This is a genomic window from Bradyrhizobium yuanmingense, assembly GCF_900094575.1.
GTDB classification, from domain to species: Bacteria; Pseudomonadota; Alphaproteobacteria; order Rhizobiales; family Xanthobacteraceae; genus Bradyrhizobium; species Bradyrhizobium yuanmingense.
The window spans coordinates 1-110,728 of the sequence record NZ_FMAE01000010.1; the positions used below are offsets into that span (position 1 = coordinate 1).

At 63.6% G+C, this 110,728-nt stretch carries 110 protein-coding genes and 2 pseudogenes (1 of these 112 cut by a window edge); 45 read left to right on the forward strand and 67 right to left on the reverse strand.

All coding sequences use genetic code 11. The features are described 5' to 3' along the window. On the reverse strand, positions 1 to 2,053 hold a 2,053-nt coding region (locus GA0061099_RS30745; protein WP_074448213.1), incomplete at its 3' end, for a M10 family metallopeptidase C-terminal domain-containing protein. 196 nt (positions 2,054 to 2,249) lie between these two features. Between GA0061099_RS30745 and GA0061099_RS30750 the strand changes: the two genes are divergently transcribed. After that, positions 2,250 to 2,552, forward strand: a complete 303-nt coding sequence (locus GA0061099_RS30750; protein ID WP_036007447.1) for a hypothetical protein — start codon at positions 2,250 to 2,252, stop codon at positions 2,550 to 2,552. A gap of 118 nt (positions 2,553 to 2,670) precedes the next feature. After that, positions 2,671 to 3,864 (forward strand): CaiB/BaiF CoA transferase family protein, encoded by a 1,194-nt coding sequence (locus GA0061099_RS30755; protein ID WP_036032141.1) that lies wholly within the window; start codon positions 2,671 to 2,673, stop codon positions 3,862 to 3,864. Between the two features lie 87 nt (positions 3,865 to 3,951). Here the strand turns inward: GA0061099_RS30755 and GA0061099_RS30760 are convergent, their stop codons facing one another. The 7 genes from GA0061099_RS30760 to GA0061099_RS30790 all read right to left on the reverse strand — a co-directional run bounded on the left by GA0061099_RS30760 (position 3,952) and on the right by GA0061099_RS30790 (position 11,764). Then, a complete protein-coding gene (locus GA0061099_RS30760; protein WP_036007452.1) occupies positions 3,952 to 4,818 on the reverse strand; it encodes an outer membrane protein in 867 nt (288 codons plus the stop codon). Positions 4,819 to 4,987: 169 nt separating this feature from the next. Further along, positions 4,988 to 6,505, reverse strand: coding sequence for a tripartite tricarboxylate transporter permease (locus GA0061099_RS30765; protein ID WP_036007455.1), 1,518 nt, complete (start codon positions 6,503 to 6,505; stop codon positions 4,988 to 4,990). Positions 6,506 to 6,521: 16 nt separating this feature from the next. Further along, positions 6,522 to 7,064: a tripartite tricarboxylate transporter TctB family protein gene (locus tag GA0061099_RS30770; protein WP_036032144.1), complete on the reverse strand. Its 543-nt coding sequence runs from the start codon at positions 7,062 to 7,064 to the stop codon at positions 6,522 to 6,524. 167 nt (positions 7,065 to 7,231) lie between these two features. Beyond that, positions 7,232 to 8,185 carry a Bug family tripartite tricarboxylate transporter substrate binding protein gene (locus GA0061099_RS30775; protein WP_162130872.1) on the reverse strand — a complete coding sequence of 318 codons (954 nt, stop codon included), beginning with the start codon at positions 8,183 to 8,185 and terminating at the stop codon, positions 7,232 to 7,234. 176 nt (positions 8,186 to 8,361) lie between these two features. Beyond that, positions 8,362 to 9,159, reverse strand: a complete 798-nt coding sequence (locus tag GA0061099_RS30780) for an enoyl-CoA hydratase/isomerase family protein (protein ID WP_036029021.1) — start codon at positions 9,157 to 9,159, stop codon at positions 8,362 to 8,364. Positions 9,160 to 9,214: 55 nt separating this feature from the next. Then, positions 9,215 to 10,414, reverse strand: a complete 1,200-nt coding sequence (locus GA0061099_RS30785) for a pyridoxal-phosphate-dependent aminotransferase family protein (protein ID WP_036029042.1) — start codon at positions 10,412 to 10,414, stop codon at positions 9,215 to 9,217. A 147-nt stretch (positions 10,415 to 10,561) separates the two neighbouring features. Then, positions 10,562 to 11,764: a pyridoxal-phosphate-dependent aminotransferase family protein gene (locus GA0061099_RS30790; RefSeq protein WP_036029019.1), complete on the reverse strand. Its 1,203-nt coding sequence runs from the start codon at positions 11,762 to 11,764 to the stop codon at positions 10,562 to 10,564. 133 nt (positions 11,765 to 11,897) lie between these two features. On the opposite strand from GA0061099_RS30790, the gene GA0061099_RS30795 reads away from it, so the two are divergent. From GA0061099_RS30795 to GA0061099_RS30805, 3 genes are all read left to right on the forward strand, one after another. Beyond that, complete coding sequence (locus GA0061099_RS30795; RefSeq protein WP_036029036.1) at positions 11,898 to 12,644, forward strand: GntR family transcriptional regulator; 747 nt, start codon at positions 11,898 to 11,900, stop codon at positions 12,642 to 12,644. Positions 12,645 to 12,747: 103 nt separating this feature from the next. After that, complete coding sequence (locus GA0061099_RS30800; RefSeq protein ID WP_074448214.1) at positions 12,748 to 15,723, forward strand: FAD-binding and (Fe-S)-binding domain-containing protein; 2,976 nt, start codon at positions 12,748 to 12,750, stop codon at positions 15,721 to 15,723. Continuing rightward, positions 15,716 to 16,144 (forward strand): GlcG/HbpS family heme-binding protein, encoded by a 429-nt coding sequence (locus tag GA0061099_RS30805; RefSeq protein WP_036029017.1) that lies wholly within the window; start codon positions 15,716 to 15,718, stop codon positions 16,142 to 16,144. Before GA0061099_RS30800 ends, GA0061099_RS30805 begins: the two co-directional genes overlap by 8 nt. 212 nt (positions 16,145 to 16,356) lie before the next feature. Here the strand turns inward: GA0061099_RS30805 and GA0061099_RS30810 are convergent, their stop codons facing one another. Further along, positions 16,357 to 17,139 (reverse strand): enoyl-CoA hydratase/isomerase family protein, encoded by a 783-nt coding sequence (locus tag GA0061099_RS30810; RefSeq protein WP_036029031.1) that lies wholly within the window; start codon positions 17,137 to 17,139, stop codon positions 16,357 to 16,359. A gap of 167 nt (positions 17,140 to 17,306) precedes the next feature. On the opposite strand from GA0061099_RS30810, the gene GA0061099_RS30815 reads away from it, so the two are divergent. Beyond that, on the forward strand, positions 17,307 to 18,686 hold the full coding sequence (locus GA0061099_RS30815; RefSeq protein WP_193375208.1) for a caspase family protein: 1,380 nt from the start codon (positions 17,307 to 17,309) through the stop codon (positions 18,684 to 18,686). Here GA0061099_RS30815 and GA0061099_RS30820 read toward each other — a convergent pair. From GA0061099_RS30820 to GA0061099_RS30850, 8 genes are all read right to left on the reverse strand, one after another. Further along, positions 18,659 to 20,785 (reverse strand): molybdopterin oxidoreductase family protein, encoded by a 2,127-nt coding sequence (locus GA0061099_RS30820; RefSeq protein WP_036029016.1) that lies wholly within the window; start codon positions 20,783 to 20,785, stop codon positions 18,659 to 18,661. The genes GA0061099_RS30815 and GA0061099_RS30820 overlap by 28 nt on opposite strands. 164 nt (positions 20,786 to 20,949) lie before the next feature. Beyond that, positions 20,950 to 21,756: an SDR family NAD(P)-dependent oxidoreductase gene (locus GA0061099_RS30825; RefSeq protein ID WP_036029015.1), complete on the reverse strand. Its 807-nt coding sequence runs from the start codon at positions 21,754 to 21,756 to the stop codon at positions 20,950 to 20,952. 22 nt (positions 21,757 to 21,778) lie between these two features. Beyond that, positions 21,779 to 23,071: a TRAP transporter large permease gene (locus GA0061099_RS30830; RefSeq protein ID WP_036029014.1), complete on the reverse strand. Its 1,293-nt coding sequence runs from the start codon at positions 23,069 to 23,071 to the stop codon at positions 21,779 to 21,781. Beyond that, on the reverse strand, positions 23,062 to 23,613 hold the full coding sequence (locus tag GA0061099_RS30835) for a TRAP transporter small permease (protein WP_036029012.1): 552 nt from the start codon (positions 23,611 to 23,613) through the stop codon (positions 23,062 to 23,064). The genes GA0061099_RS30830 and GA0061099_RS30835 overlap by 10 nt, the downstream gene beginning before the upstream one ends. 65 nt (positions 23,614 to 23,678) lie before the next feature. Then, complete coding sequence (locus tag GA0061099_RS30840) at positions 23,679 to 24,650, reverse strand: TRAP transporter substrate-binding protein (protein ID WP_036029010.1); 972 nt, start codon at positions 24,648 to 24,650, stop codon at positions 23,679 to 23,681. 320 nt (positions 24,651 to 24,970) lie between these two features. Continuing rightward, positions 24,971 to 25,699, reverse strand: a complete 729-nt coding sequence (locus GA0061099_RS30845) for a Crp/Fnr family transcriptional regulator (RefSeq protein WP_036007486.1) — start codon at positions 25,697 to 25,699, stop codon at positions 24,971 to 24,973. Positions 25,700 to 26,020: 321 nt separating this feature from the next. Next, entirely contained in the window at positions 26,021 to 26,146 is a 126-nt protein-coding gene (locus GA0061099_RS42815) for a hypothetical protein (RefSeq protein ID WP_275945336.1), read from the reverse strand. Positions 26,147 to 26,240: 94 nt separating this feature from the next. After that, positions 26,241 to 26,954, reverse strand: a complete 714-nt coding sequence (locus GA0061099_RS30850) for a helix-turn-helix domain-containing protein (RefSeq protein ID WP_036029009.1) — start codon at positions 26,952 to 26,954, stop codon at positions 26,241 to 26,243. Positions 26,955 to 27,105: 151 nt separating this feature from the next. Here GA0061099_RS30850 and GA0061099_RS30855 point away from each other — a divergent pair, with 151 nt between their 5' ends. Continuing rightward, entirely contained in the window at positions 27,106 to 27,423 is a 318-nt protein-coding gene (locus tag GA0061099_RS30855) for a c-type cytochrome (RefSeq protein WP_081493003.1), read from the forward strand. A gap of 7 nt (positions 27,424 to 27,430) precedes the next feature. On the opposite strand, the gene GA0061099_RS30860 is transcribed toward GA0061099_RS30855, so the two are convergent. The 3 genes from GA0061099_RS30860 to GA0061099_RS30870 are packed head-to-tail and all read right to left on the reverse strand — an operon-like array spanning position 27,431 to position 30,444. Further along, positions 27,431 to 28,534 (reverse strand): ABC-type transport auxiliary lipoprotein family protein, encoded by a 1,104-nt coding sequence (locus tag GA0061099_RS30860; RefSeq protein ID WP_036029008.1) that lies wholly within the window; start codon positions 28,532 to 28,534, stop codon positions 27,431 to 27,433. A gap of 3 nt (positions 28,535 to 28,537) precedes the next feature. Beyond that, positions 28,538 to 29,305, reverse strand: coding sequence for an ABC transporter ATP-binding protein (locus GA0061099_RS30865; RefSeq protein ID WP_036029007.1), 768 nt, complete (start codon positions 29,303 to 29,305; stop codon positions 28,538 to 28,540). 2 nt (positions 29,306 to 29,307) lie between these two features. Next, positions 29,308 to 30,444: an ABC transporter permease gene (locus GA0061099_RS30870; protein WP_074448232.1), complete on the reverse strand. Its 1,137-nt coding sequence runs from the start codon at positions 30,442 to 30,444 to the stop codon at positions 29,308 to 29,310. Between the two features lie 176 nt (positions 30,445 to 30,620). On the opposite strand from GA0061099_RS30870, the gene GA0061099_RS30875 reads away from it, so the two are divergent. Together GA0061099_RS30875 and GA0061099_RS30880 are read left to right on the forward strand one after the other, a co-directional pair. Next, on the forward strand, positions 30,621 to 30,896 hold the full coding sequence (locus GA0061099_RS30875; RefSeq protein ID WP_036029006.1) for a hypothetical protein: 276 nt from the start codon (positions 30,621 to 30,623) through the stop codon (positions 30,894 to 30,896). After that, complete coding sequence (locus tag GA0061099_RS30880; protein WP_036029004.1) at positions 30,897 to 31,385, forward strand: phage holin family protein; 489 nt, start codon at positions 30,897 to 30,899, stop codon at positions 31,383 to 31,385. 9 nt (positions 31,386 to 31,394) lie between these two features. Here GA0061099_RS30880 and GA0061099_RS30885 read toward each other — a convergent pair whose 3' ends face one another. Together GA0061099_RS30885 and GA0061099_RS30890 are read right to left on the reverse strand one after the other, a co-directional pair. After that, positions 31,395 to 34,088 carry a bifunctional acetate--CoA ligase family protein/GNAT family N-acetyltransferase gene (locus GA0061099_RS30885; RefSeq protein ID WP_036029002.1) on the reverse strand — a complete coding sequence of 898 codons (2,694 nt, stop codon included), beginning with the start codon at positions 34,086 to 34,088 and terminating at the stop codon, positions 31,395 to 31,397. 62 nt (positions 34,089 to 34,150) lie between these two features. After that, entirely contained in the window at positions 34,151 to 34,984 is an 834-nt protein-coding gene (locus GA0061099_RS30890; RefSeq protein WP_036028993.1) for a universal stress protein, read from the reverse strand. Positions 34,985 to 35,158: 174 nt separating this feature from the next. On the opposite strand from GA0061099_RS30890, the gene GA0061099_RS30895 reads away from it, so the two are divergent. The 3 genes from GA0061099_RS30895 to GA0061099_RS30905 are packed head-to-tail and all read left to right on the forward strand — an operon-like array spanning position 35,159 to position 38,690. Then, positions 35,159 to 36,142, forward strand: coding sequence for a zinc-dependent alcohol dehydrogenase family protein (locus GA0061099_RS30895; RefSeq protein WP_074448215.1), 984 nt, complete (start codon positions 35,159 to 35,161; stop codon positions 36,140 to 36,142). Positions 36,143 to 36,165: 23 nt separating this feature from the next. Next, complete coding sequence (locus tag GA0061099_RS30900; protein ID WP_036028987.1) at positions 36,166 to 37,704, forward strand: bifunctional aminoglycoside phosphotransferase/ATP-binding protein; 1,539 nt, start codon at positions 36,166 to 36,168, stop codon at positions 37,702 to 37,704. Beyond that, on the forward strand, positions 37,704 to 38,690 hold the full coding sequence (locus tag GA0061099_RS30905) for a CHAD domain-containing protein (RefSeq protein WP_036028983.1): 987 nt from the start codon (positions 37,704 to 37,706) through the stop codon (positions 38,688 to 38,690). The genes GA0061099_RS30900 and GA0061099_RS30905 overlap by 1 nt, the downstream gene beginning before the upstream one ends. On the opposite strand, the gene GA0061099_RS30910 is transcribed toward GA0061099_RS30905, so the two are convergent. Next, the gene (locus GA0061099_RS30910; protein WP_420886579.1) at positions 38,687 to 40,354 is read right to left on the reverse strand and encodes a PHA/PHB synthase family protein; all 1,668 of its coding nucleotides are present in this window, start codon (positions 40,352 to 40,354) and stop codon (positions 38,687 to 38,689) included. The two genes, GA0061099_RS30905 and GA0061099_RS30910, sit on opposite strands and share 4 nt — an antisense overlap. Positions 40,355 to 40,719: 365 nt before the next feature. On the opposite strand from GA0061099_RS30910, the gene GA0061099_RS30915 reads away from it, so the two are divergent. Beyond that, on the forward strand, positions 40,720 to 41,448 hold the full coding sequence (locus tag GA0061099_RS30915; protein WP_036028979.1) for a CBS domain-containing protein: 729 nt from the start codon (positions 40,720 to 40,722) through the stop codon (positions 41,446 to 41,448). 12 nt (positions 41,449 to 41,460) lie between these two features. On the opposite strand, the gene GA0061099_RS30920 is transcribed toward GA0061099_RS30915, so the two are convergent. The 3 genes from GA0061099_RS30920 to GA0061099_RS30930 all read right to left on the reverse strand — a co-directional run bounded on the left by GA0061099_RS30920 (position 41,461) and on the right by GA0061099_RS30930 (position 44,268). Next, on the reverse strand, positions 41,461 to 41,919 hold the full coding sequence (locus tag GA0061099_RS30920) for a RidA family protein (RefSeq protein ID WP_036028978.1): 459 nt from the start codon (positions 41,917 to 41,919) through the stop codon (positions 41,461 to 41,463). 21 nt (positions 41,920 to 41,940) lie between these two features. Then, positions 41,941 to 43,632, reverse strand: a complete 1,692-nt coding sequence (locus GA0061099_RS30925; protein ID WP_074448216.1) for a benzoate-CoA ligase family protein — start codon at positions 43,630 to 43,632, stop codon at positions 41,941 to 41,943. 144 nt (positions 43,633 to 43,776) lie between these two features. Further along, positions 43,777 to 44,268 carry a MarR family winged helix-turn-helix transcriptional regulator gene (locus GA0061099_RS30930; RefSeq protein ID WP_036028958.1) on the reverse strand — a complete coding sequence of 164 codons (492 nt, stop codon included), beginning with the start codon at positions 44,266 to 44,268 and terminating at the stop codon, positions 43,777 to 43,779. Positions 44,269 to 44,546: 278 nt separating this feature from the next. Here GA0061099_RS30930 and GA0061099_RS30935 point away from each other — a divergent pair, with 278 nt between their 5' ends. Together GA0061099_RS30935 and GA0061099_RS30940 are read left to right on the forward strand one after the other, a co-directional pair. Beyond that, complete coding sequence (locus GA0061099_RS30935) at positions 44,547 to 45,722, forward strand: ABC transporter substrate-binding protein (protein ID WP_036028956.1); 1,176 nt, start codon at positions 44,547 to 44,549, stop codon at positions 45,720 to 45,722. Positions 45,723 to 45,828: 106 nt separating this feature from the next. Then, positions 45,829 to 46,284 (forward strand): cupin domain-containing protein, encoded by a 456-nt coding sequence (locus tag GA0061099_RS30940; protein ID WP_036007559.1) that lies wholly within the window; start codon positions 45,829 to 45,831, stop codon positions 46,282 to 46,284. A 109-nt stretch (positions 46,285 to 46,393) separates the two neighbouring features. On the opposite strand, the gene GA0061099_RS30945 is transcribed toward GA0061099_RS30940, so the two are convergent. The 3 genes from GA0061099_RS30945 to GA0061099_RS30955 all read right to left on the reverse strand — a co-directional run bounded on the left by GA0061099_RS30945 (position 46,394) and on the right by GA0061099_RS30955 (position 49,590). Next, the gene (locus GA0061099_RS30945; protein WP_036028954.1) at positions 46,394 to 47,644 is read right to left on the reverse strand and encodes a flavin-dependent oxidoreductase; all 1,251 of its coding nucleotides are present in this window, start codon (positions 47,642 to 47,644) and stop codon (positions 46,394 to 46,396) included. 306 nt (positions 47,645 to 47,950) lie between these two features. Further along, entirely contained in the window at positions 47,951 to 48,787 is an 837-nt protein-coding gene (locus GA0061099_RS30950) for an enoyl-CoA hydratase family protein (protein ID WP_036028952.1), read from the reverse strand. A gap of 41 nt (positions 48,788 to 48,828) precedes the next feature. After that, the gene (locus GA0061099_RS30955; RefSeq protein WP_036028951.1) at positions 48,829 to 49,590 is read right to left on the reverse strand and encodes an SDR family NAD(P)-dependent oxidoreductase; all 762 of its coding nucleotides are present in this window, start codon (positions 49,588 to 49,590) and stop codon (positions 48,829 to 48,831) included. A 212-nt stretch (positions 49,591 to 49,802) separates the two neighbouring features. Here GA0061099_RS30955 and GA0061099_RS30960 point away from each other — a divergent pair, with 212 nt between their 5' ends. From GA0061099_RS30960 to GA0061099_RS30980, 5 genes are read left to right on the forward strand one after another with little or no spacing between them, the layout of a single operon-like run. Further along, positions 49,803 to 50,600, forward strand: coding sequence for an alpha/beta fold hydrolase (locus GA0061099_RS30960; RefSeq protein ID WP_050996054.1), 798 nt, complete (start codon positions 49,803 to 49,805; stop codon positions 50,598 to 50,600). 12 nt (positions 50,601 to 50,612) lie between these two features. Then, positions 50,613 to 51,902 carry an acyl-CoA dehydrogenase family protein gene (locus GA0061099_RS30965; RefSeq protein ID WP_036028947.1) on the forward strand — a complete coding sequence of 430 codons (1,290 nt, stop codon included), beginning with the start codon at positions 50,613 to 50,615 and terminating at the stop codon, positions 51,900 to 51,902. 2 nt (positions 51,903 to 51,904) lie between these two features. After that, a complete protein-coding gene (locus tag GA0061099_RS30970; protein ID WP_036028946.1) occupies positions 51,905 to 53,440 on the forward strand; it encodes a class I adenylate-forming enzyme family protein in 1,536 nt (511 codons plus the stop codon). Next, complete coding sequence (locus GA0061099_RS30975) at positions 53,437 to 54,525, forward strand: NAD/NADP-dependent octopine/nopaline dehydrogenase family protein (protein ID WP_036028941.1); 1,089 nt, start codon at positions 53,437 to 53,439, stop codon at positions 54,523 to 54,525. The genes GA0061099_RS30970 and GA0061099_RS30975 overlap by 4 nt, the downstream gene beginning before the upstream one ends. Positions 54,526 to 54,528: 3 nt before the next feature. Continuing rightward, positions 54,529 to 55,536 carry a 3-hydroxybutyryl-CoA dehydrogenase gene (locus GA0061099_RS30980; RefSeq protein WP_036007580.1) on the forward strand — a complete coding sequence of 336 codons (1,008 nt, stop codon included), beginning with the start codon at positions 54,529 to 54,531 and terminating at the stop codon, positions 55,534 to 55,536. Here GA0061099_RS30980 and GA0061099_RS30985 read toward each other — a convergent pair. The 6 genes from GA0061099_RS30985 to GA0061099_RS31010 form a co-directional block, all read right to left on the reverse strand. Further along, positions 55,518 to 56,564: a 2,5-dihydroxypyridine 5,6-dioxygenase NicX family protein gene (locus GA0061099_RS30985; RefSeq protein ID WP_036028939.1), complete on the reverse strand. Its 1,047-nt coding sequence runs from the start codon at positions 56,562 to 56,564 to the stop codon at positions 55,518 to 55,520. The genes GA0061099_RS30980 and GA0061099_RS30985 overlap by 19 nt on opposite strands. A gap of 32 nt (positions 56,565 to 56,596) precedes the next feature. Continuing rightward, on the reverse strand, positions 56,597 to 57,364 hold the full coding sequence (locus GA0061099_RS30990; RefSeq protein WP_036028936.1) for an ABC transporter permease: 768 nt from the start codon (positions 57,362 to 57,364) through the stop codon (positions 56,597 to 56,599). Continuing rightward, positions 57,361 to 58,143, reverse strand: coding sequence for an ABC transporter permease (locus tag GA0061099_RS30995; RefSeq protein WP_085972375.1), 783 nt, complete (start codon positions 58,141 to 58,143; stop codon positions 57,361 to 57,363). The genes GA0061099_RS30990 and GA0061099_RS30995 overlap by 4 nt, the downstream gene beginning before the upstream one ends. Continuing rightward, positions 58,143 to 58,988: an ABC transporter ATP-binding protein gene (locus GA0061099_RS31000; protein ID WP_050996053.1), complete on the reverse strand. Its 846-nt coding sequence runs from the start codon at positions 58,986 to 58,988 to the stop codon at positions 58,143 to 58,145. The genes GA0061099_RS30995 and GA0061099_RS31000 overlap by 1 nt, the downstream gene beginning before the upstream one ends. A 94-nt stretch (positions 58,989 to 59,082) precedes the next feature. After that, entirely contained in the window at positions 59,083 to 60,777 is a 1,695-nt protein-coding gene (gene ilvD / locus GA0061099_RS31005) for a dihydroxy-acid dehydratase (protein ID WP_036028926.1), read from the reverse strand. Between the two features lie 74 nt (positions 60,778 to 60,851). Beyond that, complete coding sequence (locus tag GA0061099_RS31010; protein ID WP_036028923.1) at positions 60,852 to 61,835, reverse strand: ABC transporter substrate-binding protein; 984 nt, start codon at positions 61,833 to 61,835, stop codon at positions 60,852 to 60,854. A 160-nt stretch (positions 61,836 to 61,995) separates the two neighbouring features. Between GA0061099_RS31010 and GA0061099_RS31015 the strand changes: the two genes are divergently transcribed. After that, positions 61,996 to 62,904 (forward strand): NAD(P)-dependent oxidoreductase, encoded by a 909-nt coding sequence (locus GA0061099_RS31015; RefSeq protein ID WP_036028920.1) that lies wholly within the window; start codon positions 61,996 to 61,998, stop codon positions 62,902 to 62,904. A gap of 8 nt (positions 62,905 to 62,912) precedes the next feature. On the opposite strand, the gene GA0061099_RS31020 is transcribed toward GA0061099_RS31015, so the two are convergent. From GA0061099_RS31020 to GA0061099_RS42195, 7 genes and pseudogenes are all read right to left on the reverse strand, one after another. Next, positions 62,913 to 63,476 (reverse strand): flavin reductase family protein, encoded by a 564-nt coding sequence (locus tag GA0061099_RS31020; RefSeq protein ID WP_036028918.1) that lies wholly within the window; start codon positions 63,474 to 63,476, stop codon positions 62,913 to 62,915. A gap of 9 nt (positions 63,477 to 63,485) precedes the next feature. Next, positions 63,486 to 64,715 (reverse strand): acyl-CoA dehydrogenase family protein, encoded by a 1,230-nt coding sequence (locus GA0061099_RS31025; RefSeq protein ID WP_036028915.1) that lies wholly within the window; start codon positions 64,713 to 64,715, stop codon positions 63,486 to 63,488. A 65-nt stretch (positions 64,716 to 64,780) separates the two neighbouring features. Beyond that, entirely contained in the window at positions 64,781 to 66,049 is a 1,269-nt protein-coding gene (locus GA0061099_RS31030; protein ID WP_036028910.1) for a CaiB/BaiF CoA transferase family protein, read from the reverse strand. Positions 66,050 to 66,262: 213 nt separating this feature from the next. After that, positions 66,263 to 66,691, reverse strand: coding sequence for a GNAT family N-acetyltransferase (locus GA0061099_RS31035; protein WP_036028907.1), 429 nt, complete (start codon positions 66,689 to 66,691; stop codon positions 66,263 to 66,265). A 405-nt stretch (positions 66,692 to 67,096) separates the two neighbouring features. Then, positions 67,097 to 67,717: pseudogene (locus GA0061099_RS43000) on the reverse strand (PBSX family phage terminase large subunit); the annotation flags it as partial. Next, positions 67,689 to 68,345, reverse strand: a complete 657-nt coding sequence (locus GA0061099_RS31045) for a M23 family metallopeptidase (protein WP_244621000.1) — start codon at positions 68,343 to 68,345, stop codon at positions 67,689 to 67,691. The pseudogene GA0061099_RS43000 and the gene GA0061099_RS31045, both read right to left, overlap by 29 nt. Continuing rightward, on the reverse strand, positions 68,306 to 68,464 hold the full coding sequence (locus GA0061099_RS42195) for a hypothetical protein (RefSeq protein WP_244621002.1): 159 nt from the start codon (positions 68,462 to 68,464) through the stop codon (positions 68,306 to 68,308). Before GA0061099_RS42195 ends, GA0061099_RS31045 begins: the two co-directional genes overlap by 40 nt. A 90-nt stretch (positions 68,465 to 68,554) precedes the next feature. On the opposite strand from GA0061099_RS42195, the gene GA0061099_RS31050 reads away from it, so the two are divergent. After that, positions 68,555 to 69,520, forward strand: coding sequence for a hypothetical protein (locus tag GA0061099_RS31050; protein WP_036028898.1), 966 nt, complete (start codon positions 68,555 to 68,557; stop codon positions 69,518 to 69,520). Between the two features lie 98 nt (positions 69,521 to 69,618). On the opposite strand, the gene GA0061099_RS41470 is transcribed toward GA0061099_RS31050, so the two are convergent. Beyond that, entirely contained in the window at positions 69,619 to 70,005 is a 387-nt protein-coding gene (locus GA0061099_RS41470) for a hypothetical protein (protein ID WP_081493002.1), read from the reverse strand. Between the two features lie 563 nt (positions 70,006 to 70,568). Here GA0061099_RS41470 and GA0061099_RS31060 point away from each other — a divergent pair. Both GA0061099_RS31060 and GA0061099_RS31065 read left to right on the forward strand, forming a co-directional pair. Further along, positions 70,569 to 70,778 (forward strand): hypothetical protein, encoded by a 210-nt coding sequence (locus GA0061099_RS31060; protein WP_036028968.1) that lies wholly within the window; start codon positions 70,569 to 70,571, stop codon positions 70,776 to 70,778. 187 nt (positions 70,779 to 70,965) lie between these two features. Beyond that, entirely contained in the window at positions 70,966 to 72,489 is a 1,524-nt protein-coding gene (locus GA0061099_RS31065; protein ID WP_036028895.1) for an FAD-dependent monooxygenase, read from the forward strand. Between the two features lie 139 nt (positions 72,490 to 72,628). On the opposite strand, the gene GA0061099_RS31070 is transcribed toward GA0061099_RS31065, so the two are convergent. The 4 genes from GA0061099_RS31070 to GA0061099_RS41475 all read right to left on the reverse strand — a co-directional run bounded on the left by GA0061099_RS31070 (position 72,629) and on the right by GA0061099_RS41475 (position 76,798). Further along, entirely contained in the window at positions 72,629 to 74,239 is a 1,611-nt protein-coding gene (locus GA0061099_RS31070; protein ID WP_141697695.1) for a hypothetical protein, read from the reverse strand. A gap of 326 nt (positions 74,240 to 74,565) precedes the next feature. After that, positions 74,566 to 75,189 (reverse strand): imm11 family protein, encoded by a 624-nt coding sequence (locus tag GA0061099_RS31075; RefSeq protein WP_074448218.1) that lies wholly within the window; start codon positions 75,187 to 75,189, stop codon positions 74,566 to 74,568. A gap of 251 nt (positions 75,190 to 75,440) precedes the next feature. Then, positions 75,441 to 76,166: a DUF4261 domain-containing protein gene (locus GA0061099_RS31080; RefSeq protein WP_244429378.1), complete on the reverse strand. Its 726-nt coding sequence runs from the start codon at positions 76,164 to 76,166 to the stop codon at positions 75,441 to 75,443. 458 nt (positions 76,167 to 76,624) lie between these two features. After that, on the reverse strand, positions 76,625 to 76,798 hold the full coding sequence (locus GA0061099_RS41475) for a hypothetical protein (protein ID WP_167361686.1): 174 nt from the start codon (positions 76,796 to 76,798) through the stop codon (positions 76,625 to 76,627). 331 nt (positions 76,799 to 77,129) lie between these two features. On the opposite strand from GA0061099_RS41475, the gene GA0061099_RS31085 reads away from it, so the two are divergent. Further along, complete coding sequence (locus GA0061099_RS31085; protein WP_036007627.1) at positions 77,130 to 77,330, forward strand: hypothetical protein; 201 nt, start codon at positions 77,130 to 77,132, stop codon at positions 77,328 to 77,330. Continuing rightward, positions 77,327 to 77,551 (forward strand): hypothetical protein, encoded by a 225-nt coding sequence (locus GA0061099_RS31090; protein WP_036028884.1) that lies wholly within the window; start codon positions 77,327 to 77,329, stop codon positions 77,549 to 77,551. Before GA0061099_RS31085 ends, GA0061099_RS31090 begins: the two co-directional genes overlap by 4 nt. Here GA0061099_RS31090 and GA0061099_RS31095 read toward each other — a convergent pair. From GA0061099_RS31095 to GA0061099_RS31115, 5 genes are all read right to left on the reverse strand, one after another. Continuing rightward, on the reverse strand, positions 77,545 to 77,814 hold the full coding sequence (locus GA0061099_RS31095) for a DUF6894 family protein (RefSeq protein WP_036028881.1): 270 nt from the start codon (positions 77,812 to 77,814) through the stop codon (positions 77,545 to 77,547). The two genes, GA0061099_RS31090 and GA0061099_RS31095, sit on opposite strands and share 7 nt — an antisense overlap. 117 nt (positions 77,815 to 77,931) lie before the next feature. Then, positions 77,932 to 78,180: a hypothetical protein gene (locus GA0061099_RS31100; protein ID WP_036007635.1), complete on the reverse strand. Its 249-nt coding sequence runs from the start codon at positions 78,178 to 78,180 to the stop codon at positions 77,932 to 77,934. 274 nt (positions 78,181 to 78,454) lie between these two features. Continuing rightward, positions 78,455 to 78,646: a CsbD family protein gene (locus GA0061099_RS31105; RefSeq protein WP_036028878.1), complete on the reverse strand. Its 192-nt coding sequence runs from the start codon at positions 78,644 to 78,646 to the stop codon at positions 78,455 to 78,457. Positions 78,647 to 78,978: 332 nt separating this feature from the next. After that, complete coding sequence (locus GA0061099_RS31110) at positions 78,979 to 79,170, reverse strand: Myb-like DNA-binding domain-containing protein (RefSeq protein ID WP_036007637.1); 192 nt, start codon at positions 79,168 to 79,170, stop codon at positions 78,979 to 78,981. A gap of 200 nt (positions 79,171 to 79,370) precedes the next feature. Beyond that, positions 79,371 to 79,598 (reverse strand): hypothetical protein, encoded by a 228-nt coding sequence (locus GA0061099_RS31115; protein ID WP_024343260.1) that lies wholly within the window; start codon positions 79,596 to 79,598, stop codon positions 79,371 to 79,373. A gap of 129 nt (positions 79,599 to 79,727) precedes the next feature. On the opposite strand from GA0061099_RS31115, the gene GA0061099_RS31120 reads away from it, so the two are divergent. From GA0061099_RS31120 to GA0061099_RS31145, 6 genes are all read left to right on the forward strand, one after another. Then, positions 79,728 to 79,925 (forward strand): hypothetical protein, encoded by a 198-nt coding sequence (locus GA0061099_RS31120; RefSeq protein WP_036028871.1) that lies wholly within the window; start codon positions 79,728 to 79,730, stop codon positions 79,923 to 79,925. A 157-nt stretch (positions 79,926 to 80,082) separates the two neighbouring features. After that, on the forward strand, positions 80,083 to 80,403 hold the full coding sequence (locus tag GA0061099_RS31125) for a hypothetical protein (protein ID WP_036028868.1): 321 nt from the start codon (positions 80,083 to 80,085) through the stop codon (positions 80,401 to 80,403). 62 nt (positions 80,404 to 80,465) lie between these two features. Further along, complete coding sequence (locus GA0061099_RS31130; protein ID WP_036028865.1) at positions 80,466 to 81,092, forward strand: hypothetical protein; 627 nt, start codon at positions 80,466 to 80,468, stop codon at positions 81,090 to 81,092. A gap of 210 nt (positions 81,093 to 81,302) precedes the next feature. Further along, complete coding sequence (locus tag GA0061099_RS31135; protein WP_036028862.1) at positions 81,303 to 81,488, forward strand: hypothetical protein; 186 nt, start codon at positions 81,303 to 81,305, stop codon at positions 81,486 to 81,488. A gap of 150 nt (positions 81,489 to 81,638) precedes the next feature. Then, a complete protein-coding gene (locus GA0061099_RS31140; RefSeq protein ID WP_036007761.1) occupies positions 81,639 to 82,925 on the forward strand; it encodes an NRAMP family divalent metal transporter in 1,287 nt (428 codons plus the stop codon). Between the two features lie 138 nt (positions 82,926 to 83,063). Beyond that, the gene (locus GA0061099_RS31145) at positions 83,064 to 84,278 is read left to right on the forward strand and encodes a mandelate racemase/muconate lactonizing enzyme family protein (RefSeq protein WP_074448219.1); all 1,215 of its coding nucleotides are present in this window, start codon (positions 83,064 to 83,066) and stop codon (positions 84,276 to 84,278) included. Positions 84,279 to 84,372: 94 nt separating this feature from the next. On the opposite strand, the gene GA0061099_RS31150 is transcribed toward GA0061099_RS31145, so the two are convergent. After that, the gene (locus GA0061099_RS31150) at positions 84,373 to 84,651 is read right to left on the reverse strand and encodes a hypothetical protein (protein WP_036028856.1); all 279 of its coding nucleotides are present in this window, start codon (positions 84,649 to 84,651) and stop codon (positions 84,373 to 84,375) included. Positions 84,652 to 84,946: 295 nt separating this feature from the next. Further along, complete coding sequence (locus tag GA0061099_RS31155; protein ID WP_036007651.1) at positions 84,947 to 85,156, reverse strand: hypothetical protein; 210 nt, start codon at positions 85,154 to 85,156, stop codon at positions 84,947 to 84,949. A 332-nt stretch (positions 85,157 to 85,488) separates the two neighbouring features. On the opposite strand from GA0061099_RS31155, the gene GA0061099_RS31160 reads away from it, so the two are divergent. Continuing rightward, positions 85,489 to 85,905 carry a hypothetical protein gene (locus tag GA0061099_RS31160; protein WP_036007763.1) on the forward strand — a complete coding sequence of 139 codons (417 nt, stop codon included), beginning with the start codon at positions 85,489 to 85,491 and terminating at the stop codon, positions 85,903 to 85,905. Positions 85,906 to 85,977: 72 nt separating this feature from the next. On the opposite strand, the gene rocF is transcribed toward GA0061099_RS31160, so the two are convergent. Continuing rightward, the gene (gene rocF / locus GA0061099_RS31165) at positions 85,978 to 86,955 is read right to left on the reverse strand and encodes an arginase (protein ID WP_036028853.1); all 978 of its coding nucleotides are present in this window, start codon (positions 86,953 to 86,955) and stop codon (positions 85,978 to 85,980) included. Positions 86,956 to 87,217: 262 nt separating this feature from the next. Here rocF and GA0061099_RS31170 point away from each other — a divergent pair, with 262 nt between their 5' ends. From GA0061099_RS31170 to GA0061099_RS31180, 3 genes are all read left to right on the forward strand, one after another. Continuing rightward, positions 87,218 to 87,478 carry a hypothetical protein gene (locus GA0061099_RS31170; RefSeq protein ID WP_036007657.1) on the forward strand — a complete coding sequence of 87 codons (261 nt, stop codon included), beginning with the start codon at positions 87,218 to 87,220 and terminating at the stop codon, positions 87,476 to 87,478. 328 nt (positions 87,479 to 87,806) lie between these two features. Further along, positions 87,807 to 87,941, forward strand: a complete 135-nt coding sequence (locus GA0061099_RS42820) for a hypothetical protein (protein ID WP_260343353.1) — start codon at positions 87,807 to 87,809, stop codon at positions 87,939 to 87,941. A gap of 767 nt (positions 87,942 to 88,708) precedes the next feature. Continuing rightward, positions 88,709 to 88,924 (forward strand): hypothetical protein, encoded by a 216-nt coding sequence (locus GA0061099_RS31180; RefSeq protein ID WP_036028847.1) that lies wholly within the window; start codon positions 88,709 to 88,711, stop codon positions 88,922 to 88,924. Between the two features lie 620 nt (positions 88,925 to 89,544). Here GA0061099_RS31180 and GA0061099_RS31185 read toward each other — a convergent pair. Next, positions 89,545 to 89,727 (reverse strand): annotated as a pseudogene (locus tag GA0061099_RS31185) (hypothetical protein); the annotation flags it as partial. 186 nt (positions 89,728 to 89,913) lie between these two features. Between GA0061099_RS31185 and GA0061099_RS31190 the strand changes: the two are divergent. Next, complete coding sequence (locus tag GA0061099_RS31190; protein ID WP_050992072.1) at positions 89,914 to 90,747, forward strand: metal-dependent hydrolase; 834 nt, start codon at positions 89,914 to 89,916, stop codon at positions 90,745 to 90,747. Between the two features lie 5 nt (positions 90,748 to 90,752). Here the strand turns inward: GA0061099_RS31190 and GA0061099_RS31195 are convergent, their stop codons facing one another. From GA0061099_RS31195 to GA0061099_RS31215, 5 genes are all read right to left on the reverse strand, one after another. Beyond that, on the reverse strand, positions 90,753 to 92,690 hold the full coding sequence (locus tag GA0061099_RS31195; protein WP_036028843.1) for an adenylate/guanylate cyclase domain-containing protein: 1,938 nt from the start codon (positions 92,688 to 92,690) through the stop codon (positions 90,753 to 90,755). A gap of 455 nt (positions 92,691 to 93,145) precedes the next feature. After that, positions 93,146 to 94,486 carry an adenylate/guanylate cyclase domain-containing protein gene (locus GA0061099_RS31200; protein ID WP_036028840.1) on the reverse strand — a complete coding sequence of 447 codons (1,341 nt, stop codon included), beginning with the start codon at positions 94,484 to 94,486 and terminating at the stop codon, positions 93,146 to 93,148. A 237-nt stretch (positions 94,487 to 94,723) separates the two neighbouring features. Then, a complete protein-coding gene (locus GA0061099_RS31205) occupies positions 94,724 to 95,689 on the reverse strand; it encodes an ABC transporter substrate-binding protein (protein ID WP_157786032.1) in 966 nt (321 codons plus the stop codon). Between the two features lie 355 nt (positions 95,690 to 96,044). Continuing rightward, on the reverse strand, positions 96,045 to 98,786 hold the full coding sequence (locus GA0061099_RS31210; RefSeq protein ID WP_036028837.1) for an EAL domain-containing protein: 2,742 nt from the start codon (positions 98,784 to 98,786) through the stop codon (positions 96,045 to 96,047). Positions 98,787 to 98,833: 47 nt separating this feature from the next. Further along, the gene (locus tag GA0061099_RS31215) at positions 98,834 to 100,075 is read right to left on the reverse strand and encodes a FecR domain-containing protein (protein WP_036028834.1); all 1,242 of its coding nucleotides are present in this window, start codon (positions 100,073 to 100,075) and stop codon (positions 98,834 to 98,836) included. 131 nt (positions 100,076 to 100,206) lie between these two features. Here GA0061099_RS31215 and GA0061099_RS31220 point away from each other — a divergent pair, with 131 nt between their 5' ends. Further along, on the forward strand, positions 100,207 to 102,003 hold the full coding sequence (locus GA0061099_RS31220) for a ShlB/FhaC/HecB family hemolysin secretion/activation protein (protein ID WP_036028832.1): 1,797 nt from the start codon (positions 100,207 to 100,209) through the stop codon (positions 102,001 to 102,003). Positions 102,004 to 102,146: 143 nt separating this feature from the next. On the opposite strand, the gene GA0061099_RS43415 is transcribed toward GA0061099_RS31220, so the two are convergent. Further along, complete coding sequence (locus GA0061099_RS43415; protein WP_478209843.1) at positions 102,147 to 102,233, reverse strand: hypothetical protein; 87 nt, start codon at positions 102,231 to 102,233, stop codon at positions 102,147 to 102,149. A 301-nt stretch (positions 102,234 to 102,534) separates the two neighbouring features. Here GA0061099_RS43415 and GA0061099_RS31230 point away from each other — a divergent pair, with 301 nt between their 5' ends. Next, positions 102,535 to 102,852, forward strand: a complete 318-nt coding sequence (locus GA0061099_RS31230) for a c-type cytochrome (RefSeq protein WP_036007678.1) — start codon at positions 102,535 to 102,537, stop codon at positions 102,850 to 102,852. Positions 102,853 to 103,139: 287 nt separating this feature from the next. On the opposite strand, the gene GA0061099_RS31235 is transcribed toward GA0061099_RS31230, so the two are convergent. After that, on the reverse strand, positions 103,140 to 103,481 hold the full coding sequence (locus GA0061099_RS31235; protein ID WP_036007681.1) for a phasin: 342 nt from the start codon (positions 103,479 to 103,481) through the stop codon (positions 103,140 to 103,142). Positions 103,482 to 103,614: 133 nt separating this feature from the next. Continuing rightward, positions 103,615 to 103,800, reverse strand: a complete 186-nt coding sequence (locus GA0061099_RS42200) for a hypothetical protein (protein WP_036007684.1) — start codon at positions 103,798 to 103,800, stop codon at positions 103,615 to 103,617. A 570-nt stretch (positions 103,801 to 104,370) separates the two neighbouring features. Between GA0061099_RS42200 and GA0061099_RS31245 the strand changes: the two genes are divergently transcribed. Then, positions 104,371 to 104,727 carry a hypothetical protein gene (locus GA0061099_RS31245; protein WP_036007687.1) on the forward strand — a complete coding sequence of 119 codons (357 nt, stop codon included), beginning with the start codon at positions 104,371 to 104,373 and terminating at the stop codon, positions 104,725 to 104,727. 45 nt (positions 104,728 to 104,772) lie between these two features. Here the strand turns inward: GA0061099_RS31245 and GA0061099_RS31250 are convergent, their stop codons facing one another. Together GA0061099_RS31250 and GA0061099_RS31255 are read right to left on the reverse strand one after the other, a co-directional pair. Beyond that, positions 104,773 to 105,348, reverse strand: coding sequence for a hypothetical protein (locus tag GA0061099_RS31250; protein ID WP_036007689.1), 576 nt, complete (start codon positions 105,346 to 105,348; stop codon positions 104,773 to 104,775). A gap of 45 nt (positions 105,349 to 105,393) precedes the next feature. Further along, a complete protein-coding gene (locus tag GA0061099_RS31255) occupies positions 105,394 to 105,930 on the reverse strand; it encodes a GcrA family cell cycle regulator (protein ID WP_036007691.1) in 537 nt (178 codons plus the stop codon). Between the two features lie 155 nt (positions 105,931 to 106,085). Here GA0061099_RS31255 and GA0061099_RS31260 point away from each other — a divergent pair, with 155 nt between their 5' ends. Together GA0061099_RS31260 and GA0061099_RS31265 are read left to right on the forward strand one after the other, a co-directional pair. Then, positions 106,086 to 106,694, forward strand: a complete 609-nt coding sequence (locus tag GA0061099_RS31260) for a S24 family peptidase (RefSeq protein WP_036007694.1) — start codon at positions 106,086 to 106,088, stop codon at positions 106,692 to 106,694. A 100-nt stretch (positions 106,695 to 106,794) separates the two neighbouring features. Continuing rightward, a complete protein-coding gene (locus tag GA0061099_RS31265) occupies positions 106,795 to 107,070 on the forward strand; it encodes a hypothetical protein (protein WP_036007697.1) in 276 nt (91 codons plus the stop codon). A 159-nt stretch (positions 107,071 to 107,229) separates the two neighbouring features. Here GA0061099_RS31265 and GA0061099_RS31270 read toward each other — a convergent pair whose 3' ends face one another. After that, on the reverse strand, positions 107,230 to 108,204 hold the full coding sequence (locus GA0061099_RS31270; protein ID WP_036007700.1) for a quinone oxidoreductase family protein: 975 nt from the start codon (positions 108,202 to 108,204) through the stop codon (positions 107,230 to 107,232). A gap of 223 nt (positions 108,205 to 108,427) precedes the next feature. On the opposite strand from GA0061099_RS31270, the gene GA0061099_RS31275 reads away from it, so the two are divergent. From GA0061099_RS31275 to GA0061099_RS31285, 3 genes are all read left to right on the forward strand, one after another. Then, positions 108,428 to 108,628, forward strand: a complete 201-nt coding sequence (locus GA0061099_RS31275) for a hypothetical protein (protein WP_036007702.1) — start codon at positions 108,428 to 108,430, stop codon at positions 108,626 to 108,628. 146 nt (positions 108,629 to 108,774) lie between these two features. Then, positions 108,775 to 109,722 carry an AAA family ATPase gene (locus GA0061099_RS31280; protein WP_036007771.1) on the forward strand — a complete coding sequence of 316 codons (948 nt, stop codon included), beginning with the start codon at positions 108,775 to 108,777 and terminating at the stop codon, positions 109,720 to 109,722. A gap of 5 nt (positions 109,723 to 109,727) precedes the next feature. Continuing rightward, positions 109,728 to 110,728, forward strand: the 5' portion of a protein-coding gene (locus tag GA0061099_RS31285) for a vWA domain-containing protein (RefSeq protein ID WP_036028962.1). Its footprint extends 379 nt past the window's final position; only the first 1,001 of its 1,380 coding nucleotides appear in the window; the start codon lies at positions 109,728 to 109,730; its stop codon lies off the right edge, out of view.

Here is a 110,728-nt window from a genome sequence, read left to right on the forward strand (position 1 = left end):
CGGACACCACCACGCTGGTCGATCCCAACGCCTCGATCGTGACTGGGCTGGCAATCGGCACTCCGATCGTGCCGTCGCCATTGAGATCCTGCTGCAGCGTCGGCTCCAGTGCTTTCAGGGTCGGATCGCTCCCCAGGACCTCGGGAGCCGCGGCTAGCGTCGTCACGAAATTGCCGCTGCTGTCGGTGCTCCAGACCGAGTAGTGCCCATTGGCCGAGTTCTTCCAGACCACGTCGTAGCCGCCACCGGACACCTGCTCGGCAGCAATGACGGACCACGTCGTGTAATTGGCCGTGTCCACCACATTGCCTTGGTATTTCAGCGTTGGGCCGGTGCCGGTCGAGATGTTGGTCAGATAATAGTTGCCGCCGGACACCACCACGTTGGTCGATCCCAACGCCTCGATCGTGACAAGGCTGCCTGCGGGTATACCAATCGCGCCATCGCCATTGAGATCCTGCTGGAGCGTCGGCTCCAGTGCTTTCAGGGTCGGATCGCTCCCCAGGACTTCGGGAGCCGCGGCTAGCGTCGTCACGAAATTGCCGGTGCTGTCGGTGCTCCAGACCGAGTAGTGCCCGTTGGCCGAGTTCTTCCAGACCACGTCGTAGCCGCCACCGGACACCTGCTCGGCCGCAATGACGGACCACGTCGAGTAATTGGCCGTGTCCACCACATTGCCTTGGTATTTCAGCGTTGGGCCGGTGCCGGTCGAGATGTTGTTCAGATAATAGTTGCCGCCGGACCGGAACACGCTGGTCGACCCGAACGCCTCGATCGTTGTCGAAACGAGGCTGGAGCTGGCTACCGTGCCATCCCCAAACCGAAAATATTCGGTGCCGGTGACGGTATCGGTGCCGTCAGGCGATCCGCTGCGCAGGTCAACGAGGGTGAAGGTCTGTGTCGCAGCGTTGTAGGAAATGGTGTAGTTGGCCCGGCTGCCCGAATACACTGCGGTGTCCGTGCCTGAGCCGCCGTTGATGGTGTCGTTGCCCGCACCGCCCGTGATGGTGTCGTTGCCGCCGGCGCCGTTCAGCGTGTTGGCGACGACGTTGCCGATGATCGCGTCGTTGCCGGACCCGCCGATGGAGTTGTCGATGTAGGAGCGCGCGTCGCCGTTGTAGAGATAGGCGTTGTAGACGTTGCCCGATGCATAATGGCCATTGCCGAGATAGGCCAGCTGCACGGAGGAGAACACCGACGAGGCGCCGGGATTGAGGTTGATGCTCAGGTTGGTCGTGTAGTTGGACAGGTCGTAGGTATCGACGCCGCCGCCGTCCCAGACGGTCTCGTAGATGCGATTGGCCGAGCCGCCGACGCCGCCGCCCGGCGCGAGCTGCCCGACGCCATTGATGAACTGCTGCCCCGTGGTCGGATTCCAGGTGTAGACGGTGTTGCTGCTCTGCGTCGTGTAATCGGCGCCGTACATCGTCTGGAGCGCGAGGATATCGTTCGCCATGTAGGTCTGCGAATATCCGTAGGCTTCGTTGGTGTAGCCGCCCGTGGTCGAAGCGCCGACATAGCTGCGATAGCTCATGACGGTGTATTCGCTGCTGTCATGCGCGCTCGGCACCGCAACGTTACCGGGGCCGCCGGCCTCCTGGCTGTGCTTGAGGCCGATCGCGTGTCCGAGCTCGTGCAGCGCAGTGGTGAAGTAGTAATTGCCGAGCTTGGCCAGCGAGAAATTGTATTGAGTCCCGAACCAGATGTCGCCGCCGGGTGCATAATTGCCGGGATAGTAGGCGTAGGCGGTCGGATTGGCGGCCGACGACTGCGCGATCATGAGGTCGGCGCCGTTGGTGCCCGCATATTGGATGTTGGCGTTGGTGTAGCTCAGGATCAATCCGACGGCGTAGTTGATCGCCGCCTGGATCTGCGTGGGCACCGAGGCAAAGCCCGAGGTGGTTGGCTCGCCGCTGCCGCCGGAATAAGGATTCGAATAGTCGCTCGGCGCGTCAGGAAAGCTGTAGGTGATCGTGCCCGACCATTTGACGCCGGACAGCAGGCCGTCAATCTCGGCATTGTTGGTGGCACTGACATAAACGGCGGTGGCCAATGGACTCTCCAAACAACGCGTCGTGTGATTCGCCGCGGGGGCACATGATTCTAGCTAGAGAGTTAAACGTTTGGTTTAAATGGGGCAGCGGCGTTTGCGCTGCTCCCATAATGCCGTGTTAGCCATTAAATCCCGTAGTCATACGGAACGGCAGCATAGAGTTTCGTTCCCGGAACACCGTGGTTTGCAGGGTTTCATGAAACGACGCACACTCCCGGCCAGCCTGTTTGGCGCCTTGATTGCGCTTGCTGGACTGTCCCATCAACCTCTCGGAGGACTGCCCGTGATGGTGGAGAAGGCCAAGGCAGACGACAGCAGCAAGCGAGGGCGCGCGCCCTCCATGCCGATGGCGCGAGATCCTGCCGCTGCGGTGGCAGAGGAATATGAAGCTGCCCGCCGGAAGGGAACGCGGGAGGCCCTTGAACTCTTCATTGCGCGCCATGGCGATGATCCCCTTGCCGCGCAGGCGCGGGCCGAATTGAAGCGCCTGTCGCGCTGATCTCGCAGACAGCGCCTCAGGCAAGGCATTTCAGCAGGCGGCATCGGCGCCGGCCCGGCTTGTCGCGTGATCTCTGGGCACTATGGTAGGCGCCCAATCTGTCCCGGAGCCTTTCACGATGCCCTTCCCGCATGCCTCGGAAGCCCTGTCGCGCTTCACCGTGCTCGATCTGACCCGTGTCCGCTCCGGGCCGACCTGCGTGCGGCAGCTCGCCGACTGGGGCGCCAACGTCGTCAAGATCGACGCGCTGACCGAGGATGCCGGCGGCGAGCAGCCGGGCGGGCCGCGGCGCGGTTCCGACTTTCAGAATTTGCACCGCAACAAGCGGGCAATGACGCTGAACCTGAAGGACGAGCGCGGGCTCGCGGTGTTCAAGCGCCTCGCCGTCAAGGCCGACGTCGTGGTCGAGAATTTCCGGCCCGACGTGAAGAAGAAGCTCGGCATCGACTACGACAGCCTCGCCGCGATCAACCCGCGCATCGTCTATGGCAGCATCTCCGGCTTCGGCCAGGACGGCCCCTACCACAAGCGGCCGGGCTTCGATCAGATCGCGCAAGGCATGGGCGGGCTGATGTCGATCACCGGCGCGCCGGGCGAAGGCCCGATGCGGGTCGGCATCCCCGTCGCCGACCTCAGTGCCGGTCTGTTTTGCGCGATGGGCATCCTCACCGCCCTGCTCGAGCGCGAGGTCTCGGGCAAGGGCCAGTGGGTGCAGACCTCGCTGCTGCAGGCCCAGATCTTCATGCTCGACTTCCAGGCCGCGCGCTGGCTGATGGAGAAGGAGGTCGCCAAGCAGGCCGGCAACAACCATCCGACCAGCATTCCGACCGGCGTGTTCAAGACCTCCGACGGCTACATCAACATCGCCACCACGGGCGGGCGGATCTGGGAGCGCTGTGCGCAGGCGATCGGCGCGCCGGAGCTCTACACTCATCCCGACTATGCGACGGCTCCCGCCCGCTCGAAGAATCGCGATGCGCTCAACGCCGAGATCGAGAAGCGCACCGTGACGAAGTCGACCGAGACCTGGGTCCGCGAGCTCAACGAGGCCGGCGTGCCCTGCGGGCCGATCTACGCCATCGACCAGATGTTCGAGGACGCGCAGGTCAGGCATCTCGGCATTGCGCAGGACGTGCCGAACGATGAAGGCCGGGATATCCGCCTGGTCGGCCAGCCCGTGACGCTGTCGCGCACGCCGAGCAGGATGGTGGCGCGGCCGCCGGAATTCGGCGAGCAGACCGACGAAGTGCTGAAGGAGTTCGGCTTCGGCGCGGACGAGATCGCAGGGCTCAGAGACGCGAAGGTGGTGTGAATCTCGCGCGCCCCGTCTGCAACGACAAAGCCCGGCGCGAGCCGGGCTTTGCTTCTTATTGACGCCTTCTTGATCTCAGTACTTCGCTTAGTACTTCGCGACCACCGGGCCACCAAATTGATAGTTGATGCCGGCGCGCAGGATGTGGTCGGTGAAGCGGGAGGAAGCACTGGCCGCAATCGTGGGCAACGGCGCCAGCGAGAACGGACCTGACGAGAACCGGCCGAGATCCACATAGAGATATTCGAGCTTGGCGCTCCAGTTCTGAGTGATCTTGCCTTCCACACCCGCACCCACGGTCCAGCCGACGCGGGTATCCGACGAAGAGCTGGTCGAGGCGACCGCGACACCAGCCGGCGTGAAGCCGGAGATGGTGCCCGTGGTCTTGATCTCGCCGAAGGCCACGCCGCCGGTGCCATAGAACAGCACTTTCGGTGTCGCCAGAAAGCCGACGCGGCCGCGCACCGTGCCGAACCATTGCAGATGCTGGTCGAGCGTCAGAGTGGTGCCGACAGCAGCGCCGGGGGGCAGAAAGGTCAGGCCCGGAAGACAGGCGCCGCCTGCAATGCTGGTGGGGGCGCAGTTGAAGCCGGCGCGGCCCTTCTCGTCCGACCAATTCAGGTCGCCCTCGATGCCGAACACCCAATTCGTGCTCTGCCAGTTGTAGCCGGCCTGGCCACCGGCGACGGCACCGTTCATGTCGAACGAGGCGCTGGTGACGGATCCGGCCGGCGGCACGATCACCGCACCGGTCGCCGTGTTGGTGTAGGTGACGTCGGTGCGCGAACGGCCCCAGCTGTAGCCGCCGTTGGCGCCGACATAGAAGCCCGTCCAGCTCCAGACCGGATCGACCATAGGCGCCTTGACATACGGCTTTGCCGCGAGATCGGCGGCCAGCGCGCCCGTGGCAAACAGCGACATCGCAGCCGCCATTCCAATCACTATCCGCTTCATGGAGAATTCCCCCTTGCACGATCTTGTGATCGAAATATACGCGCATCCTCACCCAAGAGCTGTGCCGCCGCGGCAACATTCGGAAACAATCGGAGGTCGCGCTGGCATCCCGACTAGAAAGCTACCTTCGACATAAGCTATTGATTTCTTAGAATATTTCTCCACCATCCTAAGGCGATGTCGCCCTGGTCCCATGCGTCAACCCGACACGGGCGAGGAGATTGTCGATCACCGGCCAGAACAGCAGCAGAATCGCCAGGGTCGTGATCGAGCCGACCAGGCCGTTCGACCAGAACACCTTCAGGGTGCCGCCGGAGCCGATCATCGACAGGCGGAAGGCATCCTCGGCACGGTTGCCGAGCACGAGCGCCAGGGTGAACGGCGCCAGCGGAATGCCGATCTTCTTGAAGACGTAACCGACCACGCCGAAGCCCAGCATCAGCCAGATGTCGAACATCGCGTTCTGGATGGCATAGGCGCCGATCGCGCAGGACACCACGATCATCGGCGCCACCGCCGCGAACGGCACGCGCAGGATCGAGGCGAAGATCGGCACCGTCGTCAGCACCAGCACGAGGCCGACGACGTTGCCGAGATACATCGAGGCGATCAGGCCCCAGACGAAATCCTTGTGCTCGACGAACAGCAGCGGCCCCGGATTGAGACCCCACACCATCAGCCCGCCGAGCAGAATCGCGGCCGTGCCCGAGCCGGGAATGCCGAGCGCCAGCATCGGCAGCAGCGCCGAGGTGCCGGAGGCATGCGCCGCCGTCTCCGGCGCGAACACGCCTTCGATGCGGCCCTTGCCGAAGCCCTCGGGCTCCTTGGCGAAGCGCTTTGCCAGATTGTAGCCCATGAAGGAGGCCGCGATCGCACCGCCAGGGGTGATGCCGAGCCAGCAACCGATGAAAGAGGAGCGCAGCAGCGTCACCCAGTATTTCGGCAGATCCTTCCAGACGCCGAGCACGACGCGCAGCGAGATGCTAGCCGCATGCCCGCGCAGCGCAAGGCGCTCCTCCATCGTCAGCAGGATCTCGCTGATGCCGAACAGGCCGATGACGGCGACCAGGAAGTTGATGCCGCGCAAGAGCTCCGGCGAGCCGAAGGTCATGCGCAGACTGCCGGACACCGTATCCATGCCGATGCCGGCCAGCAGCAGGCCCAGCGACATCGAGATGACGGTCTTGTGCTTGGCTTCGCGCCCGAGGCCGACGAAGGAGCAGAAGGTGAGGAGATACACCGCGAAGAACTCGGGCGGGCCGAATTTCAGCGCAAAGGACGAGATCATCGGCGCGAGAAAGGTGATCAGGAGCACCGCGACCAGCGAGCCGACGAAGGAGGAGGTGAACGCCGCAGTCAGCGCCTCCGCCGCCCTGCCCTGCTGCGCCATCGGATAGCCGTCGAACGTGGTCGCGACCGACCAGGCTTCGCCCGGGATGTTGAACAGGATCGAGGTGATGGCACCGCCGAACAACGCGCCCCAATAGATGCAGGACAGCATCACGATGGCCGAGGTCGGGTCCATCGTGAAGGTCAGCGGCAACAGGATCGCAACGCCGTTGGGACCGCCGAGCCCGGGCAGCACGCCGACGAAGATGCCGAGCACCAGCCCGACCATCATGAGCACGAGCGTCTTCCACGTCAGCAGGACGGCAAAGCCGTGGAGCAGGAGACCGAGAGCTTCCATCGCGCGGGGGCTCCGCCTAGCGGCCGAGGGCCGCTTCGAGCGGTCCCTTCGGCATGATGACGTCGAAGGCGACATCGAAGGTGACGAACATGATCGCCGTGAACGCGAACGCGGTGAGCAGCGACTTCCACAACGCGATCCGGCCGACCAGCCGCATGAAGCCCGCGATCAGGAGAAAGCTCGCGACATAGAGGCCGAGGAACTGCGTCGCCAGGCAGAACAGCGACGTCGGCACGAACACAGCCAGCACGCGGCGGCCTTGCGCGCGCGTGACGAAGGTTCCGGACGAGACGCGCCGCGCCAGCAGCGCGGCGATCAGGCCGTAGAGGCTGCCGCCGGCGAGAATGACGGACAGATAGAACGGGAAATAGCCGGGCTCCGGCCCGGTCGCATCCCAGGACGCGCCGGTGCGCCAATTGTCGTAGCCGAGCGTGACCGCGAGCGCGAGCAGCAGCAGGCAGACGACGATTTCGATCGTGCCGGAAGAGACGACGGAAGGGGAATCGTCTTCGGGCGCGGTGGGATCCTCGACGACGATTTCGATATCGGTTTGGGACATGCTCTGTTAGGGACGGAGTGCGTTCAATTCCCCCTCTCCCCGCTTGCGGGGAGAGGGTCGGGGTGAGGGGGAGTCTCCGCAGGGACGGTGAGAGTCGAACTCGCGGAGAGAGCCCCTCACCCCAACCCTCTCCCCGTAAGAACGGGGAGAGGGAGAAAAAGGGACAGCTACTTCGCGACGAAGCCGGCTTCCGTCATCAGCGACTTGTTCAGCGCATCGTCCTCCTCGAGGAACTGCACCATGTCCTTGCCGGAGAGGAAGATCGGCTTCAAGGCCTGCTTCTCCATGTAGTCCTTGTACTCCGCGGTCTGCGTCACCTTGTGGAACAGATCGACGTAGAACGCCTGCTGCTCCGGCGTGACCTTGCCGGGCAGAAACATCGCGCGCAGCATCAGATATTGCACGTCGACGCCCTCCTCCTTGCAGGTCGGGATGTCGGCCCAGGACTGGGTGTCGGTCACCTTGGTCGTATAGGCAATGCGCTCCCTGTCGAACACGCAGAGCGGACGCACCTGGCCGGCGCGCCAGACCTCGAGATTTTCGGATGGGTTGTTGACGTTGGCTTCGGTGTGGTTGCCGACCAGCTGGGTCGCGGCCTCGCCGCCGGATTTGTAGGGCAGATAGGAGAATTTCGCGCCGGTCTTCTGCTCCAGGAACACGGTGAGCACGTGGTCCTCGCGCTTGGAGCCGGTGCCGCCCATCTTGAACGGCGCGCTCGCAGCCTTGGCGGCCGCGACGAAGTCCTTCAACGTCTTGGGGCCTGCGCTGTTGTCCCACAGCACGAACTGGTCGAGCGCGACCACGGAGACCGGCGTCAGCTCGCGCCAGTTGAACGGGATCTTCGCCGACAGCGGCAGCATGTAGATCAGCGAATAGGCGATCAGCACCTTGTTGGGGTCGCCCTCGCTGGACTTCATGTACATCAGCGCTTCCGCGCCGGAGGCGCCGCCCTTGAGCGAGACCACCATCGGCTGCTTCATCAGATTGTTCTTCTGGATCGCGGCCTGCATCATCCGCGCCATCTGGTCGGAGGCGCCGCCTGCGCCCGCCGCCACCACGATCTCCACCGGTTTCGTCGGCTCCCAGGCCGCAACGGCCGGCGTGCTCAACAACAGCGCCATCGCGGCGCCGACGCCTTTCACCAGAATTCGCACGATTTTCTTCCCCTGATGTTTTTTGAGTTGTAGGTGCGGAAAATTCTATCCCTGCATAGTGCGGACTAATCCTGAGGAGTTCAAGCGGACGGGCAATTGCACGCATATGACTTTCGACTGACGGAGCCGAAAGCCCGTGAGACTTATCTGCCCTTCCAGACCGGAGCCCGCTTGTTGAGGAAGGCATCCATGCCCTCGCGGAAATCCTCGCTCATATAGGCTTTCAGGATCAGGTCCTCGCCTTCCTCGCGCGAGAGCGTGCGGCGGATGCGGCGCACCGCTTCCTTGGTCGCTTCCAGCGTCAGCGGCGCGTGGCTGGCGACGAGCCTTGCGGTCTCGTCGGCGCGGCGCTGCAGCGTCTCCACGTCAGGCACGATTTCATTGAGCAGGCCGAGCGCCAGCGCCTCCTGCGCCTCGACCAGGCGCGCCTTGAAGATCATATCCTTGGTGCGGGCGGGACCGACCAGCGCGACGACGCGGCTGATGTTCGACATCGACAGGCAGTTGCCGAGCGTGCGCGCAATCGGAAAGCCCATCCGCGTCGTCTCGGTGCCGATGCGAAGATCGCAGCAGGCCGCGATCCCTGCGCCGCCGCCGGTGCAGGCGCCGGCGATCGCCGCGATCACCGGCACGCGGCACTGCTCGAGCGTGCCGAGCACGCGATCGATGCGCGCCTCGTAGTCGAGCGCATCCTGCGCGGTCTTGAAGGCGCGGAATTGCGAGATGTCCGTGCCGGAGGCGAACGCCTTGTCGCCCGCGCCGGTCAGGATCAGCGCCTTGATCGAACGGTCGACGTTGATCTCCTGGCATATCTCCGCCATGCGGTCATACATGGCGAAGGTCATGGCGTTGCGCGCCTGCGGGCGATTGAAGGTAATCCGCGCGATGCCGTCCGTGACGGAGTAGAGCAGGTCTTCGTTGGCAGTCGTCGGTGCGTTCATCGCGCGCTCACTTTCTTCACTACAGTTCAGTCAGGCCGCCCCGGCAACCTGAGCCTTAGGCGACTTGAGCCTTGGTCATCGGCACCACGTCGCGTCCCTTCAGCACATCCATCGCCGCGAGCACGCCGCCGCTCCGGTGCGGGATCTTTGCGAGGTCGAGGCCCATCTCGACGCCTGCAAGCGTGCCCATCAGCATCAGATCGTTGAAGTGGCCGATATGACCGATGCGGAACACCTTGCCCTTGACCTTGTTCAGGCCGGTGCCGAGCGACATGTCGAAGTTTTCCAGCACCACCTTGCGGAAGGCGTCGGCATCAAAGCCCTCGGGCACGCGCACGCCGGTCAGCGCCGGCGAATGCGCGGCGGGATCGGCACACTGCGTCTCGAGGCCCCAGACCTTGACCGCAGCACGCGTCGCGGCGCTGTGGCGCTTGTGGCGGGTCCAGACGTTCTCCAGCCCCTCCTCCTCCAGCATCTTCACCGCTTCGCGCAGGCCGTAGAGCAGGTTCGTTGCGGGCGTGTAGGGGAAGGTGCCGAGCTTGTTGAAGCTGATGACCTCCTGCCAGTCCCAGTATGAGCGCATGCCGGGGTTGGCTTTGGCGACCGCGAGCGCCTTCTCCGAGACGGCGTTGAAGCCGAGGCCCGGCGGCAGCATCAGGCCCTTCTGCGAGCCGGCGACCGAAACGTCGATGCCCCAGGCGTCGTGCTCATATTCCATCGAGCCGAGCCCGGAGATGGTGTCGACCATCAGCAGCGCCGGATGCTTGGTGCGGTCGAGGATCTTGCGCACCTCCAGCGGCGGCGTCACGCAGCCGGTCGAGGTCTCGTTGTGCACGACGCAGACCGCCTTGATGGCGTGCTGCTTGTCGGCGGCAAGGCGCTTCTCGATCTCCGCAAGATCGGCACCATGGCGCCAGTCGCTCGGGATGAAGTCGACATCGAGCTTGAACTTGTCGGCGATGCCGCGCCACAGCACGGCGAACTGGCCGGTCTCGCACATCAAGACCTTGTCGCCGGGCGCGAACACGTTGACCATCGCCGCTTCCCAGGCGCCGGTACCGGACGAGGGGAAGATGATCACGGGCTGCTTGGTGCGGAATACGCGCTGCATTGCGGCAAGCACGGCAAAACCGAGCTCGGCGAACTCCGGACCGCGATGGTCCAAAGTCGGCATATCCATCGCCCGCAGCACCCGATCGGGCACGTTGGTCGGTCCTGGAATCTGTAAGAAATGCCTTCCAGTATGCACGGTCATCGGCGTCCTTCCCGGTCTTGCCTTGGTTTGGTGGGCGCCGAATAGCACCATTTGACCGGCTTGTCCTCTCCTCCAAAGGGTCCCTCGCGCATAGCGGACCGGCCTGCCCTCAGCCGCTCCGTCGCGACCACCTTTGCGTGCCGACCTTTACGTGCCGACGATCTTCAGATGCGGCGCGGCATTGCCCTGCGGGCGCTGCTCCAGCAGCTTCATCGCGACATCCACACCGCCGGAGCGGTGCGGCACGCCGGCGACCGACAGGCCCATTTCGACACCGGTGAGTGCGCCGAGCAGCGTCAGCGCATTGCATTCGCCGAGATGGCCGATGCGGAAGACCTTGCCGGCGACCTTCGACAGGCCCGAGCCGAGCGACATGTTGTAATTGTCGAGCACGACTTTCCGGAACTGATCGGCATCATGCCCCGGAGGCATCAGCACGGCCGTGAGCACCGGCGAGAACTCCGAAGGCTCCTGGCACAGCACTTCGAGACCCCAATGGTTGACCGCGGCCCGCGTCGCTGCCGCCAAGCGCTGATGCCGCGCAAAAACATTGTCGAGCCCCTCCTCGAGCAGCATCGCGATCGCCTCGCGCAAGCCGTAGAGCAGATTGGTCGCGGGCGTATAGGGGAAGAAACCCTTGGCGTTGGGCTTGAGCATCTCCTCCCAGTCGAAATAGGAGCGCGGCATCTTGTTGGTTCTGGACGCAGCCAAGGCCTTGTCCGAAATCGCGTTGAAGCCGAGACCGGGCGGCAGCATGAAACCCTTCTGCGAGCAGCTGACGCTGACATCGACCTTCCACGCGTCGTGACGATAGTCGACCGAGCCGAGCGAGGAGATGGTGTCGACCATCAAGAGTGCCGGATGCGAGGCGCGGTCGATCGCGGCGCGGATCTCGGCGATGCGGCTGGTCGCGCCGGTCGAGGTCTCGTTGTGCACGACCATCACCGCCTTTATGGTGCGCGCGGCGTCTTCGGAGAGCCTGGCCTCGATCACCGTGGGATCGGCGCCGCGGCGCCAGTCGCCCGGGACGAAATCAACCTCGATGCCGAAGCGGGCGGCCATCTGCCGCCACATCGTGGCGAAGTGGCCGGTCTCGACCATCAGCACCTTGTCGCCCGGCGACAGCGTGTTGACGATCGCGGCTTCCCAGGCGCCGGTCCCCGACGAGGGGAAGATCACGACCGGCCCCCGGGTCTGGAAGATCTGCTGGCTGCCTTCGAGCACGGTGCGGCCGAGCTCGCCGAATTCGGCGCTGCGGTGGTCGATGACAGGCATGTCCATCGCGCGCAGGACGCGCTCGGGGACCGGGCTCGGGCCCGGAATCTGCAGGAAATGGTGTCCCTGAGGCATGCAAAGCTCCTTTTCGGCAGGTTATGGCCGGCTCCGCCGGCTATTTTGCATTCATTTTTTGTCCCTTCAATCGAAATCTGGTATTCGATTGCGAGCGTCGACGCGATCAACCGGGCAAACTACTGTGCTGCAAATGAAATCCACGATTCCCGACACCGGGGTTCCGATCACCCCGTCCCCCGGCAATGGCGATCGCCAGGAAAACCGTCACGAGGCCTCGCTGCATGGCGAGATCCTGCTGCGGCTGCGCGATTACGTGGTCGAGGGCAATATTCCTGAGGGCGCGCGCGTTCCCGAGCGGCAGCTCTGCGAGATGCTTGGCATCTCCCGCACGCCGTTGCGCGAGGCGCTCAAGGTGCTCGCCGCCGAGGGCCTGATCGAGCTACTGCCCAACCGCGGCGCGCGCGTGCGCCAGCTCAGCCAGCGCGACCTCGAAGAACTGTTCGACGTCATGGCGGGCCTGGAAAGCCTAGCCGGGCGCCTCGCCTGCGAAGCCATAACGGATGCGGAAATCACGGCGATCGAGCAGCTGCACTACGAGATGTACGGCCACTACCTGCATCGCGACATGCACGGCTATTTCCAGGCCAACCAGCGCATCCACGAGAGCATCGTCGATGCCGCACGCAACGATACGCTGAAGAGTGCCTATGCCAATTTCGCCGGCCGCATTCGCCGCGTCCGCTACTCCGCCAATTTCGCCCGCAAGCGGCAGCGCTGGGCGGAAGCCATGCGCGAGCACGAGGCCATCCTCGATGCGCTGCGCCGCCGCGCCGGGAGCGAGCTCAGCGACGTCCTGTTCCAGCATCTGCGCAACAAACGGACGGCAGCGATCGAGCACCTGACCGAGCCCCAAGAGGGCGCGCCGGCATCGCCTTGAGGGCGCCCGGCTTGCCCATTTTGCATTCACAATATGGTCGATCAGGAACCACAATGAATATCCCAGCAAGGCTGAGCCTCGCCGGGTCAGTCCGGGATCAGGGATGACGAACGCCTCCTCGCTCGAACGGCGCCTGCGGTCGGAATTGACCGGCGACGTGCTGTTCGACGGCTTCAGCCGCGGCCGCTACGCCACCGACGCCTCGTTCTACCAGATCATGCCGGCTGGCGTGGTGGCCCCCAAGACCATGGACGAGGCCTTGCGGGCGCTGGCGATCGCGCGCGACGAGGGGCTGAAGGTCACCCCGCGCGGCGGCGGCACCTCGCAATGCGGCCAGACCGTCAATGACGGTCTCGTGGTCGATCTCTCCAAGCACCTCAACCGGATCCTGTCGCTTGATGTCGAAGGCCGCACCTGCGTGGTGGAGCCCGGCATCGTGCTGGACGACCTCAACCGCCAGCTCAAAAAGCACGGCCTGTGGTTTCCGGTCGACGTCTCCACGGCCTCCCGCGCCACCATCGGCGGCATGGCCGGCAACAATTCCTGTGGCGGCCGCTCGCTGCGCTACGGCACCATGCGCGACAACACGCTGTCGATGGAGGCATCGCTCGCCGACGGCACGCTGGGCCGTTTTGGCGAGGTCGCGCGCGATCTCTCCGACCTCGAGGCCGGCGACAGCACCCGCGCCCTGTTCCGCGACATGCTCGACCTTGGCACCCGCGAGGCCGACGAGATCGCCGCGCGCTTCCCAAAGGTGCAGCGCCGCGTCGGCGGCTACAATCTCGATGCGCTGGTGCCGCGCAACGCGCCGAACAACATGGCGCATCTGTTGGTCGGCTCCGAAGGCACCCTCGCCTTCACCACCAAGGTCGAGCTGAAGCTGTGGCCCGTGATCCGCAACAAGGCGCTCGGCGTCTGCCATTTCGGCAGCTTCTACGAGGCCATGGATGCGGCCCAGCACCTCGTCAAGCTCAAGCCGATTGCGGTCGAGCTGGTCGACCGCACCATGATCGCGCTCGGCCGCGACATTGCGATGTTCGCACCCGTGATCTCCGCGGCGATCAAGGGCGATCCGGATGCCGTGCTGGTGGTCGAATTCGCTGAAGAAGACCAGTCGGACAATCTGGTGCGCCTCAAACAGCTCAGCGAGCTGATGGCTGATCTCGGCTTCGGCTGGAACAACGACACGCGCAAATGGGGCGGCGTGGTCGAGATCACCGAACCCGCGCTGCAGAGCGGCATCGCCGATTTCCGCGCGGCCGGCCTCAACGTGATGATGTCGATGAAGCAGGAGGGCAAGCCGGTCTCCTTCGTCGAAGACTGCGCGGTGCCGCTGCCGCACCTCGCCGACTACACCGCGCGGCTGAACGAAGTCTTCGCCAAGCACGGCACCAGCGGCACGATGTACGCGCACGCCTCCGAAGGCTGCCTGCATGTGCGCCCCGTTCTGAACCTGAAGCTGGAGAAGGACGTCAAGGCGATGCGCGCCATCGCCGAAGAGGCCTTCGCCCTGGTGCGCGAGTACAAGGGCTCGCATTCCGGCGAGCACGGCGACGGGCTGGTGCGCTCCGAATTCCACGAGGCCATGTTCGGCGAGCGCCTCGTCGCCGACTTCAGGGAGGTGAAGCAGCGCTTCGATCCTGCCGGCCTGCTCAATCCCGGCAAGATCGTCGATGCGCCCAGGATGGACGACCGCTCGCTGTTCCGCTTCAAGCCCGATTATCGGGTCGGCGAACTGAAGACGAAGCTCGACTGGTCCGCTTATCCCGGCGCCGGCGGCGGTTTCCAGGGCGCGGTCGAGATGTGCAACAACAACGGCGCCTGCCGCAAGCTCGAGGGCGGCGTGATGTGCCCGTCCTATCGCGCCACGCGCAACGAGAAGGACGTTACCCGCGGCCGCGCCAATACGCTGCGGCTTGCGATCTCCGGCCAGCTCGGCCCGGATGCGCTCGCTTCCGACGAGATGATGGAGACGCTCAAACTCTGCGTCTCCTGCAAGGCCTGCCGCCATGAATGCCCGACCGGCGTCGACATGGCCAAGATGAAGATCGAGGTCCTCGCGGCGCGCGCCGCCAGCCGGGGCCTGACGCTACGCGACCGGCTGGTTGGATATCTGCCGCGCTATGCCGGCCTTGCTTCGCGCTTGGCGCCGCTGGCTAATTTGCGCAACGGCAGCCCGCTGCTGCGAAGGCTGTTCGAGCGCTTTGCCGACATCAGCGCGCGCCGGGCCCTCCCCGCCTTCCGCCGCGATGTGTTCGTGCCGCCGGACGAAAGCGTTGGCCCGGAGTCCGGCCGCGAGCTCGTGCTGTTCACTGATACCTTCAACCGCATCTATGAGCGCGAGAATCTCGACGCCGCGCTGCGCGTGCTCACGGCCGGCGGCTATCGCGTGCATCTGCCGAAGCCGGTGAGCGGGAGCCGTCCGCTGTGCTGCGGCCGCACCTTCCTTTCAGCCGGCCTTGTCGACGAGGCCAAGGTCGAGCTCGACCGGCTGGTCTCGGCTTTCGCACCCTATGCAGCGCGCGGCGTGCCGATCGTCGGCCTCGAGCCGAGCTGCCTCCTGACGCTGCGCGACGAGCTCGCTTCGCTGCGCAAGGACGACGACGCCAAGGCGATCGGCGCCCATGCGCTGACCTTCGAGGAGTTTCTGGTGCGCGAGGCCGAGGCCGGACGGCTGCAACTGCCGCTCGGCAGCGTCGCCGACAAGGCCGTGGTGCACGGCCATTGCCATCAGAAATCCTTCGGCGCCTTCAAGCCGGTCGAGCAGGTGCTGCGCCTCGTCCCGGGGCTGAAGGTCGAGACCATCGAGTCGAGCTGTTGCGGCATGGCCGGCGCATTCGGCTATGGTGCGGATACCTACGATGCCTCGATCGAGATGGCCGAGCTTTCACTGCTGCCGGCCGTGCGGCGCGCGGACCCGGATACGCTGATCGTCGCCGACGGCACCTCCTGCCGTCACCAGATCCACGACGGCGCCCAGCGCGAGGCGCTTCACGTCGCGCGCGTGCTGGCCATGAGTCTCGATCGTTTCAAGTCCAACGCCACTTCTCCAGCTGCAAAGGAAACCAGCCATGGCTGACCTCACCCTCGACACCGCCCGAAAAATCCTCGACGCCGCCTTCGCGAAGGCCGGCGAGCTCAAGCTGAAGCCGCTGGTCGTCACCATCCTGGACGCGCGCGGCGTGCTCAAGCTCGCGGCCGCGCAGGACGGCACCAGCCTGATGCGCGCCGACATCGCGCATGGCAAGGCCTATGGCGCGCTCGCCATGGGCATGGGCTCGCGCGCTTTGTTCCAGCGCGCGCAGGAGCAGGCCTATTTCATCGATGCCGTGAACACGATCGCCAAGGGCGCGCTGGTGCCGGTCCCCGGCGGCGTGCTGATCATGGATGGCACCACCCTGCTCGGCGCGGTCGGCGTCTCCGGCGATACGTCCGACAATGACGAAGCCTGCGCGGTGGCGGGGATTCAGGCGGCGGGACTGAAGGCGAACGCGGGGTGAGATTGTCATTCCGGGGCGCGCCCCTTGGCGCGAGCCCGGAATCCATTTCTCCGCATCACTTGCTGCACGATGGATTCCGGGCTCGCGCTACGCGCGCCCCGGAATGACGGCGGAGGATGCGGCTACATTCTCGTTCGTGCCGCCCTGGGTCCCGGCTCTGCGCAGCGACGCCGACGCGTTGCGGCGCGTCCGGGATGCGAGAGCGGATCCCCTCACCTCCCCGTCCAGACCGGCTTCCGCTTCTCGCTGAACGCTTTCAACCCTTCCTTGGCGTCCTCGGTCATCGCGAGCAGTGCGATCTGGCTTTCGGTATAGGCGATGCTCTCGTCGAACGACATCGAGGCGATCGCGCGCATGGCGTATTTGCCGCGGCGGATCGCGGTTGGGGATTTGTCGACGATGCGGCCGATCAGCCAGTCAACCTTGGCATCTAACTCGGCGGCCGGCACGATGTAGTTGAGCAGGCCAGCGGCCTGCGCGGCCCTGGCGTCGAACGGCTCGCCCGTGAGCGCCCATTCGTTGACGAGACGGGGCGGAGCGATGCGCTGCAGCAGGCTCAGCACCTGCATCGGGAACACGCCGACCTTCACCTCCGGCAGGCCGAAGACGACGTGATCAGCCGCAACCGCCATGTCGGTCATGCACAGAAGGCCCATGCCGCCGGCCATGCAGACGCCACTGAGGCGCGCAATCGCCGGCTTCGCGGCGTTCTGTGACAAACGTAACAGATCGGCATAGTCGACATTTGGTTTGGAATGATCCATCGCGAAAGCCGCGCCGGAATTCTGCAAGTCGGCGCCCGCGCAGAACGCCTTGTCGCCCGCGCCCGTCAGCACGATGACGCGGACGTCCTTGTCCTCATGCGCGTCGCGATAGGCTCTTGTGATCCCGGCGATGACCTCGCCGTTCAGCGCGTTGCGTTTCTCCGGCCGGTTGATGGTGATCCAGAACGCCTGCCCGCGCTTCTCGGTGATGACGGCTGTGGTGTCGGTCATGACATGCTCGCTCGCTTGGTCCCGTTTTGCAGCCATTTGCGGCAGGACCGGCGGCGCGCGCAAGGGCAATCTGCAGGGTCGCCTCACCATAGCGTGTGGGCGCAACTTCCGCTTCGCGATTGAACTGGGGCTTGCGCGCGCTATCCTGACCGGAGATTTGATCACCGATGAGCCATTTCATGCGCGCCGCATTGATGTTGTTGCTGGCAGGATTGGTCGTGCTGAGCGGCGGCGCCGCATGCCATGCGGCCGACGCCGCGAAGATCGCGCTGGTGATCGGCAACGCGAAATATCCCGACAATGAGTTCGTCCTGAGCGAGGTCGCCAATGATGCCCAGGACGTCGCCGAGGAATTGAAGCGCGGCGGCTTCGTCGTCGACAGGCAGAGCAATCTCACCGGCGATGCCATGCGGCAGGTGCTGGGCCGCTTCTACGACCGCATCGAGCGCGGCGCGGTGGCGCTGATCTTCTTCGACGGCTTTGCCATCCAGTCCAACCGTCAGACCTATCTGCTGCCGGTCGACGCCCAGATCTGGACCGAGCCGGACGTCTCGCGCGACGGCTTCGGCCTCGACGCCATCCTCGCCGAGATGAACACGCGCGGTGCCGCCATCAAGATCGCGCTGATCGACGCTTCCCGCCGCAACCCGTTCGAGCGGCGCTTCCGCCGCTATTCGGCTGGCCTGGCACCGGCGATCGCACCGAGCAATACGCTGGTGCTCTACTCCGCTGCGCTCGGCGCGGTCACGGCGACCGGCAAGACCGATCGCAGCCTCTTTGTCGCCGAGCTGCTGCGCGAAATGCGCGCGCCGAACATCAGCGCCGAGCAGGCCCTGACCAACACCAAGAATGGCGTCGTTGCCGCCACCAACCGCGAGCAAGTGCCCTGGCTGTCCTCCTCGCTGACGACGGAGTTCTCGTTCGCAAGCCCGGCGACGCGGCCGCGGGACGACGCGGCCAAGCCACAGGTGCAGACACCCGAGCCGCAAAAGCCGGTCTGCGAGGTACCGCAGGCGGAGCCCGCCCCGAATGCGGACGAGTTGGCACGAGATCCCGTCCTCGCCGATCTCAGCCGCAGGATCACCGCCAACGCCAACGATGTCACCTCGCGCTACAAACGCGGCCAGGTCTACGCGATCAAGCGCGCCTATGCGCTCGCGATACAGGATTTCGACGCGGTGCTCCGCCGCGCGCCCAAGGACGCGGAAGCCCTAAACAACCGCTGCTGGAGCCGGGCTGCGACGGGCGACCCGCAAGGCGCGCTCGCCGACTGCAATCTGGCGCTCCAGATCAACCCAGGCTTGAGCGATGCACTCGACAGCCGCGGGCTCGTCAACCTCAAGCTCGGGCGCAATGCCGAGGCGATCAAGGATTATACCGACGCGATCCAGCGCAACCCGCGCTCCTCGTCCTCGCTGTTCGGCCGCGGCATCGCTGCGCGCAGAAGCGGCGGCGACGGCGCCACCGATATCGCGCAGGCGAAGTCGATGAACCCGAACATTGCAAAGGAATTCGCGGGCTACGGCGTCACGGAGTGCACGCCTTGAGCTGAGGCCGCCTTCCTGATCCAGACTTTATTATCGTGGAACGCCGCGCCGCCGATCGGCGCGATCGTATCTGCGCCCGTCAACGTGTTGATGCCGCGGCCGCCGATATGGTTGCTGTTGGGATGAACGGATTCGGCGATCAGGACACCGCGCCGCACGCCCTCGAACAGCGTCGCGATCAGCGTGGTCTCGCCGCGGCCGTTGCCGAGCGTCACCGCATCGCCATCGGCGATGCCGAGCGCGGCGGCATCTAACGGGTGGATCATCACGCTGGCCCGGCCCTCGCGCGCCTGCGAGGACGGCGTCTCGTTGAAGGTCGTGTTGAGGAAGCTGCGCGAGGGACTGGTCGCTAGCCGGAACGGATGGGCCCGGTCGGCGTGCTCGATCACTGCCCAATGATCCGGCAGACCAGGCATCTTGTCGTAGTCGCCCATGGTGACGCCGAACGGCGGATGCGCCCAGTCGGCTTTGAAATGGAACTTGCCGTCGGCGTGGGCGAAGCCGTCGAGATAATGCGAGGTGCGGAAATCCGGCTGCAGGTCGCGCCAGATGTCGGCTTCAAGGCCGGCGATGTCGCCGTGATTGCTCAGCCTCAAGGTCGCGTCGATCAATTCGCGCGGGCTCATCTCGAAGCCCGGATGCCTGGCGCCCAGCCGCGGCGCCAGCGCCTGCAACACCTCGTGGTTGGAGCGGCATTCGCCCGGCGGGTCGATCAGCTTCGGCCCGACCGAGATGTGCTGATGGCCGCCGCCATAATAGAGGTCGTCATGCTCCATGAACATGGTCGCCGGCAGCACGATGTCGGCCATCTGCGCCGTCTCGGTCATGAACTGCTCGTGCACCGCCACGAACAGATCCTCGCGCGCAAAGCCCTGCCGGACCAGCGCCTGCTCCGGCGCCACCGTCATCGGATTGGTGTTCTGGATCAGCAACGCCTTGACCGGGCCCTTGCCCTGCAGAGCTTCGGCATCGCCGGTGAGGATACGTCCGATCTGCGACTGGTCGAGCGCGCGGGTGGTCTTGTCGATCGCGTCGTGGCCTTCGATGATGGATTCGTTGAAGTGCCACAGCGCGTAATTGTTGAAGAAGGCGCCGCCGCCTTCATACTGCCAAGCGCCGGTCACCGCGGGAATGCACAGCGCCGCATGCATCTGCGTCGCGCCGTTGCGCGAGCGGGTGAAGCCATAGCCGAGACGGAAGAAGGTCCGCTTGGTCTCGCCGACGGCCTTGGCGAAAGCCTCGATCTCCGACACCGGAACGCCGCAAATCGCCGAGGCCCATTCCGGCGTGCGCGACTTCAGATGCGCCTCGAGCTCGGCGGGGCAATCGGTATACTTGTCCATGTAGGCTCGGTCGGCGTAGCCGTCGCGGAACAGGACATGCATGACGCCGCAGGCGAAGGCGCCGTCGGTGCCGGGCCGCAGGATGATCCTGATGTCGGCCTGCTTCATGGTCTCGTTGTCGTAGATGTCGACCGCCGCGATCTTCGCGCCGCGCTCCTTGCGGGCGCGCGAGGCGTGCGTCATCACGTTGACCTGAGTGTTGACGGGATTGGTGCCCCAGATCACGACGAGATCGGACAGCGCCATCTCGCGCGGGTCGACGCCGGCGATCTTGCCGGTGCCGATTGCAAAGCCGATGCGCGCAACATTGGCACAGATGGTCTGGTAGAAGCGCGAATATTTCTTCACATGCGTGAGACGGTTGAGCCCGTCGCGCATCACGAGCCCCATCGTCCCCGCGTAGTAATAGGGCCAGATCGATTCCGCACCGAACTCGCGCTCGGCCGCATTGAATCGGTGCCCGATCTCGTCCAGCGCCTCGTCCCAGGAGATCCGCGCGAACTGACCTGAACCCTTGGGGCCGGTGCGGCGCAGCGGATAGATCAGCCGCTCGGGATGATGGATGCGCTCGGCATAGCGGGCGACCTTGGCGCAGACGACGCCGGCGGTGTAGGTCTGCTTCTTCGAACCGCGGACGCGGCCGATGCTGCGGCCTTCGACCACCTCGACATCGAGGGCGCAGGCCGAGGGGCAATCATGCGGACAGGTCGAATGGCGGATCTCGATCTTCGCGTTGATCTTGGCGTGCTGGTTCATGTCCCAGTTCGTAACACCAAAATACCGGCCAGCCGAGCGCATTTATCCGGCAAGCCCCATGCGATTTGCTCAAACCGCGCGCGCCGAGCCTCCTGCTGCGGCTGCGAAGGAGACCGGCCAGTGAGCCGCGCGACGTGCAAGCGCAACCCGAGCTACATCCTTTGCTATTTGTGCAACTGGGTGAGACCGGTCGGCGGGCCATCGACGGCGGTCCAGCCGCCGTCGACGAACAGCGTGCTGCCGCTGACATAGCTTGCGGCATCCGAGGCGAGATAGGCGACGGCGGTCGCGACCTCGTCGGCGCTGCTCCAGCGGTTGAACACGGTGTGGCCGGCGTAGAGATTGTAGATGTCGGGGCGCTGCTTGAACGGGCCGGTCAGCGCGGTCTCGGCGATGCTCGGCGCGATCGCATTGACGCGCACGCCGGCGTGCCCGACCTCGGAGGCAAAGCCCTTCACCAGGAGACCGATCGCCGCCTTGGTGGAGCCGTAGATGCCGAGGCCAGGTTCGATGGTCACCGCGCGCACCGAGGAGCAGGCGATGATGCTGCCGCCCTTCTGCGCGACCATGATGCGGCCGAAGGCCTGGAAGAAAAAGACCGTGCCCTTGACGTTGAGGTTGAGGACGCGGTCGAGATCCTCCTCGGTGTAGTCGAGGATGGTCTTGCGGATGTTGAGGCCGGGCGTCGTCACGGCGATGTCGAGCCGCGGAAACTTCTGCATCACGGTTTGGGCCAGCGCATTGACATCCGCGGCGCTTGCGGCGTCGCAGCCAGCTGCTTCCGCCCAGCCGCCCTTGTCACGAATACCGGCGGCGGTCGCCTCCGCTGCGTCGAGCGCACGATCGGCGCAGACGACGCGGGCGCCGAGATCCGCAAGCGCTTCGGCCGACGATCTGCCGATGCCGGATGCGGCGCCGAGCACGAGCGCGGTCTTGCCGGTGAGATCGAAGAGCTTGCGATAGTCCGCCACTGACATTGTCTCCCTGGTGCTACTAGCCCTTGTAGCCCATCAAGAGGCGCGGCAGCCACAACGAGAATGCAGGGACGTAGGTCACGAACATCAGTGCTGCGATGAGCGCAGCATAGAACGGCAGGATGGTGCGCATCACCGCGCCGACCGAAATGCCGCCGATGGCGCAGCCGACGAATTGCGTCGTTCCGACCGGCGGCGTGTTGAGCCCGAGGGCGCAATTGATCAACATCAGCATGCCGAACTGCACCGGATCCATGCCCGCCTTCATCGCGATCGGCAGGAAGATCGGGGTGCAGATCAGGATCGTTGCCGCCATGTCCATGAACGTGCCGAGCACGAACAGGATGATGTTGATGAGCAGGAAGATCACCCAGGGCTGCGTCGACAACTTGTTCATCATCGCGCCGGCGAGATCCGCCACCTCGTAAAGTCCCATCAGGTACTGGAACATGGTGGAGACGCCGATCAGCAGCAGCACCACGCCGGTCGTCTTCACCGCCTTGGCGGCGGCGCGCAGGAAGTTGCCCCAGGTCATGGTGCGATAGATGAAGAACGTCAGCAGGATCGAGTAGGTGACGGCGATGGCCGCCGATTCGGTTGCCGTGAAGACGCCGGACAGGATGCCAGCCAGGATGATGCCGACGATCAGAAGCCCAGGCACCGCGGCCGCCAGCGAGCGGACCACCTCGGCCCAGCCCGGGAATTTGCCGGCGGGATAACCGCGCTTCACCGCGACCGCGTAGGCGGCAACCAACATGCAGACCATCAGCACCAGCGCCGGCAGCAGGCCGGCCGCAATCAGCGCGCCGATCGAGACCTTGCCGCCGGCCGCGAGTGCATAGATGATCATGTTGTGGCTGGTCGGCATCAGGGCGCCCACGAGCGAGGCGTGGGTGGTGACGTTGACGGCGTAGTCGGTGTCGTATCCCTCCTTCTTCATCATCGGGATCATCACCGCGCCCATCGCCGACACGTCGGCCACGGGCGAGCCCGAGACGCCGCCGAACAGCGTGCACGCGACCACGTTCGACATGCCGAGCCCGCCGCGGATGTGCCCGACGAGATTCTTGGCGAGTTGCACGATCTTGTCGGCCACGCCGCCATGCAGCATCAGCTCACCGCTGAAGACGAAGAATGGAATGGCGAGGAAGGAGAAGATGTTCATCCCCGACATCATCTGCTGGAAGATGACGGCGACCGGCAGGCCTTCGTAGAGGATGGTGCAGATGGCCGACAGGCCGATCGCGAAGGCGACCGGTACGCCGAGGATCAGAAAGCCGAAGAAGGTGGCGCCGAGGATGATCAGTTCCATGAGGGGACGACCTCTTCGCCGCGCAGGAGAGCAATGATGTGCTCGATGGAAAACGAAACGATCAGGACGCCGGAGGCGAACAGCGGCACGTAGCGGATCACCTCGGGCAGACCGAGATTGGGGATCTTCACGGTGCCGACCGACGCGCCGAGGATCCAGCCGTTATAGGCCATTGCGAGGCCGAACCCGGCAACCAGAACGTGGATCACGATCTCGATCTTCTCCCGCGCGTGATCGGGGAGCATGACCAGCAGGCTGTCCATGCCGATATGCCCGGCATCGCGTACGCCGACGGCGGCGCCGATCAGCGTGACGTAGAGGATCAGGACCAGCGCCAGGTTCTCCGTCCAGGTCGGGCTGGAGTTGAGCACGTAACGTCCGAACACCTGGTAGAAGACGATGGCGACGATGACGAGCAGGCCTGTCACCGACAGGTACATGCCAAGGCGCGCGATGGGGGCATTGACCCGCGACAGCAAGCCGGTGGACGGGCGTGTTGCTACGGCCCCCTGCTCGTGACTTGCGACGTGTGGGTCTGTCATCCCGCGCCTCCTTACGGGATCCGGTGCCGCCTGGCGGCGACGCCGGACCCGGTTCCCGAATTATCTTACTTCGTGTCCTGGATGCGCTTGACGAGGCTCTGCAGCTTCTCGTTCCCGGCGAACTTCTGGTAGACCGGCTTCATTGCATCGACGAACTCCGCCTTGTTGCCGATCGTGACCACCTGAACGCCAGCGGCTTCGACGGTCTTGCGGGCGGCCTGCTCGCGCGCGTCCCAGAGCTTGCGCATGACGGGCACCGATTCCTTGGCTGCCTTGCGGACCATCGCCTGGTCCTCCTTGCTCAGCGCGTCCCAGACCTTTTTCGAGATCACGAGAACTTCGGGCGCGAGGGAGTGCTCGGTGATGTTGTAGAACTTGGCGGCTTCGAAGTGCCGGGAGGATTCGTAGGACGGCCAGTTGTTCTCGGCAGCGTCGACGAGGCCGGTCTTGAGCGCGGTGTAGACCTCGCCATAGGGCATCGGCGTCGGGTTGGCCCCCAAGCTCTGGATCATGCCGACCCACAGGTCGGATTGCTGGACGCGGATCTTCAGGCCCTTGAGATCGGCAAGCGATTTGACCGGTGCCTTGACGGTGTAGACCGAGCGCGCGCCGCTGTCGTAATAGGCAAGGCCGACCAGGCCCGCGGGCTCCATGGCTGCCAGGATCTCATCGCCGATCGGACCATCGAGGACGGTGCGCATGTGCTGCGTGTCCCGGAAGACGAAGGGCAGGCACAAGGCAATGGTCTCGGGCACGAAATTGTTCAGCGGCGATGCGTTGATCCGCATCATGTCGAGCGCGCCGATCTTGAGTTGCTCGATCGTGTCCTTCTCCGAGCCCAGGGCGCCGTTCGGAAACACCTTCACGCCAAGCTTGCCGCCGCTCGCCGCCGCGAGTTGCTGGCCCATGAACTTGACCGCCTCGACGGTCGGATAATCGGCGGGGTGAACGTCAGCCGAGCGGAAATCGCGTGCAGTGGCCAGGGGTGCTGAGACCGCCAGTGCAACGGCTGTGATGATACCGGTGAGCGTCTTCATGTGGGCTTCCTCCTGGGTTGATTGAGATCGATTATATCGTTGTCGGCCCGGCTGCAGGCCGCCTTGGGTCGCTCCGCTTCAGGTGTGAAGTCAAGCGCCAATGTCGTCCCTAGGGCGGGCGGCATTCTCTGTCCAAGCCAAATCCGGCATCGATCGATGCAAGACTTGCATCAATCGATTCCTGGCGCAATTCGCACTATGGTGGGTATGGCGGCCTGGCTCGACGTCGCTAGCCCGTGACTTGACGCCTCCAAAGATCGAGCGCGCCTCCGCAGGCTGGACCCGCGCGGTCGCCATCATCGACGATTAGGCCGACGGCGTCACTCGCCGCCGAGGCCGCTCTCGGCGAGCTCGCGCAGCGCGTCCGTATCGAGCACGACGATGGCGCCGTGCTCGAGGCGGACCCAGTTGCGGCCGGCCCAGGCGCGCAATTGCTTGTTGATGCTCTCGCGCGTCATCCCGACCATCTCGCTGATCTCCTGTTGCGTGATGGCGAGCGTGCCGCTGCCGGAATCCAGCTTGCGCTCTTCGGTGAGACCGAGCAGTGCACTGGCAAGCCGGCCCGGTAGATTCTGCAGGATCACCTGCTCGACCTGCTGACTGGTCCAGCGCAGACGCGCGCACAGCAGCTCGATGAACTTCATCGCCAGCGCCGGCTGGCTCTTCACGAACGGCAGGAAGTCCCGGCGATCGATGACGTAGAGCTCGCAATTGGTATTGGCGGTCGCATCCGCCGACCTGGGCGCACCGTCGAGCACGGCGATCTCGCCGAAGATTTCTCCGGGGCCGATCAGATTGAGAATAGCGTTCCGCCCATCAGGCGATGAGGAGGAAATCTTGACTGTCCCCGCGATCACCGCGAACAGGCTGTTGCCGGGATCGCCCTTGGCGGCGATCGTCGCGCCACGCTTGACGGTGGTGTGCTTGGCGTAGCGGCAGAGTTGATCGAGCGCTTCCGGCTCCAGATCCGCGAAGATCGGGTGCTTGCGCAGGACCGATAGTTTGTTGCCCGCCGGTTGTCGGGGATCGCCGGTCTTGTCCTGAGGCACGCCGCGGGGCTCCTAAGACTACGAGGCACTGAGTTCCTGCGTAGTCAACGTTACCAGGCATTTCAACCGGAAAGCACGCGCGCGATTTGAGGCAAATGCCACGAAAAGGCCCGTAACGAGGAAGTCAGCAGCCAAAAGCTGCGGCGATGCGTCCTCTTCGACGCAGAGTTGCGGATTACGCAAACCGCGATTGCGTCGAGACGCTGCCGAGGGCCAGCGCCCGCCCAGGCGAGCATCGACCCTGGCGCGCCGGACTCGGACCTAAACCTAGACTTGGACTTGGACTTGGACTTGGACCTGGACCTGGACCTGCAGAAGGCTTCAGTGCCTGGAATCCGGATCAAGCCGACCCGCCCTGGTTTGCCGGTCAGCCCAGGCCAGAACTGCGGCGAACACGACAAAGATCGCGACGACGACAACGGTCACCAGCAACGCGTCAGCAGGCATCATCCCCTCCCGGATTTGTCTCCGGCATTATTTTGCGGGCATGGCCGCCGTCATTGATCGGGATCAAATTGCCGAGAGAGTCCCGGAGATGACGTCAGGCTGCGGCCATGGCCTCGACACGGGCCGGATCGAGCAGGCTGATGCCGCCGTGAATGATCTCGATCACGCCGAGACGCTCAAGCTTGGTAAAAGTGCGGCTGACGGTCTCGATGGTCAGGCCGAGATAATCGGCGATGTCCTGACGGCTCATCGGAAGCGCGACCATGTCGGACGGACCGTTGAGCGCGACCAGCCGCTCGCGCCAGCCGAGCAGAAAGGTCGCGACCTTCTCGTCGGCCGAGCGGCGGCCGAGCAGAACCATGTGGTCGCGCGCCTGGCTCAACTCGCGAATGGCCAGTTCGTTGATGCGCCTGAGCAATTGCGGCCGGTCTTCGATGAAACGGCCGAAAGGCCCTTTTGGGAATTGGCACACTTTCACCACGCCGATCGAATCGGCCGAAAAATTGTGCCGGCCGGACAGATTCATCCCGAGGAAGTCACCGGGCAAGGCAAAGCCGACGATCTGCCGCCGGCCGTCAGGCAGCAGCTTGTACAGCCGCATGACGCCTTCGAGGACGTTGTAGAACGAGGTCGTGATGTCTTCCTCGGAAAACACGGTCTCGCCCGAATCGAAATGGACGCGGCGGCCGAGATGCTCGAACTCCCGGAGTTCGGCTGCATCGAGCGACGAGCAGACCGCCGCTCCACGCACGGCACAATCGTCGCAATGATGTCCGTTCGGCTCACTCGTGACCACGGAAGGCTTCATCCATCGCTCCCCACGCCGGCCGCTCCCGACGTCAGGCCGAGTCCACCGCGCGGCTGCATTTTACTGCACCGTGCCGCAGCCGATTGACCCAGATCAAATTTGGCTGGCATCCCGCTCTTATTCTGCGTCCACGGTTCGACGGGATGATTCCATGCTGCAAAGAGCACTGCGTCACGGCCTGATTGGGCTGCTTCTGATCACGCCTGCGCTCGCGGCCCCGGCCGCCGAACAACGCGGCAAGGCTTTCGCCCGAGCCAATTGCGCACGCTGTCACGCGATCGACCGCGCCTCCAAGAGCCCGCTGGAGATCGCGCCTCCGCTACGCACCCTGCATCGGCGCTATCCGATCAACAGCCTTGGTGAGGCGCTGGCCGAGGGGATCTCCACCGGACATGCCGACATGCCGGCCTTCGAACTCAGCCCGGACCAGATCCACGACCTGCTGTCCTACCTGAAGACGCTGGAATAGTCACCCCTCACACCGCCTGCACGGTCCATCCGATCAGCTCCTTGGCGATGCGCGCGAAGGCGGCATCGAAGGCGGCGACTGAAGCGGCCGGTTCGACCTTGTCGAGCTTTTCGCTGGCCTCGATGAGCCGCGATGCGATCACCTTGCCATTCTTGTCGACGATCCGAGCCGACAGTCCGATCTCGGCCCGCGCCTCCCCATCCGTCGCGATCCGAAAGCGCCGGATGTCGAGCAGGAGCTGGTAGTCCGCCGGCCCGAGATCCGTCGTGCGCAGCGGGGCGTGGGCGATGTCGTAGTTCTCGAAACTGTCGATCAGGCGCGCCTGCACCAGTTTCGGAATGCTATCAGCCCAGAGGAAGTCCGCAAAGCCCGGCCTGTCGCCGCCAGGCGCGAACAGCATGCGCTGGGTCTGCAGCATCGCCACCGCCGTCGGCTCGGGAATGGCCAGTGAGGCCGATAGCGTCTTGCCGGCCGGCCCGAGATTCTGCGGCGTGCGCAGGTCGTAGGTGACCTTCTGCGCGGGCGTGCCGCCGCCGGTCATCTTGTCGAGGCCTGCCAGGATGCCGTCGATCTTGCCGGTGTTACGCGCGAGCCCGTCGGAGAAGGTCTTGAAATTGGCAATGGTGTCCTTCAGCGGGCCGGAATTGTCCTGAAGCACCGTGTCGACCCGCCGCAGCGCATCGCGCGCCGCCTGCGTCATGCTCTGGCCAGCGCCGGCCTCCGCGATCAAGGTCGGCAGCTCGCCGGACTTGGCGACGATCACGCCCCCCTCCAATGTCACCACGGGAACGCCGGTCAGGCCCTGGAATTCGAGGCCGACCTTAGTGTCGGCACGAACCGGCGTCGCGGTGGCAACCGAGATCGTGGCATTGACGAAGCGCGGGTTATCAGGCGCGAGCCCGAGCTGGGTGACCTCTCCGACCCGAATGCCGTTGAACAGCACGCCCGCGCCAACCAGCAGGCCGGGCACCGGCCCCTGGAATTGCACGTGGTAGCTGGTGCGCGGGCCGATGCCGCCGGTGTTGTTCAGCCAATAGACGAAGCCGAACACTGCGACGATCGCGGCCAGCACGAAACTGCCGATCAGCACATAGGGAGCGCGGGTTTCCATCTCTCATCTCATCTCGTGTTGCAGCATCTGCGAGCGCTTGCCGTGGAAGTAGGCGCGCACCCAGGGATGCTCGGATTGCAGCAATTCGCGCATAGGGCCGATCGCCACGATCTTGCCGTCGGCGAGCGCGGCGACGCGGTCGCAGACCGTGGTCAGGCTCGCAAGGTCATGGGTCACCATGAACACGGTGAGCTCCAGGGTCTTTTGCAGCGTCTTGATCAGCGCGTCGAACTCGCCGGCGGCGATGGGATCGAGGCCCGAGGTCGGCTCGTCCAGGAACAGGATTGGCGGATCGAGCGCGAGCGCGCGCGCCAGCGCCACGCGCTTGGTCATGCCGCCGGACAGCTCCGCCGGATATTTGTCGGCGTCCTCCGCACGCAGACCGACCATTTCGAGCTTGGCGATCGCGATCTCATCCATCAGCTCCTGCGACAGGACGAGATTCTCGCGCAAGGGAAACTGGACGTTCTGGCGCACCGTCAGCGAGGAGAACAGCGCGCCCTGCTGGAACAGGATGCCCCAGGCCATCGCTGCGCCGCGGCCGTGGCCTCCGCCGGGCTGTCCCATGACCTCGATGGTCCCGCTCCGGCGCGGGATCAGGCCGATGATCGTCCGCATCAGGACCGACTTGCCGCCGCCGGATGCGCCCACCAGCCCGAGGATCTCGCCGCGGCGGACGTCGAGCGACAGATGGTCGAGCACGGTCTGGCGGCCAAAACCGACCACGAGATCGCGGACGCGGATCGCGAACTGGTCTTGCGATTCTTCCATCGTCACATTCCGATCGAAGCAAAGAAGATCGCGAACAGGCCGTCGAGCACGATCACCAGGAAGATCGATTTCACCACCGACGTCGTGGTCTGCCGGCCCAGCGACTCCGCGCTGCCCTTGACGCGCAATCCCTCGCTGCAGGCCACGATCCCGATCACCAGCGCCATGAACGGCGCCTTCAGGATGCCGACCTCGAAATGGGCAACGGAAACGGCCTCGTGCAGCCGCGCGATGTAGATCGCCGGCCCCATGTCGCCATAGAACTGCGCGACCAGCCCGCCGCCGTAGAGCGCGGCGATCGATCCGATGAAGGTGAGGATGGGCAGTGCAATGACCAGGGCCGCAACGCGCGGCAGAATCAGGACGTCGACCGGATCGAGCCCCATGGTCGAGAGCGCGTCGATCTCCTCGCGCATCTTCATCGAGCCGAGCTCGGCGGTGTAGGCGCTGCCCGACCGTCCCGCGACCATGATGGCGACGATCAGCACGCCGAGCTCGCGCAGCACCAGGATGCCGACCATGTCGACCGTATACGACTCCGCGCCGAATCTGCGGAAGTGGAAGAAGCCCTGCTGCGCGATGATGGCGCCGATCAGGAAGGTGATGAGCGTGACGATGGGGATCGCCTGCCACCCGATGCGGTAGAGCTGATACACCAGCGAGGTCAGGCGCAGCGAGCGCGGCCGGCGCAGCACGCCGATCACGGCCATGAACAAGGCGCCGAGCATCTGGAGGAAGATCGTGATGTCCTCCCGCGCCCCGAGCGTGGACTTGCCGAGCTCGCCCAGCCGCGCCAGGACCGGATTCGGCGCAGCGCTTGGAGGGGGCGTGTGGCGGTTGACCTGACGCACCTCGTCCATCAGCCCGCTGAAATGATCGGCGACGCCGACGAACTCGGCCGGCCTGCCTGACGATGCGGCCCGGCGCGACAGCTTCTCCAGGACCCAGGCGCCGAGCGTATCGAGCGCGCTGATGCCCGACATGTCCAAGGTTACGGCGCGCGAACGATCGACGTTGACCCCAACCGAGCGGGACAAAGTCTCGAGCATCACCACGTTCGCGGCGGTCCAGGGCCCCTCGGGGCGCAATTTCAGCACGTCGCCTGCCGGCGTCGCGTGCAGCAGCGGTTCGTGATTCACGCTTTCCACCTCATCGGGACAATTGGTCCCCATTCAGCCGGCATTTCTAGGCCAGCATGTGGCGGCCGGATTGACCTGCCTCAAGCCTTCGTACACGCCCGTCTCTTGACGCAAATCAAGCGCGATCGCACGGGCTGGTCTTAGGCTCGTTCGAATTTAATGAGGACACCGAATCCATGTTCGACAGTGACAGGATGAGCGAGGAATTGCGCGCGCTGAAGGTCGACGTCACGCGCCTGTTGAGCACCGCCGGCGAGGAGATGTTCGAGAGCTCGAAAGCTCGCACCGAAGCACTGGCCGATCAGATCAGGGCCGCACTCGCCGAGCTCGGCGAGACCGTCGAACAAGAGGGGGAGAAGCTCCGGGGCCTCGTTGCGGAGCGTCCGATCACCTCGCTCGCCTCCGCCTTCGCGCTGGGCGTGGTTGTCGGCTTCATGCTGAGGAGACACTAGGTGAATACCGAGAATGTCGTCAAACATCTGCGCGTGCTGTGGCGCACCGACAGGATCATCGCCGACATCAGGTTGCGCCATTTGCTGATCGGCCTCGGCCTGCGCGCCTTCGCGGCGCTGATCGCCGCGTTCGGGCTAATGATGCTGGAGCTGTCGGCCTATTTCGCGCTGGTGCAGATCTGGAGCGCGACTGTCGCGGCTGCCATCCTCGGCGCCGTCAATTTCGTCATCGCGGCCGCTCTCTTCCTGATCGCCGGCCGCGCGCCGTCGGGGCGTGACATCGAGCTCGCGAACGAAATTCACGACAGCTCGATCGAAGCCCTCCAGCTCGAGGCGCGTGCGCTCCAGGCCCAGGTGTCGGGCGCGGTGCATCATCCGCTCAGCACGATCGTGCCGGTGCTGCTGCCGCTGATCGCGGTCATCATCAAGACTCTGCGGGCGACGGCCAGAACGTCCGATGATGCAAATTCGGCCGAGGCGCAATCGTAGCTGACGCGCTCAGAGCTTCAGCCTGACGTCGCAGATCTCAGGCTCGGCCGGCTCCGGCTTGACCTCGAAGCCGAGCTGCCGGCACATCTCGAGCATGACGGTGTTCTCCTGCAGCACGTCGCCCGATATGGTCTTCAATCCTTCCGACCGCGCGTAGTCGATGATCAGCTGCATGAGGGCCCAGCCGAGTCCCCTGCCCTTGAGGTCGGACCGCAGCAGGATCGCATATTCGCCGGTCTCGTAGATCGAGTCGGAATGGAGCCGGACCACGCCGACCATTTCACCGCTGGCCTCCTCGAATGCGATGAAGGCCATCGCGCGCGCATAGTCGAGCTGGGTCAGGCGTGCGATGAATTCGTGGGTGAACTCCTTCATCGGGGCGAAGAAGCGCAGGCGAAGGTCGTGCGCCGTGACGTGACGCAGGAATTCGTGGATGGTCGGCTCGTCCTCGGGGCGCATGGGCCGCACGAAGATGCGCCAGTCCTCCTTGAGCTTGAGGCGGCGCTCCCATTGCGACGGATAGGCGCGGACGGCGAAATTGGTAGGGCCTGAGCCGGCGAACTTCCGCTGCGGCGGCCCGACCGCGACGCGGGCATCCACCGCGGTCACGCCGGTTTCATCCGCCAGCAGCGGATTGATGTCGAATTCGCGGATCTCGGGAATGTCGGCCGCCATCTGCGCCAGCTTCACCAGCACCATGGCGACGGCGTCCTGCTTGACCGCCGGCACGTCGCGATAGGCCTTCAGCAGCCGCGACACGCGCGTGCGGTCGATCAGATCGCGGGCCAGTTGCAGGTCGAGCGGCGGCAGCGCCAGCGCCTTGTCGTTGATGATCTCCACCGCCGTGCCGCCGCGGCCGAATACCACCACTGTGCCGAAGGTCGGATCGTCGGCAAGGCCCAGGATCAGCTCGCGCGCCTTTGCCTTGACGACCATGGCCTGGACGATGACGCCGCCGATGCGCGCCTCGGGCCGCAGCTTCCGCGCTCGCGCAAGAATGTCCGTCGCCGCCGCACGCACGGCCTCCGGCGACGTCAGATTGAGCACGACGCCGCCGACGTCGGATTTGTGGGTGATGTCGCGCGACATGATCTTCAGCACGACGGTGCCGCCTTGCGCGAAGATGTCCTTTGCATAGGCTACCGCCTGCTCGACATCGGCTGCCGCACAGGTCGGCACCATCGCGATATCGTAGGCTTCGAGCAGGTGCTTGATCTCGACGGGTTCGAGCCACTGGCGGCCATCCGCGATCGCGGCGGTGACGATCTCTCTCGCCCCCCTCGCATCCGGAACGAACGTATCGGGCATCGCGGGAGGCACCTGGGTCAGTTCCTCCACCACCTCGCGGTGCCGGACTAGATGCATGAAGCCGCGCACGGCGTCGTCCTCGGTCGGATAGTTCGGCACGCCGGCGCTGGAGAGTGCCTGGATGATGTGCTGATCGGCCCCGACCCAGGCCGCCAGCACGGGCTTTGCCCATCGGCGGTGCTGCTCGCGATACTTAGCCACGAGCTCCGTCACGGTCTTGGCGATCTCGGCGGCCGATGCGATCGCGGTCTGCACATTGAGGACGAGGACTGCGTCGTTGTCGCGATCGGCCAGCAGTTCCTCCAGCGCCGCTGCGTAGCGCGCAGCATCGGCGTCGCCCACGATGTCGACGGGGTTTGCACCCGACCAGGTCGGCGGCAGCGCCGCATCGAGCTTCTTGCGCGTCTCTGCTGAAATGGTTGCCGGAATACCTCCGAGCTCGACCAATCGATCGACGGCGAGGACGCCGATACCGCCACCGTTGGTCAGGATGGCGAGACGCTTTCCCGTCGGCGATTCGACGCGGCCGAGTGTCTCGGCACAATCGAACAGCTCGCGCAGGTCGGACACCCGTAGCACGCCCGCGCGGCGGAACGCCGCGTCATAGACGGCGTCGGCCCCGGCGAGCGCCCCGGTATGCGTCGCGGCGGCCTTCGCACCCTGCGCCATGCGGCCGGACTTCACCACGACGACCGGCTTCACACGCGCGGCCGCGCGCGCCGCAGACATGAACTTGCGCGCGTCCTTGATCGCCTCGATGTAGAGCAGGATCGCCCGGGTCTTGTGATCCATCGCGAAATGGTCGAGCAGATCGGCAATGTCGACGTCGATCTGATCGCCGATCGAGACGATGCCGGAGAAGCCGACGCCGCGCTGCGCGGCCCAATCCACCATGCCGGCGGCAATGGCGCCGGATTGGGAGATCAGCGCGAGGTTGCCGGCGCCCGGCATGTGCGCGGCGAAACTGGCATTCAGGCTGACGCCGGGCATCATGATGCCGAGGCAGTTCGGCCCGATCAGCCGCATGCCGTGTTTGCGGGCGGCAGCGCTGGTCGCCTCGTGCAGCGATCCCGGTCCCTGGCCGAGCCCGGCCGAGACGATCAGCGCACCCGCAGACCCGCGACGGCCGGCCTGCTCGACGATGCCTGGAATCTCGGCCGCGGGCGCCGTGACGACGACGAGCTCGGGCACGAAATCCAGCCTGTCCAGGCTCTTCACCGCCGCGAGGCCGCTGATCTCGGCGTGGCGCGGATTGACGAGACCGAACCGCCCCTTGAATCCCGCTTTCCGAATGTTCTCCAGGACCGCGCGTCCAACGGACGCCGGACGCGCGCTCGCGCCGACAAGCGCGACCGAGCGCGGCGACAGCAGGTTGTTCAGACGATAAGTCGACATGAAAACAAATGCGCCGCGCCAGCGGCGGTTCCGATGATTGGACGATCCGGCTGGAAGAAGACCTAGTGCGAGATCATAACCCAGCATGGTGGCTGGCCAATGACGGTCTTTGTCACACCGCCCCACACGATCTCGTTCAGGCGCGAATGATGATAGGCACCCATCACGATGGCATCGATGCCATGGGAATTCGCCCAGCTTCCCAATACTTTGCCGGTCGAGCTGCCGCCCCCCTTCGTGGTTTCGAACGAGGCAAAGACGCCATGTTCCCGCAAATGGTCGACGAGTGCCGTTCCGGACTGGAGGACCGCGTCCGTCTTGTCCTGCGCCACGGTCAGCACACGCACCGAACTGGCAGCCTGAAGAACAGGCAACGCATCGCCGACCGCGCGCGCGGCCCGTGCAGAATGATCCCAGGCAATCATAACGTTCTCGAACTCGGGCCGAAGCTCGTCGGCGCGATGTTCGGGACAGAGCAGAAGGGGCCGTCCGGATTCGAACAACAGCGCCTCCACGATGGTCTCCGTTCGACTGTCGTGCGGCTTCACGGGAACCAGCGTGAGGTCGCTGAAGCGGGCGTGCTCGGCCAGGATCGCTCCGATCTGATCCGCAGGCACCTTGCCCGACCGGCTTTGGGAGCGGACGTTGGCGCGCGAAGCCGCATCGGTGAAGGCATTCAGCAGTTGCTGCGTGTCGCTCGGCTCGAGGCTGGCCTGCGCCAATTCGCGATCGTCAGGCAGCATCACCCTCGGTCGCTCGAAAACATCTTCCTCGAGCGCGAGCGCAGTGATCCTGGCGCCGAGATCGGCGGCCACGGCAACGCATTTCTCGATCGCAACCAGGGCCGGCCCACGCGGCCGGCCGACGAGGGGCAGAAACACATCCTTGATGGGCATCGGAATTCTCCTGAGCCACCATATAGGCTGGTTGTCGTCGAGGCCCTTGATCCTCGTCAACCGCAGGAACCTCCGTCCGATCAGCCGGGGGAACATGCGTTGACTGGCGTCAAGGACTGGCCACCTCTTCATTCTATGGATAGTTCAGTCGGAGCGGTTCGCCCGGAGACAGATATGCGTGCGATGGTGTTGCCGGCCCCGCGAGCGCGGCTCCGGATGGAGGAGCGGCCCGACCCGATGCCGGGCGAGGGTCAGATCCGGCTGAAGATCAGCGCCTGCGGCGTGTGCCGGACCGATCTTCATCTCGTCGACGCCGAGCTGCCCGGCATCCGCTACCCGATCGTGCCTGGCCACGAGATCGTCGGCCGGGTCGACCTCGTCGGTGCGAAGGTGACGACACATGCGCCTGGTGACCGCGTCGGCATTCCCTGGCTCGGCTTCACCTGCGGAAAATGCCGCTTCTGCCGCGAGGGTATGGAAAACCTCTGTGATGCACCGCTGTTCACCGGCTACACGCGCGACGGCGGCTACGCGACCCACACCATCGCCGATGCACGTTACGCTTTTCCGCTCGGCGAGGCCGGCAGCGACGTCGAGATTGCGCCTCTGCTGTGCGCGGGGCTGATCGGCTGGCGCTCGCTGGTGCTGGCCGGCCCCGCCGAGAGACTCGGCCTCTATGGCTTCGGCGCGGCCGGCCACATCATTGCGCAAGTCGCGGTTTGGCAGGGACGCTCCGTCCATGCATTCACGCGCCCTGGCGATGCCGCTGCACAAGACCTTGCACGTCGTCTCGGCGCTGTCTGGGCGGGGTCATCGGACCAGATGCCCGACGAGCCGCTCGACGCTGCGATCATCTACGCACCGGTCGGCGAGCTGGTGCCGGCGGCGTTGCGCGCCGTGCGCAAAGGCGGCCGCGTCGTCTGCGCCGGCATCCACATGAGCGACATTCCAAGCTTTCCGTATGATCTGCTGTGGCAGGAACGGCAGCTGGTCTCGGTCGCCAATCTGACCCGGCAGGACGGCCTCGATTTTCTCAAGGTCGTCCCGCAAGCCGGCGTGCGCACCGAGACAACGGCGTTTCCGCTTCATCAGGCCAACGAGGTCCTGACCATGCTGCGCAATGGCCAGATCCTCGGCGCGGCCGTGCTCACGCCCTGATGGTGCTTGCCATGTCCGCTTCGATGAAGGATGACACGGCGGCTCAGGAGCGCATCTTTCGGATGCTGACCGACCATCCCGGCGTGATGCGCATCGACACGCATGCTGCCTCAGTGTTCCTGGACGCAAGGCGCGCGCTGAAGATCAAGCGTGCCGTCCAATTTCCCTTCCTCGACTATTCGACGCTCGAAAAGCGCAAGGCGGCCTGCGAGGAGGAGATCCGGGTCAACCGGCCGCTGGCGCCGCAGATCTATCATGGCGTCGTGGCGATCACGGAAGAGCCGGATGGGTCGGTGAAGGTCGCGGGCGCCGGCCGGCCGATCGAGTATGCGGTCGAGATGTCGCGCTTCGACGAAAGCAGGACGTTGGATCATCTGGCCGAGGCCGGCCCGCTGGACGCGAAGCTTGCCTCGGCCACCGCCGACGCCATCGCGGCTTCGCACGCGACGGCGACACACGCCGACGGAAAAGCATGGGTCTCCTCCATCCCGGCCCTGATCGACGGCAACACGAACGGTCTGCGGGCCGGCGGACACTTCAGCGCAGACGAGATCGAGCAACTCGGGAACGCTTCGCATGCGGCCTATCTGCGTATTCGCCCCCTGCTCGCAGAGCGCGGCCGCCGGGGCTTTGTGCGCCGCTGCCATGGCGATCTGCATCTGGCAAACATCGTCATGATCGATGATCGGCCCGTGCTGTTCGACGCGATCGAGTTCGACGCGCAGATGGCGACGGTCGACGTGCTCTACGATCTCGCATTCACGCTGATGGACCTGTTGCAGCACCATCAGCCGGGCGCGGCAAACATGGTGCTGAACCGCTATCTCGCCGCGACGCCGGCCGACAATCTCGACGCGCTCTCGGCCTTGCCGCTGTTCATGTCCATCCGGGCGGCGATCCGCGCGCAGGTGACCTTGGCGCGACTGAAGCCGCCGCACTCCGGTGATCCCGGCATTGTCGACCAGGCACGGCGTTATTTCGACCTCGCCGGGACGCTGATCCGCCCTCCTGCTCCGCGTCTGATTGCGGTCGGCGGACTGTCCGGCACCGGAAAGACCGCCTTGGCGCACGCGCTCGCGCCGGTCGTGGCACCGGAGCCGGGCGCCGTCGTGCTGCGCAGCGATCTCGTCCGCAAGCAGATGTTCGCCGTCGAGGACACCCATCGCCTGCCACCTTCAGCCTATAAGCCGGAGGTCACGGCCCGCGTCTACGACACGCTGGTGCAACAGGCCCGGCGGGTGCTGGCGCAGGGCCATTCGGCGATCGTCGACGGCGTATTCGCGCGCGAGGACGAACGCGATGCGATCGCGGCGCTGGCGCGCAAGTGCAACGTGACGTTGAATGGGCTGTTCCTGGTCGCAGACCTTGCGACCCGGCAGGCGCGCATCGGCAGCCGCCAAGGAGACGCATCGGACGCCACGCCCGAGGTTGCCGCGCTGCAAGAGCACTATAATATCGGCCATGTCGGCTGGGCGACCATCGATGCATCCGGGACACAAGAGCAGACGCTTCAGAACTGCCGGAACGTCATCGCCGAGGGGGAAACAAGGCAATCAGACTGATGCGGGCAAGGAAGTCGCGACCCACCACGCGCTCGACGGCAAATACGCATGCCAAGCCGGCAACGCGGCACAATGCGCTGCCCGCCCGCCTCAGCCCCGGCATGGCCTGCGACACGGCCTTCCGCATCATCGCCCGCCGACACCTCGGCGCGGTGACCGCTCAGCACGACGCCACCTGCCGCGGCGATCCGGATGCGCTGCACCAGATCCGGATCGCACTGACTCATCTGCGGACTGCCATCCGCTTCTTCTCGCCGATGGTCGACGATGCGCTGCGGCCGGATGTCTGGGCCGAACTGAAATGGCTGAACAGTCAGCTCGGCATGGTGCGGGACCTCGACGTGGCCATCGAGCGGATCGTCGCAGAGAGTAGCGACGAGCTCGCCGTGGTCGCCGAGCTTCAGCGCTGGGACGAGAAGCGCGCGGAGAGCCATCGGCTGCTGGCACGTGCGCTGCAATCGGCGCGGTATCGCCGCCTGGTCGAGCAAACCTCAACGTGGATCGAAAGCGGCCCCTGGTCGACCCGCCGCAGCAAGGAAGCGATCCGGTTGCGCCGCCGCACCCTCGCCGACCATGCGACGGAGCGGCTGACCGAATGGGAGACGACGCTGCTCAAGAAGGCCCGGAAGCTGAAGAAGCTCGACGTCGAGAAACGTCACAAGCTGCGGCTGCTCAACAAGCGGATGACCTATTCGGTCGAGTCGCTTGCGGATCTGTTCGCCGATGGGGTGGCGACGAAACAGAAGTCCATCCTTAAGCAATTGCGCAAGGCACAACGCTCGCTCGGTCAATTGAACGACGATGCACGCGGACAAGCGCTGGCGGCGTCATTGAATGGCGCCGGAATCGAGGCCAGCAATCGCTTCCTGGATCGCAAGCGCGAAAAGAAGCTGTTGCGGAAGGCCTCGACGGCCTACCGGAAACTGGACAAGGCCAAACCGTTCCGCTCCTCGGATCTCGCGCCGAGTTCGGAGCCGGAGACTTAGGTGTGGACGTAGTCCCCCGGCGCATCGGGCAGGCCGAGGGCGTCGCCAAGTCCGATCTGCGGCGGAGCGCAGAGCGTACCGGAGCGTGCTGCCAGCCAATTGGTCCATTCCGGCCACCACGAGCCTTCAATGCGCGGAGCCAGCTTCAGCCATTCGTCGGCACCAACATAAGGCGCATCGGCAGCCCTGGTCAGCACCTGATAGAAGTGGCCGGGCTCCTCTGGAGGCGCCACGACACCGGCATTGTGACCGCCGCTGGTCAACAGGAACGTCACGTCGGCATCGACCTGATAATGGATCTTGTAGACGGATCGCCAGGGCGCCACGTGATCGGCGAGCGTGCCGACCACGAACATCGGGGTGTGAATGTCGGACAGCGAGACGCTCCGGCATTCGACCCGATAGCGACCTTCCGCCAGATCGTCGTTCAGGAACAGCTTGCGCAGATACTCCGAGTGCATGCGATAGGGTAGCCGCGTGGCGTCGGCATTCCAGGCCATCAGGTCGCTCGGTGGCGACCCGTCGCCCATCAGATAGTCACGCGAGAGCCGCGACCAGATCAGCTCGTTGGAGCGCAGCAGCTGGAACGCGCCCGCCATCTGTGTGGTGTCGAGGTAGCCGCGCTGCCACATCATGTCTTCGAGGAAGGCAACCTGGCTCTCGTTGATGAACAGCGTCAATTCGCCGGCCTCGGTGAAATCGGTTTGCGCCGCGAGAAGCGTGACGGTGCCGAAACGGCTGTCGCCGTCCCGGGCCATGGCCGCCGCGGCGATCGACAGCAACGTCCCGCCAAGGCAATAGCCGAGCGCATGGATCTTCCGGCCCGGCAGGATCTGGCCGATCGTGTCCAGTGCCGCCATCACGCCCAGCTTGCGGTAGTCGTCGAAGGCAACATCCCGATCGTTCGCGTCCGGATTGCGCCAGGAGATCGCGAAGACGGTGAAGCCCTGAGCGGTCAGGTATCTCACCAGGGAATTCTGCGGCGACAGATCGAGGATGTAGTACTTCATGATCCAGGCCGGCACGATCAGAATCGGCTCCGGCCGCACCTGCGCAGTCGTCGGATGGTACTGGATCAGCTCGATCAGGCTGTTGCGGTAGACGACCTTGCCGGGCGAAGCCGCCACCGTCTTGCCGACGACGAACTGATCCTCGCCGGCCAGCTTCGAGCCGGAGAGCAGGCGCATCAGGTCGCTGCACCAGTTCTGCCAGCCGAACACGAAGTTCTCGCCGCCGCTCTGGAACGCTTTTTCCAGCACCTGCGGATTGGTAGCCGCGAAGTTCGAGGGCGCCAGCATGTCGAGCATCTGGCGCATCGAGAACTCGACGATGCCCTCATTTGCGTGCGACACGCCGCGTATGCCGGTCGTGGCATCGTGCCACCAGCGCTCGGTGAGCAGAAACGCCTGCGCAAGCAGATTGAACGGCGCGGCTTCCCATTGCCGGTCCTTGAAGCGGCGATCCCGCGCCTGCGGCCGAATGACGGACCATGGTTCTTTGGATGTCGCGTGAGCGGCAGCTTCCAGGAAGCGGCCTGAGTCGCGGAAGATATTGCGGAAGAGCTCCATCTGGTGCTGAGGCGCCGCCGCAAGATGCGCGCCCCAGTCGAGCCAGGCGAGCGACAAGGCAACAGGCGAGATTCCGCCCGTGAACCGCGCCAGCATGGCATGAAACGCGCGATCGAGTGGATACGAATCCGTTGTTTGCGGGCAAGTGCAGTCAGCCGGCGTGCCTGCGACCCTTTCGGAAATCCCGGCAGCCGGCCTGGTAGCGGGAGCTTGCAGCGGCGCTTCGGCCCGTGGGAAGATCTTCACGACGCTCATGGCTCATTGTTCCTGCGGGCTTCTGTTCTACGCCTGCGGCAGGATATGGCGACGCTTCCGGTGCGCGTTGAGCTGCATCAAATCGCGGCACGGATCAAAATCGGTCAATCAAGGCAAGCTTTCTCCGCTTGACCTGAGTCAAACCGCACCCCGATGGATTCACTAGGCTTTGTCCATTGAAATTGACATGCCAGCGGAGTTTGTCCATGCGCGCCCACCAGATCATGACCCGGTCGGTCATCTCGGTTACCCCCGACACCAGCATCGTCGAGGCGGCCAACATCATGCTGAAGCGACATGTGAGCGGCCTCACGGTGGTCGACGCTACCGGCAAGCTGGTGGGCGTGGTGTCGGAAGGAGATTTCATCCGCCGCAGCGAGATCGGCACCGGGCGCAAGCGCGGGCGCTGGCTGCGGTTCATCCTCGGTCCGGGCAAATCCGCCAGCGACTTCGTCCATGAGCACGGCCGCAAGGTCTCGGAAGTGATGACCGACCTGCCCGTGACCATCACCGAGGATATGGCGCTTGCGGAGATCGTCGATCTCATGGAGCGGAACAACGTCAAGCGGCTGCCGGTGGTGCGCGGCGACAAGGTCGTCGGAATCGTGTCCCGCGCCAACCTGTTACAGGCCGTGGCCGGGCTCGCCCGCGAAGTGCCGGATCCGACCGCGGACGACGACCACATTCGCAGCCGCATCATCGACACCATGGAGAAGAACGACTGGTGCCCGTTCGGGCTGAACGTCATCGTGCGCGACGGTATCGTTCATCTCAGCGGCGTCATCACCGAAGAGCGCGCTCGGCAAGCCGCGATCGTCGCCGCGGAGAACGTCGAGGGCGTAAAGAAGGTGCACGATCATCTCTGCTGGGTCGACACCATATCCGGCGTCTACCTCAACTCGCCCGAAGACGACGAGCTCGCCAAAGCGAGCTGATCGCCGCGGAGTTCAGCTCGGAATGACGGCGGTGGCTTCGATCTCGACGCGCGCCGCCTTCTCGACGAGGCGGACGACCTGTACCAGGGCCATCGCTGGATAGTGCGTTCCGAAGACGCCGCGGTAGATCCTGCCGAGCTCCTTCAGATTGGCCAGATACTCGTCCATGTCGACGACGTACCAGGTCAGGCGCACGAGGTGCTCGGGCCGGGCACCGGCCTCGGCCAGGATCGCTGCGATGTTGTCCAGGGTCTGGCGCACCTGCGCGACGAAGCCATCGGCGAGACGCTCCTCGGCGTCCCAGCCGATCACCCCGCCGGTGACGACGATGCGTCCTTCGGCAGCCATGCCGTTGGCATAGCCCTTCGGCAGCGGCCAGCCTGACGGCTGCAGGATCTGCGCCTTGGTGCGCGTTCCATCCTCGGCTGCGGTCGGCAGGACCGCGAGTTGCGGGCTTTTCGGCGTCGTCACAGACAATTCTCTATCCTTCTCTCATTCCGCGGCGACGCCTGAGGACGTCACTGCAGCCTGCGCCAGCTGCCGCAGGGCAAAGCGCTTCAGCTTGCCGGTCTCGGTCTTCGGCAATTGCGCGACGAACTCGATGGCGCGCGGATATTTATACGGCGCGATCTCGCGTTTGACGTGCTCTTGCAACTCGGCCACCAGCTGAGCGTCAGGGGTCACGCCGGGCGCGGCAATGACATAGGCCTTGACGATCATGCCGCGCGCCTCGTCGGGCGCACCGACCACACCGCACTCGGCGACCGCCGGATGCGTGAGCAGTGCCGCTTCGACGTCAGTTCCTGCGATGTTGTAGCCGGCCGACACGATCATGTCGTCGGAGCGCGACTGGTACCAGAAATAGCCGTCGCTATCCATCAAATAGGTGTCGCCGGTGATGTTCCAGCCGTTCTGGACGTATTTCCGCTGCCGCTCGTCGGCCAGATAGCGGCAGCCGGTCGGCCCGCGCACGGCGAGAAAGCCCATCGTTCCGGGAGGCACGTCGCTGCCCTCATCATCGACGATCTTGGCTTCATAGCCCGGCACGGGCTTGCCGGTGGCGCCGGGGCGGATCTCGTCCTCGGTCGCGCTGATGAAGATGTGCAGCATCTCGGTCGAGCCGATGCCGTCCATCAGCTTGATCCCGGTCGCCTTGAGCCAGGCATCGAATGTTGGCTTGGGAAGGGTCTCGCCCGCAGACACGCATTTGCGGAGCGAAGAAATGTCGCGGCCTGCGAGCTTGCCAAGCATGGCACGGTATGCGGTCGGCGCCGTGAAGCAGACCGTGGTCTTGTACTGCTCGATCGCATTCAGAATGTCGTCCGGCGTCGTCTTCTCCAGTACAACGAAGGAGGCGCCGATATGCATCGGAAACAGCACGCCGCCGAAGCCGAAGGTGAAGGCGAGCGGCGCCGAGCCGATAAAGCGATCGTTTTGCTCGGCGCGCAGAATGTTGCGCGCATAGCCGTCACAGACCGCGAGCATGTCGCGGTGGAAATGCATGGTGCCCTTGGGATCGCCGGTCGTGCCCGAGGTGAAGGCGATCAGGCAGATGTCGTCGGCGGCGGTATCGACCGCCTCGAACTCCGGGCTGACATCGGCGATCAACGCTTCCAGCGAATCCGCCGCGCCATTGCCCCAATAGACGACCCGCTCGAGACCGGGCGCAGCAGCTTTCGCCTTCTCCATCTCCTCGGCGAGCTTTCCGTCGCACAGCGCCAGCGTGATCTCCGCCTTCTGGATCGGATAGGACAGCTCCTTGGCGCGCAGCAGCGGCATCGTCGCCACGCAGATTCCACCGGCCTTGATCACCGCGAGATAGGTCGCAACCATCATCGGATTGTTGGCCGAGCGCAGCAGCACACGCCCGCCGCTGACGAGACCGAGCTTGCCAACCAGCACATTGGCGATGCGGTTCACCAGCGCCTGCAGCTCGCGATAGGTGTAGCTGACGGCCGGGCTGATGACGCAAGGGGCATCGCCATGGCCCTGCTCGACCCAGCGATCGAGGAAATAGCTGACGCAGTTCAGTCGCGGCGGATAGTTCAGCTCCGGCCGCGTGAAGATGAATTCGGGCCAGAGCTCGCGCGGCGGCAGATGTTGCCGCGCGAACGTATCGACATGGGCCGTCGCGGCGCTGCCGTCAGACGAGCCCGTCCCTTGAATCTTGGCGGCGTTGGCCATCGCACGCTCCTTTCAGCATGGATTGCACCCGGCAGCACGATCTGGAAAACATTTTAGGCTTAAAACAATTCGGCGCAATAGGGGATTTTGGGCATCCCGTGCTTTTTCATGCGGCAAAGGGTGTCGGGCTGTCGCGCCCGTAGGCTACGGCCGGCGGCGGGCGGCCGATTTCTGCGCGGACGCCTTGGTCTTGGCGAGGAGGCGCATCAAGTCGCGCACATCCTTCGGGGAGAGATCGGCGAACAGATCGGCGATCCAGGTCTCGTGCTCGGCGGCCATCCTGCGGAACTCGGCACGCCCGAGCTTGGTCAGCCGGATCACCTGGACGCGGCGATCGGTGTCTGAGGTCCGCCGGTCGAGATGGCCTGATTCCACCAGGCGCTCCACGAGCCCGGTCACATTGCCGTTCGAGACCATCATGCGCTTGGAGACATCTGACAGGGTCATGCCGTCAGGCGCCTTGTCGAGCTGTGCCATCAGGTCAAAACGCGGCAACGTGACGTCGAACCGCTGCCGCAGCCGGCCGCGCACCTCGCCCTCGATCAGCGTCGTGCAGGTCAGGAGCCGCAGCCACAGCCGAAGCTCTTCGGCGTGGTCCTCCGGTGTTTCGACAACCTTGGTCTCGGAATCGAGCATGTCGATGCAGTCACTCACGGCCGGCCATGGCGCGGGCACGGATTCCCCAACGTTTTGAGCTTCAAATAAATCCGCGTCGGCCGCAAGTCCAAAGCTGCAACAATCGACCGCACGCCAGTTTCTTTAGGCTTCAAATAATTGGCGCGCAGCTTGCATGCATCGCTGCCCGCAGGATGCGACGCCCCGCGCTCGGCTTGCCGCGGCCGCCGTCATCGGCATAAGCTTTGGATTGGAGTACGTGGCTTGCAGCGCAAGCCAATCGTCACGAGGGACAGATCATGAAGACGAAAATAACCTTGGCCGCAGCTGCGATGCTACTCGGCACCGTGGTGACCCCTGCCCTCGCCCAGGAAAAAATCAAGCTGGGTGTGATCGTGACCCTATCGGGGCCCGCCGCAGCGCTGGGCCAGCAGGTTCGCGACGGCTTCGCCCTCGCCGTGAAGGATCTCGGCAGCAAGATGGGTGGCCGCGATGTCGAGGTCGTCGTCGTCGACGATGAGCTGAAGCCGGATGCTGCGGTGACCAAGGTGAAGGGCCTTCTGGAACGTGAGAAGGTCGACTTCGTGGTCGGGCCGATCTTCTCCAACATCCTGCAGGCCATCCACCGGCCCATCACGGAGTCGAAAACCTTCCTGATCAGCCCCAATGCCGGTCCGTCGACCTTCGCCGGCAAGGATTGCAACCCGTTCTTCTATGTGACCTCGTATCAGAACGATCAGGTGCACGAGATCCTCGGCAAGGTCGCGCAGGACCGCGGCTACAAGCGGATGTACCTGATGGTGCCGAACTATCAGGCTGGCAAGGATTCGGTGGCTGGCTTCAAGCTGGACTACAAGGGCGAGATCGTCGAAGAGTCCTACATGCCGTTGAACACGTTGGATTTCCAGCCGGAGCTCTCCAAGATTTCCTCGCAGAAGCCCGATGCACTGTTCACATTCATGCCGGGCGGCCTCGGCGTCAATCTCGTCAAGCAGTACCGGCAGGCCGGGCTCGCCGATACTATTCCGGTGCTCTCGGCCTTCACGGTCGATGAATCGACCCTGCCGGCACAGCAGGATGCGGCGGTGGGCATGTTCGGTGGCGCGAACTGGGCGCCCAATCTCGACAATCCCCAGAACAAGAAGTTCGTTGCCGCCTATGAGGCCGCCTACAACAGCGTTCCCGGCACCTACGCCTTCCAGGCCTATGATGCCGCGATGCTGATCGACAGCGCAGTCAAGGCCGTGAAGGGCAATCTCTCCAACAAGGAGGCCGTTGGCGCCGCGTTGAAGAAGGCCGACTTCACCTCGCTGCGCGGGGCCTTCAAGTTCAACAACAACAATTATCCGATCCAGGATTTCTACCTGACCAAGGTCGCCAAGCGTCCGGACGGCAAGTTCCAGACCGAGATCGTGCAGAAGGTCTTCGAGAATTACGGCGACCGCTATGCCAAGGACTGCAAGGCGTCGAACTGAGCATGATCCGGACCCGAAGGGCCGCACTAGCGCAAAGTGCGCAGCGGTTTTCCGATGAAGATCATGCTCTGACAATAGCCGCGCAGCGCGCTACGGGAGGACTGCAATGAAGAGCGAAATCACCGGCATCACGCGGGCCAATGAAGGAATCCAGGGCATTTCCTGGAACATCCTCGGCCAGACCTACGTGCCGAAGAGCTACGCGGAGAACAGCTTCTCCTGGCACGCGACGCTACCGCCGGGCACCTTCGTGCCGCCGCACATTCACCCCGACCAGGATGAGTATCTCTATATGCTGGAGGGCAAGCTCGATTTCATGCTGGGCAATTCGGAGGCGCAGGCCAGTGCAGGCGACCTGATCCGCCTCGGCATGGGCGTGCCGCACGGCATCTTCAACAAGTCGGAGCAGACCGCCAAGGTGCTGTTCTGGGTCTCGCCGAGCCGCAAGCTGTTCGACCTGTTCTGGGGTCTCCACAACATGAAGGAGCAGAAGCCCGAGGACGTCGTGGCGATGGCCGCCGAGTTCAACATCCACTTCCTGCCGCCGCCGCCCGGCGGCTAGAGCATGATCCGGAAAAGTGCGTAGCGGTTTTCCGAAAAGATCATGCTCAAACAATAACCCAAAAGCGCGATGACGATTCGTCCCAATCGCATCGCGCTTTAGGCGCGCTTCAGGCGCGCACCGCCGCGAGTCCGGGCACCGCGGCGAAACCTGCCTTGGTGGCATAGCCGCGCACGATGGCCTCGCGCTGGGAATAGCTCAGGACGTTGTCGACATTGTCGAAGCCGTCGGGCGCGAGCTGCTCGACGGCGTCGATAACGCCCTCCGGCCCGCCGCGCCGGTTGGAGCGGACGATTTCGGCCGTCATCGGCAGACGCTTCTTCTCGTATTCGAGCAAGGCCTGTCGCGGGTGTTCGGCGCGCACCAGCACATCCGCAAGACAGCGCGCGTCGAGAATGGCCTGCGAGGCGCCGTTCGACCCCACCGGATACATCGGATGCGCGGCATCGCCGAGCAGCGTGACCCTGCCCGATGACCAATAGGGCAAGGGATCGCGATCGCAGGTCGGATATTCGTAGAATTCGGGCGTTGCCGAGATCAGGCTCTTCACGTCGATATAGGGCACCGAGAAGCGCGCCACGTGCGGCATCAGCTCCTCGCGGCGGCCCGGCCGCGACCAGTCTTCCTTCCGCGGCGGCGGCGCGTTGCCCTCGCCCACTTTTACCAGCACCGCCCAATTGGTCAGGCGGCTCGCCGGGCTCGATCCTTCCGCGATGGGATAGATCACCACCTTGGCATTGAGACCGCCGGCCACGATCATCGATTTTCCGGTGAGGAACAGCGGCCAGTCGCGCGCACCGCGCCACAGCATGAGGCCATTCCAGCACGGCGGCCCTTCGTTCGGAAACAGCGTCTCGCGGACGCGCGAGTGAATGCCGTCGGCGCCGATCAGGATATCGCCGCGCGCGGTGTGGACATGGGCGCCGGCGCGATCGAAGAAGTAAGCGGTGACGCCGCCCTCGTCCTGCGAGAAGGCGCCGAGCCGGCAGCCGGTGTGAATCGCCCCACGGCCCAACCGCTGCTCGACGGCACGATGGATGACGCCCTGAAGCCGGCCGCGATGGATCGAGAATTGCGGCACATCGTGGCCGGCGTCGATGCCGCGAGCTTCGCGCCAGACCTCCTGGCCATGGCGGTTGAGATAATAGAGCTGATCGGTGCGGATCGCGACCTCGTCGAGCTTCTGCAGCAGGCCGAGGCCGGCCAACTCCCGCATCGCGTGCGGCAGCGTGTTGATGCCGACGCCGAGCTCGCGAATGGTGTCGGCCTGCTCGAAGATCTCGCAATCCAGGCCGCGCGAGCGGAACATCAAAGCCGTCGTGAGACCACCGATACCGCCACCGACGATAATCGCCTTCATCGCCCTAACTCCACTCGAACCGCAGGCAATGGGTTAAGGTCGCACGGGCGGTCACTCCGCCGCAAGCGGCTTTGTCGCGTCCGCCTTGAGCTCGGCCCGGGTCTTGGGCTTAGTCTTAATTCTCAGCTCCTGGAGATCCTGCCGGTCGCGCACGCTGTCGCGGAACCCGAATACATGCGCATCGGCGACATCATCGCGCGATTGGCGAGCTTCATCTCACGCAGGCGGCAATGAAATTATTTTAAACCTAAAATAATCCCCCGCAAGTCCCCCTTGCTGGATTGGCTGCAGATAATTACGACCGGCTCAGTCGCCCCTGAAGACCGGTTTGACCTTGCTGGCGAAAGCCTCGAAGGCGCGCTCGAAATCCGCCGTTGTCATGCACAGGGCTTGAGCCACGGCCTCTGCCTCGATCGCCTCCTCGACGGACATCGCCCATTCCATAGCCAGCATCCGCTTGGTCATGGTGTTGGCGAAGGTCGGGCCTTCCGCGACCTGCTTGGCCAGAACCTGCGCCTGGGGCAGCACCTGCTCCGGGGTGACGATACGGCTGAAGAAGCCCCAGCGCTCGCCCTCTTCCGCCGTCATGAACCGGCCGGTGTAGAGCAGCTCGGAGGCGCGGGACTGCCCGATGATCCGCGGCAGGATGGCGCAAGCACCCATGTCGCAACCAGCCAGCCCCACCTTGTTGAACAGGAACGCCACCTTGGCCCCGCTCGCCGCAAGGCGCATATCAGACGCCATCGCGATGATCGCTCCGGCCCCGGCACAGATACCTTCGACCGCGGCTACGATCGGCTGCGGACAGGCCCGCATCGCCTTGACGAGGTCGCCGGTCATGCGCGTGAAGGCGGTCAGACCCTTGGTGTCCATCTTCACCAGCGGGCCGATGATCTCGAACACGTCGCCGCCGGACGAGAAATTGCCGCCGGCACCCGTCACGACGATGGACTTGACCGCGTCGTCGAAGGCGCAGGCGCGGAAGAAGTCGGTCAGTTCCCGATAGCTCTCGAACGTCAGCGGATTCTTTCGTTCGGGACGGTTGAGCGTGACCGTCGCAACGCCGTCGACCGCGGCGAGCAGGAAATGCTGCGGTGAGTAATCCGCAAGCGGCACGGTAACGGGATTGGCTGGTCTGCTCATGGGATCTCCTTGGCTTTCTTTTTCCGCGTCTGCCAGGCAGGCTAGACTTCGCCACCGGCCACTGCGATCGCCTGTCCGGTGATCGCGCTCGCGCCCTCGCCGCACAGCCAGAGAACCGCGTCTGCGACCTCCTGGGGGGTGACCAGGCGCCCTTGCGGATTGTGCTTCGCAAGCTCGGCGATCGCCTGCTCCCGCGTTCGGCCGGTCTTCTTCATGATGTTGTCGATGCTGCCGGCAACGAGATCGGTGTCGGTGAAGCCGGGACACACCGCATTCACGGTGACGTTGCTTCCAGCCATCTCGAGGGCAAGGGAACGCACGAGGCCGATCACGGCGTGTTTGGCCGCTGCATACGCGCTGACATAGGCGTAGCCCTTGAGGCCTGCGGTGGACGCTACCGCGACGATGCGCCCGTAGGGACGATCCTTCATGCCCGGCAGCACGGCCTGGACGGCATGCACGACGCCCATGAAATTGACATCCATCATCCGGCTGAAGAGCGCACTGTCCGATTTCGCGAACGGCGCCGATTCAGCGCTGCCCGCATTGGCAATCAGGATGTCGATCGGCTTGCGCGCACTTGCCCCGGCGATCGCGGCTTTCAGAGACGCTTCGTCCGAGACATCAGCGACAGCCGTAAAGTGCGCGGCGCCTGCATTGACCGCCTCGTCGAGAACCGCCGCGTTCCGGCCAAGCACGGTCACGGTCGCACCGGCGCCGACGAGAGCGGACGCGATCGCGCGGCCGATGCCGCGCCCGCCACCGGTGACCAGCGCGTGCGGCGAATGCGGCAATCCGGACATGCGCTGGCTCCCTCGGATCTCGTGACCAGTGTTCGATATATTTTAACCTTCAAGTTTTTGCAACGAAAGCGGCGCTCGACCGGCCAGCGCCGCCGCGCGGGAGACGGCCCGAAAATTGCTTTAAGTATAAAATTATCGCTTTCCATCTCCGAAAGGCCTGTTAGCATCGAAGGGGCCCAGCAGAAGGATGTCGCGTGTCGCAGCCTGTGCCAATGATAACAAAGGACGGACGCTTCGCCTATGAAGCCGCGGGCGATCCGGACGCGATACCGCTGATCTTCCTGCACGGCATCGGCGGCGCGGCGCGGGCCTGGCGGCGGCAGCTTGCGACATTTGGCGACCTCTTCCGCGCGATCGCATGGGACATGCCCGGTTATGGAGGATCGGCGCCGCTTGCGAGCGTCAGTATCGCTGCCCTGGCGGAGGCGCTCCAGCAGTTCATCGAGCAACTCGGCGTCAGCAGACCTGTTCTGGTCGGCCATTCCATCGGCGGCATGATCGTTCAGAAGTGGCTGGTTCAATCCCCCAAGCTGGCACGCGCAGTCGTGCTGGCGCAGACCAGCCCTGCGTTCGGAAAGGCGGACGGCGACTGGCAGAAATCATTCATCGCAGCGCGACTGGGACCGCTTGATCGCGGGGAGACGATGAAGTCGCTGGCCCCCTCCCTGGTGAAGGAGCTCGTCGGCGACGATCCCGACCCGAACGGGATGGAGGTTGCCCGCGAATGCATGGGGAGCGTGCCCGAAGCGAGCTATCGCGCCATGATGCTGGCTCTCATCGGCTTCGATCAACGCAGCACGCTCGGAAATATCTCCGTTCCCACGCTGTTGCTGTCCGGCTCAAAGGACAACAACGCGCCCGCGCCGATGATGGCAAAGACGGCGACCTATATCCCGGGGGCCGAATATGTCGAGCTGCCTGGCGTCGGCCATCTCGCCAATCTCGAACGCCCCGAGGCCTTCGACGAAGCTCTCGGCCGGTTCCTGAACTCTCTCGCGACCAAAGCCTAAGGTAATTGCGCGATGACCATGCAAGTCAGCAAGACGATTGGCGCGACCAACAAGGTCGCGCTGGATGCGCCGATCTTCGATCCTGTCGCATTCAGCCTGAGCGACGAGCAGGCCGGCATCATCACCCGCGCGAGAGAGATCGGCCAGACCGTCTTTGCCGGTCGCGCCGCCACTTACGATCGCGAGGCGACCTTCCCGACCGAAAATTACTGCGATTTGCATCGCGTCGGCCTGCTCGGCATTGCCGTGCCAAAGAAGCACGGCGGCCTCGGCGCGAATTACCAGACCTATGCCCTGGCGGCGGCCGAGATCGGCCGCTATTGCGGCGCCACCGCGCTGACCTGGAACATGCATGTCTGCTCGACCCTGTGGTCGGGTCCGCTCGCCGACGATCTGGACATGGACGCGGACACCCGTGCCGAGCACGAGCGGCGGCGCGCGGTGCACTACAAGCGCATCGTCGAGGATGGAGCGATCTACTCGCAGCCCTTTTCCGAAGGTGGAGCTGCCGCTGCCGGCGGGGTCGCATTCGGCACTGAAGCAAGGCCGGTTAAAGGGGGCTGGATCGTCAACGGCAAGAAGATCTTTGCCTCGCTTTCGGGCCACGCCGACTATTACGGCGTGCTTTGCACCGAGATGGAGCAAGGCGAGAAGGCGTCGCGCCGCAACACGCTTTACCTGGCGATATCAGCCAAATCAGAAGGCGTCTCGGTCGTCGGCGACTGGGACCCGCTGGGCATGCGCGGCACGGTTTCGCGGACGCTGCTGTTCAAGGATGTGTTCGTTCCGGAAGATTCGGCGCTGATGCCGCGCGGCGTGTATTTCCAGGCAGCTCAGCGCTGGCCGCACATGTTCCTGACGCTGTCGCCGACCTATATGGGCCTGGCGCAAGCCGCCTACGACTTCACCGTGCGTTACTTGCGCGGCGAGGTCCCGGGCATGCCGTCGGTCAAGCGGCGGATGTACCCGACCAAGCAGATCGCGGTGGCGCAGATGCAGATCAAGCTGGAGCAGATCAAGGCAATCTGGTTCCAGGCCGTGACCGAGGCGCGCGCCAATCCGAGCAAGGAGCAGGTGCTGCGCGCCTACGCCGCGCAATATTCGGTGATGGAGGGCGCCAATGAGCTCGCCACGCTCGCGATCCGCACCTGCGGCGGTCAGGCCATGCTTCGCTCGCTGCCGCTGGAGCGAATCTATCGTGACAGCCGCTGCGGCTCGCTGATGCTGCCCTGGACCGCCGAGCTCTGCCTCGACCGGATCGGGCGCGAAGCGCTGTACGAGGCCGGTGAAACGGACGACTGACCGTGGACCTCTGTAGCCTGATCGACCGCAACGCGGCGTTCGCGCCAGACAAGACGGCCATTGCCTTCGAAGGGACGCGGCTGAGTTATGCGGCATTCGCCGCACGGATCGAACGGACCGCGACTGCCTTGAAGGGGGAGCTCGGCGTCGGCCGCGGCGATCGCGTCGCGATTCTAAGCCTGAACAGGCCGGATTATCTGGTTCTGCTTTACGCCTGTGCGCGGCTCGGCGCGATGCTGGTGCCGCTGAACTGGCGACTGGCCGTCGCCGAGCAGCTGTTCATTCTCGGCGATGCCGGCACCAAGGTCCTGGTGCTCGAGCAGGCGTTTTCCGGCGTGCTTGCCGAGCTGGGACAGACCGCGGCAGGGACATCCGTCGTCGGCCTCGACTTCACGCCACCTCGCGGCACGACATTCGAAGATTTGCTGGCCCGCGGTGACGGCACGAGCCGAAATCCACATACCGACCTCTCCTGCCCGCTGCTCATCGTCTACACGTCGGGCACGACGGGACGGCCAAAGGGCGCGGTGCTGCGCCAGGAGGCGCTGTTCTGGAACGGCGTCATGAGCCAGCACATGCACAACATGACATCCGACGACCACGTGCTGACCGTGCTGCCGTTCTTTCACGTCGGTGGCCTCAACATCCAGACTACGCCGGCGTTGCAGCTGGGCGCGACCGTCACGGTCCATGCGCGCTTCACGCCGGATGCCGCGCTTGCGGCCATTGAAGGGGAACGGCCGACACTCACGGTGATGGTTCCTGCGATCCTTCAGGCGGTGAGTGAGCATCCCGCCTGGGCGACCGCTGATCTTTCCTCACTCAAGGCCGTCGCCACCGGCTCGACCATCGTACCGCCGCACCTGATCGAGCGCTTCGTCGCGCGCGACGTCCCGGTGCTTCAGGTCTATGGCTCGACCGAAACCTGCCCGATCGCCGTCTACACGCGGCTTGGCGGCGATCTTTCGCGCGCGGGATCGACCGGCCTTGCCGGCCTGTGCTGCGAGGCAAAGGTGATCGACCAGGCCGGCGAAGAACTGCCCGCGGGCACGCCGGGCGAAATCGCGGTGCGCGGTCCCAACGTGTTCTTCGAATATTGGGGAAACGACGCCGCAACGCGCGAGGCGCTGCAGGATGGCTGGTATCGCACCGGTGATATCGGCCTGTGCGATGCCGAAGGCTATTTCTGGGTCCGCGACCGAAAGAAGAACATGATCATTTCAGGCGGAGAAAACGTCTACCCGGCCGAGGTCGAGCGCGTCCTGCTCGAACACCCCGACGTCAGCGAATGCGCCGTGATCGGCCGGCCGGACCCGCGCTGGGACGAGGTGCCGGTCGCCTATGTCATTGCGAGATCCGGCTGCCGGCTCGAGGCGGACGAATTGAGGGCGCATCTTCAGGCGCAACTCGCGCGCTACAAAATTCCGCGCGAGATCGTCTTCGTCAACGACCTGCCGCGGACGGCGCTGGGCAAGGTCCAGCATTTCCTGCTGAAGCAGCTTGATGCGCAGTCACGGGCGCAAGGAGAAGCATCTTGAAGATCGCAGTTCTGGGTGGGGGAAACGGCTCTTTCGCGGCCGCGGGCGATTTTGCGCTGTCGGGGCACGAGGTGCGGCTCTGGCGCCGCGATGCCGATCAGGTCGCAGCGCATCGCGCCGCCGACTCGCGCATCCTGGTCAAGGATCACAACGGCCGTCATGACGTGAAGCTGGCGCTGGTCACGACCGACATCGCGGACGCCGTCGAAGGCACGGAGCTGATCCTGTGCCCCGCGCCCGCCTTCGCGCAATCAAATATCGCTCGCCTGCTCGCGCCGCATTTGCGAGACGGTCAGGTCGTCTTTCTGCCGCCAGCGACGTTCGGCTCGATGATCTTCGCCCAGGCGGCCCGAGATGCCGGCAACAATGCCAAGGCCGGCTTTGCCGAAACGGGCACGCTTCCGTGGCTGACCCGCAAGCACGGACCGTTCGAGGTCGCGATCACCATCCGCGCCAAGCGGCTCCCGGTCGGCGTGTTCCCGCTCGAGCAGGCGCCCCACGCCCTCGCAGTGATCGGGCGCGCTTTCCCAGACGCGATCGAGACATGCGGAGACGCGCTGTCGGGCGCCCTGATGAACGCAGGTCCGATCATTCACCCGCCGTTGATCGTGATGAACGCAGGGCCGATCGAACATTTCGAGCGCTGGGACATTCACAAGGAAGGTACGCAAGCCGCGATCCGCCGGGTCACTGACGCGCTCGACGCAGAACGCATCGCAGTGCGCGAGGCACTCGGCTACGGCGCGCCACATTTCCCGCTGGCTCATCACTACGCGAGGGAAGGCGAGATCTGGATGTATGGCCGCGGCTCGCACGACCGACTGACCGATTCCGGTGATTGGCGCGAGCGGATCGTGCTGACAGAGCACCGTTACATGCGCGAGGATCTGCGGCTTGGGCTGTCGCTGCTGGTGTCCGTCGCGGGCCTCGCTGGCGTGGACACACCGCTGGCCAAAGCGTTTCTGTCAATCGGCGGCGCGGTCTGCGGCGAAGATTTTGCGCGAAGTGGCCGAACGCTCCAGACGCTGGGACTCGGCGAGCTCAGCAAGGCTGAATTGCAGACGCTGCTCCGCAATGGATTCTGATCAATGACCAGTCGCATCAATATCGCCTGTCTCGGCGCTGGCCGCATGGGCCGGGGCATTGCCGTTGCCTTCGCGTATGCAGGGCACAGGGTCACGATGATCGATATCAAGGCGCGTTCCGCGGAGGACTTCACCAAGCTGGAAACGGACGCGCTTGGCGAAGTCAGGAAGACCTTCGCCAGCCTGTCAAAACTGGGGCTGCTGACCGACGCGGATGTCGATCCGCTGATCGCGCGGGTCTCGGTGGTGCCGGCGAGCCGGAGCGGCGCAGCGTTGGCCGAAGCCGGAATGATCTTCGAAGGCGTTCCTGAGGTGGTCGAGCTCAAGCGCGAGGTGCTGGGGGCGGCGGCAAAGCAGGTCGGCCCTGAAACGATCATCGCGTCGACGACCTCGACCATCCTCGTCGACGATCTCTCGGGCGCGATCGTGAACCCGCGCCGCTTTCTAAACGTGCACTGGCTCAACCCGGCCTATCTCATCCCGCTGGTCGAGGTTTCGCCCGGCAAGGCGACAGACCCGGCCGTCATCGACGAGGTCAAGACGCTGCTCGAAGGCATCGGGAAGGTGCCGGTGGTCTGCGCCGCCACACCGGGTTTCATCGTCCCGCGCATCCAGGCGCTGGCAATGAACGAGGCCGCGCGCATGGTCGAGGAGGGCGTCGCCAGCGCCGAAGAGATCGACAAGGCGATCCGTTACGGCTTCGGCTTCCGCTATGCCGTGCTCGGGCTGCTCGAATTCATCGATTGGGGCGGCGGCGATATCCTATACTACGCCAGCCGTTACCTCGAAGGCGCGCTTGGTAGCGACCGCTATCGCGCGCCGGAGGTCATTTCCCGCAACATGCATGAAGGCCGGATCGGCCTGCGCACGGGCGCCGGCTTCCTGGATTACTCCGGGATGGACGTCGATGCTTATCGCGTGAAGCGGTTGCAGGCCATGGTCGACCTGCTCCGGCACTTCGACCTCGCCCGGCCGCCCGTGCTCGATCGCGGCTACCCGAAGACGTCCTGAAGCACGCCTTCGCGGACGACCGCAACGCCGTCGAGCTCGATCGTCGTTCCCATCATCGGCAGGTCGAAATGTCCGGCCGTGTAGCGTCCTGCAAATTCATTCGCACCGGTCGAGAACAGGAAATTGCCGGAAACGGCCCGAATCTCTGTGCCGTTGGTGTCGCGCTGGTCATACATGGATAGTGCCTCATAGCGCGCACCGGGATTCATGCCGAAGCCGACATGCGACACGGCATAGGCTTCGCGATCGCCCCAGGCGGCCAGATAAGCGCGCATCATCGCGGCATCCGTGCCCTCGCCTTCGAGTTCCACGACATAGTCGTCCTTCAGAGTCATCTTCACTGGCGAGGTCAGGTAGCGCTTGAAGGTCAGGTTGATGTCGCCGGGCGCCATCACCAGGGTGCCGTTGATGGTCCCGCTCTTGGGAAAGCTGACGACGATGCCGCCGGGCCAATGCGCGAGCGTGCCGGGCTTGTCGGTCCAGCCCCACACACCGACCGTCGACGCTCCGACCATATCGACATCGAGCGCCGTGCCGGCCTTCGAGGAGACACGCATGCGCTTCGTTCCGCGCAGCATTTTGGCCGCCGCACGAACACGCTTTTCGAGCGCGGAATCCGGCACCATGCGCTCCAGCGCTTCGGGATGCTCGTTGGAGATCACCAGGATCCGCGCGCCGGCTTTGAGAATCTCCGGCGTCTCCACCGCATGCATCAGTCCTTCGATGGTGCAATCCACGACGAAGCCGGCCTGCTGAAGCGCCGTGATCACTGGACCAAGCTTTTGGATCGCCTCGCTCGCCCCGGTGGAGCGGACCGGAACGATATGCCGGTTACGTGGCGTCGGCATCACCACATGAAACGGCCGCGCGCCCATCCGCAGCAGGGCCAGCTCCGCGAGATGGACGTTCAACGCGCGTGACTGGGTCTCCGACAGGATCGCCGCGGTATCGCCGGCCTTGACGGCGCATCGCTCAAAGATCTCGCAAAACGCATCGATCCATTTTGCCTCGATACGATCAGCCAGCATGGTTCTCTCCCGGTCTTCAGGATTCTTGTTAGTTACGCTTCGGGGAAGCCCCGGAGCAAGTACGAGCGCACGGCTCCCAGCAGGCCGTTCAAGATCAAGCCCAGCAGCGAGATCGTGATCAGCGGCACGAACATGTCCACGGCCTGGAAGGTTCTGGCCGCAGTCACGAGCGCGTGCCCCAGTCCGTCGGTCGACGTGATCATCTCGGCCAGAAACACGACGATGCAGGAAATGACAAGGCCAATCCGGCACCCGGTCAGGATCGACGGCATCGCTGCCGGCAGCACTACCTTGAAGAGAATCTCGTAGCGTGACGATCCCGCAGCCATAGCCGACCAGACCAGCTTCTGCTCGACGGTCGAGGCACCGTAATAGGTCGACAGCAGGATCGGGAAAAGAGCGTCGGCAGCCACTAATGTGATCTTCGATCCGTGGCCAAATCCGAGCAGCAGCAGCAAGGCCGGATAGAGCGCGACCTTGGGCAAAGGCGCCAATACGCGCACGATGGGCCGAACCACGGCGTTGATCGCCGGATTGGCGGCGGCGGCAATGCCGATGCTGACACCGAGCACGACAGCAATCGCGAAGCCGGCAAACAGCCTGATCAGGGTCGCCGCGATCTCGTGCTGGAACGTCGAGGTTACGAGTTGCTGGAGCAGCCGGCCGAAGACGTAGCCAGGCGGCGGCAGCAGAACTGCCGGCGCGAAGCCGAAAGACACCAAGCCTTGCCACAGCGCGATCACCAGTGCGATCGGAGCAATTCCAAGAACGAAATTAAGGGCGAGAAGCCGCGACATCATGAGAAGCTCAGCGGCATGTCGAACTGCGGCTCGGACCAGCGCACGAGCCTAGCACGAACCTTCTCGAAAATCGCGTCGAGGCAGATTCCCATCGCTCCAACGATGATGATCATCGCAAAGACGGTTTCGTATTGGCCCATGTCGAGCGCGTTGAACAGGATGTTTCCGGCGCCGGACTGACGGGCAATCATCTCACTGGTGATCATCGTGATCAGCGCCAACACCAATCCTGTACGACACCCCGTCAGAATTTCCGGCAGCGCCGCCGGCAGCACGATACGCACCAGGCGTTGCACCGGCGAGAGCCCCATCGCAGCGCCCGACCACAGCATCTTCTCTTCGACCGCCTTGGCGCCTTCGAAGCTGTGATAAATCACGGGCAGGCTGACGCCGAGGAAGATCACGAGCGTCTTCGTGATGTCGCCGACACCGAGCCAGAGCATGATGATCGGCATCAAGGCCGCCTTCGGCACCGGATAGATCACCATCAGCAGCGGATTGAAGAAGGCAGCAATCGCGGCGCTACGTCCCATCAACAGGCCAAGCGGAATCGACACGAGCACGGCCGCGCCAAATCCCATCGCCATGCGCCGGAGCGAGGCCAGAATATTGATCAGGGATTCCCTGTCGCCAAGGATGTCCGGAATCGCTCTCATCGCTCCAATCGCGGTCGGAAAGCTGTCATTCTTCAGCGCCAGTGACGCGACCTGCCACACCACCAGCAATCCGATGCAGGCGAGCACCGGGGCAGCGCGCTTGGTCATGCCGGCCGCCGACATCACGCGGGCGCTCCGGCTTCGTCGCTCTCGTCGAACATGCGCTCGATGTCGACGACGTACTTCTGGTAACGCGGATCGAGCAACAGCTCGTTGCGGCGGCGCGGCCGCGGCAGGTCGATGTCGATGACCTGCCGGATTCGCCCGGGCGATTTCGACATCATGACGACCTTGTCCGAGAGGAAGACGGCTTCGTCGACCGAATGGGTGACGAAAAGCACCGTCTTGCGGTCACGCTCCCAGATGTTCAGAAGATCGTTCTGCAGGCGCGTCCTCGTGTGCGCGTCGAGTGCCCCGAACGGCTCGTCCATCAGCAACACTTCGGGATGGTAGGCAAGCGTCCGCGCCAGCGCCACGCGCTGCTTCATGCCGCCCGACAGCTCCTTGGGATAGAAGTTCTCGTAGCCCTTGAGGCCGACCATCTCGATCAGGGCCCGGCTCTGCGCTTCGGCCTCGGTGCCGCGAATTCCTTGCTGACGCGGCCCATACATCACGTTGCCGAGCACAGTCTTCCAGGGAAAGAGCGCAAATTCCTGGAATACCGGTCCGCGATCCGGACCGGGCCCCGTGATCGCCTGTCCCTTCATCTTCGCCGCGCCGCTGGTTGGACTGACGAAGCCGCCGACAATGTAGAGCAGTGTCGACTTGCCGCAGCCGGACGGACCAAGGATGGAGACGAAAGCTCCTTCCTCGATCGTCAGCGAAATGTCCGAAAGCGCAACGTGATTCTTGCGTGCCGAGGTTTTAAAGACCTGCGACACGCGGTCGATCTCGATGATTGCGGAAGCCGGGTCTTGTTGCGTCACCGGTCTCACCCATTCGCTCGATCTCGCAGATACTACCGTCATCCCGCCTTCCGTCCCACTCGCACGAGGATTCAGCGGCATCAGCTTAGCAAGAAGCCTGCCAGACAGGCTGTCACTTTCGCGCCCGTGCGGTGCGTCATTCGAACCACGGCCATTCTGCCGGGCCTTCATGCGTCACGGCTCCGCCCGGCGCCTGCCCAACCAGCCGCGCATATTTTGCCAGCGCACCTGCGCGGTGGCGAGGCGGGCGCGGCTTCCAATCGCGTCGCCGTGCGGCAAGCTCCTGTTCCTCGAGCAGGACATCCATCCGTCGATTTGCGGCATCAATCCGGATTCTGTCACCATTCCGGACGAGCGCCAGCGGACCGCCAACAAATGCCTCGGGGGACACGTAGCCGATGCACATCCCGCGGGTCGCGCCGGAGAACCGGCCATCGGTGATCAGCGCCACTTTTTCACCCATGCCCTGCCCGTAGATCAGTGCGGTGACGCCAAGCATCTCACGCATGCCAGGTCCGCCGACTGGCCCTTCATTGCGGATCACGAGAACCTCGCCCGCCTTGTAACTGCGGTCACGAACGGCTGCGACGCAGGCTTCTTCATCCTCGAAAACACGCGCGACGCCTTCGAAGAATTGGCTCTTCAAGCCCGCCACCTTGATCACCGCCCCATCGGGACAGAGGTTACCCTTCAGCACCGCGACACCACCGTCAGGCATGATCGGCGCGCGAGCCGTGTACACAACCTCTCCGTCGGGTGCGTTGGCCACACCGTACTCTTCGGCAAGTGTGCGGCCGGTGATCGACAAGCAGCCGCCATCGATATGACCGCTCTGGATCAGCTCGCGAATGATGACCGCAGCGCCGCCGATATCGTAGACATCCTTCGCCGTATACTTGCCTCCGGGGCGCAGATTGCCGATCAACGGCGTCCTGGCAAAGACCTCCCCCACGTCATCGATGCTGAATGCAATTCCGGCCTCATTCGCGATCGCCGGCAGGTGCAGCGCGGCGTTGGTCGAGCCGCCCGTCGCTGCCACGATCGCCGCTCCGTTCTCCAGGGATTTCCGCGTCACGATGTCGCGCGGCAGCGGCCCGCCGTGGTTCAGCATCTCCATGATCAGTCGGCCGGCGCGTCGCGAAATCTGCGCACGCTCGGAATAGACACCGGGCACCATCGAGACGTTGGGAATGGTCAGCCCCATCGCCTCCGATACCATGCCCATGGTATTCGCGGTGAACTGGCCGGCGCACGCACCGATCGTCGGCAGGCAGGCGCGCTCGATGCGCTCGAGCGTGGCGCCGTCGATCTCGCCAGTCATGAAGCTGCCGACAGCCTCATAGGAATCGAGCACCGTCAGCGTACGTCCATCCACGCGCCCGGGCAGCGAGCTGCCGCCATAGATGAAGATGGATGGCACGTTGCAGCGGACCATTCCCATCATCACGCCAGGAAGGGTCTTGTCGCACCCGCCGTATCCGATCAGCGCATCGTAGGCCAACCCATGGACCACGGCTTCGATCGAGTCGGCAATCAGCTCACGCGAGAACAGGGAGAACTTCATCCCCTCATGATTCATGCTGATGCCGTCGGACACCGAAACAGTCGAGAACTCACGCGGTGTACCGCCGGCCTCCTCGATCCCGGTCTTGGCTGCAGCTACCTGGAAGTCGTGGGTCATGTTGCAGGGCGTCTGCTCACCCTTCATGCTGACGATGCCCACCATCGGCTTCGCAATCGCAGCGTCGTCGAGCCCCATGGCGCGCATGAATGCACGATGCGGCGCTCGGTCGAGGCCGTCTGTGGTGACTCGGGATCGCAACTTCTTCATATATGCATCTTCTTCGTGCAGCGTCCCGGATGATCCGGAACGCTACGATGTTAGTTCGGTAATTCGTCCCGCTTCTATTGCAGCGGCGCGACGATCGACGGATGCTTGAACTGTGCGACATCCAGCTTCGGCAGCATTCCTGTTTCTGCATAGATATCCAGCATCTTCTGGATCGCCGGGAAGTTCGGCGCAGCACCCGGATCGCGGCCGAAATCATTGTCCTTGAGCAAGTAGGTCTCAAGCACCGGGATGGGGGCTTTCAGCACTTCATTGACGACCTTGAGAGTCTCCTCGCGGTTCGCGAGTGCCTTCTTCATGCCCGAGGTAATATCGCGGACATAGGCCTTGACCAACTCAGGGTTCTTGTCGACGAAATCGGCACGGCAGGCTTCCAGGATGTGCACGATGTTCGGCATGGCCTGGGAGAGCGAGAACAGCTTCCTTGTGCCGCCCTTTGCCTCCGCGCGCGCAGCAAACGGCTGGTTCATATTGACCGCGTCAACGCGGCCTTGGCGCAGCGCGTCCTCGGAGACGGCAAAGCCAACCTCGACCAGCTTTATGTCCTTGGCCGGATCGACGCCATTCTGCTTCAAGAGCAGATTGAACGGCCCTTGCGTACCGCCACCGATCACGGAAATGCCGACGGTCTTGCCCTTGAGATCCGCGATTGTCTTGATGGGCGAGTCATCCTTGACGGCCCAGTAGACCGAGAAGCCGCCGGGCATCTCGAAAACATGCTGCGCGACGATATAGGCCTTGAGATTGCCGCCGACGACCCCATTGGAGAGGGAGAGCGGCGCCTGCGTCGCGCAGTCCAGCGCACCTGCCGCCAGGGCCTGCGTCATCGGCGCGGTGCCCTGGAATTGGGTCCATTCGATGTTGTAGGTCTTGCCGAGATTGGGAAACTCTGCCGGCCTGCGCATCATCCAGTACTTGGACTCCTCCGCAGGGATGGTCCAGCCGACGCGGATCGTGTGCTGCCCCCATGACGGGCTTGCGCCCGCGCTCACGGCGGCTGCCGCCCCCAAAGCCAGGATCCACTTCGAAACGGTTCGCATCGTGCCACTCCGCTGCTCCGGCGCCGACTGGCGCCCCCAACCCGACCGCCTCAAATGTTTCATGGTTCAAACAATCAGGCAAGCCATGCGAGGTGGGCGGTCTTGCCGGCAGATGGGCAATGTATGGTAAAGCGGCGTCTACGACAGAAGGAGGCAACCTGTGGCTGACGACAGCAAGAACCGCATCGAGAAGCTCGGCTATCTCGGCCTCGGACTCATGGGAACTCCGATGACCCGACGCCTGCTGAAGGCCGGCTATCAGGTCGCTGTCTGGAATCGCTCGGAGGGCAAGGTGGCGCCGCTCGTCGAGGCTGGTGCCAAGCACGTGGTCACGCCGCGTGATCTCCTGGCGAGCTCGGATATCGTCTTTATGTGCGTAACGGATGCGGCGGCGGTGGACGAGGTGATCTTCGGACCCGAAGGTCTGGCAGCGGCCCCTGGCGCGGGCAAGCTTGTGGTCGACTTCTCGTCAATTCATCCCGACGCGGCGCGCGACCTCGCAACGCGATTGAAAGACGCGAACGGGGCGGGCTGGATCGATGCGCCGGTGTCCGGGGGCACGAAGGGCGCCGAGGAAGGAACGCTCGCCATCATGGCGGGCGGCGAAGCTGGCGACATCGAGAGGGTGCGGCCCTATGTGCTGGCCATGGCGCGCAGGTTCACGCATATGGGCCCGCTCGGCGCCGGCCAGACCACAAAGCTGTGCAACCAGGTGATCGTCGGATGCGCAATGGCCGTGCTCGCGGAAGCAACCCGCCTTGCCGTGAACGCCGGAATTGACGCCAACCGATTGCCCGAGGCACTCGCCGGCGGATTTGCGGATTCCATCCCGCTCCAGCTGTTCGTGCCGCGAATGGTCAACGGCATTCACACCCCGCCGCTCGGCCACATCGCCACGATGCTCAAGGACCTCGATACGGTGGCCGACGTTGCACAGGCGACTTCGACGCCAGTGCCGATGGCCGCGCTTGCCGGGCAGCTGTTCAGGCTGGCGAAGGCCGCGCGAGGTGCGGACGCGGACGCGCTGGAGATTTACAAGCTTTCGGCGGCAGAGCGCAAAGCAGTATAGGGGGCGCGTTACGGCACGTTCTTGCGCTCATCGTCGGCCATGAAGCGACCGAACGCCCCTCGCGCAAAGAGCAGCGGCTCCTTCGCATTGTAGGTATATGCCTCGACCGCGCCGAGAAAGATCACGTGGTCACCGCCATAATAGCGATTCACGGAGCGGCATTGAAAGTTGGCGACGCTCTCGGCTAGCACTGGCGCGTTGCCGAGGCCAGGGGTCCAGTCGACGCCTGTGAACTTGTCGTCCGACGATTTTGCGAATTTGTTTGCGAGCGCCTGCTGCGAAGCGCCGAGAACGTTGACGCTGAAATGGCTGGCGTTCTGGAAGACGGTCAGGCTCGAGGAATAGACGACGAGGCTCCACAGAACCAGCGGGGGATTCAGCGAGACCGAAGCGAAGGAATTGCATGTCAGCCCGTACGGCCTGCCGTCGGGCGCTGCCGCTGTGATGATCGTCACGCCCGTTGCATACGTCCCGAGCGCGTTGCGAAAGTCGCGAGGATCGATCTGGGAGCTGTCGCTCGCGAACTCATTGGCGGGATCCGGAGCGCGAGGCTGCTTCGGCAGGTCATTCATAGGCCGACCTCACAGCGTGAGATTCTCGGAGGGCAGGCCGAGGGCCACCCGTCCGTAGTTGGTCCCGGCCGCATCGAAGTTGAACGCGAGATGTGAGTTGATCGCGTGCGCATCGCGGAACTGCCGCTGCAACACGCCGCTCGTGAACAGCCCGCGCGCGCCGCTCGCGGCAAACAGCATCGAGACCGCGTCCGTGCACAAGTTCACGGAAAAGGATCCGTCGCGGCGATATCTGGTCTTGGTCGCCATGTCAGGAATATGGCCGCGCCGTGCGGCTTCCATGGCATCGAGACAGGCCGACCGCATGATCAGGCGCGCAGCGTCGATCTTGGCCGAGGCCTCCGCGATCTTGATCTGCGTGCTTTGAAAATCGCTCAGCTTGGCGCGGTTGTACGTCGAAATACGATGACGCGCGACCTCCGTATAGTCGTCGAGGCACGCCTGTGCATTCCCCAGCGCGACACCGGAGAGGACGTAAGGAAATAGCGAGAAGACAGGCAGCGTGTACAGAGGATTCGGATTGACCGCGCTTCCCGGCGTGGGGCCACCCGAGAGGTTCCCTACGGCGACCGTCATATGGTCAGCCACGAAGGCATCCCGGACCTCGACGTCGCACGACCCCGTCCCGCGCAATCCGGCGACGTTCCAAGTGTCCAGCACCTTGTAATCGCCGCTCGGCAGCAGAAAGATTCGATACTCGATGCCGTCGGCATCGTCGTCGGAATAGACCACGCTCGCAAGCATATTCCATTCGCAGGAGGCAACGCCCGAGGAGAATGGCCAACTGCCATGCAACTGGTATCCGCCCTTGACCCGCGTGGCGCGTCCGGCGGGGAAAATGAACGAGGACGCGATCAAAGTATCCGGATTGCGGCCCCAGACCAGATCCTGCGCGCGTCGCTCGAACATGCCGAGCATCCAGTGATGGCTCGCCAGATTGGCGAGATTCCAGGCAACCGACGCATCCGCCTGCCCGAGCAGCTCAGCGCAATCGACGAGGGCGACATAGTCGAGCTCAGCGCCACCAATCCGAGCCGGCTGCAGCATCCGGAACAGGCCGGCCTCATGAAGATCCGTCTCGGTTTCCGAGGGCAGATGCCGCAGCTCCTCCGTCCTTGCCGCCCGCTCACGCAGTTGCGGAAGAAGGCTCCGGGCCTTCGCGATCATGGCCGCATAGACCTCACCGCCGGCTTGCAGGCCAGCGGGCTGGGTCTTGCTCGGCTCCTGGCCAGGCGCCATTCGTGTCCCTCGCTTTCGTACATTTATGCGGCGGGACCTTCGCCAAATCAAGCCGAGCCAGTGCCTCAAGTCGACCTTGGAGGCTTGACCGGGCCAAAGGCGCCCTTCTCGACAAAATCAGCGATCCGACGTTCGTTGTAGCCGAGCGTATCGTGCAGGATCTGCTTGGTATGCTCGCCCAACAGAGGTGCCGCGACCGGGTCGACCGCGGCTGTCAGGCTCATCGTAATCGGCGGCTCGATATTGGGCACCCACTCGGCTGTCGGATGCGGAATCCGGTTCAAGCGATGGCGCTCGCGAGCCTCGGGGGCATTGAAGCCCTCCTCGACCGTCCGGAGATAGCCGACCGGGATATTGGCCAGCTTCATCTTCGCCATCCAGTTCTCGAGCGTATCGCTGGCGAAGACTTCGGCAATGGCTGCCCGCAGGAGCTCCTTGTTCTCCGAACGGGCTTTGCGCGTCGCAAACTGCGGATCGGCGATGAGATCGGGCCGATTCAGCACCTCGACCACAAGCCTGCGGTAGAGCCGGTCGTTGGCGCAGGCCATGTAGAGCGGCCCATCTGAGGCCTCGTAGACGCCGACGGTGGGAGACCCGCTCGGCGAATTGCCGAACCGGCCGGGGTTTTCGCCGTTGATGAGATAGGCCATGCCGTAGAAACCGGTCATTCCCATTGCGACGTCGAACAGGGCAACTTCGACATGCTGCCCCCGGCCGAGCCGCTCCCGCGCGAGCAGCGCCAGCAGGATGGCATTGCAGGCGGACATCCCCGTCGCCATGTCGACAATTGGCGGGCCGGTGCGAACCGCCGGCCCGTCGGCAAATCCATTGAGCGACATGAAGCCGCTTTCCGCCTGGGTGATCGGATCGAAGCCTGGCCGGGAGGCAAACGGTCCGCTGCGTCCGTAGGCGGAGATCGAGCAATAGACCAGCCGCGGTTTGAGCGGCGCGACCGATTCATAGTCGAGCCCGAACTTCTTCATGACCCCGCTCGAAAAATTCTCCACGACCACATCCGCCTTGCGGATCAGATCCAGCGCGATCTCGCGCGCCTCCGGCACGGCAAGATCGAGCGCGATGCCGCGCTTGTTGCGGTTCAGGCTGAGAAAGGCGGCGCTCTCGCCTCCAATCTCCGCGTGCTCATAGGCGCGCGTGTCGTCGCCGCCATCGGGATTCTCGATCTTGATGACGTGCGCACCGTAGTCGGCGAGCGTCTGGGTGCAGGCCGGGCCAGCGACCACACGCGTGAAATCAACGACCAATAGGCCATCCAGCGCGGTCGGGCCTCCCATCCCATGCGAGGCACGTACCGGCAATTGAGGCTTGGTGGGCATCGATCGCGCTCTCCCTTACATCGGCTTATGGCCGCCGAATTTCCTGCAAGAGCAAACTTAAAGCCCGGCGCCGCCGACTTCGCAAGTCCCACGCCCGCATCGCTTCAATACGCAAAAAGGACCCGGCAGCGCTTAGGCTGCCGGGTCCTCGGACGTTCCAGACGCGTACTGGCCGTTAGATAAACGGCGCGTTCCGTGCGGCGGCAAACCTGCTCAGTGCAGCCACTTCCGCCAATAGAGCGTATGCGCCCAGGCCCAAGGGGTCTCGGGCTCGAACAGCCGATAGCCCGTCTGAATGAAGTTGTTCGCTGATACCGGGTTGTCCGTCGTATCGGAGACAATGCTGTCCCATCCGATACGCCGCGCCCTCGCCTCCACCGCACGCATCAATCTGCGCTGAAGGCCGCGTCCCCAATGCCGTTGCAATACGCCAACTCTGGAGAAATAGCCGCCATTTCGAACGTGGGTCGAGGGCACAATTCCGGCGAAGGCGACTGCTCCCTCGTCGTGATAAGCCATCCACCACGCGCCGAGGTCGAACGCGGGCATCGCCGCGGTATCGAAGAACGTGAGCCGATGCAGATCGGCGAGGGTCTCGGCAACGTCATCATCGGAGGCATTGACAATACGAATTCTGTACATGAGCGACTCGTTGGCAGCAGATCATGATCGGGCGCGGAGCGACGTCACCGGCGCCATGAAGGCTCATTTGCCCAACACGACCTTGACACCAAGCCAGACGGCCCCCATCAGGCCAGTGGCAAGCACGGTGATCACTGCCTTGAAGGTGTAGCTCTGGGCCTGCTCCACGCTCTTTCGCCACCTCCGCAGGTGCTGGAAATCGGCTCGCATCTCGCTGCCGACCCACTGCACGATCCAGATGGTGAAAGCATCCGCCGCGGCGCCGGCGCCTCCGATGTCGATGAAGGCACGCAGCGGCAGCAGCGGGTCCGCGGCAACTTTCCCGATCCGCCCCTGCGCACGCGCTTCCGAGAGCAGCGAGGCAAAATAAGCACCCTCGAAGGCGCGTGCATACTCGCCTTCCCAGATGTGGTCGTAGCGCTCCGGATAGAGTTTCTGGTCGAGCAACCGCTCCTCCTCGAGCACATCAGGAAACCAGGGATTGTCGCGCCAGTTCGCCTTCACGATCACGGCGCCGTCCGGCTGTCGCCCACGCAGAAAATCGTCGATCGCATCGCTTTTGCGACGCGGATTCCAGCTCGACCAAAGCTCTGAGTCCTTGGCGCGGATCGTTGGCCGCAGCAGCGCGAGGCTGCGCGCGCTCAGGGATTGCGCCTCGTCGATCCAGGCGATGCGAAACCCTTCCAGAGATTTGATCGAGTCGGCCGTGTGATCCTGAAGCCCGCGGAAGATGATGAGTCCGTCGCCGGGCGTCTCGATCTTGTCGCTGAACAATTTGAACCCGTGCCCGAGCCCGAGGCTTGCGATCTTGCCTTCGATCAAGCGCTTCGACGATTGCGCCAGCGTGCGCTGCGCCTCGCGGATGCAGACCGCGAGCGTGCCGCGCTCGGCCTGGCAGGTCTCGACGAGAAGTTCGCCGAAGAAATGCGATTTGCCCGAGCCGCGTCCGCCGTAAACGCCCTTGTAGCGCGCAGGTTTGAGCAGCGGCTCGAAGATTTTAGCGGTCGGAATTTTCAGGATGGACAATGGCTGCGCTCGCTCGCCCTAGGGCAGGCCGGTGCGCCTGCGCCACATCGCGGGCCAGTCTTCGTTGCCCGGGGCGTGGGATTGTCGAAGACGGAAACGAAGCATCAGGCGGAATAGCGGGTATCGGAGCGGGATCATTCGAGTCGAAAGCAGATCGATCGGACTTTCCGGCAGGCATCCTCCTCAAAACCCGGACATCTTTGGAACGGGACCGCGGCATCATATCCGCGTTTTGCAGATATCGCTTGTACTCCGGAATGTAGGCCGGCGCGGGAACTGGATCGAACGGTCCCAGTGCATCCGCAAACGCACCTGGGTCAAGAACATTACCTGCAAGATCCTTGATTTGATAATGGACGTGGTGGTGCCCTGGATTGCCCTTCTTGTCAGAAAGACCGGTATTACCCATCGTGCCAATCACCTGACCCGCCGCAACCACATCGCCGACCTTCACCTTCCGAGAGTTGGTATGCAGTATCTGGTGACGCAAGCCGTTATTGTCTCTGATCGAGATTGTCTCCCATTGATCATCACCGGCGCGCTCGACGACGCCATTCACGGGAGATCGCAATTCTGGGTGACTCGTGTTCAGCCGAGCACTTTGACGACCAACATAATTGAAATCGATGCCCCGGTGTGGGTTGCTTGATCCGCGTGGCCTGCCTGTCTCCGCGCGTATGGACTCGTGACATGGGGCGAGATGCCTTCGACGGGCTGAAGAATGCGCCGCATCATGTCGTCCCACATTTGAATATCCTTTGCGGTAGTTGACTAACTAGTTCGCGTGCGGTGTCTTGATCGAGCCGATCTTGCGTGGCCGAGGAATGAGGGGCTGACATGAAAAGAGCTATCCGCCGCGTTCTCACTGCGGCCGCGACGGTCGCTCTCGCACTTCCTGCCTTCGCACAGGAACCACCTGCTCCGACATCCGACAAGTGGCGTCCCAAGGCCGGCGTCTATGCCGAACCTGGCAAGAACTTCCAGTTAGACTGTGATGAAAGTGGCGGCCTGACAATCGATCTCGGCAGGAAATCGGTCAGCGGTTACGAATGGAGCTGCAAGGTCAAGAAGATCAACGATCTCGGCCCGGGCTCGCTGAAGGTTGAAATGGTCTGTGACGATTACAATCTGGCGCAGAACCTCAACCCGCGCGATCCCAACTGGGATAGCAGACAATTCAACGAGATCATGTTCATCAAACAACTGGATGCGGCGGCGATCTCGGTCCAGAAAAGCCTGAACGGAAAGCTCAAGGATCCTCCCTGGCGCGCGGCTTACTGCCCTCTGAGTACACAGCGCGCGCTTGCTGAAGCGAGGCTAAGAGCCGAGGCAGAGGCCAAGCAGAAGGCCGAGGAAGCCAAGCGGAAGGCCGAAGAGGAGCTCGCTCTCAAGAGCGCTCATCCGCAAGATGGCGTCTACGCCGCACTGGGTGCCGATTTCGAGGACCGTTGCGCGAAACTCAGCGATACCGTCGTTGCGTTCGCCAAGAAGTCGATCGTTACGGCCTCGAACAAGTGCGATATCCGCCGGATGCGTGTTCAACTCCCAGACACCGTCAGGATCAACGCTACCTGCACCTTACAGGCGGCTTCCGGCCCTGACGCCGTCAGTGTGCAGGACCCGAGCACCATCCCGGACCGCGAGAACCTGATGTTCAAGAAGATCGACGACAAGACCGTCGTCCTCTGGATCATCAAGGACGGGCGCTTCACCGGTGACGGCCGAAAGCTGTCCTATTGCAGCGACCAGGTGCAGCGCGCCTATGCCGTGCAGCACAGGGCTGGCAAGCAGACCAGGAATTAGCCGAAGGCACCAACAAAAAACCCGCGCCGGATTGCATCCGCGCGGGTAACAGCAACTTCTGTCGATGATGCCATTCTGCCAGTGTTTTGCCCGACGGGTCAACGCTCAATCGAGACGCGGTTGCAGATCGGGATATCCACTGTCTCGAGCGTCGTGACGGCGTCGCCGCTGTTCGAGCTTCCCGGATGCACGATGATGCGCTCGATCCGGTGAATCAATTCCAGCACGCCGTCCTCGCCGTTCTCGACCGGCTGTGCGGCCTTGCCCCAGCCGCGATCGAGGATGGCGTTGGCCGCCGAGACGCGCGCCGCTGGCGTCGCATCCTCGCTACGCATGATGCCGACGAGCACCCTGATGGCGGTTCGGGTGTGGCTGCGCGCAAGCGAGCGGATCTCGGTCAGATTGCGCGCCCGCGGCGTCTTCGCGCGCGCGGGCAACCGAAGCGGTGCAGGCTCGAGCTCACCTTCGGTGATGTCCTCGCTCACGCAAACGTCTCCCACAGCACGATGGCAACGAGGCCCGCGACGGCAAGCGATATCAGGTAGGCGGTCATCATCTCTCCTTGTCAAGAAAATGCGCGGCAGATCGCGCGAAGAGCGCGATCGTTTCGGGCGCGAACCCTATCTCCGGTCCCGGAGACCGCAGCGGCGCAGGCGATGCCCGGCGCCGCGGGCCGGCACGTTCGCGCGTGCACGGCCAGCAATGGTTTCGGACGACGGCGCGCCGATCGGCGCTCTCTCAACGCGTTATCAAGCGAGTGCGTGGCCGCAATGCGCCGCCGCCGTCCGATTCCAAAATCGAGAACGAAAAAACCCGCGGCGGACTGTTCCGCGCGGGTGAACCAAGCTCGTCTCGATGATGGCATTATGCCGGTGTTTTGCCCGACGTGTCAAAACCTTCCGCTGAATTGAAAAAGCCCGCCGCGGATTGCGTCCCGCGCGGGCCATCTCAAACTCGTTTCGATGATGCCATTCTGCCAGTGTTTTGCCCGACGTGTCAAACGAACGAATTCGCACGAGCCGCGTTGGACAATCAGGAGCGACCGGCCATGACGATGAAGATGACCTCACGCGGCAAATCGCAAGACGAGACGTTGCGAGATCGTCCGGGCTCAAAGCCGCGCATCGACAAGGAACAGTCCACGCAGATCGTCGAAGATGCCGACGTGACGGCTGACGACGGCCGCGATCTCGCGCATGGCGAGGGCGGCAGCATCGATCTGCCTACACAACCCGGCGATTTGGCGAAGGACGATTAGCCCGCGGCACAAGCGGCGCGCATCTCGATGATGCCATTGTGCCGGTGTTTTGCCCGACGTGTCAACGCGCCGAACAGGCGAGAGCCTCATCTCCCACCTCGATATGTGGTGCGCAAGGGGCTTGCTTCAAGCCCCCGGTGATCGCGTAAGACCCCTCGGCCTGAACAACCAGTCGAGGGGTCACGACATGCCTTTCCCGCTTCCGACGTCACGCTCGCGCGGCCGAACCAGCGCGGAACGCGCAACTGCCGCCGGCCATCAGGTTGTCATCGCCGGCGCCGGCCCGACCGGCTTGATGCTGGCCGCCGAGCTCGCGCTGGCTCAAATCGACGTCGCAATCGTCGAGCGGCGCGCGAGCCAGGACATCGTCGAGACGCGCGCCGGCGGACTTCACGCGCGCAGCATCGAGATCCTCGATCAGCGCGGCATTGCCGAGCGCTTCCTGCGCGAAGGGCAAATCACCCAGCTCGCCGGCTTCGCCTGGACCAGGCTCGACATCGGCGATCTCCCCACCCGCCATCCTTATGGGCTCGCGCTGCGGCAGAACCAGATCGAGCGCCTGCTGGCCGAATGGGCCTCCGAGCTCGCGGTGCCGATCTATCGCAGCCGCGAGGTGACGGGCTTTGCGGAAGACGCGAGCGGCCTCGACATCACACTGTCCGGCGGGATGCGCTTGCGCGCGCTTTACCTCGTCGGCTGCGACGGCGGCCGCAGCCTGGTGCGCAAGAACGCCGGCATCGACTTCGCCGGCTCAGAACCTTCGCTCACCAACCTCATGGCCGAGGTCGAGATGCGCGAAGAGCCCCAATTCGGCCTGCGTCACGACGCGCTCGGCTTCCACGGCCTCAGCAAGACGGGAAGCGGCCGCGTGCTGGTCGTCGTGACGGAAGCCGAGCTCGCGCGCAGCGGCGAGCCGAGCTTGCGCGATCTCAGCGCGGCGCTCGAAGCCGTCTACGGCACCGATTTCGGCGTCAACAACCCCGCCTGGATCTCCCGCTTCACCGACGCGGCGCGGCAGGCGGCGTCCTATCGCAGGGGCCGCGTGCTGCTCGCCGGCGATGCCGCGCACATTCATCATTCCGTCGGCGGCCAGGGCCTCAACCTCGGTGTGCAGGACGCGGTCAATCTCGGCTGGAAGCTGGCGCAGGTGGTCAGGCGCATCTCGCCCGAGAGCCTGCTCGACACCTATCACAGCGAGCGCCATCCCGTCGCCGCGCGCGTCCTGAAGAACACCATGGCGCAGATCGCCCTGCTCCGCCGCGGCGACGACGGCCGCAAGGCCGCGCGCGAGGTGATCGCCGAGCTGCTCGCCATGGACGAGCCGCGACAGCGCCTTGGCGCGATGATGAGCGGGCTCGACATCGCTTACGATCTCGGCGAAGGCCACGCGCTGCTCGGCCGCCGCATGCCCGATCTCGATCTCGTGGTGGGCGGGCGGAAGCTGCGATTGTTCACGCTGCTGCACGGCGCGCGCGGCGTGCTGCTCAATTTCGGCAAGCCGGGCGGCCTGGACATCACGCCCTGGGCGGATCGCATAGGGATGGTCGATGCCGATTGCGACGGCGACTGGCAGCTTCCGGCCATCGGCGCGGTCGCCGCGCCGCGCGCGGTGCTGGTGCGGCCGGATGGGCACGTGGCCTGGGTGGGCGAGGAGAGCCAGCGCGGACTTGCGGAGGCGCTGACGCGGTGGTTCGGGCCGGGTGGCGCGTAGGGCGCGAACGTCTCGTGCGCCGTCAAAACAAGCAAGCCCGCGGCAGATCCGCGGGCTTGTTCCGAACTTTCGATGATGCCATTCTGCCAGTGTTTTGCCCGACGTGTCAAACGACCACTCTCGCTCCACTACACAAACGTCATTGCGGCGGAAGCAAAGGCCGTATCCAGCGCGAGAACCATTCCTCGCCATCATCGCGCGGATGGAGGGAGCCGTCCACTCCGAAGATCTGTGGAGGAATGAGATAACTCGGCTCGTCTGCAAACACGCCGATCGGCTTGCTGGGTTGCGGCTGCTGGCCGCGAGCGGCCGGGATAGTCCAATTGCCATACCGATCGTCGAATGCGGTAGACGGCAGATACGGGACTGGCGCACTGCCCGATATAAACACGTTGCCCGCGTTCGTCTCATTCACACGGGCGAGACGCCGGACATCTTCGGGCGCGACTGATGCGCTTAAGCGCGAGACTCCTGATTGAAGCGCTTGCGGCTGCTCAGTCGGTCCCTCAGAGGTCTCGTCCTGATTTCCGCGGTGATCCATCATTAAGGGCGTTGCGATCGTTTTGGCATCTTCGTTCGACCAAGGGCCCGCATTCAAGCCGCCAACATAGCTGCTCGTCTGGTCGCGATTGAATGGATCATATCTGGGCGCTCCGGTGGAGAACACGCCTCCGTCGCCGGTCCGAGCAGTTGCTAGCGTAGGTGCGCTAGCAGTTAGCCCAGCGACCGCTGCCCGAGCCCAGACAGGCGAGAATTGCGGCGCTAACACCGCGGCCGCGGCAAGTCCCGCTCCCATGTAGAGGCCAGCCGGCGGCGTTGCATGAGACGGAGCGCCAGGGTCCAATATCGGTGAGCGTTCGGAGAATGGAAGGGGCCAACCGGTTGCTGGATCATACTTGAGCACTAAAGGATCCTCGGCCACCCCGGTGGTCGGAGGTAGTTGTCCAAAGCCTTGAGGATTGGTCGCCGGAAATCCCGGCAGCCCGTACGTGATAAGTGGATTGCTAGGAGTAAATCCTTCCGGTTCGTTGATTTCCTCAAGCGAAGGCGGAATAAAACCTGGCAAACGCGTATTGACGAAGGGCGGCACCAGGCCCGGAAGGTCGGGGACGGGTCCAACGTTAGTAAATTGCAGCGAGATAGGAGAGCCTTTCGGCAAACGCTTCAGGATGGCGATCCTCTCTGCCATGCTGAGACCGCTGGTTGGAGAGAGAAGCGGAAAGTCCAAGGCCGCGTCCGCGCGACCGGCAGCGAGGAATTGGTCCACTGTCTCCTGCATCTCCCGGATCTGCGTCTGATGATCGGCGGCGTATGTTCTCCAGTTGTCGAACCATTGCTTGTTCACCGCATTTGCGTTTTCGGTGGTCATTCCCGTAGGAGTATTGGCAAATAGATGACCGCTCGCCAGCGCGTACTTGGCGGCCGCCACGAGTGCGTTTACGTCCGACACCAGCTCATCGAGCTCGTGCGAGTCACCCGCGAGAGCCGCCGCGTACCTCGGAGATTCTTCTACCTTCTTAAGGTAGTCGCCGAACCCCTGATGATACGCCCCGAGATGGCCGCCAGTATGAGGGCTCGCAGTCAGATCGGTTGCCACCGATTGTGCGGAGGGCAAATTCATACGATTTCGAATTGCGTCAACTTCGAACCGTCCACCTAAAAAGCGGATGACTGGGTGGCCGGCGAAATGCTGAAGTAAAATGTGGTGATTATGAAACATGAAATTGCGGCTCCTGCCGTGCGCCGGCATCCGAGCTGCTCCCGAGGTGCAGCCGGCGCTCTGGTTTGAATGCTGTTTAGATGACCTGCAGCGGGGGAGGCCGGCCGCTGGATTTGCGGGTTGTATCGTCCGACGTGCCGGTAAACGTTGTGGCACGAAGCTGTTGCCGATGTCGGCATCTGCCGGAAGGCTTCGGGACAGCGGAGGGCTTGGCTACATCACGTAGATCGGGGGAATCCCCCGCGCCAACAACGCGCAAGCACCTTCGGACGCGGGCGGTTTCAGGTGCGTTGATAGATCATTGAGTCTTGGGAGACTTCCGACGGCATCTCAGTGCAAGAACGCTACGGCTGAGATTAACCCCAATTGATGTAGGGATTTCCAAATCTAAGACCTTTCAGGCCGGCAGCCTTACAAGCGTCCTTCATTGCTTGATCACAAACAACTTCGTTCAAAAAGCGGGCTCGGAAGATATGAGCCGAACCGATGACCTCTTCGCGAAAGACGAACGTGGAATCCAGCGCCGCACCGTCGTACTGCCTGAAATCAGTCCCATCGTACAGGACTTTGAAGTTCGACTTCTCCTCATCGATGACATCGAGCTCACGGACGATATCGCAAAGCCAATATACCGGTGCTTCTCCTCTCAATGACCGCGTTTCGCATCTCAGAAAAGCAACCCCCTCTCTGTCCACCGACTCGAGAACGTTTTTCATTCGATCGGACACGAGCCAAAAGTCGTGAAATGGCTCCCAGTCGGCCGGCGGCCGCCCGAGAGATCTGGCGATCAGCAGCCGCGGCGTTTCTAGGAGCGGAGGAAAGCTTCGCTTGCCTCGTGGTGAATACAGCACGGGGCCAACGCCCAAGGCGTCGAAATTTTCCATGTTCCAACCGGGCGACGTGCTAACTCTAATATCCCGTTCGAACTTGTATAGCTTTGACGACTTTTTGTTTCGCGCTGCAATACCTGACTCGGGCATCGTTTGTCGCTCCCTTGCCTATCGCTCGGCCCACGGCGCTTCTCAGAGCTTTGAAGTTCTCAAGCCGATTTCTTTGCGCACCATGGACTTGCACGTGGAACAAGGCTTGCGCGCAACAATAAAGCCCGCGGCTTCCCGCGAGCTTGATCGGCCTTTCTCCATGATGCCATTCTGCCAGTGTTTTGCCCGACGTGTCAAAGCGATTTCGAGCAGTGCAACTACCATTCGACACGTGCAAGAAGTTTGGGAGACTAGTGCTCGAATTCATCCGTACAATAGAACACCGGCAGACCTCCAAAAACATCAGAGTTCTTGTAGCGCACTGCAATCCGCTCGCTCGCAGTTGCTCCGATCGTATCACCGTCCTTCACCACGTTTCCGTGCTCGATCAGATACACGGAAAGTCCTGCCACCTTGTCGAACAACGCCGGAAGCGCGAGCTTACCGGTCACGAATTCGATCTCGCGGCCGACAAACGCGGACAAGCCCATCGTGATCGCTCCGATCTTCGCACCTGACCGGAACGGAAGAATGTCGACCCATAGTCTAAAGGGATAGTCCGGATACGGTGCGAGCGACCAGCGAGACGCATCGAGCCATAGATCGGCCGGCTGTGCCACCCGGCCCGCCCACACCACGCCGCAACATTCCGGCACGGTGGCAATCAATGCACCGATGACTGCAGTCGTAAGGCGGGCGGCGACCAGCGGCTGCTCAGATTTTCCGAGCAGCGAGACGATGATGTGGCCTTGATGGTTCGTTGCCACAGCCTCGCTTTCGGGCCAAGTTCGCGCAGCGCGCGCCCAAAGCCCCGGATCCTGCGGGATGGGCGCCGGCATCGACATGACCGCAACAAGCTCGTTGCCACAGCGGATGAGCGGCGAATTCGCTTGAGCCGGTTGCAGCTCGTCATCGTCCGGCGCCTCTGCTGCCAATTCCGGATGGCGGGCGTGAAGAACTTTGGCGACTGCTGACATGTCAGGCGTCACCGGTCTGCTCAACAGGACAAAAGAGAGAAGCGAGCTACTCATCAACGACCCCGCAGAAATTCCAGTGTGAGTCAAACTTCGGCTGTTCGCCCAGAGGTTGAAACCCTCTTTAGAACAAATAGGGAACAATGTCAATCGGCGTTTTCCGCGCTCCGAGTGAGCGCAAGATAGAGGGGTTCACGCAACAACAAGAAATACCGCGCGCGCCGTCGCCAGAGCCACACCGGGGCCGCCGTCCCATGAACAACCGGCAACACACCGCGTTGCACCGCCCATGCACGGATCAATGGCCGATCCTCTGTTGGCGCGCGCGCCCTCCTCTAAGCAGAACGGCTTCGCCTCGCCCTGACGTCAGCGCGCGATCGCCCGCGCGATCTGTGACGACGCCGAGCAAACCCGCACCCTGCAGGCCGGCCTCTCGCCAACCGTCGCGATCGCGCTGACGGTCAACGCTCCTCGTTCGGCGTAGCGTCGTCGTCGGCCTGGAGAGGCTCGTGCGTCCTGCGTCCCAGAAACGTATCGGGCGGCGGCTGCTTCAGCAGCTCGCGGCATTCGCGCACGATCTGGCGCATGTATTCGGCCTGCTCGTGGTCGGCAGGCAACGGCCGATAGACTTGCATCGCGGTGCTCCCCTTGCTTTGCAGGCGGGAGCACGCTCGGTCTCTCAGCCACCGACGCCTACGGACGAAGCCTTGGCCGGTGATGCCACATCAACTAACACAGATCGATGTTGTTCAATAGTGCACGCAAGAATCGCGGCGCCGCAAATTGAGTAAGCCACTCAAGATGCTCAAGCTTCGCCCGCGAAAATAAATCAGCGCGCCATATCAAATGATGTGACTCGCCTCTGCCAAAGGCGTAGGGTTAATCATCACCGCAAGGCCCGTGGCAGAGATCGGTGATGAGAACGCCAGTTGCGCTCCCGCCCTACTCTAACGAGGGAGCACGCCCATGCAGAAGCGGCGTCGTTTCAAACAGACCACCACCTTGCGCGAGAGACTCGCGGACGAAGCGGAGCGCTGCCGCGAGGAAGCGCGCAAATTGGCCCCTGGCCCCCGCCGCGACATGCTGCTGCGCCAGGCGCGCCGCGACGAAACCGCCATGCAGATCGATTCCTGGCTGCGCTCGCCCGGCCTGAGGGCGCCGACATGATGCAATATCGCGCTTATCTCATCGGCGAGAACGGTGTCTTCCGCTCCGCCGAAGCGTTCGAAGCCCCGTCCGATTCCTCCGCGCTGGATTTTGCGAAGCGGTTCACGCGGCTCGGCAAGGTCGAGGTCTGGCAGCTCAGCCGGAAGATCGCCGTGCTGGACTCCGAGCAGCTCTGCCCGCCCCTGCCCGAGCCGTCCCGCCCGACGCTGACGCGTCAGTGACCGCGTGAGCGCGGCCGCGACTTCAGGTCTTCGATCTGGAAGCAGAACTTCACCTGCATGACGGGACCGCTGGCATCGCGCACGTCGATCGCCAACTCCCGCCGGTCGCCGGTGAGCGGCGCGGAGAGCAGCGCATCGCGCGCGAGGTCAGCGACGGACTTGGCGGCCTCGGCCTGAACGGCACGCGGGCTCGACAATTCCAGCCCCTCCTCGTCCAGCGCAATTCCCTTGTCGTCGCGAAGGTTGAAGTAGTATCGGGCCATGAGCGCAATCCTTTGCCCTATAGGCCGAAGCACGGACAAAGGTTTCCGGCGGGACTAAAAAATCTCTTGGGATCCAATGGGTTCCGGGAACAGGGGGCCGATCTGCGACCGGCCCGCCTATTCCTCCGCAAGCTTGCGCTCGATGTAGGCGTCCACCGTCTCGGCGAACGAGCGCTGCACGCCGACCGCGGCATCGTGCTGGTCCAGCGCATCGCGTTGAAGCACGCGCAGGCCCCGCCCGCGCATGCTCGCGGGTGCGGTGTTGAGGTACTGGTCGATGGCGCCCTTGGCAAGCGGGATGGCCTTGGGATCGCCCCTGGCGATCAGGAGCCTGAGCAGGCTCTGGCATTCGGCCAAACCGGGCATGGCGTCACTCACCTCTGCTGGGATTTCGGCTTCGGCCGCTCTGCCTTCTGGGTGTGGGTGCCAAACAGCGCCAGCAGCAGCGCGACTTCTTCCTTCGAACCGATCTGGATCATGATTGTCTCTCCGTTTCGCTTGGTTGGTCGGCCCCGGCGGGCGCCGAGTTCAGGACGATCTGGTTTCAGCACTGTTTCAGGCGTGTTTCGTCGTCGCCGTGGGCTTGGCAGAAAAGGAAAAGCCGCCCTGAGGCGGCCAGTTTCAGACTTTCCTTTTTTGGCTATTTCTTGAGGGCGTCAGAGGCGTCCCGCGCTGCGTCCTTTACATTCCCAGCGACGTTGTGGGCGGATCCCTTGGCCTTATCCATCTTGCCTTCGGCTTCGAGGTCCTTGTCCCCGGTAAGCTTGCCAGCCCCCTCTTTGATCGCGCCTTTTGCCTTGTCAGCGGCGCCCTTCACATGTTCACGGTCCATGATCGTTATCCTCTTTGTCTAGAAGACGAGCACAACGAAAACGCTGCGCTGTCGTTCCTGCGAGACGCGCACCACACGAAGAACGGTCGATTGCGATGTCCATGAGCTGTTTACGCAGCTTGTACTTGTTGCTCGGCGCGGGTGTGCAAAAGTGGACAGACAGGGCCGTTGAGGTTTGGTTTAGCTCCTGCATTGGACTTGCAATTCTTACTTGCGATCGGCCCGGACGCTGACACTCCGGGTTTTTCGCTTGGCGTTCTAATCCGCCTTGAGCGTGAAGCAGACACCGACCCGCTGACCGAGTGTTGACGAGTCCACGCCCCCAGCACGCGCTATTTGCCGCGCCTCTGCGTGACGCCGCGCAGCGCGATGCCGTGCTGCCAGGCCCGCACCCGCACCGCCGCTTCGCTCCGGTTGAGCTCTGCGGCAATTTCGTCGGGGCGGCGTCCGGCTTCAGCCAGCGCTTTCAGCCGCTCATGCTCGTCCGCCGTCCACCTCTTCAACAAGGGATAGCGTGATTGCATGGTTGGAGCTGGCTCACCGTCGTTCAAAGCGCTGGCGACAATCGGCCGAGACGGACCAAGTTCCTATCTGGCCGCGCGTGGCGGACCGACACTAACAGCGGCTTGGTAAGCTGAACTTTGCAAAAATTAAGCCCGCGACGGATCGCTCCGCGCGGGCATTGTTTCGAGCGCAGGCTCGGGTGAGACCTTCGCTCAGTGCATCAGTTCGAGGTGCAGACCTTGACGGTCTTCATGCCGGCCTCGGCTTCAGACCTGGTCTTGTACACGGTGTCGCCGCTGACGACCGTCGTTTCCGTGGTCGTCGGCTTCGACTCGGTGATGGTGCACTTCTTCGTCTTGACGTCCTGCACAACGTAGAACGATTGCGCAAACGCGGGAGCCGCAACCGACGTCAGCACGGCGGCAGCAATGATCGCTTTGATGTTCATCGTGTCCTCCTCCAGCAGCCCGGTCCTCCAGGCGTGTGTTCTACAAACCCGACAAATTGCCACTTGTTCCCGGCCACCGCCTCGAACCAACTCCGGCGGATTGCGTTAGCACGCAAACAGGAGGCTTCGATGCTGGACGTGCGGCTGGTGACAACTTCCCTGGCGCTGCTGGTTGCACTGATGAGCGTGGCGCTGGCTGAGCCCGTCAAGGAACAGGCCGCACCTGTGGTTCAGGGCGCCACCGAAGCCCGCCCCATCCGCGTGATCCTTCCGGCGCCGTGGGAGCCCACCAAGGGCCAAGCCGAGTCTGTGCAATCTTCAAAGTAGCAGGTGGCGGACGCATGTCCGGCCGCGGCGGCAACTCGCTCGTCGTCGTTACCAAGAGCCGCGACCGAAGAGCCGCAGCAAACTCATCCAAACCAATAGCAACCAATCCGACTCTCACTTGTTGTCGCCCGCACAATCACTTGCAGGAGACAACAACATGAAACGTATGACAGTGCTGGCCGCAACCTTGGTGCTGCTCGGTTCGGTGCCCGCGGGCGCCCAATCGCAGCCGGCGCAAAGCGGGCCGGGCAACAACGCCGTGAACAGCTCCGACCAGAACAACTCCAACGCACCGGTCGCGGGCCGCAACAGCTTCACCGAGGGACAGGCGAAATCGCGGATCGAGGGCGCGGGCTATTCCAACGTCTCCGGCCTGCAGAAGGACAACGAGGGCGTCTGGCGCGGCAAGGCCGACAAGGCCGGCACCAAGACCGACGTCAGCGTCGACTTCCAGGGCAACGTCAACCCCGCCAAGTAATTCGCGCAAGTAACTCGCGCAAGTCATCGCGCAAGTCATCCGCGACATCAGGAGATCCAGACATGACGACGACCATCTCTCGCCTGTACGACAATTACGCCGATGCCGAGCGGGCCGTGACCCGGCTCGAAAGCGCCGGCGTGCCGCATTCCGACATCAGCCTCGTCGCCAACAATTCGGACAATTGGTACGGCTCACGCTCCGGCAAGGTCGATCGTGACCGCGACGGCACCGATGATCGCGCCGAAGGCGCCGGCACCGGTGCCGGCATCGGCGCCGGGCTCGGCGGCGCCGCCGGCCTGCTCGCAGGCCTTGGCCTCCTTGCCATCCCGGGCCTTGGTCCGGTGGTCGCGGCCGGATGGCTCGCCTCGACCGCGGCCGGCGCGGCTGCCGGCGCGGCCACCGGCGGAATCATCGGCGCTCTGACCGAGGCCGGCGTCTCCAGGGAAGACGCATCGCGTTATGCCGAGGGCGTCCGCCGCGGCGGCACGCTGGTGTCCGCGAGGGTGCCGGACCAGGACCGCGCGCGCCTCGATGCGCTTCTGCACGAGCGATCGGTCAACCTTCAGGAGCGCAGCGCCGCCTGGCAGAAGTCCGGCTGGACCGACTTCGACGCCGCAAGCCCGCCATTGTCGCCGGAGGATGTCGTCCGCGAGCGCGAACTCTACGGCGTAGGCTCGCGGCGATAGGGCGGTAAGCTCTGACACGACAAAGGCCCCGCGATGCGGGGCCTTTTTGTCATCGTGACGCCTGCGCGCGTCGATGGTGCCATCTTGCCAGTGTTTTGCCCGACGGGTCAAACTTTTCTCAAATGCCGCAAAGCGGATTGGCCGAAGTGAAATCTCTTCGCCTCATGCTGGGACATGTCGCCTGGACGGGGCAAGCCGGAGAGACCCTCGATGTATTACGTCGCCGCTGTATTGCTGGTGCTGTCGGGACTGTTCTATTCCGCGAGCCGTCATGAGCTCGGCCAATTCGGCGCGGACGTGTGCAGGTATGGCGGCACGTTCTGCGACAACCCGGTGGTTCTCTTCACCGGCGCGGCGCTGGCCGCGGCCTGGGGCATGTTCGTCAGCATCAGGTAGGCCGATGATGGCAATATAGCCCTGTTTTGCCCGACGGAGCAAACTCGACTTAGCATTTTCGGAAATCAGCCGCCCGCTTCGGCAGCGGGAACTTATGGTATTCGATTCGCATTTGCTAAAGACGACGTCCGCACCCGTTCGAGCCCGTTCATGAGCGACAGCGCCCTCACCCCGACGAAATCCGCGCCGACGCTGTTGCAACGGCTGGGGCCCGGCCTGATCACCGGAGCTGCCGACGACGACCCGTCGGGCATCGCCACCTATTCGCAGGCCGGCGCGCAATTCGGCTTCGGTCTGTTGTGGACCGTGTTCCTGACCACGCCGTTCATGATCGCGATCCAGCTCGTCAGCGCGCAGATCGGCCGTGTCACCGGCAAGGGGCTCGCCGCCAACGTCATGCGCGTCGCGCCGCGCTGGGCGGTGCTGGCGCTGGTCTCCATGCTGGTCGCCGCGAACACGTTCAACATCGCCGCCGACATCGCCGCGATGGCCGAGGCGCTCTCGCTCGTCATCGGCGGCCTCAACCACGAGCACGCGCTGATCTTCGCGGCCGGCTCGACCCTGCTGCAGGTGTTCGTGCCCTATCGGCGCTATTCGCCGGTGCTGAAATTCCTCACGCTGGCGCTGTTCGCCTATGTCGCGACCGCCTTTACGGTGCAGATTCCCTGGAGCACGGCGCTGCTCGCCGCGGTCTGGCCGAAGCCGAACGTCAGCGCCGACTATCTCCTGATGGTCGTGGCCGTGCTCGGCACCACCATCAGCCCCTATCTGTTCTTCTGGCAGGCCTCGCAGGAGGTCGAGGAGATGAACCAGGGCGAGCGCGACAAGCCGCTTCGCCAGCTCAAGCGCGGCGGCGATCACGAGCTCGACCGCATCAAGACGGACACCATCTCCGGCATGCTGCTCTCGAACGGCATCGCCTTCTTCATCATCCTGACCACCGCATCGGTCCTGCACGCCAACGGCATCACCAATATCGGCTCGGCGACGGAAGCGGCCGAAGCGCTGCGGCCGCTGGCCGGCGATTTCACCTTCGCCCTGTTCGCGACCGGCATCATCGGCACGGGCCTGCTCGCCATTCCCGTGCTGGCGGGCTCGGCGGCCTATGGCGTTGCCGAGATCTTCGGCTGGCGCGCCACGCTGGAGGCCAAGCCGGACGAGGCGGCCGGCTTCTACACCATCATCGCCGCGGCAACCCTGATCGGCTTCGGCCTCGGCTTCACCGGCATCGACTCGATCAACATGCTGGTGTGGAGCGCGGTGCTCAACGGCATCGTCGCCGTCCCCATCATGGCGATGATGATGCTGATCGTCTCGAACCGCACCATCATGGGCCGCTTCAGGGCCCGCTCCTGGCTGATCGCGCTGGGCTGGCTCGGCACCGCAGTCATGGCGCTCGCCGTTCTCGCCTTGCTCGGCTCGTCGGTGATCGGCTGACGCAAGGCCTGCTTCGGACGCGCTGCCGCGCCGCATCTCTGCATCTTCCCGCCGCCCCGCGCTTGGCTTAACAATGCGGTCCGGGCCCGGCTCAAGATCGGGCGACAAGAAAAGCCCGGCCGGGCGACAGGGAGCGACATGACCAAATCTTCAAAAGCAACGAGCCTCGAGATCCTCGCCTGCGATGCCGGCTGGAGAAACTATCATTTCGTCAAGCTGACGACCGAGGACGGCATCGTCGGCTGGAGCGAATTCGACGAAGGCTTTGGCTCGCCCGGCGTCGGCGCCGCGATCCAGCGCCTCTCGGCGCGGGTCATCGGGCAGAACGTCTTCCAGCACGAGCGCATCTTTGCCGAATTGTTCGCGGCGACGCGTCCTGCGGCCGGCGGCGTGGTGGCGCAAGCGCTCGGGGCGATCGAGAATGCGCTGCTCGATGCCAAGGCGAAATCGCTCGGCGTCCCCTGCTATGAGCTGCTCGGCGGCAAGGTCCGCGACCGCGTCAGGGTCTACTGGTCGCATTGCGCCACGTGGCGCATCAACCACCCGTCCTGGTACAAGCCGGCGATCGAAACTCTCGACGGCGTCAAGGCGATGGGGCGCGAGGTGCGCGAGAAGAAGTTCACCGCGCTCAAGACCAACATCTTCTCCTATGACGAGGGCAAGCCGACCGGCTGGCGCCCCGGCTTCGGCTCGCCCTTCGCGCCCGAGATCAACGTCGACCGCAAGATCCTGCGCGACCTGCACATGCATCTGGAAGCGATCCGCGACGGCGCCGGCCCCGACGTCGACATCCTGCTCGACTGCAACTTCAACGCCAAGACCGAAGGCTACTTGAAGATCCTGCGCACCATCGCCGACCTCGACATGTTCTGGGTCGAGATCGACAGCTTCAATCCGGAAGCGCTCGCCTACATACGCAAGCAAAGCCCGCACCCGATCTCGTCATGCGAGACGCTGCTCTCCTTGCGTGAATTCCTGCCCTACTTCCACGCGCAGGCCATGGATGTCGCGATCATCGACACGCCCTGGAACGGCGTCTGGCAGTCGATGAAGATCGCCGCGGCGGCCGAAGCCTTCGAGGTCAACGTCGCCCCGCACAATTTCTACGGCCATCTCTGCTCGATGATGAACGCGCATTTCTGCGCCGCGGTGCCGAACCTGCGCATCATGGAGATCGACATCGATCGTCTGTCCTGGGATCGCGAGCTGTTCACGCACGAGCCGGAGATCGAGAACGGCCATCTCATCATCCCGAACCGGCCCGGCTGGGGCACCGAGCCGAACGAGGAAGCCTTGCGGGCTCATCCGCCGAAGACGAGTGGCGGGCTCCTCAACTACGGCCGCAAGAGCTGAGAGGCTGAAGCATGATCCGGAAAAGTGTCTAGCGGTTTTCCGAAAAGATCATGCTCAAACGATAACCTAAAGCGCGATGACGATTCATCGCGCTTTACGGCGTCACGGGATTGACGGTTGGAGACGTCTTCGGCCGCTGCGGCTCGATCGGCGATTTCGGATCGGTCGGGAGCACCAGAGCGCCAGCGGCCCGTGCCGCTTCGCCCGTGGTCGCGTACATCGCGACGTGGGCCGGCTGTGTCTTGGCCCGGCTCCACGGGCCGTGGTCGACGATCAGCATGGCCGCAATCGTCACGCCCGCCACGATCAACGCCATCACGCCGGGGTGACGCAGGGCTCTGGACATGGAGTACGCGAAGCGACCATATGTCATCGAAGGGTCCGCAATCTTCCTATCGCAGGTTAATTCGGTCGAGCCCCCTCCGGTTCCCCTACTGTTGCAGCTCGTAGCGTTGGGCGATGCCGCGCCGGTCGTGGCCTCGCGCGAGGCGACGGGGTTGCTGGGTGGAGTTCCCGGCTCGGACACTCCGGGCGCAAGCTCTATCCCTCGCACACGACGCGCAAAACCGTCACGATGGTCGCCGAGATGAGACATGAAATCGCAAGCAGGGTCCAACTCGGCCTCGTGCTCGTGTGGGCCACGCGGACAACGAGCATCTTCATGCACGTCAACATTCATCCCTGGGAAGGCGGTGCAGGTAGGCTATCCCGAAAGAGGCGAGCTCTTCGGTATCGCTTGGGTGCTCTTCCCACCTCCTCTGCAGATGGCGTTCCAGCAGACAGCGCCTTGTGTCGTGCGCGGCGACCTCGGGGTGCCGCGCCCGGTACACCGTCCAGGCGGTGTCCGCGGCGTTCTTCAAGACCATGTCGTCGTCCATGCCTGCTCTCCGGAAATCCGAACCTCGTGGCGTCCCAACTTAAGGACACGCTCCAAAGTTTCCGGTTTTTCCCGGTGTTCGACCATTTAATGATTCAGGGGCGATTTGATCGGATTCTTTCTCGGCGCGCCGCGCGCCGCTCGGGGCAGTCCCGAACCTCTTGGAGGTATTTGGTCGAACTGATGGGAACTGCAGGCGTCGCCGTCCAGCCCCGAATTCTCGGTGACGCCGTCCCGACGCCGAGCACCCATTGGCGTCGTTACCGGCCAGCAGCAACCATTGCTTATTCTTCCCGTTATTCCCTGGGGCAATGTGACGTGAGAGGTATGTTGATGAAGAAGATTGCAATGTCAGCCCTGATGGCCGGCGCTCTAGGCCTGAGCTCGATCGCAGCAACGTCTCCCGCCGAAGCCCATTGGCGAGGTTGGGGACCTGGCATCGCCGGCGGCCTGGTCGCAGGCGCCGTCATCGGTGGCCTTGCCTCCTCCGCCTACGGCTGGGGACCGGGATATGGCTACTATGGCGGTCCCCGCTATTACAGTGCCGGTTACTACGGCGGCCCCTACGCCTACGACTACGGATACGACGAACCCTATCGATGGGGCGGTGGCTACACCACCACTTACTACACGGCGCCTGTATCCTACGGCTATCGCTATCGCCGCGTCGTGCGCCCCGCCTACGCCTATTACGGTGGGTCCTATCCGGTCGTTCGGCACCACTGGCATCGGCACCACCGCCATTGGTGAGAGCAGCCGATCAGGCGCCACGAGAGCCGCGCTCGACCTGGGCGCGGCCTTTCGCTTGCAGACCAGCGGCCATCATTCGCCCGGCGCGATGGCATTGCTCGGCGTCGGCCGGTCGGTGATCTGCTGGCCGAACAGGCTGCCGATCAGCTCGACTGCCGTGCGCGCGGTCCGGCCGCGTTCGTCCAGGAACGGATTGAGCTCGACGATATCGACCGATCCGACCACGCCGGAATCGTGCAGCAGCTCCATGATCAGGTGCGCCTCGCGATACGTGGCGCCACCCGGCACGGTAGTGCCGACGCCCGGCGCCACGGAAGGATCGAGGAAATCGACGTCGAAGCTGACATGCAGCACGCCATTGCTTGCCTTGACCCGTTCGATGACACGGCGGATCAGGACGGCGACGCCGAACTCGTCGATCTGGCGCATGTCGACGACCCTGATCCGGCGCGTGCGCATCAGCTCCTTTTCGAGCTTGTCGATCGAACGCGCGCCGAACAGATCGAGCTTGTCCGGGCCGATCGAAGCGCGTGGATCGTCGCCGAGCAGGCCGTCGAGCCCGGGCTCGCCGCACAGGAACGCGGCCGACATGCCATGCATGTTCGCGGTGATCGTCGTTTCCGGCGTGTTGTAGTCGGCATGGGCGTCGAGCCACAGCACGAACAGTTCTCGGCCGCGCTCCTGCCAATGCCGCGCCATCGCATTGACCGACCCCATCGACAACGTGTGATCGCCGCCGAGAAAGATCGGCAGCGCACCTGATGTCGCGATCTCATAGCCTTTGCGGCTGAGGACGCGCGTCCAGCGCTGGATTTCGCGGTAGTGATTGGCCTTTTCGGGCGGCCGGTCGGCGAGGTCCCGGACTTCGGCTATGGACAGATCGCCATAATCGACGACCTCGAAATCGAGGCTTTCCAGCAATGTGGCAAGGCCGGCGGTGCGCAGCGCCGCAGGCCCCATCAAGGTGCCGCGCTGCGAAGCCCCCATGTCGATGGGAGCGCCGAGCAAGGCGATGCGCCGGGGTCGATCCGTCATGGTCCGGTCGGTCACGGCTGCCTCCTGACGTCAGCAAGGTTCACCCAGCCTAACAGAGATTCGCACCCGTCGTTTCCCGGGGAGCGCGCAAGCCGCCGGCATATCATCCGGAACAAAATTCCCTGCGCTGAATTGCCCATCCAAGGCCGGCACCCGCCGTCAATCACGGCGCCTGTCGCGGATAGCCAAAGGTCACCAAGACCCGCTGTTCAAAACGAGCGCTCGCGCGGATAGCCAAAGGTGCCGGCTTCGATCATCACGCCAGGAGGTCGCGTCCTTGAGCACGGAGATACCGCAATCCTCGTCCCAGCCCGGCATGGCCGAGCGTGCCATCGATACGGCCGCGGACGTCTCCCGCACCATTGGTGAAGTCGCCGGAGGCCTGCACGCAGCGGTCGATCGCCTCACCTCCGCAGTCGAGGAATCGCGCAAGCCCGGCGGGGCACTCGCGACGGTTTCCGCGATCACGCGCGAAGCACCGCTTGCCAGCCTGTTCGTCGCCTTTCTGTTTGGCGTCGCGGTGGCGCGCCGGCGGTAGCTGTTCTGCGACCGCCCCCTCGGTGAGACCGTCCTGCGTCAGGCCTGGCTCGGCGCTGCGGTCCGGCCTCGGAGCCGATCTACGTCAGAGCCAAGCGGAGTGCTACTTTTACCAACGAAAGGTCAGCGCCACAGAGTGTGGCGCCAGCATCGCCTTATACGGTCGAGAACGGCTAATCTAGCTGATGCTTCACGAAAGCGGCACTTGCGTGAAGCTGCTCGCCCCCGACGAAAATCTCCTCGCTTTATAATAGGAACGTCTCCGTTCCGGATGCTTTCCGGAAAGCAACGAGCCGGAGCTCCGCCAACAGTGCCGTGCTGCTGTTCACTTGCAGGGCAAGCCCGACGGATCGGCTCGCTATGCCGAGCACGTCAATTGCTACGTCCGCAATGGCGCGGAATATCCCAGCCTTGCCGCCCTGCTCCGCGCGATCGAGGCCGAACACGCTTACAACGAGACGTGATATGTAGGTGGTCCTCAGAACAGTCCCTACGCTCTTCTTCACTGGCTCAGATCAGACCCACGATCATCAAGACTCCGATCTCAATCATGAGGAGCGTAGCCGTTGCCGCGGAGATGAGAAACAAATCACCTAATGACAGGTGCATGATTTGCCTCACAATTTGCCCTAGAAGCGGCCCTTACATCCTTGGAACGGGGCGACAGGGCGGGATGATGGGGCCGCTTCTAGGAGGTCCTTGACGCGTTCATCCGGCGCCAAGCGGCCCTCATTCTAATCCAAATTTAAATCTCGTCCAGCATTTAATTCATTTAAAATGGCGTATTATATTAATATTTAATTGCGCCAGGACTTGAACGATGCAGTCCGCTGGGGAATTGGTTTCTTTACGGCGAGCTATCTATCTGCCCGAGCATGCGAGGGACACAAGCTGTGGCTGGCGACAGCCGGCAAGCAAGCCTCCTCGGGGCCTGACTGGATCCAAGACGATGACCGAATGCTGGCATGCGTGCCAACGAGCGCGTGCGGCTGCTCTCTCTCGCAATGGCACCGAGGGACCAAGCGGTACCTGGATCGATGAGGCGGCTCTGAAGAATCGCCAGACAAGGAACCAGCCCGGCGCCAGCGCAGTGCTCTGCGGGCACAAGCAGCTTTAATCTGCCCGGCGCATGAGATTGGCTTCGGCGAAAAGCGGTGGCGAGCGGGAACGTTGAGACGGAGCTGAGGTTGATCGAAAAAGAAGAGATTGGCGGCGCCAGCTGAGCACACTGATGGACAAGACCTTCGTCTATGATGCGTTGAGGCAGGTCGAGCGCGATGTAGTTGAAGGAGAACGACGCCTTGCAGAGCAAGAGAGAGCGATCCTTCAGTTGAAGCGGGAAGGAAAGGATACCGCTACCGCTGAAATAGAGTTGGACACATTGCGCAGAGCCCAGCGTGTTCTTGATCAGGACCGACAACGCCTCCTTTCGCTGTTACAGCCTTGAACGGGTGACGGCATTCGACGCCTCTGTGCGTTAGAGCATGATCCGGAAAAGTGCGTAGCGGTTTTCCGATAAGATCATACTCAAACAATAACCTAAAGCGCGATGACGATTCATCCTAATCGCATCGCGCTTTGGTGCATCGTGAAAATCGCTGCGGAGCCAAAGCTGACGCGAACTAATGTCCCTCAACGCTGTTGTCTGCGACCGCCCCCTAGTGAGACCATCCTCCGTCAGGACTGGCTCGCGCTGCGGTTCGGTCCCGGAGCCGAGTACCGAAGGCACTATTCGTCGCATTGCCGCGGTGGCACCTGCCAACGGTAAACTTCACCTTGAAGGGTCGGATGCTGAGCGCGGCTCGCGCAAGCGTCCGCCGATTGCGTTCGCGATGTCGCCGTGCTCTAGGCAGCAGCACGGCCGCTTGAGCAACTTGCCAACGCGAACAGCCTAACGTCTGCCGTGGGGTCATAAGCGCGCTTCACGCGCGAGCCGCCCCTTTCCTTGGCACGAATAGCCAGCGCAGGCAGATCATCGCCTTATGCGTAAACGCCGCGCAGTCGTTTGAGGGTGCGTTCTGTCAGAAAGCCGGAAAGCCGGGACGGGTCTGCTGGTGGATTCAGTCTTTTTTGTTTCTCGCCTGCGCTTCTTCCATCAGAGCTTTTCGAGCGCTCTTCGAAACGATCAGCGCCCTTAGCTAGATCCTGCCCCATCTTGCTCTCGGTTTTTTCTTCCTCCTTGGAAGCTGCTTCGCGCAAGCCTTCAGCGGCCCGTTTCCCCGCTTTTGATGATTTTCGTTCGTCGTCCATTTTTGGCTCCCTCCTCATCAAGATGCTTACCAGCTGCTGGTCCTCAGCTGAGATGGACAACGTTCCAATTAGATCGTCTGAACATGGTTCCAAGTTCCGCGGGGCTCTCAGTCGGATCGCGTGCGACTCCGTCGAATACCGTGATAGAGTAATCACGAAAGCAGAAGCGGTTGTTCGGAGTTTCCAATGAAAGCCAAGTGGGCTCTCTTTGTGAGCTTCTTTCTCGTGATCGTCCCGGGCTATCCCGCAGCCCAACCGGTGGAAGTGCTTTGGCTTGGGCACGCAACGACCCGCATCACTAGTGTCGCCGGCAAAGTGATAGTGATTGATCCCTTCCTCACCAGAAACCCGAAGACGCCGCCTGAGTACCGGGACTTGAAGGCGATTGGAAAAGTGGACCTGATCCTAGTGACGCACGGCCACCAGGATCATATTTCCGATCTCCTCGATCTGGCACGTCTGACGGGCGCCAAGGTTCTTGCCAATTACGAGTTCGGACGAAATCTTGTCGCGCTGGGTCTCCTTGAAGAGAACAACGTCATTGCCATGAATAGGGGCGGCATGGCCGAGCCGCTCGGCCGGGGCGTCAAGATCCATATGGTGCCGGCCGATCACAGCTCGTCGCTCGACTACAATATTCTCGGCATAAGGAACCCTGACCAGTCAGCATCCATCCGGCAAGGCGGAGGGGCCGGAGTTTCCGTTGGCTACGTGATTGAGATGGAGAACGGCTTCAAGGTCTACCACACGGGCGACACCAGCGCCTTTGGCGACATGGCGCTCATTCGGGAGCTCCACAACCCGGACCTCGCGCTGGTGTGCATCGGGGGCTTTTTCACCATGGGGCCTGACGAAGCCGCTTACGCGGTTCGGGAGCTGATCAAGCCGAAAGCGGTGATACCAATACACTACGGCACCTTTCCGGTGCTGAACCGAACCCCGGCCGAATTCAAGAAAGCTTTAGGATCTACTAGTGTCCAGGTCTTGGACGTCGCCCCAGGTCAGGTAATGAGATTTTGAGGCCGCTAATCGGGCACGTTGGCGAGTCTAAGGCCCGTCGCCATGCGTTCCCAATCCGCTGAATCCTTGAAGGGATACCAGAAAGCAGTTCCTCGAATAGAGAGTGGGTCTAGTCCCTGTCGATTCTTCTCGGCCAACGAAAAGATCCGTTCAGCGTCCGCTTTCCGGCCCAAATGGCCGTAGGCGGCGAGAAGTACACGATAAGCCCATCGGTCGTCTGAATTGAGAGCGATAGCCCGCTCCAAGCTTGCCGCTGCACTTTGAAATTGCTCCAACCCGAATTGGGCCAATCCGAGTTCATAAAAGTAAGAAGGTGGGGAGAATGGATTGAGCCGCATGCCATGGAGGACGAGCTCAAGAGCCTTGGCCGGCTGACCGGCTAAGCTCAACGCTCCAGCGAGCGCGACGTAGGCGTTCGCGTCGTTGGGATCCATGCTGATTGCTCGCTCTCCCTCTTTGATCGCCTTCTCGTGCATTCCTTGCTGAGACAGAATGGCCGAAGCGACCTGATGATTGAGGGAAATCGGAGACTGTTGTGCTTTTGTGATGTACTCTTCAGCCTTCAAGCGCGCATCGTGCACCGATCTTAGCCCGAACCTCTCTTCCTGCCATTGTCTCCTTGCAATCTGCCAGTATGTGGCCGCGAGCGCAGCAAAAGCACGAGAGTAATTCGGCTCGATTTCGATCGCTCGCTCGAAGTGGCCGATCGCCTCGCGCGCGGCCTTCGGATTCTGCTGAAGGTACCTGTTCCAACCCTTCAGGAATTCGTCGTAGGCCACCGGGTTTTCGGTGCGCTTGGTGGCGATTTGCCCCTGCTCCTTGGATGTCAACTGAACCGCCAATGTTCGCGTGATCTTGCCGGCGATTTCGTCTTGCAGCCCGAAAACATCTCCCATCGCGCCCTCGTAGCGATCTGCCCAGAGCTGCCCGCCGCTCGCCGCATCGACCAGTCGAACGTTGATGCGAATCCGGTCCGCGGCTCGGCGCACGCTGCCTTCCACCACGTAGCGGACCCCGAGATCCGCAGCGGCCTTTCGCACGTCCACGGCAGTGTTCTTGAAGGTAAAGGTGGAGTTGCGGGCGACGACGAAGAGCCCGGCCACTTTGGAAAGCTCGTTGATCACATCATCGGTAATCCCATCCGAGAAGTATTCTTGGGCTTTGTCGTCGCTGAGATTGGAGAACGGCAGCACGGCAACTGAGGGTTTGCCGGACCGCACCGGGGTGCTGTCGCCCGCGTTCTGCACCCCGCCTCGCTGCTGGGCCCCCATCCACCACACGGCTCCGCCCGCGCTCGCAAGCACCAGGGAAGCGACGGCGATCGCAGCAAGGGCAATGCTTCGCGCCCGCTGCGATGCGCCATCGTGCGCGGTCGGGTCGGCGAAGCCCGTCCGCGCCGAGCCCAGGCTCTCGCTCGAAACAGCGTAGGCCTGGACCGCTCGGTCGATGTTCTTGAGTTTTTTAAGACCCAGATTCTTGAAAGAGAATGGGAGCGCCTTGTGGACCTGCTCGTAGACGGCGCCCGAGATGCACACGCCCCCTGGCTCGGCGACTTCTTGGAGCCGCGCGCCGACATTGACCCCATCTCCAAGCAGATCTCGCCCGCGCGCTACGACATCCCCCACGTGAATACCGATCCGGAACTGGACACGCCGGTCTCGAGCGATCTCTCGTCCCATTTCTAGCAGTCGACCCTGGACCGCAACGCCGCATTGAACGGCATCGACCGCGCTCGGGAACTCCGCCAGGACGCTGTCACCCGCAGTGTTGGCAATCCGGCCCCCATGCTCCTCAATGAGAGTGTCCATGACCTCACGCGCGCTGGCGAGGCTTTTCAAGGTGCCAAGTTCGTCCAGGCCTACCAATCGCGAGTAGCCCGCGACGTCCGCCGCAAAAATCGCGGCAAGGTGCCGCTCAACCCGTTGTTCCTGCCGCAGCGGCATCCATCGTCAGCCTTTGGGGTGCCTGGCAATTCTGCAGCTTGAGATGCAAGGTTTCAAGGCACAGCGGGGTACGAAGCGAGGCTTTGGTACGTGAGGGTCGGCTGTCCGGCGAGTCGACGCCCAGCGGACGCCACCGCTGACACTTGGACCGGCTTCTCAGGACTGATCTACTCCGTCCGGACCCCAATCGCTGACGTCCGACCGGTGATCCGTCGTCAGGCAGGAAAGCCTAGCCGGGTACGTTCGAGTAAGGCCGTGTTGGCTCGGGCAGCTCCTTGTCGTCTGCATTCATTCCATTGCGGCAGGTCGGCTTTGGGTCAAAGGCTGCCCTCGGCGGCTCCGGCGACGGTTTCCCCTCAGCCCTCGGAAGCGGACGCTGCGAGCCTAAGAGGCGAAGTCAGCGGTGGGCCAAAAGCGGTCATCCGTCCGTTGACCGCATGGCGGGTGAAGACGTGCTAGGTCGTTACCGCACGGAACAGACGCCATTTGTCGGGCACGCCTTTGAGAATGTGGCGGCCGCGCTCCTCAAACGTCAATCCAGAGCCTGCCACGAGATCGCGAACCGTCTGTGAGACCAGAACTTCACCCGGGGCAGCTAGCGCCGCCACACGTGCACCAATATGCACGGCAATGCCAACAATATCGTGAGCGACTAATTCGCACTCGCCGGTATGCAAACCGCAACGGACCTTCAGATCGAGCGGGCGCACCGCGTCGCCGATTGCGCTTGCGCAACGCACAGCGCGCGCAGGGCCATCGAACGTGGCAAGGAAACCGTCGCCGGCGGTATTGACTTCGCGGCCGCGATACTGGCCGAGCACGCCCCGAGCTTTGGCATAGAACGCATCCAGCAGCACGCGCCAGGCGCCGTCGCCGAGAGCGGCCGCGCGCTCCGTCGATCCCGCAATGTCGACAAACAGCACAGTTGCAAGCACCCTGTCCGGCTCCGCTGCTTGCCGATGCCCGGTGACGAACTCTTCGACCTCATTGATAATTGCATCCTGATCGCCAACCCAGACCATATGGTCCTGACCGCTGAGCTCAATCAGTTTGGCGCAAGGAATCTGCTGCGCCATGTAGCGCGCATGCTTCACGTCAATGACGCGCTCATCGGTGCGATGCAAAATCAAGGTCGGCACACGCGTCACGGGTAGGATGTCCCTGACATCGATCTCCCGGTTCATGCGCATGATCGCCGATGCCGCGCCTGGGCTTGCCGAGGCCCTGAAGTAGGCGGCGGTTTGCTCAAGTGCCTGCTTATTGCCAGCGAGGCTAGGCGCCCACATCAGCAAACTCATCGCATCTGCCGAACCCCAATGGTGCTCAATGTCATCGAGGAAAGCGCTCCACTGCGCATCGGTCCACGCGAATGCGTAGTCAGGGGCCCACGAGCGTCGCGCATAAGTGCCACAAAGCACCAGAGCTGACGTGCGTTCGGGATACGTAGCTGCATAGAGCAGCGACATCGGACCGCCCTCGGACACGCCAAACAAGGTGGCCCGCTGAGAACCAACCTGGTCCAGCACCGCCTGCACGTCGTGCATCCGCTGTTCAAGCGTGAAGATCTGGGAACCGCGATCGGACATTCCGGTGCCGCGCTTGTCGAACGTGATGACCCGCGCAAACGTTGCAAGCTTGCGGAAAAAGGAAGCGCGTGCCGGCGATTGCCAGAGCGCTTCGACATTGGAGACAAAACCTGGGACGAACAGCAGGTCGCGCGGACCGTCGCCCATCACCTGATAGGCAATATGGACGTCGTCACTTTTGACATAGTGAGTGGCCGGGATGTCAGCCATGGTGGCCTACTGCGTGACAAACCGCGGGCGCGAGTGTCGCACCTCATTCCGCGTCAGGCTAGCGAAATTCGGTGGAGAATTTGGCTGCCGCCCACCCGTAAGTACCGGCGCGACTGGGGAACCAGGTGCGGCCGCGATGTGCGTTTCGGGTCAAACGCGACCGGTCCGGCCGATCTTGCTCACCAATGTGACACGATGGGCCATGAACGGACTCATGCACCGCAGCAAACAACAGCTCTATTCGATCACTTCATCTGCGCGGGCAAGCATCGACGGCAGCAAAGCTAGGCCGAGGGCCTTGGCGGTCCTCAAGTTTACGACGAAGTCGAACTTGGCCGGCTGCTCCACCGGAAGATTAGCGGGTTTTGCTCCACGCAAAATCCTGTCGACGTATTCGGCAGCGCGGCGATACAAATCCGTAAAATTCGGCCCATAAGACATGAGGCCACCCGCTTCGACGTGCTCTCTGGCGTTGTAGATTGTTGGCAGTCGCGCTCCCATTGCTAAAGTCTGGATCCGATCGCGGTGGGTATTCACAAGCGGATCGGCAACTATATACAATGCCCCTGCACCACCTTTTAGCGCCTCAAAGGCAGACGGGATGTCCTCTGCTTGACGAATTGTGAGGATGTCGGTCTCAAGACCAAGCCTCGCCGCCGCCGCTTGCACTTCACTAAGCTCCAGTGCGGACAAGGAATTGCCAATGTTCCCAATAGCTGCCAAACGCCGAAGACTTGGAATGGCCTCGCGCAAAAGTTCTAGGCGCTTGCCGGCAAGATCGGTTGCTACCGTCGAGAGGCCCGTGACGTTGCCGCCAGGTTTCGCCAAACTCGCAACCAGTTTGTTTGCAACTGGGTCTCCCGCCACCGCGAACACGATCGGAATAACCGATGTTGCCTGCATCGCCGCGATAACGTTTGCGGTCCCCGAGGTTACAATGACATCGACTCTAAGCCGAACGAAATCCGTCGCAAATTTAGCGAAGCGTTCACTGTTTCCTTCGCCCCACGCATACTCAATCGCGACTGTTCGCCCCTCGATCCATCCGAGTTCACTCAGTCGCTTCAAGAATGCAGCAAGCCGTTGGCGCTCGATCGAAGGGGTGCTCTGACCCAAGAACCCGATGGTTGGCAATCGAGGGGATTGCTGCGCGCGGCCCGTTACCGGCCGCACGGCCACCAGACCAGCAAGAGCACCAAGCAAGTCCCGGCGCCTCATACCTACCTCAACCGCAGACGACGGCATCATATGACTGAGGCCAGCGTTTTGGTAGGGATGAAACCGGCTTCGCCGCGGTCCGATGTCCGAGTTGGGTCAAAAGCTGCCCTGCGCACTTCAAGAGGCCTCTCCGCTCAGCTTTCGAAAGCAGACCATGCGAGGCCAATCCCCGTGGCGCATTTCCGCGCTCAGATCGCGATGCGAACTCGCGGGAAGCAAGGAATGTGGGCACCGTCACTGGACGCTGAATACCGGATGTTGACCCGCGCGACGGTGCTCGCCAAGACAACCAGCCTCCATTCGGAGTGCTGGTGTCAACGCGCAGGCCAAAGCCGCTCGCTCAGGCGGCGCTGACAGTCTCGAGCTCAGCCGCCAGGAACTGTCTCTCAAACGCCTCGGCGGGCATCGGACGGCCGAAGAAATAGCCCTGCCCTTCTTCGCATCCCATGCTGACCAGGAAGTCGGCCGTTGCGCGGTTCTCGATGCCTTCGGCCACGACGGTGAGACCGAGCTGCTTGCTCAGGCCGATGGTCGAGCCGACGATGGCGGCGTCGTCGGAATTCGACAGAAGACCGAAGACGAACGACCGGTCGATCTTGAGGCCGTCGAGCGGAAACTTCTTGAGATAGCTCAGGCTCGCATAACCGGTGCCGAAATCATCGAACAGGATCCGGACGCCGAGCTCCTGAATTCGCTTGAACATTTCAAGCACGCGGCGCTCGTCATGCAGCAGGATGTCTTCGGTGACTTCGATCTCGAGCAGCGACGGCGCCAGCCCGGTCTCTTCGAGCAGCGCTGCAACGGAATGCGCGAGGTCGCCGGACTGAAGCTGCGAGGGTGAGAGGTTGATCGCGACGCGCACATCGCTGCCGGACAATTCCCAAGCCCGCGCCTGGCGGCAGGCGGTCTCCATCACCCAGTTCGCGATCCGCTCCGACAGCGCAGAGGTGTTGACAACAGGCATGAATTCGGCCGGCGAGACGTAGCCGCGCACCGGATGCCGCCAGCGGATCAGCGCTTCGGCTCCGACCAGGCTGCCGTCGATCAGACGAACTTGCGGCTGGTAGAACAACTCGAATTCGCTGCGATCGGCGGCAAGCGCCAGCTCGCCCTCCAGCCTCAAGCGGTTCTCGAGCTCCTGCCGGATCGCGGCTTCGAATACGACGTGGCCGCCGCGCCTGGTCGCCTTGGCTTTCGTCAGCGCGAGATGGCCGTTGCTCAGGAGATCATCGGCGTTGCTCCCGCCTTCAGGATAGACGGCGACGCCAACGCTGGTCTTGACCCGGTGCTGGCGCGTGCCGGTTGCGAGAGGGGCTTCGAACGCGCGCGCGATTCGCTCGGTCACCGCCGCGACCGGCTCGGTGATCTCTGCGCAATCGATCGCGATGGCAAATTCGTCGCCGCTGAGCCGGGCGACGATCGCCTTACCACCGACCTCGCTCCGCAGCCGCTCGGCGACCGCGCGCAGCACGAGATCGCCGGCGGAGTGACCTAGCATGTTGTTGATCTCTTGGAAGCCGTCGAGCCCGAGCACGAGCAACGCGACGCTCGAAGACCGTCGCTCCGCCGCGGCGATCAGATCGGTCAGGCCCACATGCAGCATGTTCCGGTTGGCCAGCCCCGTCAGCGCGTCATGTTCGGCGAGATATCGAATGCGTTCGGCTTCACGTTTGCGCACAGAGATATCGCGCAGGATCGCACCATATTGAAAGCCGTCCGTTCCCTGCCAGCCCGAGAAGCTCGCCTCGACCGGGAAGGTTTCCCCGCTCTTGCGCCGGCCTTCGAACTCGACGACGACGGCGCCGCCCGGAACCAGAAGCGCCTGGCGCGCGGCGTCGTGCATGGACGGCCTTGCGCCGGCGTGTGCCGGCAAAGCGCACAGCGTTTCGAACGGGCGGCCGATGATCTCGGCCGGCATGTAGCCGAAAATCGCGCTGGCGCCGGGATTCCAGACCGTGATGCGGTGATCCTCGTCGGTGCAGACCAGCCCGTCGCCGAGCGACATCGCGATGCGATGAAAGCGGCTCTCGGCGATGCGTCCGAGCAGGCTGCGGAAGTCGATTTCGTCGAGCGCAATCGCGGTCAGGTAAGCGACGATGGCGATGTGGAACAGCGACGTATCGATGACCAGGGGCCATCTTGCCTGCACAAGGATTGCGGCCAGTTCGACCACCGCTCCGGTTGCGAGGAGGATTGCGACGCGAAGTCCTGGCGCGACACGGCGCCACGAATACATCATCAGCAGGCAGATCGCGCCCAGTCCGAGCACCATGCCGATATTGGAGGTCCAGCGCAGCGTCCGGTTCTGAAGAATCGATTCAGCGGCGAGCGCCTGGAGGACCGGCCCCGAGACGATCCTGCCGTTCGGAACGCTGAAACGGTCGCCGAGCTCGAGCGCCGTGGCGCCAATGATGACCTTCTTGCCTTTCAGCTTGTCGAGCGTGGCGCTATCGCCGCGCAGCACGTCGACATAGGAGACGGCGGGAATGGAGGGCGCGCGAATGCTGAAATCGATCAGAAAGGGCGGTCGCCGATTGGCGTCCTGGCCCGCCAGCACAACGGCCATCGAAGGCATGAAAGCGTCGCCGAGCTTCTCGCCGAACGGATAGCGGCGAACCAGCCCGTCGGATTCGATCGCGACATTGACGACGGCCGGCCACGACTGGTTGCTGAACGACTTCAGCGGCCGGTTGACGTGAGCCGGGCCGCCCCTCGGTGTCGGCTGCTTGAAGGATGGCAGGATCGTCGAACCGCCGACGTCTCGCAATGCCTTGGCGAAGGCCGCGTCGGAGGCGGGATCCGACGGCGTGCTGAAATCGACATCGAAGGCAACGTCCTGCGCGCCTGCCGCTTCCAGCCTTTGCAGCATTTCGGCATGGAGACGCCGCGGCCAGGGCCACACCCCGATCTGGTCGATCGACGGCGCATCGATACCAACCACGACGATGTCGCCGGTGGCCGCACGCGTTTGCCACTTGAATCGAAGATCGGTGAGCGCATTGCGAAGCGCAGCGTGCCAGCCCGTGGACAACACCACCGCGAGCGCGATCACGACAAGAATATGCGGCCGATAGCGTTTCACCAGAGCCTCCCCCCACACCCGCCCCGACGGACGCGTCCACCTAGAGTTCAGCGTCTGCCGTGCCCATTGCTGCCATTTCCATGGCCGTGGCCGTTGTTGCCTCTGCCATTGCCGGTGGCGCCGTTGTCGGCATGGCTGCTGTTACCGTGACCGTTGTTGCCGCCGTTACCGCTATTGTTTGGATTGCCGCCGTTGCCGCTGTTGCCGCCGTTGCCGTTGTTGTTACCCGAATTACCGTTGCCACCGTCCTTTCCGTTGTTTGCTCGCGGGGCATCGCTGGATGCGCCGGCCGTCGTTGCGGCGATCGTGGCGTTCGCGCTGGCGGCACCGCTGCTTGCCGCGCCGTTGGATGCAGCCGGGCTCGTCTTGCCATCGTTCCAGACCGTCTGACTGTCGCCCCTGGCATTCGCGTTACGTGCCTGCCCCGGCGGAACGCCGCCGTGCGCAAGGCCGCGCGTCGCCTTGTGGACGTTCAGCTTGACCTCTCCCAGCGCGGCCGAAATGCGCACGGCTCCTGCCTTGGGGGCATGCCCCCCGGCCGCCTGCCCCGAGGCCTTGGGTGCGCCGGCCGCCTTGCTTCCCTTGTCGACTGGGCCGAGCGCATGGATGGCATGGCCATTGGCCGCATGGCGCGGCGCCGACAGGCCCGACTTCGGCACTGGGACACGCTCGATCGTGGGTGCACGAGGCTTGCCCTGCTCGATCGGATTGAGCGTCCCCGCACCGCTGAGGCTGAGACCGGGCTTGCCGTGTTCGAAGACGGTGGCCGCTTGTCCGGGCATCACTTGCGCAATCTGTCCCGTCTTGAAATCGGAGACTTCGACCTGGCCGCGGAGCACGCCGACCTTGGTGCTACCGGCACCGACCGTGACGCTGAACTGCGTTCCCTTGACCACGGCGGCGAGATAGGGCGTCTCGACCTCGAAATGCTTGACGTTGCGCTTCTCGACCTCGAGCAGGATCGAACCCGCCTGCTGGATGATGGTGGTCGACAGGCCGTCCTTCTTCTCGGCCGGCAGGCCCACCATCGAATTGGGAGAGATCAGGATCGTTTCCTCGCCGCGGACGAGGAGAACGCGCCCGTTGCGACCGGTGCGAATGGTATCGCCAGGTTTCAGCGTTCCTTCTGACGTCAACGACACCTGCTGGGCGCCGCTCGTGGCAAGCCAGACCTCGCCCGAGGATTTGCTGACCGACCACACACCCTCGTCCGCCGCGAATGCGCTGGAAGCCATTCCCAGGATCAGCGCCGCCGCCAGGGCGCGCCGCATTCCAACTCTGCCGAACATGATGATCCTCAGCCCGCGTTTACAGCCAAGCCTGAGGGGTATCCGAAATCACTCAAGATAGGATTATCGGAAAGCGGCCAGCGGAGCGGCCGGATTAACCAATCGTTGACCATAAAAACCTATGAAAAATCATGCGGCTAACGAACCCTTACCGTCCCGTGGCAGATCCTCCGTTGAACTACGGAGACAAAGTCGACGCGCGCGGTGAGACGCGGCATCTCCTTACCGCATTGGTATCGGCGGCAGTAATTTTCGCGGCGACTCCAGCGGCACTCGCTCAACAGGCGAACCAGCCGGGCTTCGATCCGCGCCAGCCCGAGAAATATTTTGATAACCAGACCGAGCAGGAATCGCTCGGCCGGCCGCCGGTCCGGTTGCCGAGCGTCGGACAGCCCACGACGGGCGGCGATACCAAGCCGCAATTCGTGCTGCGCGGCGTCAGCGTCGGCGGCGCCCATGCGGTTTCCCCTGATCGCATCGCCGCTGTCTACCAGCCTTATCTCGGCCGGAAGGTCTCGCAGGCGGATCTGGCCGCGATCGCAGGCGCCATCAGCGACCTCTACCGCGAAGCCGGCTTTCATCTGAGCCGCGCCATCGTGCCACCACAAGACATCGCCGACGGCCGTGTCCAGATTCAGGTCCTGGAAGGTGCGATCGTGCAGGCCGAGCTGAAGGGCGACGGTGCCGAACAGTTCGGCGTAAGGCCGATGCTGGCGCCGGTTCTGACCGAACATCCTTCGCGACTGGCAACGCTCGAACGCCAGCTCTTCCTGATCAATGGCAGGCCGGGCGTCCGGATCACCGACACTGCGCTGGAGGAGATCGGCGGTACGACGGGCCGCTTCCGCCTGACCATCTACTTGAAAACCTGGCACGTCTTCTCCTCGTTCGGCCTCGACAATCTCGGATCCTCGTCGGTCGGTCCCTGGCAAACCTACGCCACCGGCGCGTTCAACTCTTACCTCACGCCCGGCGATGCATTGGCGGTCAACCTGTCGACCATTGCCAACGACCCCCGCCAACTCGGCTTCGCACGGCTGTCGTACGATGCGCCCGTCGGCGTCGACGGTGTCCGCCTGGGTGCTTCCGTGCTGTACAGCGCGGTAAGGCCGGGCGATATGCGCCGGCTCGATAGCGACATCACCACGACCCAGGCGTTCGAGCTGCGTGCCAGCATGGTCCCGTTGCAGTCGCAATCCTCCACGCTCACGCTGACCGCCGCCACGACCTTCAGCAATGTGTCCGAGCATGACCTTTACGGGCCCTGGTACAACGACCACATCAGGACGGCGAGCCTGACCGCCGACTACCGGCTGTTGGATCCTTTTGGCGGCACCAATTTTGCGACTCTGACCTACCGTCAGGGGCTCGACGTTTTTGGCGCCTCACATTTCGAGGACGATCTGTTGTCACGCGACGGAGCCTCCTCGAACTTCTCGGTCCTGAATCTCTGGTTCACGCGCTACCAGACACTCAACGATGTCTGGTCGCTCAAGCTCGCTGCCGCGAGCCAGACGGCGTCGCGCCCGCTGTTCACTTCGCAACAATTCTATCTCGGCGGCGCGGCCTTCGGCCGTGGCTATGGCGCAGCCGAGATCAGCGGCGACAACGGCCTTGCCGGCTCGCTCGAGCTGCGCTTCGACCAGAAGCTCAATTTCCGCTATTGGACCGGCTACCAGCTCTATGCCTTTGGCGACGCTGGCGCAGTCTGGAACCACGGTTATCGCCCGAGCGACGGGCTGTCGCTGACATCGGCCGGAGCCGGTGTGCGCTTCTTCCTGCCGGACGACCTCCAGGCCGATTTCGGCGTCGCCGTCCCCTTAAGCTACCGGGCGCCGGACAACGAGCGTCGCAGCCCACGCTTTCTTTTCACGCTGTCGAGCGCGTTCCGGCTCTGCCCCGAACGCGGCCGGGCGAGCTGTCTCTAGCCGCCCGGTCCTTCGGGCGGGATGTCGCATCCTGACAGCTTTTCCCCGCGGCCATCCTTCGAGACTCCCGCTTGAGGCGGGCTCCTCAGAATGAGGCCGGAGTGCGCGGCCGGAGTTTCCACGGGCACAGACGCTGATGAGCCTCATCGTGAGGAGACGCTCGACCGCTTCCTGCGTGACAGCGCCAGCAGCGCGCTCACGCCTGCGGATACGAAGAGCGCAATGATCATGAACCCGGGCGACTATTGGCCGGGACGCTTTGCGGCAGATCAAGGCGGCTCCGACACGGCACGCTAAGAAACCACATGCTGTCGGAGAGACACGTGTCGCACTATACCGGAAGTCTTGGTACGAAAAGCCTTGTTCCGAAGGGCCTGCCCGCGGCGAGGGTGCCGGCATTCATGCGGCATCTCTATCGTTCGACCCGCAGGCTGCTGCGCTCGATCGTCGCTCGCATCGATCTCTCGCAATTTCCAGGATCCTGCTGCGGATGAGCGCGGCAGCCGCAAGCGAATGCAGAAAGATTGCCCTATGCTCCGACATGTGAGACGGATTTTCCTGCTGCTTGGCCTCGTCTCTGGCTTCGGCTCGTCGTCCGCTCTCGGTGCTGATGCCGGTCACGGCGCCGAACTCGCCAGGCGCTGGTGCGCGAGCTGCCATGTCGTGGCGAACGGACAGGCTCAGGCGAGCGCCGACGTCCCTTCCTTTGCGTCAGTCGCGCGCAGGCCGGATTTCAGTGCGGAAAGGCTCGCATTCTTCCTGCTCGATCCGCACCCGAAGATGCCGAATTTTCCCCTGAGCCGAACCGAAGCCGGCGATATCGCGGCCTACATCGCATCGCTGCGTTAGATGCCTGATCGGCCGCCGAAGGCCGCGCTCGCGCAAACCGAGCGGCGCGCTTTTCCGAAGGTCATACTTCAGCAATAGTCTGAGCTTCATCCCGGATGGTCACGCCGGGCTGCACGAAGGCTGCAAATGCAAATCCCTGCCGGTGGACCGGCAGGGATCAGCAGAAAGGATGACAGACGGCGAATGAGATCATTCGGTGGCCCATCATGGACCTGCACCGGTATCGAAGCGCGGATCTTCACGTCATACAAGATCAATTTGTGGGCACGCTGTACACAGACCGAAAATCAGGACTTGCCCTTGCCGGGTTGCATGAGACTGCCGGTCATCTGACGCATGTGATCTCCGGCGCTGGTGAACTGACTGCGGAGGAAATCGGATTGGATTCGCATCGCCTCCTGGAGGTCGGTGGCATGCACCAGCTTGCGCGCATGCTCGAAGGCCGACTTCATGTTCTGCTCCGTGAAAGCCAACGCCTGCTTCGACACCTCTGTCCCCGCCCCCGGAACGGACGACATCGATTTGGTCGCCGCTTCAAAGAACATGCCGAAGGCCTTTTCGGCCTGGTCGATGGTCTTCTCGGCCAAATCACGCAGTTCGGCCGGAACTTCGATTTTCGGTTCGATCATGGTCTCACTCCTCCCTTTTTCCGTCTGAATACCACATTTGCCTGACCGCCATCCAGCCGCCAGCGCTCCGGCGAACGATGCCGGGGAGCCTGCTCTGGCAGGAAAATGGGCAGGATGGGCGCGCGGCCGGGCTCTAGGATAAGGGGTGCTCGGGAAGAGCTTCGTCGGTGGCGAGATCTTCGACCAGCTTGATCACCTCGAAGCGCTGTCGCGGCGCGAGCTTCAGGAAGGCCCGGAGCAGGCGCAGACTTTCCACGGTGCTGCCTGCAGGCACACCGAGCTTGAGATGCAGCTCAGCCGCGAAATTGAGGTTTTTCATCTCGCACCTATGACAAGCATCGGTCGTGATCCGCTCGAGAACCGAACGCCGCAACAGAACTATGGCGACGAACGTTCGGCCGAAGGGACCCGCCGGGTTGCAGGCTGAACCGCGTCCAAACGACGGCTTCCATCTGGTTGCAACTATGCCAAGCAACAACCCATCCGGCAAGCCCAACCGTGGGTATAGCGATGCTTGGTCTGCATCGCGCCACAGCGTTTTCCGGATAACAGGAATATCGATCGCCGTCACCCACCTGCGTCAAGAAGCGTCATCAATCACGCGCACAGCCCCTCTTGCTGTCAATCAACACGGGGTTTCGTCGTGTTTCCGATGTTAAATGCACGTTAGCGCGCACGAATTGGCGATTCTTCAGCAAGCTACACGCATTTGTTGAATCCGTCCCGGCGGTTGCATTAAGCGGGTGAAAGTCGATCTCGCGGCCAGTCCACCGTGAACCGCCGTCCACGCGCGAGCGACCAAGCCGTTGCGGCACGGCCACGCAGACACGGGCGCCATGGCTGAAAACTCTTCGATTTGGGCGCGCCTCAGCACCAAAAGGACGACGGCATGCTTTCTCGCTGCGATCTCATCAAGGGCGCCGCAATCGCGCTTCTCACCCTCTCGACACAAGGCGCATGGGCGCAGGAGACCAAGATGAACCTGTTCAAGATCGTCACCGTCAAGGACGAAATCGTCGTCGGACTGTCGGCGCAGGAGCTTCAGGCGCTCGGCGGCAATGATGCGAGCGCCGTTGCACACGCGCTGGCACAGAAGGGCGATCTCACCGTCTGGCAATACAACGTGCATCGTGGCCCCAACGGCGAATTACAGCAGGCACCGACAGCCAAGATCGGGCTGCTGGCCCATGCCTCGCTGCGCGTCGAGCCCTACACCACGCCTTACCAGATCGTCCCTCACCCGTAAGCAATGGGCGGGACGCCGGCGGCCGAGACCGCCGGCGCTCCGCAATCATCCACGTCGCCCCCCGCGCGCCGTTCCCGTCTCCGTCGCGAAGCCGTAGATCAGCGCCAGCCGGTCCAGGCATTCGCGGAAACGCCGCGCGAAGTAATCGTTCCAGCGTTGCGTGCGGACGGCACGACGCTGCCCAACCTGATCCATGGTCAGACCCAGCACCAGCACGTCGTGCACCAGCGCGGCGCCGTCGGTGCCGAGCTCTCGTTCGATCCTGTTGAGCCGCAGCACCGCCTGGCGCTGGCTTTCGGTGACGGGCTCACGCGTGCCCGTCCCATCGACATATTCGCGCGTCGTATCCACCGCCTGCGGGCCGCGCTCCGCCCGCTCCCAATCGTTCTGGAAGGCGCGGCCGCCGCGGTACTGCGCCTCGTCGATCTGATGGTGCGCGTGCAGCCGGCCAAGCGGATCGCCGCGGACCGATCGGATCGCCAGGATCTTCTCGCCGGAATCGAGCGCGAGCGGATTGTCGACCTCCACCTCCGCGATCTCGGCGTTGAACGGCACCTCCCGCGACCGCCGGTCGTAGATCTGCGCCAATTTGTAGGACTTGTTGCGTCGGGCACGAGCCACTCGGATCTCCTTGCAAGACTGAGAGTTGAACGGAGGGCGGCACCGTCAGAGCGCCGAGACCAGCTTCAGCACGACCGGGCCTGCGGCACGGGCCGCCGACGCAGCCTCGGAACGGCGCGTCAGACGGCCATGCGGCGCGCAATAGCTCGAGCCCGGCTGGCGCGGGTGGCCGCAGAAGGTGATCTCCTCACCGTCCTTGTCGCCGCCATAGGGATAGCGGCAGTCGGCCGGCTCGAGCTCGACCAATTGGATCAGGCGCGGCTGGATGCCGACACAGCGCAACTTCACCCGCGCCGCAGGCTTCATGGCGGACTTCGGCGGCAGATTGAGGCTCGGCCACGCCACCCGGCGCGGCGAAAGCAGGCTGGGTTCACCCGGCAAGGGCGGCGCGAGCGCCGGGCTCGTCATCCATTGCGGCACGATGAGCCGGAGCCGCTTGGCGCGGCCGACCACCGCGCTGCGCGTATAAGCCGTTCCAAACCTTGCGTTTATCTGTCTTCCGATCTCCGCATAAGACATGCCTTTGTGAAAATAGTCGCGAAGCGCGTCGGAGTGCTCCGACGGCCAATGGCCCGGTTCCATGCTGCTGTCCTGTGATGCGCCTCCACCCGGGAGGCGAGACGCACATTCCGTTATTCCGAATATAGAGTCAAGCCGTATTTCTGATATTCATAATTGCATCAATTCCGAATTTCGGATTACAAGAGGCGAGACGGTGCGCAATCGAGGGAATCACCATGTTGGACGTAGCAATGATCGAGCGGGGCCTGGAGAAGACGGGCAAGAGCAAGGGCGGCCTGGCTGCGGCCATGGGCGTGCGGCCCGGCGCGGTCTCGGAGATTCTCGGCGGCGAGCGCCTGGTGAAGGCCTCGGAGATCATTCCGATCATGGAATATCTCGAGCTCAATCTCGCGCCGATCATGGGGCGCGTCGGAGCCGGCGCCGTGATCGAGCCGGACTACGAACAGGTTCCGCCGGAAGGTCTCGGCGACGTCGCGTTGCCCTTCCCGATCATGGAAGAGACGATCGCATTCGAGATCGTGGGCGATTCGATGCTGCCCAAATACGAAAGCGGCGACGTGATCGTCGTCTACAAGGACCAGCGCCACCCGCTGTCGAGCTTCTACGGCGAAGAGGCAGTGGTCCGCCTCAAGACCGGCGAGCGCTATCTGAAGACCATCGAGCGGGGCAAATCTCCCTCAGTGGTCAACCTCACGAGCTTCAATGCCAAGCCGATCGTCGGCGTCAAGCTTGACTGGGTCGGGGAGATCTGCCTGTCCATGCCCAAGGGACAGCTTGAGCGGCTGCGCGCGAAGTCGGCGCGGCCGCGCAAGAAGAGCAAATGAGGGCTGCCACTTCTGATTAAAAGAAATCACACTTGACATAGTTCCGATTTTCGGAAATAATCTGCCGCGTCCCGACCATGGGGCGCGGCAGGGTCGTTTCATGCAATACTTCGTCGTGATGATCGATTATGGACGGCGGGGCCGCGAGGCGGTCGTCGATCCCGAAATCACCCGGCGCGAGGTCATTTCCCGCCTCGCCTCGGGTGAGTATCGGAACGTCTCGTTCATCCACGAGATCGTGGAGAACTCGGTCGAAGATGTCACCGCGGCCATCCTGGCCGAGGCGGCCCTCCCACAGATCGAGCCCGAGGACGTCGATCTTCAGGCAATCCGCCTCGACCACATCCACGACCTGCGCAAGCACGAGAGGACGTGACGCAGGCCCACAGCATGATCCGGACCTGAAGGGCCGCGTTAGCGCAAAGTGTGCAGCGGTTTTCCGAAACGATCATGATCAATCAACAGCCTAAAGCGAGATGATGATTCATCCTAATCGCATCGCGCTTTAGAGCTCGCGCCACCATCCCGTTGGGCATTACACAAGGAGAACGGTCGATCCCGTGGTCTTGCGTGCCGCAAGATCGGCATGCGCCTTGGCGGCGTCCTTCAGCGGGTAGGTCTGGTGCACCTCGATCTTGACCGCGCCGGACTTGACGACGTCGAACAGCTCATTCGCCATCGCCACCAGATTTTCGCGCTTGGCGGCGTAGGTAAACAGCGTCGGACGCGTGACGTAGAGCGAGCCCTTCTGGGCGAGCAGGCCAAGATTAAGCGGCTCCACCGCGCCGGAGGACTGGCCGAACAGCGCAGCGACGCCGAGCGGGGCGAGGCAATCCAGCGATTTCAGGAACGTGTCCTTGCCGACGGAGTCGTAAACCACTGGCACTTTCTTGCCGCCGGTGATCTCGTCGACCCGCTTCACGAAATCTTCCCTTGTATAGATGATGACATGGTCGCAGCCATGCGCCTTGGCGAGCTTCGCCTTCTCGTCGTTGCTGACGGTGCCGATCACGGTCGCGCCGAGATGCTTGGCCCACTGGCTCAAGATCAGGCCGACACCGCCGGCGGCCGCATGCAGCAGGATGGTATCGCCGGCTTTCACCCGATAGGTCTGGCGGATCAGATATTGCGTGGTGAGCCCCTTGAGCATCATCGCCGCCGCCGTCTTGTCGTCGACGCCGTCGGGCAATTTCAACAGCCGGTCGGCGGGGATCAGCCGCGCCTCCGCATACGCCCCGAGCGGCGAGGCGCCATAAGCGACGCGATCGCCCGGCTTCAGATCGCTGACGCCAGGCCCGACCTCTTCGACGACGCCAGCCGCCTCGCTGCCGAGCCCGCTCGGCAGTTGCGCCGGATAGAGGCCGGAACGGTTATAGATGTCGACGAAATTGAGGCCGACCGCGGTGTGGCGGATGCGCGCCTCGCCGGGCCCAGGTTTGCCGACGCTGACCTCCTCCCAGACCAGGACTTCCGGACCGCCGGTTTTGTGAAAGCGAATGGCATGCGTCATGGGCGTGCTCCTTTATCGTTGAAATGAAAGTTCGAACACCGGATCGGCCTGTGAAATAGGCATTTGGTCCGCCCGTTACAGTATAGAAGCCGTAACAAGAATGTCACAGCGAACCACAAACAGCCGCCGTTCCGCCTCCGTTCGAAAGAGTTGATGAGGGCCCCGCGGCGACCCGCAGTAGCCTTGCGCGGGGTTTGATGGTCGCCTGCGAAGGAGAGCCGAGATGCCAGCTTACGTTCAGCATCATCAGGACGTCGAAATCGCGCCAGTGAATTGCCCTACCTGTATGGGGTTCCTGCCGATGTATGTGCGCGAGGTCGAGCCGCATTGGAGCCTAGCCAAGATCGACTTCGTCTATGAATGCGCCGATTGCGGCGCCGAGCTGAGGCAGACGATCCGCAAGCCGGAGCTGCTGCGGCACTGATCGCGCCAACAGCGAAGCGCTCAACTATTTGCGCTTAGCGGAAAAACGCCGTTCACGCGGGTCAGATGTCTCCCAAACGTGGCTTGTTCTTTGCCTGGAACGCAGGCAGAACAAGCCTCAAGCAAGACCTTTGGGAGCGCCCTTTCGTGGCTGATCAGAAGGCCTCGACCTCGATCGAGGCAGTGGAGAGCGGCCTCGCCGCGCAGGGCTACATCGCGAGCCGGCAGATCGCGACTGCCGTCTATTTGTCGCAGCAGATCGAGAAGCCGATCCTGGTCGAGGGCCCCGCGGGCGTCGGCAAGACCGAGCTCGCCAAGGCGATCGCGGCTTGGCGCGGCATGAAGATGATCCGCCTGCAATGCTATGAGGGCCTCGACGAGGCCAAGGCGCTCTACGAGTGGAAATACGCCAAGCAGCTTCTCTACACGCAGATCCTCAAGGACAAGCTCGGCGAGGTTCTCGGCGGCGCGCAGACGCTGCATGCCGCGCTCGACCAGCTCCACGATTTCGGCGACGTGTTCTTCTCCAAGGAATTCGTCGAGCCGCGGCCGCTGCTCCAGGCGCTTGAGCAGCCGGGCGGCTGCGTGCTCCTGATCGACGAGATCGACAAGTCGGACGCCGAATTCGAATCGCTGCTGCTGGAAATCCTGTCCGACTTCCAGGTCACGATCCCCGAGCTCGGAACCGTTTCGGCGATCACGCCGCCGACGGTGATCCTCACCTCCAACAGCGAGCGCGACCTCGGCGATGCCCTGAAGCGACGCTGCCTGCATCTGCATATCGGCTTTCCCGAGCAGCGGCTCGAGGAGCGCATCGTCGAAAGCCGTGTGCCCGGCATCTCGCAGACGCTGCGCCGGCAGATGGTCGGCTTCATCCACGAGATCCGCTCGCTGGATCTGAAGAAGCTGCCCTCGGTCAGCGAGACCATCGACTGGGCGCGTGTGCTGGTACTGCTCCAGGCTTCCGAACTCGATACTGAGATCGTCAAGGACACGCTCAACGTGCTCCTGAAATACGAAGCCGACATCGAGGCCGCGACGCCGCAGGTGACGACCTTCATTGCCAAGGCGGCCCGGTCCAACGTCTTCGGTTGACGCCGATGCGCGAAAATCTCCATCGCTTCTTTCGGGCGGCACGCGGGGCTGGCGTTGACGTCTCGCCGGCCGAAAGCATCGATGCGATGCGCGCCGTCGCGCAGGTCGGCATCTCCGACCGCGCCGTGCTACGCGATGCGCTGCTGCTGACGCTCGCCAAGTCGCAGGACGAGAAGCTCGCGCTCGGCGACTGCTTTGATCTGTTCTTCAGCCAGCCGGAGCCGCGACAGGAGCAGCCTGAGGCTGCCGGCGAAGACGATGCTGCGCAAGGCGAGGATCAGCCGCCCTCCGCCGGCTCGGCGAGCGAGGCGGGCGAAGGTCAGCCTTCCCAGGGCCTGGGTCCCTTGGCGCAGATGCTATTGTCGCAGGATCGCAACGCGATCGCTGCCGCGATTGCCAGCGCCTCCGGCGCGGCCTCCCTGTCCGACATCCGCTACTCCACCCAGCGCGGCATATTCTCCAGCCGCATCCTCGACGCCATGGGCCTCCAGCGCCTGCGCGACGATCTCGACCAACTGACCGCGACCAACCCGTCGCTGGCCGAGCGCCTGCGCGCCGCGCTCGATGCCTTGCGCGAAGCCGTGCGCGATACGGTCTCGCAAGGGCTCGCACTCTATGCCCGCGAGGAGGCCGAGAACCTCCGCAACGAGATCCTGCGCAACGCGCCGCTTGCCCGCATCGAGCGGCGCCAGGTCGCCGAGATGCGTGCCCTCATCCGCCAGATCGCACGCCGGCTGCGCGAGCGCTATTCCAAGCCGCGCAAGCGCCAGCGCCGCGGCCATCTCGACGTTCGCCGCACGCTCCGCCGCAACGCAGCCTGGGGCGGCGTGCCCTTCCTCACGGCATGGAAGCGCAAGCATCGCGACAGGCCGAAGATCGTCGCGCTGTGCGACGTCTCGGGCTCCGTTGCGCAAGTCTCGGACTTCTTCCTGCTGCTGATCCACTCGCTGCACGAGGTGGTCGACGACGTCCGCTCCTTCGCCTTCTCTTCGCACCTGATCGAGGT

What these genes read in the sequence shown, in the direction of transcription:
- GA0061099_RS30750 (WP_036007447.1), top strand. Translation starts at nt 2,250, where the DNA reads ATGAAACGACGCACACTCCCGGCCAGCCTGTTTGGCGCCTTGATTGCG.
- GA0061099_RS30755 (WP_036032141.1), top strand. Translation starts at nt 2,671, where the DNA reads ATGCCCTTCCCGCATGCCTCGGAAGCCCTGTCGCGCTTCACCGTGCTC.
- GA0061099_RS30760 (WP_036007452.1), bottom strand. Translation starts at nt 4,818, where the DNA reads ATGAAGCGGATAGTGATTGGAATGGCGGCTGCGATGTCGCTGTTTGCC.
- GA0061099_RS30765 (WP_036007455.1), bottom strand. Translation starts at nt 6,505, where the DNA reads ATGGAAGCTCTCGGTCTCCTGCTCCACGGCTTTGCCGTCCTGCTGACG.
- GA0061099_RS30770 (WP_036032144.1), bottom strand. Translation starts at nt 7,064, where the DNA reads ATGTCCCAAACCGATATCGAAATCGTCGTCGAGGATCCCACCGCGCCC.
- GA0061099_RS30775 (WP_162130872.1), bottom strand. Translation starts at nt 8,185, where the DNA reads ATGGCGCTGTTGTTGAGCACGCCGGCCGTTGCGGCCTGGGAGCCGACG.
- GA0061099_RS30780 (WP_036029021.1), bottom strand. Translation starts at nt 9,159, where the DNA reads ATGAACGCACCGACGACTGCCAACGAAGACCTGCTCTACTCCGTCACG.
- GA0061099_RS30785 (WP_036029042.1), bottom strand. Translation starts at nt 10,414, where the DNA reads ATGACCGTGCATACTGGAAGGCATTTCTTACAGATTCCAGGACCGACC.
- GA0061099_RS30790 (WP_036029019.1), bottom strand. Translation starts at nt 11,764, where the DNA reads ATGCCTCAGGGACACCATTTCCTGCAGATTCCGGGCCCGAGCCCGGTC.
- GA0061099_RS30795 (WP_036029036.1), top strand. Translation starts at nt 11,898, where the DNA reads ATGAAATCCACGATTCCCGACACCGGGGTTCCGATCACCCCGTCCCCC.
- GA0061099_RS30800 (WP_074448214.1), top strand. Translation starts at nt 12,748, where the DNA reads ATGACGAACGCCTCCTCGCTCGAACGGCGCCTGCGGTCGGAATTGACC.
- GA0061099_RS30805 (WP_036029017.1), top strand. Translation starts at nt 15,716, where the DNA reads ATGGCTGACCTCACCCTCGACACCGCCCGAAAAATCCTCGACGCCGCC.
- GA0061099_RS30810 (WP_036029031.1), bottom strand. Translation starts at nt 17,139, where the DNA reads ATGACCGACACCACAGCCGTCATCACCGAGAAGCGCGGGCAGGCGTTC.
- GA0061099_RS30815 (WP_193375208.1), top strand. Translation starts at nt 17,307, where the DNA reads ATGAGCCATTTCATGCGCGCCGCATTGATGTTGTTGCTGGCAGGATTG.
- GA0061099_RS30820 (WP_036029016.1), bottom strand. Translation starts at nt 20,785, where the DNA reads ATGAACCAGCACGCCAAGATCAACGCGAAGATCGAGATCCGCCATTCG.
- GA0061099_RS30830 (WP_036029014.1), bottom strand. Translation starts at nt 23,071, where the DNA reads ATGGAACTGATCATCCTCGGCGCCACCTTCTTCGGCTTTCTGATCCTC.
- GA0061099_RS30835 (WP_036029012.1), bottom strand. Translation starts at nt 23,613, where the DNA reads ATGACAGACCCACACGTCGCAAGTCACGAGCAGGGGGCCGTAGCAACA.
- GA0061099_RS30840 (WP_036029010.1), bottom strand. Translation starts at nt 24,650, where the DNA reads ATGAAGACGCTCACCGGTATCATCACAGCCGTTGCACTGGCGGTCTCA.
- GA0061099_RS42815 (WP_275945336.1), bottom strand. Translation starts at nt 26,146, where the DNA reads ATGCCTGCTGACGCGTTGCTGGTGACCGTTGTCGTCGTCGCGATCTTT.
- GA0061099_RS30850 (WP_036029009.1), bottom strand. Translation starts at nt 26,954, where the DNA reads ATGAAGCCTTCCGTGGTCACGAGTGAGCCGAACGGACATCATTGCGAC.
- GA0061099_RS30855 (WP_081493003.1), top strand. Translation starts at nt 27,106, where the DNA reads ATGCTGCAAAGAGCACTGCGTCACGGCCTGATTGGGCTGCTTCTGATC.
- GA0061099_RS30860 (WP_036029008.1), bottom strand. Translation starts at nt 28,534, where the DNA reads ATGGAAACCCGCGCTCCCTATGTGCTGATCGGCAGTTTCGTGCTGGCC.
- GA0061099_RS30865 (WP_036029007.1), bottom strand. Translation starts at nt 29,305, where the DNA reads ATGGAAGAATCGCAAGACCAGTTCGCGATCCGCGTCCGCGATCTCGTG.
- GA0061099_RS30875 (WP_036029006.1), top strand. Translation starts at nt 30,621, where the DNA reads ATGTTCGACAGTGACAGGATGAGCGAGGAATTGCGCGCGCTGAAGGTC.
- GA0061099_RS30885 (WP_036029002.1), bottom strand. Translation starts at nt 34,088, where the DNA reads ATGTCGACTTATCGTCTGAACAACCTGCTGTCGCCGCGCTCGGTCGCG.
- GA0061099_RS30890 (WP_036028993.1), bottom strand. Translation starts at nt 34,984, where the DNA reads ATGCCCATCAAGGATGTGTTTCTGCCCCTCGTCGGCCGGCCGCGTGGG.
- GA0061099_RS30895 (WP_074448215.1), top strand. Translation starts at nt 35,159, where the DNA reads ATGCGTGCGATGGTGTTGCCGGCCCCGCGAGCGCGGCTCCGGATGGAG.
- GA0061099_RS30900 (WP_036028987.1), top strand. Translation starts at nt 36,166, where the DNA reads ATGAAGGATGACACGGCGGCTCAGGAGCGCATCTTTCGGATGCTGACC.
- GA0061099_RS30905 (WP_036028983.1), top strand. Translation starts at nt 37,704, where the DNA reads ATGCGGGCAAGGAAGTCGCGACCCACCACGCGCTCGACGGCAAATACG.
- GA0061099_RS30910 (WP_420886579.1), bottom strand. Translation starts at nt 40,354, where the DNA reads ATGCTGGCGCGGTTCACGGGCGGAATCTCGCCTGTTGCCTTGTCGCTC.
- GA0061099_RS30915 (WP_036028979.1), top strand. Translation starts at nt 40,720, where the DNA reads ATGCGCGCCCACCAGATCATGACCCGGTCGGTCATCTCGGTTACCCCC.
- GA0061099_RS30925 (WP_074448216.1), bottom strand. Translation starts at nt 43,632, where the DNA reads ATGGCCAACGCCGCCAAGATTCAAGGGACGGGCTCGTCTGACGGCAGC.
- GA0061099_RS30930 (WP_036028958.1), bottom strand. Translation starts at nt 44,268, where the DNA reads ATGCTCGATTCCGAGACCAAGGTTGTCGAAACACCGGAGGACCACGCC.
- GA0061099_RS30935 (WP_036028956.1), top strand. Translation starts at nt 44,547, where the DNA reads ATGAAGACGAAAATAACCTTGGCCGCAGCTGCGATGCTACTCGGCACC.
- GA0061099_RS30940 (WP_036007559.1), top strand. Translation starts at nt 45,829, where the DNA reads ATGAAGAGCGAAATCACCGGCATCACGCGGGCCAATGAAGGAATCCAG.
- GA0061099_RS30945 (WP_036028954.1), bottom strand. Translation starts at nt 47,644, where the DNA reads ATGAAGGCGATTATCGTCGGTGGCGGTATCGGTGGTCTCACGACGGCT.
- GA0061099_RS30950 (WP_036028952.1), bottom strand. Translation starts at nt 48,787, where the DNA reads ATGAGCAGACCAGCCAATCCCGTTACCGTGCCGCTTGCGGATTACTCA.
- GA0061099_RS30955 (WP_036028951.1), bottom strand. Translation starts at nt 49,590, where the DNA reads ATGTCCGGATTGCCGCATTCGCCGCACGCGCTGGTCACCGGTGGCGGG.
- GA0061099_RS30960 (WP_050996054.1), top strand. Translation starts at nt 49,803, where the DNA reads ATGATAACAAAGGACGGACGCTTCGCCTATGAAGCCGCGGGCGATCCG.
- GA0061099_RS30965 (WP_036028947.1), top strand. Translation starts at nt 50,613, where the DNA reads ATGACCATGCAAGTCAGCAAGACGATTGGCGCGACCAACAAGGTCGCG.
- GA0061099_RS30980 (WP_036007580.1), top strand. Translation starts at nt 54,529, where the DNA reads ATGACCAGTCGCATCAATATCGCCTGTCTCGGCGCTGGCCGCATGGGC.
- GA0061099_RS30985 (WP_036028939.1), bottom strand. Translation starts at nt 56,564, where the DNA reads ATGCTGGCTGATCGTATCGAGGCAAAATGGATCGATGCGTTTTGCGAG.
- GA0061099_RS30990 (WP_036028936.1), bottom strand. Translation starts at nt 57,364, where the DNA reads ATGATGTCGCGGCTTCTCGCCCTTAATTTCGTTCTTGGAATTGCTCCG.
- GA0061099_RS30995 (WP_085972375.1), bottom strand. Translation starts at nt 58,143, where the DNA reads ATGTCGGCGGCCGGCATGACCAAGCGCGCTGCCCCGGTGCTCGCCTGC.
- GA0061099_RS31000 (WP_050996053.1), bottom strand. Translation starts at nt 58,988, where the DNA reads ATGACGGTAGTATCTGCGAGATCGAGCGAATGGGTGAGACCGGTGACG.
- ilvD (WP_036028926.1), bottom strand. Translation starts at nt 60,777, where the DNA reads ATGAAGAAGTTGCGATCCCGAGTCACCACAGACGGCCTCGACCGAGCG.
- GA0061099_RS31010 (WP_036028923.1), bottom strand. Translation starts at nt 61,835, where the DNA reads ATGCGAACCGTTTCGAAGTGGATCCTGGCTTTGGGGGCGGCAGCCGCC.
- GA0061099_RS31020 (WP_036028918.1), bottom strand. Translation starts at nt 63,476, where the DNA reads ATGAATGACCTGCCGAAGCAGCCTCGCGCTCCGGATCCCGCCAATGAG.
- GA0061099_RS31025 (WP_036028915.1), bottom strand. Translation starts at nt 64,715, where the DNA reads ATGGCGCCTGGCCAGGAGCCGAGCAAGACCCAGCCCGCTGGCCTGCAA.
- GA0061099_RS31030 (WP_036028910.1), bottom strand. Translation starts at nt 66,049, where the DNA reads ATGCCCACCAAGCCTCAATTGCCGGTACGTGCCTCGCATGGGATGGGA.
- GA0061099_RS31035 (WP_036028907.1), bottom strand. Translation starts at nt 66,691, where the DNA reads ATGTACAGAATTCGTATTGTCAATGCCTCCGATGATGACGTTGCCGAG.
- GA0061099_RS42195 (WP_244621002.1), bottom strand. Translation starts at nt 68,464, where the DNA reads ATGTGGGACGACATGATGCGGCGCATTCTTCAGCCCGTCGAAGGCATC.
- GA0061099_RS31050 (WP_036028898.1), top strand. Translation starts at nt 68,555, where the DNA reads ATGAAAAGAGCTATCCGCCGCGTTCTCACTGCGGCCGCGACGGTCGCT.
- GA0061099_RS31060 (WP_036028968.1), top strand. Translation starts at nt 70,569, where the DNA reads ATGACGATGAAGATGACCTCACGCGGCAAATCGCAAGACGAGACGTTG.
- GA0061099_RS31065 (WP_036028895.1), top strand. Translation starts at nt 70,966, where the DNA reads ATGCCTTTCCCGCTTCCGACGTCACGCTCGCGCGGCCGAACCAGCGCG.
- GA0061099_RS31070 (WP_141697695.1), bottom strand. Translation starts at nt 74,239, where the DNA reads ATGCCGGCGCACGGCAGGAGCCGCAATTTCATGTTTCATAATCACCAC.
- GA0061099_RS31075 (WP_074448218.1), bottom strand. Translation starts at nt 75,189, where the DNA reads ATGCCCGAGTCAGGTATTGCAGCGCGAAACAAAAAGTCGTCAAAGCTA.
- GA0061099_RS31080 (WP_244429378.1), bottom strand. Translation starts at nt 76,166, where the DNA reads ATGTCAGCAGTCGCCAAAGTTCTTCACGCCCGCCATCCGGAATTGGCA.
- GA0061099_RS41475 (WP_167361686.1), bottom strand. Translation starts at nt 76,798, where the DNA reads ATGCAAGTCTATCGGCCGTTGCCTGCCGACCACGAGCAGGCCGAATAC.
- GA0061099_RS31085 (WP_036007627.1), top strand. Translation starts at nt 77,130, where the DNA reads ATGCAGAAGCGGCGTCGTTTCAAACAGACCACCACCTTGCGCGAGAGA.
- GA0061099_RS31090 (WP_036028884.1), top strand. Translation starts at nt 77,327, where the DNA reads ATGATGCAATATCGCGCTTATCTCATCGGCGAGAACGGTGTCTTCCGC.
- GA0061099_RS31095 (WP_036028881.1), bottom strand. Translation starts at nt 77,814, where the DNA reads ATGGCCCGATACTACTTCAACCTTCGCGACGACAAGGGAATTGCGCTG.
- GA0061099_RS31100 (WP_036007635.1), bottom strand. Translation starts at nt 78,180, where the DNA reads ATGCCCGGTTTGGCCGAATGCCAGAGCCTGCTCAGGCTCCTGATCGCC.
- GA0061099_RS31105 (WP_036028878.1), bottom strand. Translation starts at nt 78,646, where the DNA reads ATGGACCGTGAACATGTGAAGGGCGCCGCTGACAAGGCAAAAGGCGCG.
- GA0061099_RS31110 (WP_036007637.1), bottom strand. Translation starts at nt 79,170, where the DNA reads ATGCAATCACGCTATCCCTTGTTGAAGAGGTGGACGGCGGACGAGCAT.
- GA0061099_RS31115 (WP_024343260.1), bottom strand. Translation starts at nt 79,598, where the DNA reads ATGAACATCAAAGCGATCATTGCTGCCGCCGTGCTGACGTCGGTTGCG.
- GA0061099_RS31120 (WP_036028871.1), top strand. Translation starts at nt 79,728, where the DNA reads ATGCTGGACGTGCGGCTGGTGACAACTTCCCTGGCGCTGCTGGTTGCA.
- GA0061099_RS31125 (WP_036028868.1), top strand. Translation starts at nt 80,083, where the DNA reads ATGAAACGTATGACAGTGCTGGCCGCAACCTTGGTGCTGCTCGGTTCG.
- GA0061099_RS31130 (WP_036028865.1), top strand. Translation starts at nt 80,466, where the DNA reads ATGACGACGACCATCTCTCGCCTGTACGACAATTACGCCGATGCCGAG.
- GA0061099_RS31135 (WP_036028862.1), top strand. Translation starts at nt 81,303, where the DNA reads ATGTATTACGTCGCCGCTGTATTGCTGGTGCTGTCGGGACTGTTCTAT.
- GA0061099_RS31140 (WP_036007761.1), top strand. Translation starts at nt 81,639, where the DNA reads ATGAGCGACAGCGCCCTCACCCCGACGAAATCCGCGCCGACGCTGTTG.
- GA0061099_RS31145 (WP_074448219.1), top strand. Translation starts at nt 83,064, where the DNA reads ATGACCAAATCTTCAAAAGCAACGAGCCTCGAGATCCTCGCCTGCGAT.
- GA0061099_RS31150 (WP_036028856.1), bottom strand. Translation starts at nt 84,651, where the DNA reads ATGACATATGGTCGCTTCGCGTACTCCATGTCCAGAGCCCTGCGTCAC.
- GA0061099_RS31155 (WP_036007651.1), bottom strand. Translation starts at nt 85,156, where the DNA reads ATGGACGACGACATGGTCTTGAAGAACGCCGCGGACACCGCCTGGACG.
- GA0061099_RS31160 (WP_036007763.1), top strand. Translation starts at nt 85,489, where the DNA reads ATGAAGAAGATTGCAATGTCAGCCCTGATGGCCGGCGCTCTAGGCCTG.
- GA0061099_RS31180 (WP_036028847.1), top strand. Translation starts at nt 88,709, where the DNA reads ATGGACAAGACCTTCGTCTATGATGCGTTGAGGCAGGTCGAGCGCGAT.
- GA0061099_RS31190 (WP_050992072.1), top strand. Translation starts at nt 89,914, where the DNA reads ATGAAAGCCAAGTGGGCTCTCTTTGTGAGCTTCTTTCTCGTGATCGTC.
- GA0061099_RS31195 (WP_036028843.1), bottom strand. Translation starts at nt 92,690, where the DNA reads ATGCCGCTGCGGCAGGAACAACGGGTTGAGCGGCACCTTGCCGCGATT.
- GA0061099_RS31200 (WP_036028840.1), bottom strand. Translation starts at nt 94,486, where the DNA reads ATGGCTGACATCCCGGCCACTCACTATGTCAAAAGTGACGACGTCCAT.
- GA0061099_RS31215 (WP_036028834.1), bottom strand. Translation starts at nt 100,075, where the DNA reads ATGTTCGGCAGAGTTGGAATGCGGCGCGCCCTGGCGGCGGCGCTGATC.
- GA0061099_RS31220 (WP_036028832.1), top strand. Translation starts at nt 100,207, where the DNA reads ATGCGGCTAACGAACCCTTACCGTCCCGTGGCAGATCCTCCGTTGAAC.
- GA0061099_RS43415 (WP_478209843.1), bottom strand. Translation starts at nt 102,233, where the DNA reads ATGATCATTGCGCTCTTCGTATCCGCAGGCGTGAGCGCGCTGCTGGCG.
- GA0061099_RS31230 (WP_036007678.1), top strand. Translation starts at nt 102,535, where the DNA reads ATGCTCCGACATGTGAGACGGATTTTCCTGCTGCTTGGCCTCGTCTCT.
- GA0061099_RS31235 (WP_036007681.1), bottom strand. Translation starts at nt 103,481, where the DNA reads ATGATCGAACCGAAAATCGAAGTTCCGGCCGAACTGCGTGATTTGGCC.
- GA0061099_RS42200 (WP_036007684.1), bottom strand. Translation starts at nt 103,800, where the DNA reads ATGAAAAACCTCAATTTCGCGGCTGAGCTGCATCTCAAGCTCGGTGTG.
- GA0061099_RS31245 (WP_036007687.1), top strand. Translation starts at nt 104,371, where the DNA reads ATGCTTTCTCGCTGCGATCTCATCAAGGGCGCCGCAATCGCGCTTCTC.
- GA0061099_RS31255 (WP_036007691.1), bottom strand. Translation starts at nt 105,930, where the DNA reads ATGGAACCGGGCCATTGGCCGTCGGAGCACTCCGACGCGCTTCGCGAC.
- GA0061099_RS31260 (WP_036007694.1), top strand. Translation starts at nt 106,086, where the DNA reads ATGTTGGACGTAGCAATGATCGAGCGGGGCCTGGAGAAGACGGGCAAG.
- GA0061099_RS31265 (WP_036007697.1), top strand. Translation starts at nt 106,795, where the DNA reads ATGCAATACTTCGTCGTGATGATCGATTATGGACGGCGGGGCCGCGAG.
- GA0061099_RS31270 (WP_036007700.1), bottom strand. Translation starts at nt 108,204, where the DNA reads ATGACGCATGCCATTCGCTTTCACAAAACCGGCGGTCCGGAAGTCCTG.
- GA0061099_RS31275 (WP_036007702.1), top strand. Translation starts at nt 108,428, where the DNA reads ATGCCAGCTTACGTTCAGCATCATCAGGACGTCGAAATCGCGCCAGTG.